The sequence below is a fragment of the Clostridium tunisiense TJ genome (assembly GCF_000300195.1).
Lineage (GTDB): Bacteria > Bacillota > Clostridia > Clostridiales > Clostridiaceae > Clostridium_J > Clostridium_J tunisiense.
Genome location: NZ_AMQH01000012.1, coordinates 1 through 115,343 on the forward strand (window position 1 = coordinate 1; position 115,343 = coordinate 115,343).

The following is a 115,343-nucleotide window of genomic DNA, read 5'->3' on the forward strand; positions in this document are numbered from 1 at the left end:
AGCTTTTAAACTCAACCTTTAAAGTAAAAGAATAGAAACTAATGAACTTATAATAATAAACTGGAGAATTAATCGTATCAAATTAATTCTCCAGTTTTTTTAATTATATTGCTATTTCTTCAGTGTAGTTTGAGGATGCTTTCATTTCAGCAGCCATATAGTTAGTTAAATCTACAACTCTACAAGCATATCCCCACTCATTGTCATACCAAGAAACCACTTTAACCATGTTTCCATCCATAACCATAGTTGATAGTGCATCGATAATAGAAGATCTTTCGTCACCTCTATAGTCTATTGATACAAGTGGTTCTTCTGAATAACCAAGTATCCCTTTCATTTGACCTTCAGCAGCTTTCTTTAAAGCCTTATTAACCTCATCCACAGTTACATTTCTTGAAAGTTCACAAACTAAGTCAGTCATTGAAACTGTTGGAGTAGGAATTCTTACAGAAAATCCATTTAATTTTCCATTTAAATTTGGAAGTACTTTACCTACTGCTTTTGCAGCTCCAGTAGTGGTAGGTATTATTGATTCTGCAGCAGCTCTTCCTCTTCTTAAATCTTTATGATTTTTATCAAGAAGTTGCTGATCATTTGTATATGAATGTATAGTAGTCATTAAACCCTTTACTATACCAAATTCTTCATCTAAAACTTTTGCAAAAGGTGCTAAGCAGTTTGTAGTACAAGAAGCATTAGATATAATGGTATGCTTATCAATATCTATTTTATCTTCATTTACACCCATAACTACAGTTATATCTTCATCTTTTCCAGGGCAGGTTAGAATTACTTTTTTTGCACCTGCTTTAACATGTTTCATAAGGCTTTCTTTATCTTTAAAAACTCCTGTGGAATCGATAACAATATCTACACCTAGAGCTTTCCATGGTAAGTTTTCAGGATCTCTTTCTCTACAAATTTTTATTGTTTTTCCATTTATAGTTATTGAATCTTCTGTAGTATCTATATCACCTTTAAAGGTTCCATAACAAGAATCGTATTTAAAAAGATGAGCTAAAGTATCACTCTCTGCTCTGGCATTAATTGCAACTATTTCAACATCATTTTCTAATCTTTCTGACGCAATCCTTAGAACAGAACGTCCAATTCTTCCGAAACCGTTAATAGCAACTTTTGTACACATAAAAATTCCTCCCATAATCTTACAAATTATTATATATGTATTTAAAGGTTATATTATTGATATTATATAATGTGGCACATAAAAAATAAACCAATTTATGTGCTATACTATATATATAACATTAATACATATATATGTAAACTCTTAAATTATGTGATTATTAGCCTTTATATTAGGTTACAAAAGAATATATGACTTTTTCATGTAATATCTTTAAAATACATGATTACGTTTACTTTGGTAAAAAAACCTATAAAATGATGAAAAACTCAGAAAATTTCAAAAATAAAGTGATACACTAATTAAATGATTAGTATATCACTTTAGCTTATATTTTATTGCATATTGCAGTTTAAAGAGTATTAATTATCCGTTATGAGGTTCAAATCCTGCTCCAACTTTAGTAACTTGAACCGCAACCATTTCGGATACAGTTCCATTAATTATTTCATGCCATTCTCCAGCAGGTACAAAAATTGAAGAACCTACTTGGATGTCAAAAGCGCCGTCTCCAACCATCATTCTACCTTCACCTTTAAGAATAAAAAATATCTGTTCTCCACTTGGGTGCCTATGTTTGTTCAATATTTGATTTGGCTTGAAGTAATAAACTTCGGATGTAATATCACTACCTGCAAATACAGGAATCTTAGGAACAGCCTTATCACCATATTGATTTAGGGTTCCATCAAGTAAATTTTTAAGCTTTTCCATGTTTTAATCCTCCTTAGAATTTTATGACTTTAGTATTTGCTTAATAAAATAAAAAATTCAAAATCAGTTTGTAAGTTTTAATATTCAGTAAAAATCAAGGTAGTTAGAAAAGATTTAAAGTTGGTGTTATAATAGAAATATATTACATTTATAAAAAAGGAGGAACTAACATGGCAAATATAGGTCTTGTTCTTGAAGGCGGGGGCATGAGAGGACTGTATACATGTGGTGTATTGGAATACTTTATGGAAAAAGACTTATACTTTAACTATATTATAGGAGTATCTGCTGGAGCATGTAATGCAGTTTCTTACATATCAAGACAAAAGGGCAGAAATAAAAGGGTAAACATTGATTTTGCAAATCATTGGAAGTATGCAAGTTTTAGAAATCTTATAAAAGAAAAATCCTTTTTTGGAATGAATTTTATTTTTGAAGAGATACCAAATAAACACGTAGCCTTTGATTATGAAACTTTTCATAGATCACCTAGTAAATTTCTTATAGGAGTTACTGATTGTAATACTGGTAAACCTCTGTATTTAAATAAAGAAGATGTAACAGAAGGGTTTTATGCTTTAAGGGCTACAGCTTCATTGCCTCTTATTTCTCCTATGGTTAAGCTAAAAGGATATGAACTTTTAGATGGTGGAATTTCAGATTCTATTCCTATAAAAAAATCCATTGAAGATGGAAATGAAAAAAATATTATCATTTTAACAAGAGATAAAGAGTATAGAAAAAGTCCTATGAAGTTTGAAAAATTAATAGAATTTAAGTATAAAAAATACCCAATGCTTGTGGAAACTATAATGAATAGATATAAAAAATACAATGAAACCTTAGATTATATAGAAACTTTAGAGAGAGAAGGCAAGGCAATAGTTATCAGACCTTCAAAAAAAGTTAAAGTTGGAAGAATTGAAAAGGATAAAGAAAAACTCTATAATCTATTTGAAAATGGACATGAGGATGGAGAAAACTATTATGATAAAATAATAAACTTTATTAATGAGTAGAGAAGTTTCATATGGTTTTGTCATTAATCATTGAAAAGTCTACAGTAGAAAATATAAATATTTAAGCAGAATGAAAAAATCCCTAGGAGAATTAAAGTATGCCTTTTATAAAGGACAATTTTAAAATACCTATGGATTCTTTTTTATTAATGACTATAATTTAGTCCATTATCTACTGATAGTGGCTTAATTTTACATGTGAAAAGTTAAATTGATAAATAGAATAAAAGTTATTTATAGTCCAAGAATAGTACATATTCTTTCTCTATCAAACCCAAGAACCTCTTCACCATTAATAACTAATAATGGTACTGACATATAACCTTTTCTCATAAGAGTTTTTCTAGCATCTAAATCCCTAGAAATATTGTACTCTAGATATTCAATATTATTGGCTTGTAAAAAATCCATAGCTTGATGGCAGTAACCGCAAGTATCGCTAGTATAAATTTCAACTTTATTCATAAATGAAACCTCCTTTTAAATAGCAAAATAAATCTATTAAGCATCTATTATTTATCTTATGAGTTACTAATCTTAATTTATGATTTATTTTACTTTATTTCCATGACTTTTTAGAAAGAATTATTTTTGTTAAACAAAAATATAAAAGCTTGTGTAAAAAAAACTCCTTATTTATACTATACGATAAATATTATTTTGACACTTAATGTATACAATATATGTTAATTTATAATTTATTTATGAGAATAATACTAATAATTTAGTGAGAAGATAAATTTATAGACCGAAGGGAGGAAGAACTATGAAAATCGTAAGTTATTTTAGTGGAATAAAAAATGCAAATAAAGCAGTAGAAGCATTTAAAGAAAATGGGTTTGCTAATGCATACTCCGATTTAAATACCCATGAAATACTTGATTACACTAGAGAAGGAAATGAAGGCGGTGCAGTAAACTCACCAAGTCTTTCTAGCTTAGTATTAAATTCTTCAAATTCGCTATATACAACAGAGCAAGGTCCTCTAGCAGCAGCAAGCCCAATGGCTAGTGGAATGGGAGGCTTTGATGAAATTGCAGATGTAAATTACAAGGTAGTTGTGAATGTTAATGAAAAAGATAGAGAAAAGGTAAATTCTATAATAAAGAATATGGGCGGAGAGTTAGAAAATCCAAATTTTAAACTTCCAGAAGGGCTAGAGAATATTTCTTTTGAGGAAGTAGTAGAGAAATTGACACCTTAAGAAACACTATGGGAGAAAAAATGAGTAAGAATTTTAAAATGCCTAGTGTTTATACTATACTTTTTTTAATTATCATAGTAGTAACTATCCTTACTTGGATTATACCAGCAGGTCAGTATAACTATGTAGATCCAAGTGCAATTAAAAAGATACCAATTTCAGAAACCTATCATCTAGTGGAAGGAAATCCTCAAGGAATTACTGATGTGATAATGGCTCCTGTAAGTGGCTTCTATGATGCAATAGAAGTAGCTTTATTCATAACCAGGGGTTGTAATTATAACCTATTTATTTTATATTCCTTTATCTCTTTTGATACCATCAACTTCTGGACTTGCAACTTTGACAATGCCAATTATGGCACCACTAGCAGACTTTGCTGGTGTAACTAGGGCTATAGTTATCGCAGCTTACCAATCAGCTTCAGGGCTTATTAATTTAATCACCCCAACTTCTGCTGTGGTCATGGGAGGCCTTGCAATTGCTAGGGTACCTTATGGTAAATGGATTAAGTATTTATTAAAGTTTTTGATTATAGCTTTTATACTTGTATTATTAATGTTAATCTTAGGAATATATTTATAGGAATCAAAAGGTTCATGAGTTTTTAACCGAACCTATTTTGATTCCTTTTTCTGAATTTGAAATTGATTAGTTTTTCCCATGTTATAGGCTAGTTTAATCATAGACTGTTCCTCTTTGGTGAGCTCACGGTTAAACATTTTTTCAAATTGCATTAATAATTTATGAGTATCTAATTTAGTGCTTTTGGATGGCTCCCTATTAGTGCTAAGTTTATTGAGGTTATAAACTTTAGGCACAATTTCCTTCTTATAAATCTTTTTAAAAACCTCTGTTGTATAAAAAGCATCATTAAAGGCGTTGTGAAAATCTTCTTTAACAGGAATATATAATAAGTCTACAGCTTTGCTTAAGCCTATATTTGTTCCTTTAGGGTATTGAAAATGTTTCGAAGCATGATATTGAATATCAATATATTTTTTAGAAATATCAGAGTGGTTTAACTCGTGATATGTTATATTTCTAAATAACTCCTTAATATCAGCGGCGCCCCAAACACATAAAATATTATCACCTTTAAGAAAAGTATAAAGACTACCATATATTTCCTTAAAAGTTTTAGCGGTACTTAATATTTCTGAGTTAAGACCTGTAATTTCCTGTATATGGGGTTTAATATCTGTATAAGCCTCAGGCTTTATTAGTTTATCAAATGTAGACAAAGTATTAAATTTCTCATCTAGCTTTAAGGCACCAATTTGAATTATCTCAAAAGGGAAGCTTTTATTTATTTTATTTTGTTCTTCATCTTGCGATTTAGAGGGATGATTAAATTCCAAATCCAATATAATATAATTCACTTTGCCACCTCCTAATATTTCTTGTTTATTACTTGGGATAGCATGTAATTTAGTTTAATTAACAAAAACTATCTTTAAAAAAATTATAATAAACTATTTCATAAACAAGTTCTTTAACTATATTAATATTTCTATGATAGTTACTAATAATTAATGAAAGTACTAAGTATTAATTGAAAAAGAAGTTTAATAATTTGTTAAGTAATTCACTGTGAAATATACATAAATTATATTATAACCTATATTATTAAAATGGAAAACTACTAAAAATTTTAAGGGTATAAGTATTAGAACTTTATTTGTTTACCATTAAACATAGAGTTGTACGGATTACCCTTTCAGCGGTATCCTCTAAAAGTTGGCTGCCATTTTCCATGGCTTCCTCTAAGGTCATAGGCTTATCGGTGATAGAAAAGATGCTATGGAGGCCTTCCTCATATAAAATATTAGCTCCTTCACCAATACCACCTGCCAGAGCAATCACTGGGATATTATGTTTTTTAGCTATCTTTGCAACCCCATAGGGAGTCTTTCCATATTGCGTTTGATAGTCAATGTTTCCCTCTCCTGTAATGACTAAATCTGCATTACATATATAATCTTCTAAATTTGTGGTTTCTATCACTATGTCTATACCTTTTTTAAGTTGGGCATTTAAAAAGGCTACTAATCCGCCCCCAAGTCCGCCAGCTGCTCCCGAACCTGGAGTTTCACCAATGGATATTCCTAATTGGTTTTCAATTATATTTGAATAATGATTTAGATTGCTATCAAGAAGTGAAACCATTTCCTGTGTAGCACCCTTTTGAGGAGCAAAGATACTAGAAGCACCCTTTGGACCATAGAGGGGATTATCAACATCGCAGGCAACTGTAATTGAACAACCGTTAAGTCGCTTATCTAACCCACTAGTATCAATTAACATTAACTTTTCTAAAGCTCCTCCCCCAAAGCCAATGTCATTTCTACCAGAATCTAAAAATTTAACTCCCAGAGCTTTCATCATTCCAAATCCACCATCATTTGTCGCACTACCACCAATACCAATTATGAAGTTTCTACAGCCTTGATCTAGGGCATGTAGTAAAAGTTCACCAGTTCCATAGGTAGTTGTGATAAGAGGGTTTCTTTCTTCTTTAGATAAAAGTGGAAGACCGGATGCTGCGGACATTTCTATTACAGCAGTTTTGTTATCACCAAGAATACCATAAAAAGAATCAATTTTCTTCATTAGTGGATCAAAGACCTTTGTTGAAATTATTTTTCCATTAGTTGCATCTACTAAGGATTGAACTGTACCTTCACCACCATCAGCCATGGGGACTTTTTCTATTTTAATATGACTATATGCTTTATGTATTCCTTTTTCAATTGCATCAGCTACTTCTTTAGCAGTCAAGGAGCCCTTAAAAGAATCAGGAGCTATTACAATTTTCATTAAAATCACCACCATTTTCTAAAATGTTTAACTCTATGATTATTATTACTGCAACCATTATCATATTTTTCAATAGACATTATTTAGCTATCTGAAATTACATATTTTTTTATTTATATTTTATATTATTCAAGTAGAATTTAAAATAGGAATTCTTATATCCTTTATTATAGTGTTGATAGTATAATCAATAATAATATAGATTTCTTATATAATAAATTGCCTTGTTGGGTGTAATTAAAAAGCTTATAATTACATTATAAGAAATAATTATTATTAATTACATATTCTAATTAATAAGTATTGAGGTGCGATTTTATGACAGAGGATAAATTAATGGAAATTATAGAAAGTAACCCAATCATCATAAAAAACATTCCTAACCCTAGCGAAAAGATAAAGATGGCAGCAATTAAAAGAGATGGAATGATGATAAGGTACATAGAAAACCCAACTGAGGAAATGAAGGAATTAGCATTAAAAAGTAGTATTAGAGCTATAGAATTTATAGATAATCCAACCTACGACATGAAAAAATATGCGGTATCAAGGGCATGGAATACTTTGCAATACATTAAGAATCCTTGTGAAGACTTGATTAACATAGGTATTAACCAAAAGGGATGGGCAATAAGATATGCTGAAAACCCAAGTTTAGAAATTGAAAAACTAGCTATCAAAAAAGACTATGATTCCATAAAATACATTAAAAATCCTTGTGAAGAGCTTCAGCTTTTGGCTATAAGCATAAATTATGAAGCTTTAAGGTATATAGATAAGCCTACTTTAAAGGCCGAAATTTTGGCCGTAAAAGAAAATGAATCAGCTATTAAGTTTATAACAAATATTGATGAAAATAAAAAGCTTATACTTTTGAAAAATAATCCTTCGGTAATGAAGTATTTTGTTAAGGATATACCTAAGGAGAAAGTTGAAGAAGCTTTAAAAGAAGTCTTATCTAAAGAACAGGTTGAGGAAAACTATGTGAGAGCTTTTATTAATTGTAATAGTATTAATGAAAAGCAAGGTAATATATCTATGGATAAAATCCTTTTTATTAATAAGTATGGTAGTAAGAAAGCTAGGAAAATAACGGTGGATGAAAAGTTGAAAGTTTAGTAAAGGTACAAAGGAAAGGAAGTGAAACTTTGAGAAGATAAAAATTAACCTCTTCTCAAAGAAAATATATGAATTTTAAAGATACTTTAATTAGTGCAGAAATTATTATTGAAACGGGAGAAGTTCCTTTAATAGTTGGAGAAAGTGGAATAGGTAAAACTGCTTTAGCCAAAGAACTTAGTAAAAAACGAGGATGGAATTTAGTTATTATAGATGGAAACTTGCTAAAGGAGGGAGAAATTGGGGGACTACCAACCATAGAAGAGTATAAAAGCATAGATGCTAATGGAAATTTAGTTAATAAAAAAAGAACTGTTTATGCGGTTCATAGCAAACTTCAGGATATTGATGAGTTTGTAAAAAATGAAGAAGAAGTGCTTTTATTTATTGATGAGATTAATCGTTGTGAGCACACTGTTCAACAGGAACTTATGAATCTGATATTAAATAGAGAAATTAACGGATATAGTTTGGATAATAGGGTGAAAATTTTGGCCGCAATGAATCCTTCAAGTAAATACGGAGAAGATTTTGATTACCAAGTAGTAGATATGGACTCAGCACAGGAAAATAGGTTTGTTTGGCTTTATATGGAAAGTGATACTAAAGCATGGCTCCACTGGGCAATAGAAAAGGGGGTTGAAAATAAAGTAATAGAGTTTATAGCTACCTTCCCAGAATACTTACATAGTAAGGACAGTAATGTTTATGCAAAAGCCACACCTAGAAGCTATGAGAGAGTTTCTAAAATCTGTAAGCTATATAAGGAGAGCAGCAGAGACATTCCTAAAAGAGTGCTTTTTAATATAGTAGCTGGAAACTTAGGTAATAAAATAGCAGAAGAATTTATTTCCTTTAATGAGGAAAATAATAAACCCTTAATCTCCGCTGAAGAAGTGTTTGAAGGGCCGGAGATATCTAAGGAAACTTTACTAAGGATAAAGACAGAAAGTCACACAAGATTATATTTAACTGCTAAAAATCTTCTACATATTTTAGAGTGTGGATATCCCACAGAAAAAGAAATAGAGAGATTTATTAAGTTTATAGAACTTTACCCTGTAGACTTAAGACTTGCATTGATGCAGGATATGAAGTTAAGTTACAACAAGGTTTATAGTTTATCCATAGAAAATGAAGGCTTTGTAAATATGTATTTTGCTGCTTATGATGAAATAAAAGGTTAGGTGGTATAATGGGGAATAAGTTTCATGAATTAAAAGAAGAGCTTTATGAAGTTATTTCGAATGTGCAGTCTGTAGAGGCTATTCCGAGGGATTTTGAAGAGAAATTTTTAAGTCTCATTAACAAAGTAAACTTCTTGCTTATGGAGGATAAGGATAATTTTTATGGTTACTTTCTTCTGCAAATGGGAAGAGCGGTTAAATATGATATTGCATCACCAACTTCAATAGAATTTAAGCAGGCGAAATATGTTATTTATTTTAATCCTTTTATTTATTTAGGTCTTACTACTGAGCAAATGCAAAGTACCATAAAGCATGAAATTCATCATATACTTAGCTTACACTTAATAAGGGCTAAACAACTTAAACATACTTATAGTACCTTAGCAATTAATATGGCCATGGATATAGTTGTAAATCAATACTTAGATTATTTACCTCCTTACGCTACAACCATTGAATGGGTTAATTTAAACTATAATTTAAACTTGAAACCTTATAATTCTATGGAGTACTATGTGAATAAGATTCAAGAAGAGTTAAATTTATTAGAGGAAAATGAAGATAGCGAAGAAGATGATACAAAGGAAAGTGACATTGAAAAGGAGTATGATATTTCTAAAACTCATAATCAATGGGATAAGTCTTTAGAAATTGATGATAAAACTCTTAAAGAATTCACAGAAAAATTTGCAAGTGAAGCAGTAAAAGGTACAATACCAGTTTATTTAAGTTCTATGATAGAGGCTTTAAGTAATGAAAAGGGAGAGATACCTTGGAATATATATTTAAAAAAACTAATGGGAACTTTGGAAAGTAAAAAAAAGAAGACTATAACAAGAAGAAATAGACGACAACCTAATAGATTAGATTTAAAAGGAGAATTGAGGAATCACATAGCTAAAGTAACAGTAGCAATTGATATTAGTGGTAGTATTAGTGACGAAGAATTTCATCAAGCAATGAAGGAAGTATTAAGTATTGTTAAGAATTATAATCATGAGATAACTATTTTAGAGTGTGATACAGAAATAAGAAGAAGTTACAAAATAAAATCAATAAAAGATATAAAGGAAAGAGAAGTAACTGGTGGTGGCACTAAGTTTAGTCCAGTATTCCAATATGTTAATGGTACAGACACTAATATTTTAATATATTTTACCGATGGCAAAGGCGAAGAAAGATTAAAAGCTCTTCCAAAGGCTTATAATACTCTTTGGATAATTTCAGGAAGAGGTGACAAGCTTTCTTTAGCAAATCCTTTTGGAATTGTTAAAAGGCTAAAGAAGGTGGAAATCAGAACAGATACTGTAGATTTATTAGATATAAAAAATGAAGGTTGGTCAATGAATAGTCAACAACCTATGATTTAAAATTATTTATTGTTTTGGAAGGGATACCTTCCTTTTTTTATTTTGTAGAAAAATATGCTTTTAAATTATATATTAGAGAATCAATTCATATAATTAAATGAGTTTTTAAAATTTATTTAAACTTAAAAAAGGAGATGTAGTTATTGTGCTTAAAAGCAGTATGCCTTTAAGGCTTAGGGATACTTGGGCAGAAATAAATTTAGATAATATAATTTGGAATTTCAATGAAGCTAAAAAACTTCTTTTAAAGGAAACAAAAATAGCGGCAGTGTTAAAGGCTAATGCTTATGGACATGGAGCAATTGAAGTTGCAAGAATACTTGTTGACAAAGGGGTAGACTATATAGCAGTTGCCTGTTTATTAGAAGCTATAGAACTGAGAAGAGAGTTTAAGGATATACCTATATTAGTAATGGGCTATACGTCAGAGGAACATCTGCATATAGCCGTAGAATATAATATAACCTTAACTATATTCAGTGCTTTGCAGGGAGAATTACTTTCAAAGATAGCTTCATCTTTAAAAACAATACAAAAAGTTCATATAAAAATTGATACGGGTTTTAATCGATTAGGTTTTAAATGGAGTAAAGATTTGAAAGATATTATAAAAAGTATTTATAAACTTAAAAATATTGAAGTTGAGGGTATATTTACACATCTTGCCCTGGTTAATAGACAGGAAGATGAGAAGCAATTTGATTTATTTCAAAAGGTTATAGAAGAAATAGAAGAAGAGAAAATTCATATTCCTATTAAACATGTATGTGACAGTATTGGAATGGTTAGATATCCTGAGTTTCACATGAATATGATAAGACTTGGGGCATTTCTATATGGAATGAGGCCATCAAGAATTAGTGACAAGTCACCAGTTTTAAAAACCTCTTTAACCTTTAAAACTAAAATTTCTCATATTAAGCATATAGAAAATGGAGAAGGGGTAGGTTATGATTACTCTTTTATAGCAAAGGAAAAGGCAAAAGTTGGTACTTTACCTGTGGGATATGCTGATGGTTACATGAGGTGTCTTTCTAATGCTGGGGAAGTAAGTGTTAATGGTGAAAAGGCTAAAGTAATAGGTAAAATATGTATGGATCAAGCTATGATAGATTTGACTAGCATATCCAATGTAAAAGTTGGAGATGAAGTGGTTCTTTTAGGAGGGCAAGGAGAAAACTTTGTAGATGTGATGGAAGTAGCTGATAAATGCAATACAAATAGAAATGAGGTTTTAAGTGTAATAAGCAGAAGAGTTCCTAGAGTATATATTAAAGATGAAAAAATTATTGGGGAAGTTAATTATTTAATGACTTAGATGGGTTGGAGGTGGAATTTTGGATAAGGATTTATTAAAAAATCAGATAATGAATATGAAACATTGGCTTGTAAGTATTAGAAGAGATTTTCATATGCATCCTGAACTTGGTTTGGAAGAATATAGAACTAGTGATGTAATAAAAAAATATTTAAAAGAAATGAATATAGAATATGAAACTTATGAAGGTCAAACCGCTGTAGTTGGAATAATCTATGGTAAGTTTCCGGGTAAAACTGTTGGCATAAGAGCTGATATGGATGCATTACCTATAACTGAAAGTAATGAGGTATCATACAAATCTGAAAAAGAAGGAGTTATGCATGCCTGTGGACATGATGCTCATGTTACTATGCTTTTAGGAGCTGCAAAAATCTTAAGTACTATGAAAGATGAGCTTCATGGAAATATAAAGCTATTTTTCCAACCTGCAGAAGAAACTGTTGGTGGAGCAGATAGAATGGTGAAGTCAGGATGCATGGAAAATCCAAAAGTAGACTATGTCATCGGTTTGCATGTAATGCCAAATCATCCTTGTGGAATTATTGAGACTAAGTATGGAGCATTAAATGGTGCTAGTGATGGAATTAGCATTACGCTAAAGGGGAAACAAGCTCATGGTGCATATCCTGATTTAGGTGCAGATACCATAGTAATTGCAGGGCAGGTAATCACTGCTCTTCAAACTATAGTAAGTCGAAATGTATCTCCTTTAGATTCTGCGGTGCTAACTCTTGGAACTATAAATGGTGGAGTGAAAGGGAACGTAATAGCTCATGAGGTGAAAATTAGAGGAACTTTAAGAACAATTGATCCTGATACAAGAGTTATGATAAAAGAACGGATAAAATATATCGTAGAGAGTGTAGCAAAGTCCTTTGGGGGAGAAGGGTTTGTAGAAATTGAAGAAGGATATGCAGCACTTATAAATTCTTCAGAGGTTGTAGAGGTGATAATTAATACTGTTAAAGAGAACTTTGGTGAAGGTGCCTTAGTTATTAAGGATAAGCCTAGTCTTGGAGTAGAAGATTTTTCATATTTTATTGATGCTTCAAAAGGGGCTTTTTATCATTTGGGATGTGGAAATGTAGAAAAGAAAATTACTGCGCCACTTCATAATTCTTGTTTTGATATTGATGAGGAGTGTCTTCCACTAGGAGTGCTTGCACACACCTTAATTACGCTTAATCTTTTGAATAAGAAATAGTTATGGATAAAACTCTCAACTCGTAGAGCTTAGCTATGAAGTTTTATTTAATATAAAAGGGAATAATACACATTTTTAATATTAGGGGGATTTTTTATGAAAATATTTATTAGTGCAGACATCGAAGGAACTACAGGGGTTGTAAATTGGGATGAAACAGAAATTGATAAGGAATTTAGCAAATATTTTTGCGAACAAATGACAAGAGAGGTTAATGCTGCTTGTGAAGGTGCTATATCAGGGGGAGCAGAGGAAATTTTCATAAAAGATGCTCATGGACCAGCAAGAAATATTAATCCTTTAAAGTTGCCAGAGAGTGTTAAAATTATGAGGGGATGGGCAAGAAATCCATTAATTATGATGGCAGGACTAGATGAGACCTTTCAAGGGGTTATATTTACGGGATATCACTCAGCAGCTGGAGAAAATGGGAATCCATTAGCTCACACTCTAAATGGGAGCATACAACATATGCATATTAATGGAGAAGTTGCTAGCGAGTTTTTAATAAATGCATATACAGCAGCTTATTATAATGTTCCGGTGTTATTTTTAAGTGGAGATAAAGCCCTTTGTCAGTCAGTGAAAAAACTAAATAAGAATATAAAAACTGTTGCTGTTAGTGAAGGGCTTGGACAGGGATCAATTTCAATTCATCCCAACTTAGCAATAACAAAGATTAAAGAACAAGTATATGAAGCTGTGAAAGATGATTTATCAAAGTATATTATTGAGCTTCCAAAGTTTTTCAGTGTAGAAGTTAAGTTCAAAGATCACTTTATTGCATACAAGGGTGGGTTTTATCCAGGAGCAACTCATGTAGATGCTAAAACCATTAAGTATGAAGCAGAGGACTATATGGATGTGCTTAAATTTATATTCTTTGCGGTGAACTAAGGTAATCTTTTGAGTTTGAAAAGGGGATGGGAAAGGTGATAAAACCTAAACAATTAAAAAAAGGTGATACCATAGGAATAGTGGCACCAGCAAGTCCAACAAGGAAGCCTAATAGTATTGAAAAATCTATCAAAGTTTTAGAGAGCCAAGGATTTAATGTAGTAGTTGGACAGAGTTGTAGAGAAAAGCATGGGCATTTATCAGGCAACGATGAATTGAGAGCAAGAGATATTAATCAAATGTTCAGGGACAAAAATATTCACGGAATTTTTTGTATTAGAGGAGGTTATGGTGCACCTAGAATACTAGATATGCTAGATTATGATAATATAAGGAAAACTCCAAAAGTTTTTCTTGGTTATAGTGATATTACAGCTATTCATATAGCCTTAAATCAAATTTGTAATTTAATAACTTTCCACGGACCAATGACGGTTTCTGATATGATAGAAGACTTTGATGAGTTTTCAAAAGAAAGTTATTTAAAGGCAATTAGCTCTATAGTACCCTTAGGCAAACTTTTTAACCCTGAAGGAATAGAAATTAAAAGTTTAAATTCAGGAAGTGCAAAGGGGAAAATAGTGGGTGGAAACTTATCTTTAATAGCTTGCACCTTAGGAACACCTTTTGAAATAGATACAAAAGGAAAAATACTACTAATAGAAGATATAGGCGAGTTTACTTATTCAATAGATAGAATGCTTACCCAACTTAAATTAGCAGGGAAATTTGAGGATTGTAATGGTATAATTCTTGGAGACTTTAAAGATTGCAAACCAGAACACGAAGGTTATGGACTTTCCTTACTTCAAGTATTTAAGGATATTATAGCTCCTGCAAACAAACCAACAATATATAATCTTATGGCAGGGCACTGCTCTCCTAAAATAACTATACCACTGGGAGTTGACGCTATTGTTGATGGAGATGATTGTAGTTTAACTATAATAGAAGCTGCAATGATATCATAAGAAAATAGTAACAGAATAAATTGTTAAAAAAGGCTGCAGGTGATATTTGCAGCCTTTCTTACAACCTTAAAAATATGAATTATTAATGAGAAAATACTTATAAAACTATTTCATCGAAAAGAAGATTATCACAAAATATATTTCTTATTATATCTAACTTAGCTCTATCAAAATTCTTAAAAGATTCTAGGGCTGAAGATTTATTGTGATAAACCTTCCAATAACCACATAATAGAAATGGTTTATCAGGATTAGTTATAAAAGTTTTTACATCTTCAAGGGGGAAGTCTAAAAAAATCCCTAGTTCATGAGGACAATTCATAATATCATATCTGTTTTTTAAAGTTATAAGATAATCATTTAAAGAACCTTCAAGGTTATAGCCATACTGAGAAAGAAACTCTGATACCTCTCTATTGCTAAGTTTCTTTTCAAGGAGTTTTTCGTCATAGAACAGTATTGCAATATAATTTTTAGCCTCTCTAAGTTCAAAAGCCTTTACACTTAATTCCTTTAAAATTTCATCTTTATATATATACCAATTTTTCTTTGTATTTCTATCATAATTACATAGAGTAACAGTACTTGCAGCCTTAAGGCCTTTTAAAGTAGGAGCGCAATTATAAGCAATTACACTTTTCATATAATCTTTCTCACTTAAAGTAGTTAAAGCACTTCTAAAAGCTTTTAAAATAGTTCTCATAATAACCACTTCTCCTATAATTTGATTTTAAATTATTATAAATACAACTTTGACAGAATTATTTATTTTAGACTTAGAGTACTTTTTTCAAATCTCTAAAGGAAATGAGCCACCTCTTAGTATGAGGATCTTCAATTTTATTTCTTATAGGACATTAAAATCTCTTACATGTAGTATGTGTTTTCAATAGAATTTCTATGTTTTTTTTATTAAATTTTGAGAACATAATTATAAAAAACTTTAGTTAGAAAAGTTTGGTAGACTTCTAATAACCTTGATAAGTTCTAATTATTAATAGTAAAATAGAAATAAGTATGACTGTAAGATAGGATGGTGAAAATGGAGCGAGTGATTCTACATGTAGATATGGACGCTTTTTTTGCAGCTGTAGAGGTTATGGATAATCCGACTCTCAAAGGGAAGCCAGTTATAGTTGGAGGTACTTCAGAAAGAGGAGTTGTAGCCACTTGTTCCTACGAGGCTAGAAAATTTGGTGTAAGGTCTGCAATGCCTACTTATATAGCAAAAGAAAAATGTCCACATGGGATTTTTATACACCCAAAACATTATAGGTATGAAGAAGTTTCCAATGAAGTATTTAAAATTCTCTATTCTATTACAAAAAAAATAGAGCCAGTTAGTATTGATGAGGCTTATTTGGATATAACTGATTTAAAAGAAAGCCCAGAAATAATAGCCTCTAAGATAAAATATAAGGTAAAAAAATCCTTAGGTCTAACAATTTCTATTGGAATCTCTTACAATAAGTTTTTAGCAAAGCTTGCTTCTGATTGGAATAAGCCTAATGGCCTTAAAATTATAAGTAGAGATATGGTTCCTAAGATTTTATTTCCTTTGACCTTAAGCAAGGTTCATGGCTTAGGGCAAAAGTCGGTAAAAAAACTAAATAATATTGGAATATTCAATGTGGAGCAGTTATATAATCTTCCCAAAGAATTATTTTATGAATACTTTGGAAAATTTGGTGGAGAAATATATGATAGAATTAGAGGAGAAGACAATCGACAAGTAGTAACCTTTAGGGAAAGAAAATCTGTTGGAAGGGAAACTACATTAAAAAGAAATACTCAAGATAAGGAAGAACTAAAATTGTATATTAAAGCTTTTTCTTCCCATATTGAGGAGTATTTGTTGGATAATAATCTCAGTGGAAAGACCCTAACCTTAAAACTTAAAACAGCTTCTTTTGAAAATCATACAAAGAGCAAAACCTTAAGTAAATACATTTCTTTAAAAGATGAAATTTATGAAGAAGGCTGTAAAATAATTGAAGAGTTAGAATTAAAAGAAGACATAAGACTAATTGGTATTTCTATAACTTCATTAATAACCAATGAAATTCAACAATTAACATTATTTTAAGTATGTATATAAGTTGTAACAGTATTCCTACATTACTTAATAAATTAAAAGCAATTTATATAAAAGAGAATGCAAAAATAGGCTTATTATTAGTGTAGTTTCTTTATGTCATTCTACTTATATTAGAGGAGAAAGTATTTTATTAATTCATAAATAAGGGCTTTATCATTAAAAATATATGGAACATGAAAATCTCCACATACTTTTAGTGATAAAGCCCATAAATTTATTGATTATTGATTGAAACCTTTATGAATAGCATGTCTTCTAGAAAGTAAGGTGAATAATATAAGAGCAAAAATCCCTCCAGTAATACCAGTTATAAGTTGGGGAGTGCTCATCATTATTGCAAGTTTAGCTAACACTTTTCCAGGAATGTTAACTCCAAACAAGGTAACTAACTTAGAAGCAGAAATACTTAGGAATAAATATTTGCCAAATGAACCAAGAAGAACACCTATGTAATTACCAAACTTAAACTTTGATACAGAATAAAATAGAATCACATAAATAATGTTACCCAAGATAATAAATGGAATGAATGGTGCCATAGGTGGAAGCAATTGTCCAACTGTCCAAGCAAGAATGGGTGTAAGAACACCTGTTAATGCTCCCCACTTTATACCACATAATATAGTTGTAAGGATCAAAATTGAATTTATAATTGGGCCAACTAAGAATTGATTAATTTGTGGAAAATTTCGTCCTAAGAATTGAATAACTATAGCTACGGCTAAAAGCATTGATGTTATTACAAGATTTTTTGTCTGTAGTTTTGGCATGGTTAACCCCCATTTAAAATTATTTATTTATTTTATATAGTAATATTATACATAAAAACCCTGAGTTTGGCTATTATGGGCATAACTAGATCTAATTTCATAAAACTTTAATTAAAGTAGATTTTTTATAAAGTTTACAATGGTTGAAGTTAAAAGTAAAAAATACTTATTCCAAATGTTAAATTTATACACTATAATAAAGTTATGCCGAAAATCAACATGATCTTCTAGTGTGAGCTAGAGTTATAAATATATGGTAATAGCTTGAGAATGGGAGTTAAGGATTCAACAAATAGTTTTAACTCATGAAAATAAATCATAATTAGGTTGTTTTTTAAAGCAATAAAGATTATAGAACTTACTTGGTATGAAAGAGGGGAAGAATATGAAAAATAAAGCGAGGTTTTACCAAATCCTATCGAGAATATTTATTGGATTTTTATTTATTGGTGGATTTGCTACTTTTGTGATATATGATAAAGGAATAAGTAGCACAGCTTATTATTTCACTGTGATATTAGCTTTGCTGTCAGCAGCTTTAGCTTACTATTTTCACAAAAAGTATAAAAGAACTATTAGTGTTATATTTCTTAAGGAGAACTGGCCAAATACCATAAAAAGAAAAGTTAATCTTGAAGATGTAAAAAAGTATTTTTCTTTTATAAAGAAAGAAAAACCGGATACTTATTTTATAGATGATCAAACTTGGACAGACTTAGATATGAATGATGTGTTTTTAAAAGTTGATAATAGTATAACAACACCAGGACAACATTTACTATATACCATTTTAAGGAGCCCATTATTTCAGGAAAGTAAACTTAAAGAAAGAGATAAGATAATTGAATATCTTAAAGCAAACACCAATACTAGAGAGAATCTTCAGGTTGCTTTATTAGATTTAGGAATGCAAAGAAATGGAAACATCCTAGAACTGTTTAATAAGGAAAAGGTTAATACAAAATTTAAGATTCTTTATGACTTTTTAGGAGTAATGCCTTTATTAATTTTGCCTTTTTATTTTGTGTATGGATCAGCAATACTGTTACCCTTTATAGCTATGTACTTTATTAATACCTATATTCATTATAATATAGGTAGAAAAATTGTTGATGGTGTTAATTCTATTTCGTATCTTGGGAATTTAATTGTAGTAAGTAAAGAGATAGCTAAAGATAATAATGAAGAACTGAAAAGTTATATTGAAGAGCTAAAACTTAACTTAAGAGATATAAAAGGAATTGGTAAGCACTCAATCAATATCAATAGGGTAGAGGGCTTGGATGTTATCGGAGATTATGTAAATGTACTGTTTTTAACTAAACTGCGTTCATATTACAAAGTTGTAGATAAAATTTATGATTACAATGAGAATATAAAAAATATTTATAGGATTGTGGGAGAATTAGATAGTTTAATCTCTATAGCCTCTTATAGAGAAAGGGCAAAAAGTTACTCAAAGCCTGAATTTGTGTACAAAGAAAATTCTTTAAAGTTAGTAGATGCAGTACACCCCCTAATTGAAAGTCCAGTTTCAAATTCAATTAGTATTGATAAAAGCGGTATTATTTTAACTGGGTCCAATATGTCAGGTAAATCTACTTTCTTAAGAACTGTAGCTATAAATGCACTCTTTGCTCAGACCATATATACTACCTTAACCAAAGAATATAAGGGAAGCATGTTTAAGCTTTTAACCTCCTTAAGCCCAGAAGATAGCGTAAAAAAGGGAAAGAGTTATTACTTGGGAGAAGCAGAAGCCCTTCTTCGAATTTTAAATTCCTTTGAAGAGGATATAACTACTCTTGCCATGATTGATGAGATATTTAGAGGAACTAATCCAGTAGAGAGAATTAGTGCTTCTGCTGAAGTGCTTCAGTATATATCTAAAAATAATGCTTTAGCCCTAGTTGCAACTCATGATTTAGAATTAACAGAGATGCCTAATGATAATTATCACTGCTATTACTTTAGTGAGGATGTAGATGATAAGGAAGGATTAAAATTTGATTATACTATTAAACCAGGAGTTTCTCCTACGAGAAATGCTATTAAGTTATTAAAATTTATTGGTTATCCTAATGAAATTGTAGAAGGAGCTAATGAGAGAATTAATAATCTAGTAAATAAGAAAATTCAAATATAATAAATGCAAGAGGGATAATATGAAATTTAATAAAGAAGAATTAATAGAAATCTTAAATGACTTAAAGTTAGAAGAAGAAATAGACTTGTTGGATATACCTCAATTGGATTTGTATATGGATCAGGTTATACAGTTATTTGAAAATAATCTTTCACATTCGAAGAGAAATAAGGAAGATAAACTTCTCACTAAAACCATGATTAACAATTATACGAAAGATAAGCTTTTAATGCCCGTTAAAAATAAAAAATATACTAGAAATCATGTGATTTTAATGATATTAATATACAACTTAAAACAAAGTCTTTCTATAAATGATATTAAAGTATTATTCAACAATATAGTAAGTAATCTTCAACAAGAGGAAAACTCACAAATAGACCTGATAGAATTCTATAATAAATTTATGAAAGTGAGAAAAGAGCAAATTATTAGTGAAGAGACTTTCTTGAATCAAATGATATGCAAAGTTGAGGAGGTATCAAGTGAAGGAGATAACAAAGATTACGAAAATATACTCTTAGCTGTGCTTACCTTAATAAATTCAGCAAACATTCAAAGAAGAGTTGCTGAGAAGATAATTGATAAGTATTTTATGTAGTCTTTATAAAATAAAAATTTCAAGAACAAGGTTAATTTGTTCATTTTGAAAAAAACTAAGGAAGTTCATAGAATAAGTTAATTTAAAACTTTAGTTTCCTATAGATTAGTAAATAAACAAAAATAAAGCTGTTTTAGTAAAGAGGGCTCTTGTATTAAGAGCCTAACACTAAAGCAGCTTTTTATGTTAATTAGGTAAAATAAGTTTTACAAGTTGTAAATGTAAAATTAAAACTAAAGACTTTTAAATAAAAAATTTTAATGAAAAATAAAAATAGTAATATTTTAATGTTTATTAAAATACTATTAATTATGGTAACAAAGTTTGGTGACCATAATTAATAAGAATCCATATGTAATTTAAAGTTTTTGAATATAGCTCTTATAAGCTTAAGAGTTATATATATTTTAAAATTATAAGGGGGTAAAAAAATGAAATCAAAAAAGTGGCTTAGCATGCTGCTAATAGCAACTATGGTGGGGACATCATCTCTTGCATTTACAGGCTGTAAGAAGGACAAGGCTCCAGAACCAAATTCCGGTACTGATAATAAACCAAGTCCAACAGAAACAGTAAAAAGAGATGAAAACCAATTCTTGAAATTAGTTTTCATTGAGCCAGAAACTCTTGATCCAAATGAAGCAGCAGATACAAGTTCTTTTACAGTAATTAATGCAACTCAAGAAGGTCTTGCAAGAGTTAAAGTTGTCAATGAAGAAGATAAAATAGAACCTGCTGGAGCTAAGAGTTGGGAGGTTTCTCCAGATGGATTGGTTTGGACTTTCCACTTAAGAGAAAACCATAAATGGAGTGACGGAGTACCAGTTACAGCACAACATTATGTAGACTCCTTCAAAAGATTGCTTGATAAAGATAAGGCTTTCCCTTATGCATATTTTGTATATGAAATAAAAGGTGCTAGAGCATACAACGAAGGCACAGGAAAGGCTGAGGATGTAGGGGTTGTTGCTAAGGATGATAAAACCTTACAGATAACCCTTGAAAGACCTACACCATATTTTGAGAAAAAACTAAACTTTACAGCCTTCTTCCCAATAAGACTTGATGTAATAGAAAAAGGTGGAGAGAATTGGAAGACTGATCATACAAAGCAAGTTTATTGTGGACCATATAAAATTAAAGATTGGGTAAGAAATAATAGTATTTCTTTTGAAAAGAATACAGACTATTGGGACGCTGAAAATGTTTACGTAAAAACAATAGAAATGAATGATATCCAAGAATTCTCAACTCAAGCTCAATTATTCGAATCTAAGGAATTAGATGTTACTGGAGCAAGACAAGAGTATATTGAAAAATGGACAGAAAAGGCTAAAAAGGGTGAATTTGTTGCAGGAGTTGGGGACGTAGCAACTTCTAACTATGTTGGGTTCAACAACGAAGGTGGACCAAGTGGAATAATGAAAAATAAAAAAGTAAGGCTTGCTTTTGCAATGGCTTTTGATAGAGAAGAGTATTTAAAAACATTACTTGGAAGATATACTCCAGCTTATGGGTGGGTACCAAAAGCTCTACACTCTAATAAAGATATATACAGAGATGTTACTAAAGAACAGTTAAAGGATATGGCAACAGAATATGTTAACAAGCCAGAAAAAATACAAACTTTACTTAAAGAAGGACTTAAAGAACTTGGAAAGGATACAAGTGACTTAAAGAACATAAAAGTTAAGTTTGTAACCTATGGTGATACTGCAGCTTCGAAACAATCGCAAGAGTGGTGGGAGCAACAGTTTGAAAAGAATTTAGGAATCGACTTACAAGTTGAAGTTTTGGGTAACTATACACTATGGAAACAAGCCATAGATGATATGAAATATGATATTATGACTTACGGTTGGGTTGGAGATTTTGACGATCCTATTAACTTCCTTGATATGTGGGTTTCTAATAGCGGAAATAATGGAGTTAAATTCAGTAATGCTGAGTATGACAAGATTGTTAAAGAACTTGATAATGAGGCAGATCCTGCAAAGAGATTAAAACTATATCAAAGACTTGAAGAAATATTAGTTAAGGAAGAGGCTGGTATAGCACCATTGTACTATGGTGATACAAGAAGATTCCTACAAAACTATGTTAAAGACTTTATGTATCCAAAGTTTGGGCCAACTTACGAGTGGAGATGGGCTTATACTGAGGGCAGATAGCAGCAATTGTATGCACATGGGTTCATTAGAAGCCATGTGCATTATTTAAAACAAGGGATTTACTTATTATAAAGGAGGGAAATTTATGGTTGGATATACAATCAGAAGATTTTTAGAAATGCTATTGACACTTCTTATCATAGCAACTGCTACTTTCTTTCTATTAGAAGCTGTACCTGGTGATCCACTAACTCAAAAGGTTCAAAAACTACCCCCAAACATAAAGGCCGCAATGTATGAAAAATATGGATATGATAAACCAGTAGGTGACAGATATATCAAAGCTATGGCAGGTATAATGAAGGGTGATTTTGGACAATCAATAGTTTACCCTGGGCAGACAATGAAAACCATAATAAAACAAAAACTACCTGTATCTGCAAGGCTTGGAATACAACAAATGGTGGTGGGATTAAGTCTAGGAATTTTACTAGGAATTTTAGCAGCTATGAAAAGAGGCACTTGGATTGATTACTCAATTATAACAACTGCAATATTGTTTATTTCTATTCCATCCTTTGTTTTTGCATTAGGACTTCAAAAAGTTTTTGCAGGAGAGCTTGGATGGTTCCCAGTAATAGGTTGGCCAAAGGGTAAAGACTTATGGTTTGGTGGTTGGAAGTATACCGTATTACCAACTTTAGCTGGTTGCTTTGGTTATATTGCAGGTTATTCTAGACTATTAAAAACATCCATGCTAGACATCATTAATCAAGATTATGTGCTAACTGCAAAATCAAAAGGACTTTCAGGAAAAAGTATTATTTTTAAGCATATATTAAGAAACTCAATGATTCCAATAATAACAAATCTTCCTTTAACTATAGCAATGTGTATAACAGGATCTTTCTTTATAGAGAGAGTATTTTCAATACCAGGTCTTGGACTTTATTATATAGGAGCGGTAAGTGGTCAAGATCTTCCAATAGTAATGGGTGAAACCATCATACTTACTGGAATTTATGTAATATGCTTATTTGTTACTGATATTTTATACCCAATAGTAGACCCAAGAATAAGAATTACAGGTGGAAAGAGATAGGAAGGGGGAAAGCTTACAATGGAAGAGTTAAAAAGAGAAGAATTTGAAGTTATTGGTTGTGATGATGCAGATGCAGATATGATTAATAGGCCCAATATAACTTATTTTCAAGATGCTTGGAGAAGGCTTAAGAAAAATCCAGTGGCAATGTTTGCTTTAGGATTATTAATTTTTTTAACTGTTATGGTTATAGTGGGACCCTATATCAGCGGGAAAGAGTTTCTAGTAGTGGATCCAAGTAAAAAAAATTTATCCCCATCTAGTGAGTACTGGTTTGGTACTGACATATTAGGAAGAGATTTATTTTCAAGACTTTGGCTCGGTGGACGAATCTCTATAGCTATTGGGCTTGTAGCAACTGCAATACAAGTAATCATAGGATGCTTTTATGGTGGAATAATGGCATACTTCGGAGGCTGGGTAGACGAAGTTATGATGAGAATCATAGAAGTTATCACTAGTATTCCTGGATTACTTTTAACCATATTAATGATGGTAGTTTTAGGAAATAGTATTGGAACTTTAATTATCGCACTAACTATTACTGCTTGGTGTGGAACTGCCAGAATGATAAGGGGACAATTAATGCAACTTAGAGAAAGTGAATATGTACTTGCCGCTCAAGTTTTAGGGGCTTCACCTACAAGAGTAATAGTTAAACACTTGATTCCTAATACCATTGGAGTACTTATATTAAATATTGCTTCAAGTATACCAGGTTATATTTTTGGAGAAGCTTCTTTAAGTTTCCTAGGTATAGGACTTCAACCTCCAAATACTAGCTGGGGTGTTTTAATATCCTATGGACAACAAGCGATGGAATTTTATCCATACCAATTAATATTCCCATGTATAGCGCTTTGTTTAACAGTTTTAGCCTTTAATATACTTGGAGATGGGTTAAGAGATGCCCTAGATCCAAGGCTTCGTCAATAATAGGAGGGATGAACTATGGAAAAACAATTAGTAGTAAATAATTTAAAAGTATCATATCATACCTATGCTGGTGAAGTACAATCTGTTAGGGGTATGTCCTTTGATGTAAACAAAGGAGAATGTGTTGCTATAGTTGGAGAATCAGGTTGTGGTAAAACAGTTACTTCAAAAGCCATAATGGGATTAATTCAATCTCCTCCAGGTGAAATAAAAAAGGGCAGTGAGATAATATTTAATGGAAAGAACTTATTGGAGTTTTCTGAAAAGCAGTGGGAGGAATTTAGAGGTGGAGAGTGTAGTATGATTTTCCAAGATGCACTAACAGCTCTGAACCCTACTATGAAAGTTGGCAAACAAATTGCAGAAAACTTAATTATTCATAGAGGCATGAAAAAAGAAGAAGCTATAAAAGAAGCTATAAAAATGTTGGATTTAGTTGGTATTCCTAATGCAGATAAAAGGGTGCAACAATATCCTCACCAATTCTCTGGAGGTATGAGGCAAAGAGTTATGATTGCCATAGCTCTAGCATGTAATCCAAGTATACTTATTGCGGATGAGCCAACCACCGCCTTGGATGTAACTATCCAAGCTCAAATCATAGATATAATAAAAAATCTTCAGCAAAAAATGGGAACTGCAGTAATTCTTATAACTCATGACCTTGGGGTAGTAGCAGACTTAGCTAATAGAATATTTGTTATGTATGCTGGAAAACTTGTTGAAAAGGGGACTTTTGAAGAGATATTCTATAGCCCTAAGCATCCGTATACTTGGGCTCTTTTGAAAGCAGTTCCAAGGCTTGATAATGATGAAAAGGAACAATTAGTATCTATCCATGGAACTCCACCGGATTTGATTGCACCTCCAAAGGGATGCGGATTTGCCCAAAGGTGCCAGTACTGCATGAAGATTTGTACAACCAAAGAACCACCAATTTTCAAATTTGGGGATGAGCATACTGCAGCATGTTGGCTTCATCACCCAATGACTCCAAAATTAGACTTACCTTTTGAAGTAGGAGGTGCTCTATAATGGATAAAAACAATAATCCAGTAGTAATGGAAGTAAAGAATCTAAAAAAGTATTTTAAAATTGGGAAAAAAGGTATATTAAAAGCTGTAGATGATGTGAGCTTTATTATAAGAGAAGGAGAAACCTTAGGACTTGTAGGAGAATCGGGTTGTGGTAAAACCACCTGTGGAAGGACTGCTATAGGAATGTATGCGAAAACAGAGGGGTCAGTTATTTACAAGGGTAAGGAAGTTCATTCTTTAACAGGTAAAGAAAAAAAAGTATTTTCTAAAGAAGTTCAGACAATATTTCAGGATCCATATGCATCTTTAAATCCAAGAATGACAGTAGGAGATATTATTGCAGAAGGCATTGATATTCATGGCATAGCAAAAAATTCAAAAGAAAGAATAGAAAGAATAAATAACTTATTAAAACTTGTAGGACTTAATAAAGAGCATGCAAATAGATTTGTACATGAGTTTTCAGGGGGGCAAAGGCAAAGAATTGGAATAGCAAGAGCTCTTGCGGTAGAACCGAAATTTATAATGTGTGATGAACCAATTTCTGCTCTTGATGTATCCATACAGGCTCAAATTGTAAATCTTCTTATGAATTTACAGAAAGAAATGGGCTTGACCTATCTATTTATTGCTCATGACCTTTCAATGGTTAAGCATATATCGGATAGGGTTGCAGTTATGTACCTTGGTGCTATGGCTGAACTTACTGAAAGTAAGGAACTCTATAAAAACCCACTTCATCCTTATACTCAAGCTTTATTATCAGCAATACCAATTCCTGACCCATATGTAGAGAGATCAAGACAAAGAATTATGCTAGAAGGTGATGTGCCAAGTCCAATAAATCCACCACCAGGATGTAGGTTTAGAAAAAGATGTAAATATGCAACTCCTAGATGCGCTGAAGAAATGCCACTTCTTAAAGAAGTTGGAGTGAATCATTTTGTAGCATGTCATCTATATTAATTAGTATAACTACTTTGATAAAACCTCACAAATTTTATAATATAGGAAGGTATAGCAATGGATAAAATTATAGATCTTATAAAGGATATAATAAAATCACTTATTGTAGGTTCCACTGTCTCTTTTGTTTTAGTAGTACTATCTGGAATAGGCAGTTTCTTATTTAGTCATGGCAATATAATAACAATATTAGATACAATAAAGAATACTTTGTTTTTTATTGGTGCCATGGGGTTGTTTGTTTGCGCAGGATTTATAGCTAAAAGAGAATCTAGAAGGCCCTTGAGAAATAAAAATGCATGGAAGGAACAATTTAAAGTAATTCACTTTCCTAGTGTAATTGGGATTATTGATATCACTATTTTATTTGCAGGAGTACTATTTGATAGAGTAATATTTTATTTGTAAAAGTGGCTGACTAAAATACCCTAGAAGTTTACAGGAAAATTTCTAGGGTATGTTACTGTAAACATTACAAATTAGAATTTTGAATTTTTACGATTATACCTGAACTAATAAAATACTATATAAGTTTTAATTAAGAAAAGAATTAGTGAAGATTATTTTTTAGAAGCTAGTTATAACTAGGGACAATATTACAATTATATATGCAAAGATTGTAAATTTATCAGAACTATGGCGATTATTCGTAAAAATATTTTACAATTAAAAACTAAAATAAATAAATCCTAAATATTTACTTTCTTTGCTGGTATTGCTATACTAAGGATATTGACAAATAGAAAATCAACTTTTTAGGAGGAAATAGAATGATTAATAAGGAAAGAATTACTAATGAGTTCTTAAAGTATGTACAAATTGATAGCCCAACTCAAAAAGAAGGTAAATTTGCCAAGTTTATTTCTGAAGAACTTACAAAATTAGGATTAGAAGTTTACATAGATGGTGCTGGTGAAAAAGTAGGTTCTGATACAGGAAATGTTATTGCAAAACTTAAAGGTACTAAAAATGTACAACCTATATTATTTAGCTGTCATATGGATACAGTTTCTCCAGGAGAGGGAATTAAACCTATAATAAAAGATAATGTAATATATAGCGATGGAACCACAATCCTTGGTGGAGATGACAAAGCTGGAATAGCAGCTATTTTAGAAGCTATAAAAGTAATCAAAGAAAACAACATAGAGCATGGACCTATTGAAATAGTATTTAGTATTTATGAAGAAGGTGGCCTTTTCGGTGCTAAAAACCTTGAATATGATAAGATAGCTTCAAAACTTGCCTTTGTACTAGATAGTGGCGGAGACATTGGAGAAATAGTAATAAAAGGACCAGCTCAAGATAAAATAGATGCAAAGATTATTGGTAAACCTGCTCATGCTGGAGTTGCACCTGAAGAAGGCATAAGTGCTATTCAAGTAGCTGCTTCTGCAATCAGCAAAATGAACTTATTGAGAATTGATGAAGAAACTACGGCTAATATTGGAATGATTAATGGGGGAAAAGCAACTAATATTGTTTGTCCTGAAATCATTGTAAATGCTGAAGCAAGAAGTTTAAATAGTAAAAAGTTAGATAAGCAAACTGCTCATATGGTACAATGCTTCGAAGAAGCAGCAAGGGAATATGGTGCAAAAGTAGAAGTAACTACTGAAAGAATGTATGGACCATTTATTGTAGCTGAAGATGATGAAGTTGTAAAGCTTGCAAAAAAAGCTTGCTCAAATATGGGAGTAACAACAAGCCTTAAAGCAACTGGTGGTGGCAGTGATACTAACATTCTAAACGGAAATGGAATTAAAGCTGTAAATTTAGCAATCGGAGAAAGAAAACCACACACATTAGAAGAACACCTAAGAATCGAAGATCTTGTAAAAAGTGCTAACTTAGTTATGGAAATAATAAAAGCAGTTGAATAAGTTATAAGAAATCTGAAAGCGTAAAGAAGAAAGCTCTTTACGCTTTTTATAATGTGTGAAAATTTCATATACTAATGCTCGGTAATGTGATCTTTAGTTGAAGGTAGAAAGCAAATATTCATATTTAATTGGATTAGACTTTTGGAGAAAGTTTCTGAAGAATAGTAAGACTGTTTTGTGAATAAACCTTTAGAGAGTCGAATATTTTTAGTCACGAAATAGTTTGTCATATTACCTTATAAGTGGTAATATAATAATGAAGTCAAAATATTAAGTAAATAGTTTTTAAAAGGGGGAAGACTTATGTTGTTAAATCAATTGACACAGACCTTTGGTGTAAGTGGCTATGAGAAAGAAGTAAGGGAAGTTATTAGAGAAGCTGTAAAGGATTATGCAGATGAAATAACTATAGACCCACTTGGAAATCTTATAATTTATAAAAAAGGTGTTGGGGAAAATAAGAAAAAAATAATGGCAGCTGGACATATGGACGAAATAGGTTTTCAAGTCATTAAAGTTGATGATAAGGGTTTAATAAAGGTAAGAGGTTTAGGTGGAATTCCTGTTCCAGCAACAGTTATGAATAGAGTTCAATTTAGAAATGGGACAATTGGAATAGTTTCTAGTACTGTTAAAATCGAAGATATTAAAAATGACATTAAAAAGTTATATATAGATATTGGAGCTCAGTCTAAAGAAGAGGCATTAAGGTATGTAAAAGTAGGTGATGTAGCTTCATATGTTGGAGAGTACTTAGAATTAAAAGATAGCAATGTTACTGGAAAAGCGCTAGATGATAGAATAGGCTGTTATATAATGATTGAGGCTTTAAAAAAAATAGAAAAACCTTATAATGATTTATACTTTGTATTTACAGTACAAGAAGAAGTAGGACTAAGAGGGGCAACTGTAGCTGCTGAGAGAATAAATCCAGATTTAGGAATAGCCCTTGATGTTACTGTAGCAAGTGATTTTCCCAATGCTCCTGAAGTAAGCAATAGCTTAGGTGGAGGAACTGCTGTTAAGGTATCAGATGGATCAGTAATATGCAATGAATATTTAGTAGAAGAAATGGTAAAATGTTGTGAAGAAAACAATATAAAGTACCAACTTGATGTAATTGATGGTGGTGGTACTGATGCAGGTGCAATAAACAGATCTAATTTTGGTGTAAGAGCAGCAGGCATATCAGTGGCTACTAGATATGTGCATGGGCCAAATTGTTTTGTCAATATGAAGGACACAGAAGCATCAATAGAACTTTTAAGTAAATATGTGAATAGAGAGTTTATATTTGAATAAAATCTAAAATAAATTTAAAAGGTTAGTAGGAAGACTACTAACCTTTTATTAATATTTCGAAAATTGGAAAGTGAAAGCAGGTAATTAAATACACAGGCATATTCATATAGCTAAGACTACAATAAGAAATGTTGCAGATAAATAAGTTTTTTGTTTTGGTATAATTTTAAAAGAAAAGTAATAATATTATAGTGTAGACAAAGATTACAGTATAAATGTTTATGTGGTACTAAGAAAAGTAGAGTTTATAAATGTTAGCAATGGAAATCTTAAAGCTGAATTTAAATAATAGAATTACTAAGGAATAAATGCTCTTGAAATTAGAGTGTTTATTCCTTAACTGTTTTTTAGGGTTTAGAATTTGATATAGTTTTAATTTTATGTTTAGGAGGATTACATGGAAAAAAATAATTATTTAAATTTGTTAAATGAGAGATTTAAAAGACACTTTCAGGTGAAAAGCAACCAACTTATTTTAGGAGAAAACATTGATATTTATGCAAGGTACAGCGAGACTACAGGGAGAACCTTCATAACGCAAAAAGATATTATTGATAAATTTGAGGTGAATGAATATTGTTTCATTAAGACATTAGAAGGAGCTAATTTGGATACTCTTCAAAGCTTTACTGAATTCTTAAAACTGTTAACTTTAGATTTTGTAAAACCACACAAGGAACATAGAAGCACAAATATAACAGGTGTGTTGGTTTGTGAAGAATCAATAAGTAAAGACATTGAGCTCTTTGTAAAGAAGTTTAAGTATAGTAAGTATTATAAGTTTTATTTGCAGGGATACAGTGATGTTAGATTAATAGTAGTAGATTTATCTAATAAAATTGCTGTGGCTAATAAAAAGGGAGAATCTGTTAAAAAGGTGTATTCACCTGCACCTTAAAATAAATTTATGAGGGGGCAATTATATGAATTCATTACTACTTATTCTTGGAGCTGTGATAATTTTTATTGTGGCTTATGTTACCTATGGAGCTTGGCTTGCGAAGGAATGGGGCATAGACCTAAATAGAAAAACACCAGCTCATACAAAGTACGATAATGTGGATTACGTACCAGCAGATGCTAAGGTTCTTTTAGGACATCATTTTTCTTCAATTGCAGGAGCAGGTCCCATTACAGGACCAATCTTAGCATCAATCTTTGGGTGGCTACCAGTGTATTTATGGATAGTTATTGGAAGTGTTTTTGTTGGTGGAGTTCATGATTTTGGATCTTTATTTGCGTCTATAAGGCACGAAGGGAAATCCATTGGGGAAATTATTCATACAACTTTAGGAACAAAAGGTAAGAAGCTATTTAATATTTTTGCTTGGGCAACTTTAATACTAGTTGTGGCTGCTTTTACGGATATTTGTGCTTCAACTTTTGCTTATAATCCTAATGATCTTACAGGAGCACAAGCAGGAACCGCATCTATATTATTTATATTTTTAGCTATGCTATTTGGTTTTTTTGTTTACAGAAAGGGTGCTAAACTAAGTCTTGCTACAGTAGCAGGGGTTCTGCTATTATTCATCTGCATTTGGATTGGATATAAATATCCATTTATTAAACTTTCAAAGATGGGATGGAATGTTGTACTTATAATTTATATCTCTTTAGCTTCTATACTACCAGTTTGGATACTGTTACAACCTAGAGATTATCTATGCTCTTTTCTATTATACGCAATGCTTGCGGGTGGATTAATTGGAATATTTGTTACACACCCAAGTATGGAAATACCTGCTTTTGTAGGATTTACAGTTAAAAATCAGACGTTATTTCCATTCCTATTTGTTACTGTAGCCTGTGGAGCGGTTTCTGGATTCCATGCTCTTGTAGGTTCAGGCACTTCTTCTAAACAACTAAATAAAGAAGGGGATGCTAAGTTTGTAGGTTATGGAGCTATGCTTATAGAAGGAATTGTAGCTGTTGTTGCTCTTATTGCAGTGGGATATGTAGCCAAGGCAGAAGGTACTCCAGCTAATATATTTGCAAACGGATTAGCATATTTTATGAATAGTTTTGGTCTTCCAGTTGAGATTGGAAAGGTTTTTGTTATTTTAGCTTTCTCAGCTTTTGCATTAACAAGTTTAGATACTGCTACAAGAATAGGAAGATATATATTCCAAGAGTTCTTTGATGAGGCTTCAGAGAAAACTAAAAAAGTAGGTCAAAATATATATGTATCCACCATAATTACTGTAGCTGCTTCTTGTATTATATTAGTATATGGATATTCAAAGATATGGCCAATTTTTGGCTCGGCCAACCAATTACTTGCAGCTCTTGCATTATTAGCACTAACCTCCTGGTTAGTAAGCATGGGTAAAAAACATGCCATGGTACTTTTACCTATGATCTTAATGTTCTGCGTAACTTTATCTGCTCTAGTACTACTAATCAAGCAGTATATATTTGGAGCAACAACTAATTTTATTCTTGGTATATTTGCAATTGTTTTATTAGTATTAGCTATTATTCTTTTAATAGAGGCATATAATGTGTTTATCAGAAAAAAGGCAATTAAGAAGTAGAATAGTCTATAGAATCACAGTATCTTTAAAAAAATAAAAAAATCGATATAACATTTCATTAAATTCAATCTAATTAGGATTAAAATGCAACTTTATAAATAAATCATAGCCCTATAGTTCTATAGTTAAGAAGTATAGGGCTTAAGCTTTTGTAATATTTGATTTTAGAGAAATTGTATTATGAGCTTTTATTATTTAATTTTACTGTAAAAGCTTAAAATGCCCAATTTCCATTTTGGAATACATAAGTTTCGTTTCCATCTGCACTTATTCCTGTAATAGATAGATCCTCAGTTCCTATCATGAAGTCTACATGAGCAAGAGAATAGTTTCCACCAGCTTTTTCTAACTCTTCTTCACTCATTTTTTCTCCATCCTTCATGCAAAGAGAATAAGCTCTCCCTATAGCTAAGTGGCAAGAAGCATTCTCATCATATAGAGTATTGTAGAAGATAATTCCACTGTTAGAAATAGGAGAATTATAAGGAACTAATGCTACCTCACCAAGATAATGAGAACCCTCATCTGTGCTAATTAAGTGTTTAAGAGTGTCATAGCCGCTTTCAGCAGTAAAATCTACAATTCTACCCTCTTTAAAAGTTATAGAAAAGTTATCTATGAGATTTCCACCGTAGTTAAGGGGTTTTGAACTATAAACTATACCATTAACACCAGTTTTCTTTGGCATTGAAAATACTTCTTCAGTAGGCATATTAGCAATAAATTCTACACCTTCCTCGTTATTTTCAGCTCCACCAACCCAAAGATGATTTTCAGGAAGTTCTAAATGAAGGTCGGTACCTTTTGCATTTTTAAAATGAAGAGTTTTAAAATTCTTAGAGTTCAAGTAATCCATTTTTTCTTTTAAGTTCTTTTTGTGATTTTCCCAAGCTAAAACTGGATCTTCCTGGTCTACTCTAACAATTTTAAATATAGCATTCCAAAGTTTTTCAATTGCTTCTTCCTTTGAAACCTCAGAGAATACTTTAGATGCCCATCCCTCAGTTGGAATTGAAACAATTGACCAAGAATTTTGATTGCTCATTAGTCTTGCATTAAACTTCTTCAGTGCTAATGAACGAGTCTTTTGAGCTTTAGCAATTCTATCTGGGTTTACATCCTTTAATAGCTCAGGGTTTGATGCAGAAATACTTAAGAAACCTGCACCTTGCTCAGCATAATGCATGAAGGAGTCTACTTGCCACTGAGGCATAGTTTCAAACACTTCTTCTGGAGCATTAATGAATCTAATTTTAGTTGAAAGTTCATCACTCCAGTGAACTATGACTTCTTTTGCTCCTGCTTTATAAGCTTCTTCCATTATCATTCTTGTAAAAGGAGCGCACTCAATAGGAGACATTATAACTAGAAGTTGATTCTGTTGAAGATTAATTCCAGTTTTCACAGCTAATGTGGCATATTTCTTTAAAAAATCTTTATTCATAAATTATACCTACTTTCTATGTAATACTTTACATTTATATTTTCACATAAATTTCAATAATTTACTAGAATGTTTATAAAATATTATAAAAAAATAAATAATAAATGTATTGAAATCTATATTTTTAGTGTATAATATAGATATAACGAAACGTAGTTAATAAAACTATGTGTTGGAGCTTTTTAAAATGGAGGTAAAGTATATGAAAAAATTTAGAGAACCTGTTAGTGGATTTACACATTTATTTGGAGCAATTGTTTCTTTGGTAGGATTAATTGCCCTTTTGTACAAACAACTTACCATAGGTAGGTATACTAGCTTTAGCCTTGTATCTTCCATGATTTTTGGATTAAGCCTAATATTTCTTTACACAGCAAGTTCAACTTATCATTTAGTTATTTCGAAAGAAGGGGTAATTAGATTTTTAAGGAAATTGGATCATTCTATGATATTTGTTCTTATTGCTGGAACATACACCCCAATTTGCTTAATAGCTCTTCAGTCATATTGGAGATGGGGAATTTTCTTCACAATTTGGGGCCTTGCTATTATGGGAATAATTTTTAAGTTGTTATGGATAGATTGTCCATCTTGGTTATCAGCAACATTATATGTGGGAATGGGATGGCTTGCCATAGTTGCATTCTCTCCACTTTCAAAGGTTCTTGATCCAGCAGGGCTCTTGTATTTAGTGCTTGGAGGAATATTATATACTGTTGGTGCTGTAATATATTGCCTAGAGAAAAGAAACAAAAAAAGAACTTTCGGTGCTCATGAGATTTTTCATATATTTGTGTTGCTTGGAAGTCTAAGCCATTATTGGTTAGTATTCAGATACATTATTACATTAGTATAAAATTATTATAATAGGAATTTTGATTTTATATACTGTACTCAAATAACTAAAAACTTCTAAGATTTCATATTTACATTTGAATCTTAGAAGTTTTTAGTGTAATATAATATAAAACATGTTGAAATATAATTGGAAATAATAAATTTATTTACTTATTGAAAAATATGGAAAAATCAATTATAATCATCTATACAGTAGACATTAGAATATTTATAATTTATTAGGATTAGTTATGGCATATTTTAACTAAGATATGTACAGGCCTTTAATGGTCTTTTTTTATAACCTTTTTTATAGAACTAATAATAATTTTTAAGTAATAAATAACTAAAGTTTAATAAGAATGAGAAATCGGTTTTTTTGGTAATAATTATATAAAATATGGAAACTCTATTTATAAAGTAATTAAATCTTTACGTTAACGGTGAGTACTACAGTTATAGGAGGGCATATATGGGAAAGGTAGATGAGAGATTATTAGAGTTAGAAAAGCGGATAGAAGAGGTAAGAGAAATATTAAATGAAGCTTGTATAACTTCAGAAGATGAACAAAAAACACTTTTTATTAGTCAACTTTTAGATGACCTAATTGTAGAATACTTCAAAGTTGTGGAAGAAGATAAGACACTAAGAAATAAATAGATGATATATTTAAATAAAGCCGTATACCAATTTTAAAATTGATATACGGCTAATTTTAAATTCTAGCTTTGCTGGTTAGAAGAGTTTTGCTTGTCATTGGACATTCCTTGAGATTTAGTATTTTTAGAGTCGCCTTGCTGTCCTTTTGATGAGTCTTGATTATTACTTTGGTTCATCATTCCACCATTAGAAAAGCTTTGGCTTAAACTCGATATAGCATCTGGAAGTTTATTCATTAACTGTTCCATATTGCTTTTTTCATTAACAGGAAGCATTGATACGGAATCATTTTCAATAACCATCACAGCATTAGTAGTAACTCTTGCACCTAATCCAGTACCACTAGTGGCATTATTTGCATTGTTAGAGCTATTGTTTTGCACTTTAGTAGACATACCAGTGCTACCATAGCCCATGGTTACTGACATAACTGGAACTAGGGTTTTGTTACCTACTGAAAGTGGAGTACCTAGTACTGTATCAGTACTTACAAAATCGTGAAGATCTGTGAATAAAGTATCCATGTTATTTGTAAATGTTGTGTTTTCGCTCATATCAAATATCCTCCTTTATTTTGCCCTTTGTAAAACAGGGTAATTTGAATTTTGTTTCCTAAAATGTAAGACTTTCATTATTGTAGGGATGGCATTAAAAAGAGCAGTTGAGGTTACCTTTCCATAATCATAATCAGGATTAAAGTTTGCATTGTTATTAAGTTCAACAACCTTTGATGACTCAGCAACTAACTCAATGACTCCAAAAATCACTCCTGTTATGGAGGGATCTATAAAACCATAGGAAGCATCAAGTTTTAAAAAAGTTGGGTTTAATGCTTTTAAGAATTTAAAAGTATTAATAAAACCATTATAATTTTTTTCTGTACTTTTATTTATAATTTTAATATTAAATAAATAAACATTAACATAAGTGGTATCTTCATTCTTAGCTATAACGCACTTAAATATTGGATTCATCCAATGAATACTCAGATGAAATTTTGAGTACTCTTCAAGATCAAATCTAAAAAAAACCTTTATTGGTACTAATGTTAATAATACTAAAGTCATCACTAAAAAGGTAACGGTAATTAGTATTAATAATACTAATATGATAGTTAATATGTACATAATAACATCTCCAATGCTAATTGAAATGTGATAAGAAACATGCTTCATCATTATTATGGCACTGAATTGAAAAAGTATTAGATGTAATTTCTAGGTAAAATCTCATTACTTATGAGATTTGTAAATGCACTACTTAATTGCATAATGCTAGGATAAATTAACTTGTTTTAAAGCCATTATAAAGATAAGTTTTAACTTATTTAAGTAACATTGGAAATTTATATTCACATTAATAATCACAACACTTAAGTGGGCTATTTAAACCAAAGTTGATAGGAAGCTAAAGCTATAGGTGTTTTTTAAATTAATTTCCATTGGCTTTTCTGTTACAAAGCTTTAATCTAGCACATTTTTCGCATAAAAAAAGATCTACCTTACACAGGTAAATCTTTTTTATAATTTTTAATGTATGAAAAATTTTAATAAAAACAATCCGCTAATAACGTAGGTAGCAAAGGATATTTCCTTAAACTTACCAGTAGCAACTTTTATTATAACATAAGAAATCATACCAAAGGCAATTCCGTCAGCAATGCTATAAGTCACTGGCATTATTATTAAAGTAATGAATGCAGGGATAGCTTCAGAAAAGTTAACTAAGTCTATATCTTTTATGGGTTCAAGCATAAATAATCCAACTAATACTAAAGCTGGTGATGTTGCTGGAGAGGGAATCATTAAAAATAATGGTGATAAAAATAAGGCAATAGCAAACATTACTGAGGTAGATACTGCTGTAAGACCAGTTCTGCCACCTTCTGCCACTCCAGAAGCACTTTCTACATATGCAGTTAGAGCACTAGTTCCTAAACAAGCACCAACTGTAGTTCCAATTGCATCAGCAAGTAAAGCTTGTTTTGCTCTCGGTACGTTTCCGTTAATATCCAACATGTTAGCCTTAGTTGCCACACCTACAAGAGTTCCTATAGTATCAAACATATCCATAAACAAAAGTGTGAATAAGACAACGGCCATATCTAAGGTAAATACATGAGTCCATTCAAAGTTAAAGAATGTAGGTGCAACAGATGGAGGAATACTTAAAATACTTTTTGGTATTTGAGTAATTCCCATTGGGATTCCAATAAGTGTAGTTGCAATAATGCCGATAAGTAGAGCCCCTTTAACTTTTCTAGCAACTAGAATACTAGTTAAAATAATTCCAATAATAGCTAATATTGTATAAGGATCCTTCAAGTTTCCAAGAGCAAGAAGAGCACCGCCTTCAGGATGTACAACTATATGAGCATTATCAAGTCCAAGAATAGCGATAAATAGGCCTATTCCTACAGAGATTGCTCTTTTGATATTTAAGGGAAGACTATTTATAATAGCTTCACGAACATTAAATACAGTTAGAAGTATAAAAATTAATCCTTCTAAAAATACAGCAGTCATAGCAAATTGCCAAGAATATCCCATTACTTTACATACAGTAAAGGCAAGAAAAGCGTTGAGGCCCATTCCAGGTGCAGCAGCAAAAGGAAGCTTTGCATAAATTCCTATTAGTAAGGTTGCAACTATTGATGAAATGGCTGTTGCAGTAAATACTGCTCCAAAATCCATACCAGCTTGAGATAAAATACTTGGATTTACTACTAGTATGTAAGCCATAGTCATAAAAGTAGTTATACCTGCTAATACTTCAGTTTTAAAAGTAGTATTATTTTCTTTTAATTTAAAATATGATTCAAACATTTTCTAGTCTCCTTTTATGAGTTATGAAATTGAATTATTACCATTGTCTATATTATCAAAAACCGTAGAGTTTATCAAGGGAAAATACGAACAATTTCGATAAAATTCTACAAAATGTTTTGTGAGTTTTTTTATTAATAAGATTGATTAATAAAAAAATAATTATATAAATAGTTTTGTATTTATGTAATTAAAATATTATAATAAAATAAATAAAAGGTTAGGAGGATAAAGGTTGTGGCATTAGATAGTATTAAGGATTCTGTACAAGAGGTGGCTGAGGCTATTTCTGCAGTGCTTCATGTAGATGTTACTATAATTGATAATAGTTTTAAAAGAATCGCTGCCACGGGAGATTATAAGAAGCTTATAGGAAGTAAAATTCCATCGAAATGTTTGTTTGAATATATACTGAAGGAGAAGAAACCTCTTTACATAAAAAGAAATCCCACAAGAGAGGATGAATTTTTACCTGATTTAGTATGTAATACCTGTGAAGCAAAGGATACTTGCACAGAATTTGCTACAGTAGGTTATCCCATAATGAAAAATGAGGACGTTGTTGGAATAATAGGAATAAATGTTTTTGATGAAAAACAGTGTGATATTATCTCTAAAGACTTTAATTCTATGATAGTATTTTTGAATAAATTAAGCACCTTATTAGTAGGCAATATAATTTACAAAGACACTATTAAAAATTTAGAAATTCAAAAGGAAGAAACAAATCATATTATTGATAGTTTAAATGATGGGATTTTATGTATTGATAACAATGGATTTGTGAAATATTTAAATAGAAAAGGTGAAAAACTTTTAGATGTATCTGAGGCGTCAATAAAGAATAATCATGTTAATACTGTACTTCCTGACTTAAATGTAGGACTACTTGGAAGAGAATTTCAAGGAAAAGCTTTTAATTTTCATAGCAAAAAGCAAAGTTTTTTAGTGAAAAGTAGCCCAATCATTTGGAGTGGAGAAAGGGTTAGTAATATAGTTCAGTTTAATAAAAAAAGTGATGAGGTTAGAGCGGCTTATAAATTACTAGGCGGTAGCAACATAGTCAGATTTGAGGATATTATTGGAGAGAGTAATAGCATTAAAAATGTAAAAGTAATGGCTAAAAGTATTGCAAAAACTGATTCAACGGTAATCTTAAGAGGGGAAAGTGGGACTGGTAAGGAACTGTTTGCAAGATCTATTCATTATGAAAGCCATAGAGAAGAAGCCCCCTTTATAGCAGTAAACTGTGCATCCATTCCAGATAACTTACTAGAAAGTGAATTTTTTGGGTATGAAGGTGGAGCTTTTTCAGGGGCTAGAAGAGAAGGTCAAATTGGAAAATTCGAATTGGCCAGTGGAGGAACCATATTTTTGGATGAAATAGGGGATCTTCCTTTACATCTTCAACCTAAAATTCTTAGAGTACTTCAGGAACATAGTTTTAGAAAAATTGGTGGAAAAGAAGAGATATACGTAGATGTAAGAGTAATTGCTGCAACAAATAAAAACTTAGAGGCAATGGTGAAAAATGGTGAATTTCGAGAAGATTTATACTATAGATTAAACGTAATACCTATATATCTTCCAAGCCTTAAGGAAAGAGGAGAAGATATCTTTTTATTAAGCAAATACCTACTTAGCAAATTTTGTTGTAGATTTAATATGAAAGCTAAGCAAATCTCACAGGAAGTTAAAGAAATTTTCAACACTTACTCTTGGCCAGGAAATATTAGAGAATTAGAAAATGTAATTGAGTATGCTGTTAATATTGCCAAAGAAGAGGTCATAGGCATCAAGAGTTTACCAGTAAACTTTATTAATAAAAAAAGATATTTACTAGAAGAAATAAATTCAGATTCAACAAATATTAGTGGTTCAATGAAGAATATTCAAAATGAAGAAAGTAATTTAAGTTTAGAAAGAGTCATTGAATCCAATATTAATGTAGTAGGTAACAATATTGGGTTAGAAGCGATAAAAAGTAAGGGATTAAAATCCACAGTAGAAGAATTTGAAAAAAATATTTTATTAGAAATGATTAACACCTATGGAAATCATGGCGAGGGAAAAAATAAAATAATAGAAGCTTTAGATATAGACTTATCTACTTTATATAGAAAACTGAAGAAATATAATTTGCAATAATGCAAATAAATTCGCATTATTGCAAAGAAATAAGTGTAATTTGAACTAGATTTAGGTTTAATTTTATTGTAAACTCTAAATTTAGTTTATTTTTTTGCAATACTGCAAAAAAATAAATAAAAAAGGCTAATTAATACTATTAAGGAGCAAAATTTAAATTAATTACTATATAATAAGCTAAGATTATGAAATTATTTATAGAAATGCTACTGATGTTCCTCATATTTTTGATGAGTTATGAATAAACAATGGAAAAACCGTTATATCTTCTTTGTTGGCATGATTATTGCTATATAAATAATTAAGTATTTTAAATATATGCGGAAGTATTATTATTTTAGAAGGTTGTAACCTTTCAATCATAATTAAACTATTAATTATTCGAGGAGTGGTAGACGTGAGTATTTTAAATAAAGAAGATGTAATACAACAATTATTAGAAATAGTTAAAAGTGAAACAAAACCAGCAGTTGGTTGTACTGAACCAGTAGCAGTTGCATTAACTGTGGCTACAGCTAAAAAATACTTTAAAGGTGATGTTGTAAAGATCGATTTAAAGGTGAGCAGAAATATATATAAAAATGGTAAATCTGTTACTATTCCAAATACAACGGAATGTGGAGTACATATGGCAGCTGCTTTAGGAGAAATCTGTGGTGATAGTGATGCTGGACTAATGGTATTTAAAAATGTGAATCAGGATCACGTAATTAAAGCTAAAGCCCTTATAGAAAACCAGGTGGTAAGTGTTACTCCTGTTAGTGATGAAGATGCAGTTTTTGTACAGGTTACTCTGCGTGGACATGAAGAGGAAGTTATAGTTACATTAAGAGGTTCCCATACAAATATTGACCAGGTAGTAGTAAATGGAAAGGTGATTTTAAAGGGGGGATTGGTTAAAGTTAACACAGAAAGCTATAGCTTTTTCAAGGCATTAACTTTAAAGGATCTAAGAATAATTGCTGAAGAAATTCCAAGTGAAAAATTAGCCTTTATAGATGATGGAATAATCATGAATAAAGAAGCTGCTTATGAAGGGTTAAAAAGAAATAATGGACTTCATTGGGGATCATCTCTTTTAAAACTTCAAGAACAGGGTAAAATAGGAAAGGATTCAGCTACTACTGCAAGGATTTTAACAGCGGCAGGATCTGATTTAAGAATGGGTGGAGGAACTTGTCCAATAATGACTAGTGGCGGAAGTGGAAATCAAGGATTATGTGTAATTCTACCTATCATGGTAGTGGCAGAAGACCTTGGTTTAGATAGAGATACCCTTAGAAGAGCTGTTTTCTTAGGTCATGCTGTTAATAATTTTGTTAAGAAGTATACAGGAAAATTATCAGCTATATGTGGCTGTGCTATTGCAGCAGGAATAGGTGCAGGAGCTGGGGTTTCCTGGCTTTTAGGAGGAAAAGACAAAGAAATTCAGGGCACTATTCACAATATGCTAGCAAATCTTACGGGAATGGTATGTGATGGAGCTAAGGAAAGTTGTGCCATTAAGCTATCAACATCAGCAGCTGAGGCAATTATTTGTGCTTACCTAGCACAAAGTGGAACTATTGTTCCAACTAAAACAGGAATTATTGGCAATACTGCAGAGGGAACCATAGAAAACTTAGGATTACTTTGTAGAGATGGTTTTAGTAGGGCTGATGATGTGATGATAGCTATAGCTTGCGAATAATATTTTAACTTTAAAAAGATAAAAGAGGTTTTCTATGGGTTGGACCATAGAAAACCTCTTTACATTAGGAGTTAATTTCAGGTGATAAGCTGTCTAGCACATATAAGTCATCTATATAAGGACAATGACTATTTTCGTTAGAGGAAATAACTTGTTTATAAGGTGGAGGAGGTAGTTTTGCATTAAGGCTTTCCTTTAATGGATAGTCAACAAAGCATAGGTTAGTATCACTTTGATTTTTCAACTTTTCTACTACCAGTTCTCCCACATATCTTCCTAAAGCTAATCCTTGTTCATTATCAATAGGATAATGAACCCCAGCATACAACCTAGATAGTGCACATTCTTCAGCTAGTTCATGAAGACGGTGACTTTCACCTTCAAAAAAATAACTTAGCACAACTTCTGCACAACCTGCTACAACGCCATGGCCAGCAGGATAACTTGGGTGTTTTGGCATGGGTAAAAATGAAGTGAAACTTTGATCTAATTGATTAGGTCTAGGAACTTTCCAAAGATACTTAAAATACCAAGTGACAGCAAAGGCATCATTAAGGGCTGCATACACTGCAGCTAATATACGTGCAGCTTTAAAGGCAGTTACTTTATAGGTGTCTATTAATATATCAATAATAGGAGCCCATTGTTTAGTAGCAGGACCAGTACCCCAATATTTAGCTATATTAATTTGTCTGGGAGTTAATGTTTTCTGAACTTCCTTGATAACAGTAAGTTGCTTACCGTCAAAATCTATATTAGTATCTGGTTCCCTTATAGGGAAGGCTAATAAATTATCCTTATCATCAACAAATTGACCTTTATTATTTCGATGTAGAAAATAGGTTGGCCAAGTGCCTCCCATAGGGTCTTCAGAATAAGGGACACGGACCTCATTACCGTAAGATAACATAGACCAATTTCTGGGAAGATTATTATTTAAATTTGACATATACTTTACTCCTCTTTATTATAATTTAGCATAAAAATAATTGATTTCTATGATTTAACTCTAATATATATTATGAGTAATCATAGAATATTGTCATATTAGGGAGCAAATTTATAATTAGATATAACAAAAATAATAATTGGTAAATATTTGAGTGGCAGATTTGATATATACTAATATTTTGGCAAAAGTTATGTAGTTTTTAGGAGTAGTCTATAGGCGACATTAGCTGCAGATGAATTTATTAATTAATTAATATTAATGTACATGACATAATTAGTAATAGGCTAAGATAGATATTCATGATAATATCATAATATTGTTGTAAATGTATTACCCAAAAATGAGCAAAATAAATCCCTATACTCGCAGTGAATATAGGGGCTTATTTTATACGTTAGGTAATCCTCTAACAGGTTTATGCATGTTTTTATCAGTTTCCATAGTAATAGGGTTTGCAGTTTTTGGATTTTTAGATTTATTATTGTCTTTATTTTGTTTTTGAGATTTTGTAGACATAAGTAACACCTCCAATCTATTTTGCTTTTTAGTAAAAAAGTACACTTGTTTTATCCTCTAGGCTTAAATACTAAAGAGGCTAAAAAACCGAATATTATAGCAGCAGAAATCCCAGCACTAGTTATTTCAAAAGTTCCAGTAAGAATTCCAATTAAACCAGTTTGTTCTGCTTCCATCATAGCGCCTTTAACTAATGAGTTACCAAAGCTACTTATTGGTATTGTGGCACCTGCACCAGCAAACTTAACTAGGGGATCATACCAACCAAGGCCACCCAAAATTGCTCCTATCACCACCAGTGTGCTCATTGTATGGGCAGGAGTAAGTTTAAATCCATCCATCATTATTTGCCCAATTACACATATAGTTCCACCAACTACAAAGGCCCAAATAAATTTTTCCATAATTTCTTTCACCCCACTTACATTTCGAAAGCTACTGCATGTGCAATAGAAGGAATGCTTTCTTTTTGCTGGTAAGATAATGGTGAAAGCAGTGCACCGGTAGCGATAATTAGTATTTTTTTTAGTTCACCCTTCTTCATTCGATTAAGCAAATGTCCATAAGTCACTGTAGCAGTACAACCACATCCACTACCACCAGCCATTACAGGCTGGGTTTCTTTGTAAATTAAAAGGCCACAATCCGTGAATATTTCTTTAGGTATAATTAAACCATCCTTAGTCAATAAATCACCAGCAATTTGATGACCCACTCTACCTAAATCTCCTGTAGCAATTAGATCATAGTAGGAAGGATCGATATTTAAGTCCTTAAAATGTTTTTCAATGGTATCTACAGCAGCAGGGGCCATTGCAGCTCCCATATTATATGGATCTGAAATTCCCATATCTATGACTTTTCCTATAGTTGCTGAAGTAATTTTAGGTCCATTGCCGGTTTTCCCTATTAATGCTGCCCCGGCTCCAGTAACCGTCCACTGGGCCGTAGGAGGCTTCTGTGCCCCATATTCTGTTGGATATCGAAACTGTTTTTCTACTGCCACATTATGGCTAGATGCACCAGCAAGTACATAGTTAGCAGCGTTGCTATCTACTAGTTGAGCTGCTAGTGCAAGACCTTCCATAGAACTTGAACAGGCACCAAAAATCCCTAGAAAGGGTATACCTAAGGTTCTAGCTGTAAAACTACTAGAAATGATTTGATTCATCAAATCCCCACTTATTAAAAATTGTATGTCTTTGCTACTAAGATTAGCTTTACTTAAAGCTGTTTGAAAGGATTGTTCTAACATTTTTTTTTCAGCTTTTTCATAGCTATCTTCCCCAACCCAAATACTTTCATGAAGAATATCAAAATCATCAGCTATGGCACCAGCAGCTTCAAAAGGTCCGCCAACAGTTGCTGATGAAACAATAGTTGGTTTTGATTGAAAAATCCAAGTTTGTTCACCTTTAAGCATCTACATCCCACCTAACCACGCAAATATAATTTTTAAAAGAACAACTACAAAGGAGGAAAAAACTCCAAATGCAATTACTGAACCAGCTAATTTAAACATATTGCCTCCAACACCCAGCACATAACCTTCAGTTCTATGTTCAATAGAAGCTGAAGCGATAGTATTAGCAAATCCAGTAATTGGAACTGCTGTACCCGCTCCAGCCCACTGTGCTATATGATCAAAAACGCCAAAACCTGTAAGTAATACGGAGGCTATAATTAAAATTGCCACAGTAGGATTGCCAGCAGTGGTCTCTGTAAAACCAAAATAATTAATAAAAAACCATTGGAGTCCTTGAGCTATTGTGCAAATTAAGCCCCCAACTAAAAAAGCTCTAAAGCAGTTCTTCAATATTGGTCGTTTAGGCTCTCTAGCTTTAGCAAAGGATTGGTACTCTTGCTGGGCAGGGGTAAAGTTTTTACTATTAGACATTTATGTATCACCTTCTTTCAATAAATTCACTATATCAACTTATGTGAATTTTACTAATAAACTTAATTTATTCATAAATTAGTATAGGTATTTTCATTAAATAATATAAAAAGTTATTTCTGCAGACATATAATAATTAAATATAATCTAAAGCTTCATACTGAAAATGTAAGTTAAACACTATTATTATTAGTAGTTAAATTTTCTTTATTCAAAGGAGTAATAAAAAATGTTGATATTTCTATAATAGGAAGTAAAGTTGCAGATAAATCTCAGTATATGAAACTAACTTGGTTTCAATAAGGCCTCAAAATGATTAGTAAAAAAGATATTTTTAAAACTTAGAGGGTTATATTCTATTTCACATTGTTAAATACTAATTTCAAATAAAATTACTAAGAAGGTGGTTAAAACATGGATAATAAAAATAAAGGCAAGGATATAAATACTGATTATGCCATAGCAATGGGTATATCAATGAGGAAAGAAGATTTAGTTACAGGCAAAAGGTATATAAATGAAAAGGATATGACTAAAGAAGCCTTAAAGGAAAAGGAGGAAGAGTTGGCGCGAAGCTTTAAGTGATTTGGTGATTTTTTCTTAGTGATATAAAGATACAAGGACCTACTACTTATAAGAGAAATGAATAAATTGTAAACAATCAACAATTAAATTATGTTGGCTTAAACGTCCTAATATAATTATAAAAAGTATAATTATAAGGTGGGGTGTTTATGCAAATAACAAAATCGTGTCCAGTTTGCGGAAATGTAGAATTCAAGGTTAATTCTTCTTTTGAAAATTATACATTAGTGTGTAGTAGTTGCGATGAAGTTATAACCAAAGTTTCTCTTGAACGGTATACTAAGATTGAAGATAGTTGTGGTAATTGTGGAAATAAGTTTTTTAAGGCAAAAGTGAAGAACTTTGGAGAGAAAGATTTATGGACTACAATTTGTGCTAACTGTGGTAACACACTAAGAAAGTATTGTTCTGATGAAGAGGGAAATGAGATAACCTATGACGAAAGAGACAAATATTTACTTAAAGATAGCGAAGATTTATATTTAGAATTCATGAATTTTAAGGATGAGAGATATGAAATTGAAGAGACCATTAATAATCTTGAAAGTGAAATTGATGAAAGAGAGGAAGAGATAAGACTTCTAAAAAATGAAATACATTCTAAAGAAGATGAAATAAGAGTATTAAAAAATGAAATGGATGATAGGGATGATGAAATACAGGAGTTAAATAAGAGGCTTCTTAGATATATAAACAATATGAGCGAATTGCAAGAAGAAATAGATAAATTAAGAAATGAATATTATTAATGCTTATAGTTTATTGATGTTTCTATTAAAGTAAAATCAGAACTCCAAGTTTAAGTGGATGTTTAAGTATGATTATTTCCTATGTAGTTGTTGGCTAAGATTTCTATTTATAATATAGCATAATTATATTGTAACCTCAGTATAATTATGTTAGCATTACACCATAATGTTGTAAAATGAAAGAAAATGTCTAAATTAGATGAAGGGAAATAGTATATGAAAGATTTTGAAATATTCACGGACTCTTGTAGTGATTTACCAATAGAATTTGTTAAAGAAAAAAAACTACGATATGCAAGATTAACTTGTAATTACGGAGGAAATCAATATTTTGATGATTTCGGCCAAAGTTTAAGTCATAAACAATTTTTTAATGATTTAAGAATTGGAGTCACACCACTAAGTTCACAACCAAGTGTAGAAGAATTTTATAAAGAGTTTAAAGCCATTGCAGAGAATAATAAGGATATAGTATACATTTGTGTTTCCACTGGACTAAGCGGCACAGAAAATAGTGCTACAATTGCTAAAAATATGTTATTAGAGGAATTTCCAGAGATTAGGATAAGCATTGTAAATATTCTAACTGCTTCATTGGGACAAGGTCTTATGGTTATGAAGGCTTTTGAAATGAAAGAAATGGGAAAAACTCATGATGAAATAGTGAATTATCTGGAGGAGAACAAACAAAAATTAAATACTTATATTACAGTTGATGACTTACATCATTTAAAAAGAGGTGGTAGGTTATCTTCAGCAGCTGCAATGATTGGAATAGTTCTTCATATAAAACCTATACTTACAATAAATAACGAAGGAAAAGTAATGCCTGTATTTAAGGTTAAGGGAAGAAAAAGCTCTCTTAACAAGTTAGTTGAAATTATAAGTGAAAGAATTGAAAATTCTGAAGAGCAAGTTATAGCTATATGCCATGGAGATTGTATAGATGAAGCGCTAAAGCTTAAAGAAAATATTCTTAAATCTATTAAAGTAAAAGATGTAATAATTAATTTCACAGGTCCAGCTGTAGGAACTCATGGGGGTCCTGGAAATTTAGCAGTGTTTTTTATGGGAAAAGAAAGACAACACCACATGATTTAATTATAGAAGCTGTTAAAAGAAGTTAGAAAGCTATATTCTAACTTTTTTATATTATATAAAACTAATTTGAGTAGAGAAACTATGTAAGCTGTGCTTACATATATGGTGAAATTAACCAAAATATCCTTTGAAACAAATTGTATAAAAATCTAAAAGAAGGTATAATTTATGATGATACTATAGTTAAAAAATTTTTATCAATTTATAGTTTAAACTAACGAGTTTTTAGCCTGTAGATTTCCGAAGTAGTAATTTTTATTGGCTTTCCAAAAGATTTAGAGAAACCCATAAAGGTTAATGTGGATGTTAAATTACAGCTTTGGTTCATTATAGGTGTTAAAAGAAAAATACAATTAGAACGAGAAGAGTGTAGGGGGCAGAAAATGTTTCAATCAAATTATAAACCAATAGATAGTAGAAACTGGCAAGGTCGAGTAGATAGTGAAACTAATTTTGACGCATTTAGATGGCATCAATGGATTAAACCAATAGATTTAATGGATAAAACCTTACAGCCTTATAAGGGAAAGTTGGGATTTGCTTTTATTGGATTTTGTTGTCATGAAGGAGTAAAACTTAATAAGGGTAGAAGTGGAGCTGCTAATGGACCTGTAAGTATTAGAAAAGAATTAGCTAATCTTCCATGTGTTTTTACTAAGGAAGTAGAACTCTTTGATGCTGGTAATATATTTTGTGAACAAATTTCCTTAGAGGAGAGTCAAACTCTTCTTGCAAAAACTATAGAGAAAATATTAGACTTAAATCTTTTCCCAATAGTTTTAGGAGGTGGTCATGAGACTGCTTTAGGAAATTACAAAGGTGTACTTGCTAACTTAAAAAAGAAAAGTAAAGCCCCTAACATTGGAATAGTTAACTTCGATGCTCACTTTGATTTAAGACCCTATCCAAATGGAGGGAGTTCAGGTACTATGTTTAGGCAAATAGCTGATATTTGCAAACAGGATGACTTAAATTACTCCTATTTTTGCATGGGGGTACAAAAACATTGCAACACTGTGGATCTATTTAAAACCGCAGATAGTTTAGGCGTTAAGTATATATTGGCAAAGGACATAATAGATAGAGATGCTTGGAGCATATTAGAGGAGCTGGATAATTTTATTAAGTTACAAGATTATATTTATGTGACAATATGTGCTGATGTTTTTTCTTCTGCCTACGCACCAGGAGTAAGTGCAGCTCAATCCTTAGGATTGGATCCAGAGAGGGTGCTAAAACTACTTAAGTATATATTAAAATCTGAAAAAGTTATAAGCTTTGATATATGTGAGGTGTCACCAAGATTTGATTTAGATAATACCACAGCAGACCTAGCATCAGTTGTAATTTTTTCACTAGTGAGTACTTTATGTCATATTAATAACTTGTCTGTGAATATATAAGTAGAGGTAAATAATTTTTTGTAGAAATAATCAACTATTTAGTACATATGTATTCTTATAAGCAAATAACTTTAAATGGTAGGGCTTACTTCTAATTGGATTAAATTATGTAAACAGGGGGAGAGAATTATGATAGAAATATTAGACGTAACCAAAACTTACAATAACATTAATAACGCAGTAGAAGAATTAAATTTAAAAATTAATAGTGGAGAAATATTTGGATTTTTAGGACCTAATGGAGCTGGGAAAACCACCACTCTTAAAATGATAACAGGAATAATAGAGCCTAATAAAGGTGATATAAAAGTAAATGGCATAAGCATTAAGGAGAATCCTCTAGAGGCTAAAAAAATGTTTGCTTATGTTCCCGACAATCCAGATATGTTCTTGAAGTTCAAAGGAGTAGAATATCTTAACTTTATGGCAGATGTGTATAATGTTTCAGGAGAGATAAGGAAAGACAAGATAGAAAGTCTTGCAAAAAGATTTGATATGGAAAATGCCTTAGGAGATAAAATTCAAACCTATTCCCATGGTATGAGACAAAAGATTGTTGTTATGGGAGCATTAATTCACAACCCAGAGGTTTGGATACTGGATGAACCTCTTACTGGATTAGACCCTAAGTCAGCATATATACTTAAAGAAATGATGAGAGAACATGCAGATAGTGGAAAGACTGTTTTCTTCTCTACTCATGTATTAGATGTTGCAGAGAAGGTTTGTGATAGGGTAGCTATAATTAATAAGGGCAAGATACTATTTTGTGGAACTTTGACTGAGATGAAAGAGCATTTTAAAACCAATGAATCCCTAGAAAAAATGTTCTTGGAGATGACTGAAAATGAATAGAGTAATATTATTAACTAAAGCTTTTCTAAGAAGTAATTTTGGAAGTGAAAACTCCGTAAAGCGAAAAGAAAAAAAAGGGTGGGCTTATGCAAATATAATTGCTATTGCTTTTGCTTTCATTGTATTTACCATAAGTATTAGCGCTATGCTACTAGGTATTTATGATGCTTTAGAAACAATTAATCAAACAGGACTTCTGGTTGCATTAGGTTATAATATTTATGCTTTAATGGTTTTCATATTTGGAATAATGTCAGTAATAACTGTATTTTATTTTGCTAAAGATGTAGAGTATGTATTGCCATTACCATTTAAGCCATGGCAAATATCTCTTGCAAAGTTTTTTTCAGTACTTGTATATGAATATATAGTAGGAATCTTTATAATGGTTCCTGTAACAGTTGCTTATGGGTACAAATCAGGAGCTGGAATATCATTTTACTTAATTTCTATTTTATGTTTTATAGCTATCCCGATTTTACCTTTAATATACAGTAGTTTAATTTCTATGATTCTCATGAGATTTACAGGTATTTCAAAGCATAAAGATGGTTTTAGAATTATTGCAGGTATTTTAGCTATGGTAATAGCACTTGGAATTAACTTTGTTACGAACAGTATGGCACAAAAGGGTGCGAAAAGCCTAGAAGCCTTACAAAGTATCTTAGCGCAAGGCGAAAATTCACTTATAAATACCATGTCCAATCTTTTCATAACCTCTAAGTTAGGGGCCTATGCAGCGGTTAGTAATGATATGGGAAAAACTCTTATGAATGTACTATTACTAGTAGTAATATCATTAATTGCCATAATTATATTTATTGTTATAGCAAATAGTTTCTACTTAAAAGGGGCTATTGGAGCATCAGAAAGTTATGGCAAGAAAAATAAGTTAACTACTAGGGAAATAGATAAAAATATTGTACAAAGTTCACAGCTTAAAACTTGGGTAAAGAAAGAATTTATAGTACTTTTAAGGACTCCAGCCTACTTGCTAAATTGCGTAGCTATAGTAGTGCTCTTACCAATTATTCTGGGTTTCTCTTTAATAGCTGAAGGTAACTCAGCCAATACATTAGATATGTTAAGGGGATTTTTAGCCAACAAAGAAGCCTATACAATAGTTTTAGTAGCAACCTTTGGTGGAATATTATTTACTTGTGGCACTAATCCAGCGGCATCAACATCTATTTCAAGAGAAGGAGATAAGGTGTTTATTTCAAAATACCTCCCAGTTAGCTATAAAACCCAAATTAACGCAAAAATTATTTCTAGCATTATGCTAAATAGTATCACTGTTGTTATTGTGATAGTTGCGTTAATGATTTTAAGGGCGGATTTTAATATTATAGCTATGGTAGCAGTAGTATCAATATTAGTTTTGTACTTTAGTGGAGCTTCTGGTGTACTTATAGATTTGGCAGCACCTAAGCTTATATGGGACAATGAACAAAAGGCTGTAAAACAAAATCTTAACTCATTAAAGTCAATGCTAATTGCAATTATTTTAGGAGCAATAACTATAGCTCCAATAATTATATTACAAGTCAATTTAAGTATAGCTTTCCTACTAATATTCTTTTTACTTTTAATTGCAGATATAGTTCTTTATAAACTAATAGGTACTTTGGGCGTAGAATGGTTTAAGAGGTTATCTGATTAAGTAGTATGTGAAGGGTTTTTATAAAAGTAATTGGAATCCTGCCATTAGGAAAATGGAGAATGGGAAAAAGAAAATTTTATTTCTGGAGTTTTAGTTATAAAATTTCAGAATAAAGAAACACATTAAATATAAAAAAGCTTAAGTTGATTTTAATAGCAGATCTAGTACCTCTATACTTATATTAGTATAGAGGTTTGTTTATATAAAAGCATGCAAAATGTTAGAAATACCTCCTACTAAGTACTAAAGATTTAAAATTAAATAAGGCTAAAGATATTTACCCCTAGGAAATAATTTTGCTATGACAAGAGGAGAACTAAAGTAGATATTTTAATTCAGTATTTGTAATATAACACACTTTTTAAGCGTTTTAATAAAATAATTAGAATTTATATTTAATATAGTAGAAAATATTAACAAAGAATATTAAATTATGTATAATTATTTTTATATAAGTTGAATAATAATTTCATTGAATAAACAAGAAAGAGGAGAAGAAGATGAAAAATTTTAACTATTCAATTCCAACAGAAATATTTTTTGGTGAAGGGCAAATAAAAGTTTTACCAGAACAAATAAAAAAACATGGTTCTAAGGTACTGATTGTTTATGGCGGTGGAAGTATAAAGAAAAATGGAGTATACAATAAAGTTGTAGAAATGCTAGATTCAAATGAAATTAAATTTTGGGAGCTTTCAGGAGTAGATCCAAATCCTAGGATAACTAGTGTAAGAAAAGGCATAGAATTGTGTAGGGAAAACAATATAGAATTTATATTGCCAGTAGGTGGTGGAAGTTCTATTGATTGCTCTAAGGTAATTGCAGCTGGATATTACTATGAAGGAGAGCCTTGGGATATAGTTTTAGACCCGTCTAAGATAAGTAATGCTCTTCCAATAGGAACTATATTGACTCTTGCCGCTACAGGTTCAGAAATGAATGCAGGAGCAGTAATTACAAATATGGACACTAACCAGAAACTTGGAACAGGAAATCCTTCTATGAAGCCTAAGTTTTCTATATTAGATCCAACATACACCTTTACGGTACCCAAAAATCAAACTGCTGCAGGCACTGTAGATATTATTAGTCACGTTTTTGAAAATTACTTTAGTAGTACTAGAGGTGCATATGTTCAAAACAGACTTTCGGAAGCTATAATTAAAACATGTATCCACTATGGAAAAATTGCTATGGATGAGCCTGAAAACTATGAGGCTAGAGCTAATTTAATGTGGTCATCCAGCCTTGCTTTAAATGGATTATTAGGATATGGTAAAGAATCTAGGTGGAGTGTTCACCCAATGGAACATGAGTTAAGCGCTTATTATGATATTACCCATGGGGTTGGACTAGGAATACTAACACCTTATTGGATGGAATATGTTTTAAATGAAAGTACAGTAGAGAATTTTGTTGAATACGGAATAAATGTATGGGGAATAAATCCCAATGGTGATAAATTTTCTATAGCAAAAGAAGCAATTGAAAAAACTAAGGAGTTCTTTGTGTCTCTTGGAATACCAATGCATTTAAAAGAAGTTGGTATTGAAGAAGAAAAACTTCATATAATGGCTAAAGCAGCTACAAAGCACGGAAGTTTAGGGCTATTTAGACCTCTAGATGAAAATGATGTATTAAATATATTTAAAGCTGCACTATAAAATTATAGTGGGATGCCTAGTCATCTCACTATTTTTATTTTAGGATTTATCTATAGCTTTAGGAAAAGGGGCATAATTTCAATGTAAAATAAGAATAATATTCTTACTACAAGTTATAAGTATCACAATATTAGTAGAAAAAGTTGATATAAGGAAGTGAATAACCATGATAGTTATCTATCACGATGTAGGGGGAGCACATTCTTCTTGTACAGCAGCAAATATTCATATTAATAAATTACCTATGGATAAAATTCCTACTAAAGAAGAATTGTTAAGTTTGCCAACCTTTGACAAAATCACAAAAAAGGATCAAGGACACTTACTATATATTGGTGAGGATGAATTTGGGAGTAAGGTATATACTTTAAGTAGGCAATACAAACCACAACTTGTAATACCCGCAATCACTGACCTTTATGAAATTATTCATGGAAATAGAAAAGAACTTTTTCTTGCAGATACATCCCCAACTGTAAATAATCTTATGAAAATAGGTGGATTTTCTTCAAGAAGGCTTCATTGGGTAGCGTTTGGAAGGCCAATAGTTACAAAAGGAACTTTAGATGCCTATGAAAATATTGTTAACTTAGTAAAAAGTGTGAAAGAGGAAATAAGGAATTATACTGATAGAGGCCATAATAAATAATTTATTTATAAGTTATTAGATATGTTATGAAAATAACGCAATAAAAAATAAGGTAACACTTAAAAGTGCTACCTTATTTTTTATTAAATTAATTGTTTAAATACTCAGAGTAAACTATTTAACTTCTACAATCCATCCCTTTGGAGCCTCAACTTCTCCAATTTGAATTCCACATAAAGTGTCATATAGTTTTCGTGTTATTGGTCCAACTTCAGTTTCACTATGGAATACGTGAAGTTGTTCTTTGTATTCTATTCCACCAATTGGAGTAATTACTGCTGCTGTTCCGCAAGCACCAGCTTCTTTAAACTCATTTAAGTTATCTATTAATACATCTCTTTCTTCTACTTCAAGGCCTAAGTATTCTTTTGCTACGTGCATTAGAGAATATTTAGTTATACTTGGAAGAATTGAACTAGATTTAGGTGTAATAAACTTATTATCCTTAGTTATTCCAAAAAAGTTAGCAGCTCCAACTTCTTCAATTTTAGTATGAGTAAGTGGATCAAGATATATACAATCTGCAAATCCTTTTTTAACAGCTATTTCGTGAGCTAAAAGACTTGCTGCATAGTTTCCACCTACTTTTGCAGCTCCAGTTCCATAAGGTGCAGCTCTATCGTAATCTGAAATCATGAAGTTTACAGGAGCAAGTCCACCTTTGAAGTATGGTCCTACTGGAGAACAGAACACACCAAATAAAAACTCAGGAGCTGGTTTAACTCCTAGGTTGTCCCCAATACCGATAACGTAAGGTCTAAGATATAAAGTTGCACCAGTTCCGTATGGTGGAACATATGCCTCATTAGCTTTAACAACTTGAATGCATGCATCAACGAACTTTTCAATTGGAAGCTCAGGCATTAAAAGACGTTTACAGCTATTGTTCATTCTTTTAGCATTTTCATCTGGTCTGAAAAGTTGTATTTTACCATCAGCAGTACGGTAAGCTTTTAACCCTTCAAAGCATTGCTGTCCATAATGAAGGGCTGTTGAGCCTTCACTAATAGTTATATTATTATCTTCAACTAGCTTTCCATCATCCCAACTTCCATCTTTCCATATGGATACATATCTAAGATCTGTCTTAATGTAATTAAACCCTAATTTACCCCATTCAATATTTGTAGTTTTATCCATAATAGCACCTCTTTACTTTTAAGTAATAATTTATTCATACAATACTATTATAGCTTATAATAAAACGATTACAACCGTATAAAAGTAAACTTTTGATGAAATAATCTTAAGATTCTACAAATTGCGAACAAGGTCCAACCTATTTATTTATGAAATAAAAGTGATATTTATGTGTACATAAAAAATTAATATTTTATATAGATAAACAAGGTTAAAACTTTATAGGGCATTAAGTATGGAAAATTGTTAGGATTAAGAATAACTTGGATAAAAGTTTAAAAAATTCCCTTAATAGTAGGGAAAATATGTTATAATTTTTTTCAGAAAGGGGTGGGTCTTTTGAAATATAAAAACTTAGGCAAAACAGACTTAAAGGTATCAGTGCTAGGATTTGGAGGTATACCCGTCCAAAGAATTAATGGAGAAGAAACTAAAAAGGTGCTTTTGAAGGCAGAAGAATTAGGAATAAATTTTATAGATAGTGCAAGGGGATACTCCGTATCTGAAGAATATATAGGAGAAGCCATAATAGGAAGAAGACAAAAGTGGATTTTGGCTACTAAAAGTATGGTAAAAGATAAGGAAGCCATGGCGAGAGACATAGAAATTAGTTTAAAGAACTTTAGAACTGATTATATAGATTTATATCAGCTCCATAATATAAGAACTGTAGAAGAATTAGAAAGAGTATTAAGAGAGGATGGAGCCTATGCTGCTCTTCTTGAGGCCAAGGCTCTAGGGAAAATTAAGCATATTGGTATTACTTCTCATAGTTTAGATTTACTTAAAGTAGCTATTGAAGTGGATAAGTTTGAAACCATAATGTATCCTTATAATATTATAGAAAATCAAGGTGAAGAACTATTTAAAAGAGCAAAGGAACTAAATATTGGAGTTATAGCAATGAAGCCTTTGGCTGGGGGAGCATTAGAAAATGGTGATTTAGCTCTTAGATATATACTTAAAAATGAAAATGTTACTACTGCTATTCCTGGTATGGCAACTATTGACGAAGTAATAATAAATGCAGAGTCAGCCATGAAACAAGAGACTTTCTCACATATGGATATGGAAAGGGCTAGCAAAATTGCTGGAGAGTTAGGAGAAACCTTTTGTAGGAGATGCGGTTATTGTGCACCTTGTCCTCAGAAAATAGATATTCCAACTATGTTTGTATTTAGTTCTTATAAAGAAAGGTATAATTTAGCTCAATGGGCAGAAGAAAGATATTCTTCAATGGCTTTTAGAGCAAAGGATTGCACACAGTGTGGAACTTGTGAAAAGAAATGCCCTTATGATTTGCCTATAAGAAGTATGATGTTAAAGGTTAGACAAACCTTCAATGAATAAAATCAATAAAACCATTCTGTTAACATATGCTCTCTGAGAATTAACTCTGGAGCATATGAACCAACAGGATGGTTTTATTTTTTTAGAAGTTTTGAAATAAGTAGTTAGTGAGCAGTAGTAAGAGGACTTATAAGTATAAGGGTGATTACTATTAAATAGATATATTAACGCATTAAAAAATAAATTTAAAAATATTTTATTCTGTAACTTAGGTTACCGATTAATGTAGAGTATCCTAGTATAATTTATCTTGTAGTAAGGAAATGCAATAAACAAGCAAACCTAGAAAATTTAACATATAAAAGAATAATTTACAAAAAAATTAATCAAAAATAAATATGTATGGAGGAATGAATAATGAGTATGTTTTGTTATCAATGTCAAGAAGCAGCAGGCTGCAAAGGATGTACAGTGAAAGGTGTGTGCGGTAAAACAGAAGATTTAGCAAAAGCACAAGACTTATTAATATATATACTAAAAGGTATATCAGTTTATAGTGTTAAAGGAAGAGAAGTTGGTGTAATTAACAAAGAAGTAGATAAATTTATCACTGAAGGTTTATTTGCTACAATTACTAATGCAAACTTTGATAGAAATGTATTCATTCAAAGAGTTAGAAGAGGATTACAATTAAGAGAAGAATTAAAACAACAAGTAATTAAAGCAGGTGCAAACTTAGGTGTTTCAAATGCTAATGAAAACTGGCTAAAGAAAATGCTTTCTTTTGTAGGATTTAAAAGAGAAGAAGAAAGTAATCTTCCAGATGCAGCTATCTGGTTTGCAAACAATGTAGAAGATTTCAATGCAAAAGCAGAGACTGTAGGAGTTTTAGCTACTGAAAATGAAGATATAAGATCTTTAAGAGAACTTATAACTTATGGATTAAAAGGAGTATCTGCATATTTAAAACAAGCAATGCATTTAGGTTATGACAACGATGAAGTACATGGATTTATGCATAAAGCTTTAGCTGCTACCTTAGATGACACGTTAACAGTTAATGATTATATAGCTTTAACCTTAGAAGCAGGAAAATATGGGGTAGACGGTATGGCTTTACTTGATAAAGCTAATACAGAAGTTTATGGACACCCAGAAATAACAAAAGTTAATATTGGTGTTAGAAAAAATCCTGGTATCTTAATTAGTGGACACGACTTAAGAGATCTTGAGCAATTATTAGAGCAAACAGAAGGAACTGGAATAGATGTTTACACACACAGTGAAATGCTTCCAGCTCACTACTATCCAGCATTCAAAAAATACTCACACTTTGCAGGAAACTATGGAAACGCATGGTGGAAACAAACTGAAGAATTTGAAAAATTCAATGGACCAATATTAATGACAACAAACTGTTTAGTACCACCTAAAGCTTCATACAAAGAAAGAGTTTATACTACAAGTGTAACTGGCTTTGAGGGATTAACTCACATCGATGCAAATGAGAAGGGTGCAAAAGACTTCTCAGTTATCATTGAACATGCTAAAAAATGTGCTGCTCCAGTAGAAATCGAAACAGGAGAAATCATTGGAGGATTTGCTCATAACCAAGTATTTGCATTAGCGGATAAAGTTGTAGATGCAGTTAAGAGTGGAGCAATAAGAAGATTCTTTGTAATGGCAGGTTGTGATGGAAGAGCTAAGAGCAGAAACTACTACACAGACTTTGCAAATGCACTTCCAAAAGATACAGTTATTTTAACAGCAGGATGTGCTAAATATAAATACAACAAACTAAACTTAGGTGATATTGGTGGGATTCCAAGAGTACTTGATGCAGGTCAATGTAATGACTCCTATTCACTAGTTTTAATAGCATTAAAATTAAAAGAGGTATTTGAATTAGAAGATGTTAATGAATTACCAATATCTTACAACATTGCATGGTATGAGCAAAAAGCTGTAATAGTATTACTTTCACTATTATACTTAGGTGTAAAAAATATTCACCTTGGCCCAACTTTACCAGCATTCCTATCACCAAATGTAGCTAAAGTTTTAGTTGAAAACTTTGGTATAGGTGGAATAACAACTGTAGAAGACGACATGAAAATGTTCTTAGGTGAATAATAAAAAAGGCAGATGCTTAGCATTTGCCTTTTTTTACATTCCTGTAAATTAATGAGAGTTTAAATGTAAAGTGATGTTAAAATACGAATTTAATAATAAGATTATGACCATAATTTTATTATTAAACTATATTTAAATTTAAATTTTTAGTGTAATATAGAGTAGAATTATGTATAATTTTATTAAACATAGAAATCGTTGGAGGTGAAGTTATAGTTTTGGAAAAAATATATAACATTGATAGGAAAAAGTTTTTAAAAATATCCTTAGTTGCAATAGGCATAATTATAGGTCTTTTATTAATTTATAAATCTATAAAATACTTTTTGCCTTTTATTATAGCATTTTTAATAGCCCAACTAATGGAGCCAGTAATTAGGTTTCTGGGGAAAAGGGCCAAAATTCCAAGAAAAGTTGGAACTCTCATCAGTTTAATTTTAATTATTAGTATAATTGGTCTAATTATACTATTTATAATAGCCAGCTTTATTAATCAATTAAAGGATATTATTAACTATATGCCAGGTGTTGTCAGTGAGTTATATGATAATATTCAAAAAGTTTCTAGTGGGCAAATAAAGATTTTAAATATAGAAATACCACAGGAATTTACATCTCATATTGAAAGTATGGCTATTAGTTTATTAAGTTACTTTATGAATATTGTAAATAAAATAGTTAAAGGAGCTTTTTATACAGCATTTTCTTTTCCAGAAATCCTGCTATTTACTCTTACAACTATTATTTCTACATATTTTATTGCTAGTGGAAGATACACAATAATGGACTATGTTAAATCTCAAGTTCCAAAGGAATGGCATAATAATATCAGAGAAATGAAACATGATTCTGTAATATCTATAGTAAAGCTTATAAAAGCTTATATAATTATACTCCTAATTACTTTTAGTGAATTATTTTTAGGGTTATCAATATTAAAAGTTAAGTATGCATTTGTAATAGCAATATTAATAAGTATTATAGATTTACTTCCAGTTTTAGGTACAGGTATTGTCATTATTCCATGGGCTATATACAATTTATTTTTTGGAAAAATATATATGGCTGTAGGTTTATTTTTGCTTTGGTTAGTTATTTTGATTGTTAGACAAGTGGTTGAACCAAGAATTATAAGTAGTCAAATAGGGGTACATCCGTTGGTTACCCTAATGGGAATTTATATTGGATTTAAACTAATAGGACCAGGGGGGCTTATTCTAGGTCCTTTAACAGTCTTAACAATAAAAGGCATATTTGCAATGGTGCTGAAGGAAAAATCCCTATATGAGTTTCTAAAAAAACCTTCTGATAAATTAATAGTGAAATAAAAGAGCCTAGTGCTCTTTTTTTTTATGCTTTTATTCTATATCTAAAAGAAATACATATATATTAATATATTTGCATTTATCCCTAGTTTTTTATTTTCATATTGTGATTAGAATTTTAAGTGTTCTCTTTGTACATACCAATTAATAATTAAAGGGGAGTAAAATTTATGGAATATTTAAAAATGATTCCACCAATTGTTTATCTAGTGGTTGGCGCATTAATACTTTTTTTTATTGTACTTAAGGTAATAGGAATTAGAATAATTCCTAGTGACTGTGTGGGGATTGTAGAAAAATGGTGGAGCTTTAAAGGGTCAATAAAAGATGGGGGGATTATTGCACTTAACGGAGAATCAGGATTTCAACCCAATGTATTAAGAGGTGGGTTCCACTTAAGAACTCCTTTAATGTACAGGGTTTGTGTAGAACCACTTATAACGATTCCACAAGGAAAGATAGGATATGTATTTGCAAGAGATGGGCAGCCTATGGATCCAATTCAAACCTTAGGTAGGATTGTAAAGGAAGGCAATAACTTTCAGGATGTTAAGGGTTTTTTACTAAATGGAGGGCAAAAAGGACCACAAAGAGGAATACTTCGTGAGGGTACCTATGCTTTTAATTTAGCACAATTTATAATTATAACAGAGGATAAGACCTATTATCTTCCAATGAGGGATAAGGCCGAAGCTATGGCAATAGATGAGATGACAAGAATGTTAAAAGGTAGAGGTGGTTTTCAGCCAGTAGTAATTAGTGATGCAGAAGATACTATTGGAGTAGTAACAGTTCATGATGGTAAAACTTTACCAGAGGGTGCTATTATTGCCCCTTCAGTAGGAGCTAATCCAAATGAGGAGGACACCTATCATAATAATTTTCAAGATATTGAAAAATTTCTAAGAGCTGGTGGATTCAGAGGAAAACAATATTCTTCTTTAGTTGATGGAACTTACTTTATTAATAGATTGTTTGCTACTATAGAATTCATTCCTAAAACAATTATTAATATCGGAGAGGTGGGAGTAATTAACTCTTACCATGGAGAGCGAGGAATTGATGTTTCTGGAGAAGAGTATAAGCATGGTGAACTGGTAGCAGAAGGTTGTAGAGGTATTTGGCAACATGCTTTGCCACCAGGGAAATATGCATTAAATACTTATGCTGCTAAAATAGTTAAGCTTCCAACTACCAATGTTATTTTAAAATGGATAAGTGGTCAGATTGGTGGGCATAAGTTAGATGAGAATTTAAAAGAAGTATCTTTAATAACAAAGGATGCTTTTGAGCCTTCTCTTCCTTTAACCGTAGTTTTCCATATAGATTATAAGAAAGCTTCTAGTGTTATACAAAGATTTGGGGATGTAAAAATGCTTATAGAGCAGTCCATAGACCCAATGATAGCGGGATATTTTAAGAATGTAGGTCAAACTATGACTCTAATAGAACTCATTCAAAATAGGAATGAAATACAAAAAAGAGCTTCTAATGAGATGAAGGAAAAATTTACACATTATGATTTAGAGCTTGAAGAGGTTTTAATAGGTACTCCAGCTCCTTCAAAGGCAGATAATCGAATAGAGACAATTTTAGCTCAACTTAGAGATAGACAAGTGGCAAGAGAGCAAATAGAAACCTTTAATGCTCAACAAAAATCTTCAGAAAAAGAAAAAGAATTAAACGAAGCTAGAGCTATTGCAGCTAAGCAACAGGATTTAACTGAATCAAACATTAATATTCAGATTCAGGAAAATAAAGGTAAAGCGGAACTTCAACTAGCAACTCAAGAGGCATTAAAGATTCAAAAGTTAGCAGAAGCAAATAAATACAAAACACAACAAGAATCCGATGGTAAAAAGTATCAAACTATTAAAGATGCAGAAGCTCAATCTGAAAGTATGATAAATCTTGCTAATGCCAATGCAGAAAAAATACAGAAAGAGGCTGTAGCAAGGGCATATGAAGTAGAGAAAACTGGTACAGCTGAAGCTACAAGAATTAAAGCTATTGGAGAGTCAGAAGCTTTCCGTGAAAGAGAAGTTGGTAAAGCTAAGGGTGATGCTTATATGGCGCAAATTCAGGCTTATGGAAATCCTCAATACTATGTAATGAAGGAAGTCATGGGATCCTTTACGGAAGCTATAAAAGATGGAAAGATTCCATTAGTGCCAACTATTGTTATGGGATCAGGGAATGGAAATATTCCCAATGTGTTTGAGAATATGATGTCTTTAGTTTTAACTGAAAAGCTCACTGGAAAAGATGTTTTAACAGAAGCTTTGAACAAAGAAATTAAAAATTAAGAAAGAGAATTTTTAAGTTTTTTTAAGTAGAGGATGTCAAAGTTATTGACATCCTTTTAAAAGAATTGAACTTTGTTCCATGAAAGTAGAAATTCTCATTTTAAGGTTAGGGTTTAATAGTATTTAACCTTATTTTCTGCATAAAATACTACAGTAATCTGTGATGATTATTGTAGTATTTTCATGTCTTAGTATAAACAAAAGAGGAGGTATTTATTATGAATAAAAACAACATGGAAGAAATAAAAAATAGAGTAGGTGAAATAGAAAATCTCATGGATAGCTATGTAAGAACTGAAAGACATTTGGAACAACATTCAGATATAGCATCTAAAAATCAAATTCATCATGCTCATGAAATTCAAAAGGAAAGATCTGAGCAAATAGAAAATTTAGAGAATAAAATAGCTTATGGAAACAATCCAGGAAACAACGAATTAGATAATGCAAAAGCAAATTATGAAAAAACTGAAAAATATATAAGTTATAATGGGGACCACATGTCTACTGCACAATTAAATAATATAAAAGAAAAACAAAAAAATAGAAAAAATTTAATTAATTACTTAGAGTAACGGAGATATTTAAATTAAGTTAACAAAATCCATACTACTTCATAATATATAGTAAGACTTCTAGATAAAATAAGGTAATCAACTAGTATTCCATTTGTTACTTTCCTCTAGATGTCTAATGCAGAATTAACGTTATAAAGGCTTTCAAGTTAAAAGTTTTTTATAATTGTAAAAGTCTTAAGGAAACAAAAATATTACTGCTTAATAAGCTTTAATACCTGTTTCATATACTTAAGAAATTATCAATACTAGGCTTAAAATTAGTACGTTGATAATTCCTTAATAATATATATAAAGGGAGTTTGAAGTGTATGGAAAATCAAGAGTTATTAAATGCTCTAATGAGTGATCCAGAAGTAAGAAAATTATTAATTAAATTAAGCAAAAATGAAAATGTTAATGCTGCATTAACAAATAGTTATACACAGGGAAATTATTACCCAAATAATCATAACAACTGTTGCCCACCATGTAACTGCAATCAAAATACAGGTCTAGGTGGATTAGGATTTTTATTCTTACTACCTTTGTTATTCTGTGGATGTGGTTCTAACTTAGGATTTGGAAGAGGTTGTGGCTTTGGTGGTGGATACAATCATGGATGTTTCAATAATTGTTGTGATTGCTGTGATTGTTGTTGCGAGTTTTGGTGTTAATAAATCAATAATATAACTAATATAATAATTCTAGCCCTCTATAAATTTTATAGAGGGCTTTAAATGCTTTATTTTAAAACTTTACTAAATATTTTGGTTCAAGCCTTACTGGTTGATAGGTAAGCTTAGCCTTTCTTAATCCTTCAATACCTAAATCTTGTTCCCTGTTTATAAAAGGTACATGGCTAAAATAGTTTTCTACAAAGGTTTTGTTAATAAAAGCATAAAGTCCATTAATTGTTGAATCAGCTTTTTCTACGTGAATAATTGCCATTTCATCATTGACCTGTTCACCAATTGTAAAGGCAGAGATTTTATCATTAACATAAATTATCATGCCTTTAAAATCTAAATAATGATTGCTTTTTAGCATTTCTTCAATTGCTCTTAGTTCATATAAAAGATACCCCTTACAATCATTTTTTCTACACCATTCTCTAGCAGCTTTTATACAATCGCATATTAATCCATCTGTAATGGGTTCAACTCTATATGTATTATTTTTTATAAAGTTGTTATAATGATTTTTTTTGCTGTGAAGCTTTTTCCCAGAAAGGGAAATGAGTTTTTCACTGGTATATATGTAATCAAAATTATCCCTATCTTCCTCTATTATTAGTTCATCTCCGAAGACTTCTCTAAGGTCCTGAATAAAAGGCTCTTCCGCATCTTTAAAAAGGTAATCAAGCCCTTCTGTAGTTTTATAGTTCATAAGATCACTTACTACTTCTTTTAAATTTTCTCTAGTATAGCCTATAGGTTCCATTAGATGATAACTGCCTTGGAAATCTAATTTCTTTATAATTAACATATCTTTATAAATAGCAAATTGAATATCTAATGCTTTTCTCCACATAAATAAGCTAGTAAAAGAATACTCACAAGTTTTAAATTTATAAGGTTTTAGGTATTTGTCAAATATTGCCTTATCCTCTAATGTCAATGGTTTAAAGTTTAGCATAATACTTCCTCCTAGTAAATTTTTCAATTTCGCATTAATTATATTATAAGGATTTAATAACTTAAATAAAGTTTGTAAAAGAGTTTTAAATAATATTATATATATTTGGGCAAAAATAATATCAGATATAATTATTATAATACAACAAAAACAGAATTTAATCCTATAATTATACTTTAATTTTATGATAATAGGCAGAATAATTTTCACCAAATAGTAATTACGAAATAATTTCCATGCATATTTTATCATTTAAAAAGAACTATATAAAACATGTATAATAGTTTTTTTTACTGGAAAAAATATAGAATGCGTAAAAAAAAGATGAGGTGATTTATTTGGAACCAAAGCTGGAGGGTAATTTAATTATCATTGGAGGGGCAGAGGATAAAAAGGGTGAAAAGGAGATATTAAAGGAGGTATGTAGCAAATTAGACAGAGAAAATGAAAAACTAGTAATTGCTACAGTAGCAACAGAGCTTCCAGAGGAAGTAGGTAAGGAATATACAAAAATATTTAAAAATTTAGGTGTGAAAAATATAAGTATTTTAGATATACAAGACAGAGCCCATGCATTTGAAGAAAAGAATGTAAATATGCTTAAAGCAGCATCAATAGTCTTTTTTACTGGTGGAGACCAATTGAAAATTACAAGTCTTCTAGGAGGCACACCACTTTATAAAGTAATCAAGGATATAAATGAGGAAGGCTGTATATTTGTCGGAACTTCCGCAGGTGCTTCAGTTATGAGCGATACTATGATTATCAGTGGCGCAGATGATGATTCCCCTAAAAAGTGTACCATTAAGATGGCTCCTGGGTTAGGGTTAATTAAAGATGTTATCATAGATCAACACTTCGCTCAACGTGGTAGAGTGGGAAGATTATTAGGAGCCATCGCTGAAAATCCTGAATGTCTTGGTATTGGGATTGATGAAGATACAGCTATAGAAGTTTCTGAGAAAGGGTATTTTAAGGTTCTTGGTTCAGGCGCAGTCTATGTAATTGATGCAAGCGAAATTTCATTTACAAATGTATCGGAGCAGAATCCAGAAGAAATATTATCAATGTTTAATGTGAAGATGCATGTATTAAAGAGTAATGATCGTTTTGATTTAACAAAAAGACAGCCATTTGAAAACGAGGAGGAAAAAAATGAAAATAAATAGTTTTAACACTTTTGAGGGAAGAAACATTTATTCCCATAAAAAGTGTATTAGAATGGATTTAGATTTAGAAGGATATTGTGAAATACCGAGTAAGTCCATTCCGGGTTTTAATGAAAGTCTTGTTAATGCCATTCCGGAGTTAAAGACTCATCGTTGCGGAATCGATGAGGAAGGTGGCTTTGTTAAAAGATTAAAAGAGGGAACATACTTAGCACATATTTGTGAACATTGTATAATAGCTATTCAAAACAGGTTGGGATTAGATGCAAAGTATGGAAAGGCAAGAGAAATTCAAGGAGATAATTATTATATTATATTTGAATATATATATCCTAATACTGCTTTGCATATAGGAAAAACCATAGTAGAATTTGTTAATTCTCTTATAAAAGGCTATGAGTTTAATTTAAATGAATCAGTAGAGGAAATTAAGAAAACTTTATTAAAAGAGCAAATTGGACCAAGTACCCTTGCTATTTGTGAGGAAGCTAAAAAAAGAGGCATACCAGTATTAAAAATTGGAGATGGAAGCATTTTTCAATTAGGATATGGAAAATTTGGGAAAAGAATAGAAGCCACCATTGGTGAAAATACAGGCACTATAGCCGTGGATGCGGCATGTGATAAATATCTAACAAAGCAAATACTTGAAGTTCAGTGTTTGCCAGTTGCACAAGGAACAAAAATTAACAGTGCTATGGATTTATTAGAAGAAGCGATGTGCATAGAATTTCCTTTAGTGCTTAAGCCACAGTTTGGAAATCAAGGCAAAGGGGTTTATGCAAATATTAAAGATGAGAAAGAATTGCTTAAATGTTATAAGGCGCTTTCTAAAGAGTATAAAGATATAATTATGGAAAAATATATTCAAGGAGATGACTATAGAGTTTGTGTAGTGGATGGTCAAGTGGTAGCAGTTTCTAAAAGGACTCCACCATTTATAGTTGGTGATGGGAAGAATACAATAAAACATTTAATTGAAGAATTAAATAAGGATATTCTTAGAGGCGAAGGCCATGAAAAACCACTTACAAAAATTAAAATAGATGATAAAATGCTTCAGCATATTGCAAAAAAGGGATATGACTTAAATACAATTTTAGAGAATGATGAAGAAACAACTCTAAGAGAGAATGCAAACTTATCAACTGGTGGAATGGCACTTGATTGCACAGATATAATCTGCAGAGAAAACGTGGAAATCTGTCAAAGGGCAGCTACGGCAATTGGTTTGGATATCTGTGGAATTGATATAATCTGTAAAGATATTAGTAAACCTTTAGGTAATGAAGGTGTAATTGTAGAAATTAATGCTGCACCAGGAATAAGGATGCATCACTATCCTTCTATGGGTAGAAGTAGAAATGTAGCAGAAAAGATAGTAGATATGCTATTTAAAGCTAGCACAGAAACTTTTCCTATTGTATCAATTACTGGTACTAATGGTAAAACTACTACTACAAGATTAATTAGTCATGTAATGCAACTTTGGGGACGCAATGTAGGCATGACCACAACAGGTGGCATTTATATCAATAACAAATGCATAAGAAAAGGTGATACAACAGGACCACAAAGTGCAAAAACTATATTGTTCAATAGGGAAATAGATGCAGCGGTGCTAGAAACCGCAAGAGGTGGGCTGGTTCGCTCAGGTCTTGCCTATGACCTAGCAGATGTTAGTGTAATCACCAATATAACAGATGATCATCTTGGGATAGATGGGATCGACACCCTAGAGAACTTAGCGCATGTTAAATCTCTAGTTGGAGAAGCTGTAAAACCAGATGGATATGTAGTATTAAATGCTGATGATGAAATGAGTTTAACTATCATAGATAGAATGAAAAGCCACATTATCTTTTTCTCAAAGGATAAAGAAAACCCATATCTTCAAAATAACATACAAAAAGGTGGATATGGAGTATATGTAGAAGATGGATGTCTATGTATCGAACATGAAGAAAGTAAGATCAATCTTATGAGTATAAAGGATATAGGAATAACCTTTGATGGTAATCTTCAATATAATGTAGAAAATGCTATGGCGGCTTGTGGTGCATTAGTAGGATTAGGTGTAGATTATGAAGTAATTAAAAATGGTTTAGCTACTTTCTATTGTAATGAAGAACTTAATCCAGGAAGATTTAATGTATACAAAGTAGGGGAAATAACAGTAGTACTAGATTATGGACATAATGTTGAAGGCTATAAAGCTGTTATGGAGGGATTAAGGAATATTAAGAAAAATAGATTAATTGGCGTTATTGGAGTGCCAGGAGACAGATTAAATAGAAATATTGAAGATTTGGGAAAGATTTCTTCTCAATACTTTGATTATATTTACATTAAGGAGGACTTAGATAAAAGAGGGCGAAAAGAAGGAGAAGTAGCTGAAATTCTTCGACAAGGGGTACTATCAACTGGCTATAAGGAAGAGGCTCTTAATATTATATTAAATGAAAAAGATGCTTTAAGATTGGCTATAGATAATAGCGAGCCAGGAGATATAGTTGTTGTATTCTTTGAAGAATATGGTCCATTAGTAGATTTAATTAGGGGAAAAATAGAAGAAATTAATATGGGCAGTGATAAACATATAGCGTATAGGAATATATCAGGATTAGCATAAATTAAGTAAGTTTTTAACGCTTACAAAATCAAAACAAGGATAGCACTACAAGATGCTATCCTTTATCTTTATCATAAACACATTAAAACTAAAAGGTATCATTACTATCACGTCAAGAAAAAACTAAAACAATATGAAAATATCTTAATAAAAATAAAAATTTACAGAGAATTTAAGTATATACGGATTTATAATTTTTAATTTGTGCAAAATAATAATATGATAATTATAAAATATAACTATGGAGAAACTTTGAAAAAAATCAAAGAGTTTAAATTGATTTAATTAAATTTCAAATAATCAGTTGCAAGGGGGATAGGTAATGAATTCAAGTTCTAACAACAGTATTGTATTTCAAATATTATTAATAGGTATTCTTACTATTGTAAATGCTTTCTTTGCATCTGCAGAAATGGCCATAGTATCACTAAATAAAAATAGACTTAAAATTCTTTCTGATGAGGGTAATGACAATGCAATTTTACTAGAAAAACTTATGGAAGAACCGAGTAAATTTTTAGCTACAATTCAGGTGGGAATAACTCTAGCTGGATTTTTTGCCAGTGCTTCAGCAGCCACTGGATTATCAACTAGATTTTCAAGCTATTTAAGTAAATATAACATACCCTATAGTAGTAAGATTTCAATAATAATTATAACCATTATACTTTCATATTTTACTCTTGTCTTTGGAGAGTTATACCCTAAAAGAATAGCTCTACAAAAATCAGAAGCAATTGCAATGTTTGCAGTTAAGCCAATAGTTTATATTTCCAAAATCACTATTCCATTTGTTAAATTGTTGTCTAATTCCACTAATTTGTTAGTTAGAATATCAGGTATTCAAATTGAGAATCTGGAAGAGAAAGTTTCAAAGGAAGAAATACGTTCACTAATTGAAGTGGGTCAAGAACATGGTGTAATAAATGAAACAGAAAAAGAAATGATAGAAAGTATTTTTGAATTTGACAATACTATTGCTGAAGAAATAATGACACCGAGAACAGAGGTGTTTTTAATAGATATAAATTCACCTCCTGAAAAAATTTTAGAGGAACTACTTGAAGAAAAGTATTCTAGAATTCCAGTATATGAGGAAGATGTAGATAATATTATTGGAATTTTGTATATGAAAGACTTTATTATTGAAGCAAGTATACATGGTTTTGATAAGGTTGATATAAGAAGCATACTAAGAACTCCATATTTTGTTCCAGTTACAAAAAATATAGATAATCTTTTTAAACAGCTACAGAAGTCTAATAACCATATGGCAATTCTAATTGATGAATATGGTGGTTTTGCTGGTATTGTTACTATTGAGGATTTAATAGAAGAAGTTATGGGGAATATATTTGATGAGTATGATGATACCGAGCCTTACATAAAAAAAATTGATATCGATACCTATATTGTAAATGGATTATTATCCATAAATGAGGTAAATGATTATTTCAGCATAAACTTACAGTCAGAACACTCAGATACTATCGGTGGATTTGTAGTAGATTTAATTGATAATATCCCTAGCGGAGTTAATGAAACAGTGGAATATGGCAGTATAATTTTTAAAGTTGAAGAAGTGAAAGAGAAAAGAATTGAAAAGGTTAGAATAATTATTAAAGGGGAAATATAGGTTTTCCCCTTTAATTTTTTATCATTAGACTTTATAATAAAATTGATATAAAAATATTTTAAGTTGTACTGTATTATTGTAAAATAGTTCAAAAATCAAACAAATAGTGATTTTTTCAATTATATAGGGAGTATTAGCCAACTAAATTGTAAACCTTGTGATTTAGTAAATATAAAATTAGGTGTATGATTGTAAGTTTCTAAGGTAAGAGATATATCTTAGAAAATATTAGGGACAAGGGGCAGGTGTAATACTTACAATAAATTTGGTTCCTTAAGTTTAAAGTTTAAAAATTATGTAGTTAGGGGTTAAAGAATGGATAAAAAAGTTTTAATTGTAGATGATGAGAAATATATCCTAGAATTACTACAAGTAAATCTAGAGAGTAATGGGTTTGAAGTTATAACTTGCGATAAGGGTAATGAAGTTATAGGCATTTGTGAGGAAGCTATGCCAGATGTTATTTTGCTTGATTTAATGTTGCCAGGCTTAGATGGACTTGAAATATGTAAAAAAGTTAGGAATCACCCTAAACTTTTTAATACAGTAATTATAATGATTACTGCTAGAGGGGATGAAATTGACAAAGTAGTAGGCTTAGAACTTGGAGCAGATGATTATATGTCTAAACCCTTTAGTGTTCGTGAAGTAATTGCAAGAATTAAAGCTATATTTCGAAGAATAGATGCTAAAGGTAGTAATACAACTTTAAATATTTGCACTAAAAACGATAGTCTTAGAATTGATTATGAAACTGGAGAAGTGTTTGTAGCTGGTGAAAAAGTAAATTTGTCCTACATGGAGTTTAAATTACTAGAAGTGTTAGCTCATAACAGAGGAAATATTGTGCAAAGGCAGGAGCTTTTTAGACAGGTTTGGGGTTATGAATTGGTAGAAGAGACTAGAACCTTGGATGTACATATTAGAAAGCTGAGAAAGAAATTAGGTGATGATGAAAAGTATCCAAACCTAATAGAGACAGTAAGAGGATTAGGTTATAAGCTTAAATAAAACTACAGTTTTAATTAAAAATATACATTGTACTAGGAGTTGTGCAGATGAAAAAGAAGCTAATTGCTGGATGTTTAATAGTAATATTAGTAAGTTCTGTAATTACGGGAGTATTAGCTATAGGATTAATAAGGCAATCGCTTATTAATAGTGCTTCCGATCGATTAATAAGCAATGGATACCTAATTAATAAAGTTTTAATGAATAGACAAAATGAGGATATAAATTATAAAGACTTTGCTAAAGAATTACAGCGAGAAACAAGTCAAAGAATTACTTTTATAGACTCAAAGGGGCAGCTTGTTGCTGATTCCATGGACAACATTGAATTCCATAGCATTAATGGAAATCCAGAGTTAGAAAGTTCCTTAAAGGGTGATAAAACTGTATTAGTTAACAATGGTACGAATGGAGAAACCTATGTTTCGGTAGTTATGCCTGCAGTACAGGTGCAAAATAATGTAATAATAGTAAGGCTTCAAAGCCCCTTAGATTATCTCCATAAACTTACTCAAATATTAATTAGAAATATAGGGTTTGCAATAATTATTGGTATTTTCACTACTATAAGTATTGGTTATGCCTATAGTAAAAGAATTTTAAAGCCAATAAATGATATAACTACAGTTTCTAAGCAAATTGCCAAAGGAAACTTTAAAAAAAGAGTTGTCATAAATACTGGTGATGAAATAGAGGATATGGGAAACACCTTCAATTATATGGCTGAGACTATTGAAAGTAATATAAATATGTTGAATGATAGAAACTTAAAGTTAAGAGCAATAACTATTGGTATGGTAGATGGGATTTTAGCCTTTGATACCAGTGGCAATATAATTTTAATAAATGAGCTAGCTAAAGATATTCTTAATTTAGATGAAGATACCTTAGAAGGAGCTAATATTTATAACTTAATCCATAATGATTCCATATTAGAACTTGTTGAGGCAACTTTAAAAGGGGAACCTCATGAAACTAAGGAAATGACCTTTAAGTTTAATCCAGCTTTTGTATATCAAGTAAAGACAAATTTATTTTCTTATGAAGGAACCCCAGAAAATAAAGGGGTAGTTCTAGTTTTTGAGGATATTACAGAAATAAAGAAATCAGAAAGTTTAAAAAGGGATTTTATAATTAATGCATCCCATGAACTTAAGACTCCACTTACTACTATTAGTGGCTTTTTAGAAACCCTAAGACTCGGAAATTATAAAAGTGAAGAACAAAGAGAAAGATTTATGAATATTATTGAATCTGAAACTAATAGGTTAAAGACGTTGACACAGAATATGTTAAATCTTGCAGTATTAGAAAACGTTCATGGCTATGATGAAGAGGGATGCACTAACTTAAATATAAATTGCATATTTAAAGAGCTAAAGAGTGTAGTAGAATATTTAGCGGAAAGTAAAAATATAAATCTTCACTTTGATATTCCAGAAGACTTTGAACTAAAACTATGTAATAAGGATTGGTTTAAACAGTTGTTTTTAAATCTAATTCATAACGCAATAAAATATACTCCTACAGGTGGAAATGTACGTGTAAGTTGTACTGTAAAACAAAAGGAAGCTGTATTTATAGTGGAAGATGATGGTGTTGGAATTAGTGAAGAAGACTTATCTAGAATATTTCATAGATTCTATAGAGTAGATAAATCTAGGGCAAGTGAAATTGATGGAACTGGATTAGGGCTTGCAATTGTAAAACATATTGTAAAGGTACTTAAAGGTAAAATTACTGTTAAAAGCCAAGTTGGAAAGGGTAGCCGGTTTACAGTTTTTTTACCGGTTAACAAAAATTAGGGGCAAAAGAAAGCACGTACTTTCTTTACCATAAAATATTTTTAAGTAAGGGAACAAGCTACGAGTTATTCTAGATTTAATAATTTATATTAAGTCTAGAAGCTAATTTCCAGCTTGTTTACTTATGTAAGTATATAGTAAAAACTAAGTTTATAAATAATAGTACTTTTGTTGTACAAGGCGTTGAGGAAGTAAAAGTGAGGATTTTGCTATATTTCATGAAAACCAATGAGTTTAAATTTTATTTAATAAGTACTTTAAAAATCTAAAATTGTTTCGATTATAAAAATAAGAGTACTTAGAGATGAATATAAAGGCTCTGCAGTATTATAGACATCTTTTAAAATGACTTGTCTATATCTGAGTATATTTAGTGTTGTTTTGTATTAATAGAAGCTATATATCTTATTAAGAGAGACGGTTTCTTATATAACATTAGGTAACTTTTTTATTTATGACTTGTTATTTTCCTATAGATGAATTAACTAAGAAGTGACAAATTAAGGAGCTACATTTATGAAGAGAAATGACAAAAATTACCATAAACTAATGAGTTTTGCCACGACTGAAAATGGATATATCTATTGGATTTGGAAGAAAGAGTCTAATGTTATTTCCTATAGTGAAAATTGGGAAAGTATATTGGGATATAAACAAAATAAAATAGGAAACTCTTACGAAGATTGGATAAAACATGTAGAGACCAAAGATAGAGAATTAATTGAGAAAGAGCTTTTCAAATTACCATTTATTGATGAATTATCATTAAACTACAGAGTAAACCATAGTGAAGGAAAACATATTAATATTCTATCTAGGGCAAAAGTTATAGCTAGAGATGAAAAGGGAAAACCATTATGTATAATAGGAACTCATGAAGATATAACAGAAGAATTAAAAATAAAAAAAGAGCTAGAAAATTGCAAAGAGCAATATGAAATTTTGTATGCTAAGCTTGAAAATTACGCATTCTTTGACACTCTTACAGGTCTTCCTAACAGAATTAACATTGAAACAAGTTTAAATGTTATTATAAGTGAAGCTATATTAAACAGTACAAAGGGAGCTGTATTGTTTATTGATTTAGATAATTTTAAAAATTTAAATGATACCTTAGGTCATACCTTTGGGGATGAAGCAATTAAAAAAGTAAGTAATATAATTAAACATATGTGTAAAGATGGACTAATACCAGCAAGGGTTGGTGGTGATGAATTTGTTATTGTTATGCCAAGGTATACAAAGATTACTGAAGTTATTGAGTTTACAAAAAAAATACTGAAGGCATTAGAACAAATAAGAAATATTAATAATAATGAAGTAACTCTATCAACTAGTATAGGAATTAGTACTTTTCCAGATCAAGGAAGGAACTCTTTACAGGTGCTAAAGAATGCAGATATTGCAATGCAAAAGGTAAAGGAAGTAGGAAAAAACAATTATAAATTCTATACTGATGCAATGACTAAGGAGATTGAGAATAAAGTAGAAATACAAAAGTATTTAGTTAGAGCAATTGAAAAAAATGAACTAGTTTTACACTACCAACCTCTAGTTGATGCTAATAGTGAAAAAGTTGATAGTGTAGAAGCCTTAATTAGATGGCAACATCCTACTAAGGGGCTAATATCTCCCTTAGTTTTTATTCCTATAGCTGAAGAAATAGGGATCATCAATGAACTTGGAAGATGGGTGCTTACCACTGCTTGTAAACAAAATAAAGAATGGGAAAACAAAGGTTTTGCACCTATTAAAGTATCAATTAATGTCTCACCTCTTCAACTTGAACATGATGATTTTACGTTAGTTGTTAAGAATGCTTTAGTTGAAAGTGGATTAAATCCTAAATATCTTCAACTAGAAATTACTGAAAATGTCAGTATGAAATTTCTTGATGAAAATATTAGAATTCTTGAAGAATTAAGAAGTTTAGGCGTGAATATAGCCATGGATGACTTTGGTACTGGATACTCATCTCTAAATTATTTAATGAAATTACCCATTGATTCTTTAAAAATTGATAAGTCCTTTATTGATAATATTAATGAAAGTAACAATAAAGAATTAATTATGGATACAATCATTAAATTGGCACATAGTTTAAATTTAGAAGTAATAGCTGAAGGGGTTGAAACTTTGGACCAGCTAAATGTATTAAAAAAGATGAGTTGTAATAAGATACAAGGATATCTTTTTAGCAGACCACTACCTAAAGATGAGATGGAAGAATTTTTTAATAAAAAAGTTATTAATAATTAGCCTTTACAATTTTTATAGTTGCCCCTATTTAAAATATTAAAATAGGGGCAACTATTTTTATTACTATTTTTATATATATTTTGTTAAATATTATTATTTATAGAAAATATTCTAGGTTTTAGGGTAGAATATATTTATTATTTTATATACTAAAATATATTTTTGGGGTATAATAAAAATCGTATGTAACAATACAGTATTTGCTAATTTTCACTAAACAAAGGAGGCATATTTAATGGATTTCTTACTAAGAGGTATTACTTCCATAACAATTCAGCAAGTTATAATGTGGGTTATTGGAGCAGTACTTATTTATCTTGCAGTTAAAAAGGATTTTGAACCAGCACTATTATTACCAATAGGCTTTGGTGCAATTCTTGTGAATATTCCTTTCTCAGGAGCAATAACACAGATTATTGGAGGACATGAGGAAATAGGAATAATAGATAATTTATTCAGTATGGGAATTGCAAACGAATTATTTCCATTAATTTTATTTATTGGTATCGGAGCAATGATCGACTTTGGACCACTTTTAACAAACCCTAAGATGTTATTATTCGGGGCAGCAGCTCAATTTGGAATATTTTTCACTATCAGCGCAGCAGCTTTATTAGGCTTTGATTTAAAGGATGCAGCATCAATTGGAATAATAGGAGCAGCAGATGGACCTACATCAATCTTTGTAGCAAACTTTTTTAATAGTAAATACATAGGGCCCATAACAGTTGCAGCCTATACATATATGGCTTTAGTACCAATTATACAACCAATTGCTCCATAACAATTCAGCAAGTTATAATGTGGGTTATTGGAGCAGTACTTATTTATCTTGCAGTTAAAAAGGATTTTGAACCAGCACTATTATTACCAATAGGCTTTGGTGCAATTCTTGTGAATATTCCTTTCTCAGGAGCAATAACACAGATTATTGGAGGACATGAGGAAATAGGAATAATAGATAATTTATTCAGTATGGGAATTGCAAACGAATTATTTCCATTAATTTTATTTATTGGTATCGGAGCAATGATCGACTTTGGACCACTTTTAACAAACCCTAAGATGTTATTATTCGGGGCAGCAGCTCAATTTGGAATATTTTTCACTATCAGCGCAGCAGCTTTATTAGGCTTTGATTTAAAGGATGCAGCATCAATTGGAATAATAGGAGCAGCAGATGGACCTACATCAATCTTTGTAGCAAACTTTTTTAATAGTAAATACATAGGGCCCATAACAGTTGCAGCCTATACATATATGGCTTTAGTACCAATTATACAACCAATTGCAATTAAACTCGTAACAACAAAGAAAGAAAGACAAATAAGAATGAAATATAACCCTGCATCAGTATCAAAAACAACTAAGATACTTTTCCCAGTAGTAGTTACAATAATTGCAGGTTTAATAGCACCAACAGCAGTATCTCTTGTAGGTTTTTTAATGTTTGGAAACTTAATTAGAGAATGTGGAGTTTTAGAAAGATTATCACAAACAGCACAAAATGAATTAGCAAACTTAGTTACCTTATTATTAGGTATAACAATAGCATCGAAAATGAAGGCAGAGTTTTTTGTAACCGTTGAAACGCTAACAATAATAGGATTAGGACTTGTGGCATTCATATTCGATACAATCGGAGGAGTTTTATTTGCAAAATTCCTAAACTTATTCTCAAAGGAAAAAATAAATCCTATGGTAGGAGCAGCTGGAATATCAGCATTCCCAATGTCAGCTAGAGTAATCCAAAAGATGGCTCAAAAAGAAGATAATCAAAACTTCTTACTTATGCATGCAGTATCAGCAAACGTGGCAGGGCAAATAGCTTCAGTTATTGCTGGTGGATTAATAATTTTTCTATTAGGATAGGAGGAATGAATCATGAGTAATATAGATGTTTTCTTAGAGACTCTTCCAGTAATGGGAAAAGGCATGGCAGGAATTTTTGTAGTTATGTTTATAATATTTCTTTCTATTAAGCTTTTAAACTCAACCTTTAAAGTAAAAGAATAGAAACTAATGAACTTATAATAATAAACTGGAGAATTAATCGTATCAAATTAATTCTCCAGTTTTTTTAATTATATTGCTATTTCTTCAGTGTAGTTTGAGGATGCTTTCATTTCAGCAGCCATATAGTTAGTTAAATCTACAACTCTACAAGCATATCCCCACTCATTGTCATACCAAGAAACCACTTTAACCATGTTTCCATCCATAACCATAGTTGATAGTGCATCGATAATAGAAGATCTTTCGTCACCTCTATAGTCTATTGATACAAGTGGTTCTTCTGAATAACCAAGTATCCCTTTCATTTGACCTTCAGCAGCAAGATTATCACAAACAGCACAAAATGAATTAGCAAACTTAGTTACCTTATTATTAGGTATAACAATAGCATCGAAAATGAAGGCAGAGTTTTTTGTAACCGTTGAAACGCTAACAATAATAGGATTAGGACTTGTGGCATTCATATTCGATACAATCGGAGGAGTTTTATTTGCAAAATTCCTAAACTTATTCTCAAAGGAAAAAATAAATCCTATGGTAGGAGCAGCTGGAATATCAGCATTCCCAATGTCAGCTAGAGTAATCCAAAAGATGGCTCAAAAAGAAGATAATCAAAACTTCTTACTTATGCATGCAGTATCAGCAAACGTGGCAGGGCAAATAGCTTCAGTTATAGCTGGTGGATTAATAATTTTTCTATTAGGATAGGAGGAATGAATCATGAGTAATATAGATGTTTTCTTAGAGACTCTTCCAGTAATGGGAAAAGGCATGGCAGGAATTTTTGTAGTTATGTTTATAATATTTCTTTCTATTAAGCTTTTAAACTCAACCTTTAAAGTTGAGAAGGAAAAATAATAAGAACAATGTAAAAAAGTTGTGTGCATGAACCATGTACACAACTTTAAATTATAATGAATTTTGGAATATATGTCTTTCCAGACAATACAAGATTAAGAAAACAAAAATGTGCCAACATATGGGTATGTCGGCACATTCTTTTATACTCTTTTTCTTCCAAATATCAAGTCAATTAGGAAAATTACAACTGCAGCTATTAATAAAATGTGAATAGCTGTACCAAAGAAATTAAAGAAAAATCCAATTAACCAAAATGCGAAAACTATTCCACCTAGCCATCTTAGAAATCCCATAAAAAATACCTCCTTATCTCAACCCTTTAGATTTTGTATGGATAAAAATTAATATAAATTTAAGGGTATCTATAGTATTTACAGTTAAGTATTTTTTATTCTACTTCAGTAAGTTGATTCCAATAGCGACTAGGCATCATACGTTTTTGAAGTTTAGAGTTTGTTCGTTCTTTAATGGTAGTGGAATCAAAATAAGTCCTCCAGAGATCAGCATAAATGTTGTCTTTGTTATGGTTTAATAGATTCTTACTCTCACTATTTGTGAAATCTCCAATTATCCATTTACCATTAGTGCTAAATATAGCAATTTGTCTTTTAATATCGTGTATAATAAAATTTTGATTTTTAAATCTAGTGGAAAAGTGTGAACCGATAAGAGGAAGAATATTATGGTCAGGTTCAATAGAGCTATAATAAAAATTTTCTTCAAGATTTTTAAAACGTATAAACCCTAAGAATCGGTGGCTTTCCAATGACACCCTTCTACTTATTTTTAAAACTTCTATAACAATGTCATTGTGTAAGTGGGAATCCAATTCTTTCTTTAGTTTAAACCCTAGGACAATAAACTTATAAAGAAGGGTATAGATATCCTCATAAGAACTCAAAGTACAGTGATATATGTGAATAAGAGAGGCTTTGGAGAAATCTTTTTTTATAGCAGCATTTACCTTATTACTTTTTAATTCATCTGTATCTATGTTGATAAATTCATCAATTAAATTTAAGGAACTATCATAATTATCTCTAGAAATTATTTTAGCTGGCTTGTTATGACTATAATAACTATCATATATAGCTGTAAGAAATCCTTCAAAGGAACCATCAAAAACGTAAATTATCATAATATCACCTACAAATTATATTTCTCCTATAAGAGCACTTAACTTATCCTTTGTTGATACCACGGCAGGAAGGGTTGTAAATAAAGAAAGTTGTTCATAATCTTTCTGTAGTGGAGAAGGGGAAATAATTGCTTTACGAATAAGTTTACTTTCAATTTTTTCTTTTTCAAAGTTAACATCTCCATAATATTTTCCTCTACAGGTTATAAAGTATTGTGCTCTTTTCATAACTACGCCTAATTTTTTTACATCATCAAAATTTAAAAATTGAACTTTCCTTGTAATAACAATTCTTTTAGCTGAACGAACCCCAATACCAGGCACCCTTAAGAGTTTCTCATAGGAAGCTGTATTAATTTCTGCTGGGAAATCATTTAAATTATTTAAGGCATAACTAGTTTTAGGATCTAAATCTTCATGGAAGTTAGGAGAGTGTTCATTAAGCAATTCATCTGCGCTAAAGCCATAATATCGTAAAAGCCAATCAGCTTGATATAACCTATTTTCTCTTACAAGAGGGGGGTGCTTGATAGTAGGTAAATTTTTATTAGTATTAATTGGCACATAAGCGGAATAGTATACTCTTTTAAGAGAAAACTTATTATATAACCCCTCAGAAAGTTTTAAAATATTGTAGTCAGTGTCAGCAGTAGCACCCACAATAAGTTGAGTGCTTTGTCCACCGGGTACAAATAGAGGGGCTTTCTTAAAGATTTTATGGTTATCTAGGGACGTGGATATTTCTTTATTTATAAGAGACATTGGTTTTAGAATGCTCTCCTTAGATTTTTGGGGTGCAAGAAGCTTTAAGCCTTGGGATGATGGAAGTTCAATATTTACACTCATCCTATCAGCATATAAGCCAGCTTCTTTAATTAAATAGTCATCTGCACCAGGAATTGCTTTTACATGTATGTATCCGTTAAATTTATGGTTAAGCCTAAGGGACTTTAAAATTTTCACTAATAGTTCCATGGTGTAATTAGCATTTTTAAAAACTGCTGAACTTAAAAATAAACCTTCAATATAGTTTCGTTTATAAAAATTCATTGTTAAGTCTACCACTTCTTCTGGTGAAAAGGCGGCTCTTTCAACATCATTATTAAGCCTGTTTATACAGTAAGCACAGTCATATATACAATAATTAGTTAAAAGAATTTTAAGAAGAGATATACATCTGCCATCAGGAGTGAAACTATGGCAAATACCACTAGAATGAGAATTGCCTATTCCGTTGTTAAAGTTTTTTCTCTTACTTCCGCTTGAAGAGCAGGAAACATCATATTTGGCAGCATCTGATAAAATTCTTAGCTTTTCAATTAATTCCATAATATTAACCTCGTAAATTAATTTAATAAGTATATTATAGCACAAATGTTCGCATAGTACTACAAAATGTAAGTTTTTTAGTGCTATTTAATCTTTAGGGTAAATTGCTTAGAATCATCAAAAAAACTACAGCTTATCTTACAAGGCCATTAATTAATTTTTATTATGCTTTAAATATATGGCTTTAAATAAATAAGATAAACAACTAAAAATCACTTATAGATTATCTATAAGATAATTTTAAATACATACACAGTAGTTTCTATTCAGTTTTAAAGCTTTTTCTAAAACTCCTCTTTGAAGGCAGTTGAAGAAAATACATTATAATTGAAGCCAGAGATATGAGAACCATGATTAAAAGCCAAGCAGCTTTAATTTCTGTTAAAGTTATAAATTTACCCATAATGGCAGGACCTACAGCTCTACCTGCTCCAGTAATTAAAGGAAGCACAGCATTAAACCTGCCTCTATGACTAATAGGGGTTTGGCTTAGAATAAAGATGGATTGATTAGTATAAACTAAAATTTCTCCAATACTCCATATTATTGAAGAAAGAATAAATAATAATGGTGTAGTTACAAAATAAAGCATACCAAAGCCTATAAAATACATTACTCCACCTAAAGTTATATTAACAAGAGGAGGAAATTTTTTAGTAAGAGTAGTAACAAAGGTAGTTAAAGTAACTACTACAATAGAGTTAACTGTAATTACATATCCAAAGACCTTAGAACCAGCATTTCCAAAGAGCTCAGAGGTTTGAAGTGGGATAACAAACAAACACTGAGCATGGGTAAAAGAAAAAATTATACAGGTTAAGGAAAAAGCCATGAGGATTGGCCTAGATAGAAATGCTTTAATAAATCCAGAGTCCGTTGCTTTTTCATTTTCATCTAAGTCCAAATCTAAGCTATAACTATGCAATTCTTCTTTCTTATAAGTCTCGTCAATGAATATCTGGACTAAGGCCACAGATATTACTATTGCTATGATGTTTCCAATAAAAATGTATCTTATATATTCATTAAATAAATATCCTGCTAATACTGCTCCAACGGCAGTACCTACATTAGACCCAATGTATAGAAGAGAAAAAACCTCATTTCTATTTTTCTTTGAAGTGAAATCAGAAATAAGAGCTATATAACCAGGTTCTGTAACTGCACCAAAAAATATAAATCCAAAAATAAAGTAAGCAGAATACATGGAATAGGGATTTATAACACAAGGTATAAAACATAGCGCAGCAGCTAGCTGACTTAAAATGACTAAGTACTTTCTACCGTGGTGATCTGCAATTCTACCACCAATTAGGGAACCAGGAATATAAAATCCTGCACCAATCATAATTAGAAAACCAACCTTATCGGGAGGAAAGTTCAAACCTTTAGTGAGATATAAGGTTAAAAAAGGGATAACAAAATTTCCAAGTTTAGTAATCATATTAGTAATAAACAATATATAAACTCCTCTAGGAAGGTTAGAATATTGAAGAAGAAACTCTTTATATTTTTTCATAATAAATACCTCTAATTCCATAACAATTTGAACCTTTAAGAAAATTATTTCACTTTATTCATCTGTGAAATTTGAAAATTCATTATATATTTAATTAAAAAAGTGTAAAATAAAATAAAAGATTATAAATAGGTTTAATAATCACTATATTATATTGTATAATATTTTTAGAATAATATACAAATCTGGAGGAAACCATGAAAAATAAGGTATATATAGCAAATCCAATTCCTAAATATGTTGAAGAATATATAGGTAAATATTGTGAATACCAAATATGGAATGGAGATTCGAAAATCACAAGAGATAAACTATTAGAAAATGTTAAGGATGTTGATGGATTAATAGTATTTGGTCATAAAATTGATGAAGAACTATTAAGTGTAGCACCAAAGCTAAAGGTTGTAAGCAATTTATCAGTGGGTTATGATAATTTTAATATTGAAGAAATGAAAAAAAGGGGAGTTGTAGGAACTAACACTCCTTATGTGTTAGATGATACAGTGGCAGATTTAATATTTGCACTTATCTTATCCACATCAAGAAGAGTAGTTGAATTAGACAAATATGTAAGACAAGGTAAATGGAAGAAGGACATTGAGAGAACTCATTTTGGATTAGATGTTCATGGAGCTACCCTTGGAATTATAGGCATGGGAAATATAGGCGAAGCAATAGCTACAAGGGGCAAATTTGGCTTTGGTATGGACATTCTTTATCATAACAGAACTAGAAAACCTCAAGCAGAAAAAGAACTAGGAGCTAAGTATTGTTCCTTGGAGGAAGTTTTAAGAAAGTCAGATTTTATTGTGTTAATGACCCCATTAACTGAAGATACCAAAGAACTTATTGGTTATAAGGAATTTGATATGATGAAGGACACTGCTATTTTTATAAACGGATCTAGAGGTCAAACTGTTAATGAAGAAGCTTTAATTAATGCATTAAATAATAAAAAGATCTTTGGTGCTGGCCTGGATGTATTTTATAAGGAACCTGTAGATGTTAATAATCCACTATTAAAGATGGATAATGTGGTGGTATTACCCCATATTGGATCTGCCACTGGAAAAACCCGTGATGAGATGGCAATGCTAGCAGCAGAAAATATGGTAAAAGCGCTTAAGGGTGAAATGCCGCCAACTATGGTTAAGGAATTTAAAAAAGAGTAAATACTTATTAGAAATCCAAAAAATCATAAGTAAAAACAAGAATATAAAGAGGCTAAAACGCTTAATTCTATGTAATAAGTGTTTTAGCCTTTTAAGATTAAATTTTTAAAATTAAATAAGGTGATAAAATAATTAAAAATCTTATTCTATTTCTATCCCCGCCATCTTCATTAGATAAATTGCATTTCTAGTATCACTTACCCCTTGTCTTAACTTATAATCAAAGAAGATTTTATTATCTTTATAGTATTCTCTAAAGTGATAATTTTTCACTTTAGGATTATCCTTATAAAGATCCCCTAATTCTAAGTCGTGGGTGGACACCATACCTAAGGTGCTTTTTTTGCTCAGTTGATTGATTAATATTTTTGCACCAGTATGCCTATCAATTGAGTTAGTTCCCTTAAAAATTTCATCTAATAAAAAGAATATCTTTTCTCCTTTGTTTGTAAAATCTATAAGAGTCTTTATTCTTAATATTTCAGCATAGAAGGAAGAGATGCTTTCTTCTAAATTATCGCTAGTTCTCATGCATGTTAAAATAGAGAGTTTGCTACAGGCAAATTTATTGGCCCTAACTTTAGCTCCTACATAAGCTAACACTAAGTTGATTCCTAGAGTTCTCAGCATTGTACTTTTTCCAGCCATATTGGAGCCTGTAATAAGCGCTATGCTATGGTTATGGTCTAGGGTAATAGTATTCGATACTGAAGCTTCCCCAAGAAGTGGGTGACCCAGGTTTTCAGCTTTAATTATAAGCTCTCCTTCTTCGAAGGTAGGAACACACCAGTTAGGATTATCTCTGTTTATATTGCTTAAGCTTATAAGGGCTTCAAATTCCCCTATGATTTCTATCATAGCTTTAAGGTTTTTCCCGTATAGTTTTTTAAAATTTTCAAGCTCATAGCAAATCCTGTAATCCCATAAGAATAGAATATTTAAGGGGAAGTAAAACATATTACTTCGATCAGAGATTTTACTTACAATACTGTTTAATAGCTTAATTATATAAGTGGTAGATTTATCGTTATTAACCTTAAGTTTTTTTTGAAGATGATTTAAATAGTCACATTTAAACTTAGCTTTTTCTATATAGGATATCATATTAGAATAACCTTCTATATCCTCTTTGTACTTAAACACTTTGTTTAAGGAAACGTTTATATTTTTAATGTTAATAAGTAAAATAAGTATACTTATAGCAATGGACAACTTAGCTAAAGTAAAGGTGAAGCCACTTAAAAGAAAAGGAAGTAATAGAGAAGAAATAATTAAGGTTGTGATAAAAGTGCTTAAAGGTTTAATATATGGTTTGAGAAATCTTTCGTCACTTTCTAAGCTCCACTGGATCAAATCATCAGGACTGGCAAATTCTTTATCCTTAATCATTCCTTCAGACAAAAGACCCTGGCAAAAATGAAGCGCTTTACTAAGTTCTTCAATAGCTTCTTGTCTATTTTTAGTCTCAGTTATAGTGAAGCATATATTGCCACAAAGCTCATCTCTAAGTCTTTTTTTTCCAAGTGGTGTTATAACTGAGGATATTCTTTGAAACAAAGAGTTTTTGCCTAGTATATCCAAATCTTCGCTGTACATGGGAGTCTCCTCTCTTAAGTCTCTTCCATCATAAAAGTCTTTGAAATTACCAGTAACTCTTTTAATGGCAGTTTCATTAAGAATTATTAGGTTATTAACTTTTAATAAAAACCTTTTAATTAAACTATGTTTTTTAGAAATATAGAAAAAACCTAGGATAAAAACTGCTATAGAAAAAAGAGTTAAATTATAGTTGGATATCTTATAGGAAAATATAAAAACTATAGTGCACAGTAAAAAGTATAGAAGCCTTATGCCACTGTAAAAGTTACTTAATTGTGTTTTAGTGTTTTTGATTTTAATAAATTTATTAAGCCTATTTTCATAGATGCTATTACTGGATTTTAAAACTGAACTCATAATTTCCCTCCAATTGCATATTTAATTATTAGTCATATTTAAAGCTAACTACATGGTAGTTGTTGCTTTTGTAATAAAGAAAGTGGAACAATTAACTTTAATTTATAAACTTATCATTAAAATCAGATTTATAGTAGGAAAGTTTAATGAACATATATTTAACTTCCTATGTTTTTATTGCTTTATATTAAAAACCCTTAACTTTAAACTAAACTATTAATAACATATATTAGGCATCTTGAAAAAATAAATAAGACAGTATCCTCATCTTTTTTGTGTTATACTTCACATCTTTGATTTGTTATTTATATTCAGATGCACTACTTCATACTATTATACAACACATTAACAAGGAAATGTAAGTAAATGTATATTTAACTACAAAAGTTGTATATACTTCAAAATGTAGAGAGAAATTTGACACAGTACTTATTAGGATATAAAATAAATAAGTTAGAAGTTATTGATATTTATAATAGTATTTTTGGATAGTCTAATTGTTGGAGGAATAAGCATGGCAAATACCGTTGAATATAAAGACTTGAAAGGGAATTATGTATTAGTAGATGTAAGAAGTCCAGGAGAATATAAGGATTCTACAATTAATGGTGCAATTAATATACCTTTATTTGATGATGAGGAAAGAGCTAGCATCGGAACTATATATACAAGAGAAAGCACTGAAAAGGCAAAAAAAATTGGGGTAGACATTGTTGCTAAAAAGTTGCCAGAAATATACGACAGAGTAAATCAATTAGAAAAACAATATAATAAAGTAGTATTATTTTGTGCCCGTGGTGGAATGAGAAGTGGATCCATTGCAGAACTCTTAGGAGCTCTTGGTTCAAGGGTTGAGAGAATTAAAGATGGATATAAGGGCTATAGAGCTTTTATTACTGAAGAGCTACCAGAACTAAATCATAAGGTGGAATATGTAGTACTTCACGGCAATACTGGGGTTGGAAAAACTGAAATTTTGAAAAAGTTGAGAGACCATGGATATAATGTTCTTGATTTAGAGGGGTGTGCAAACCATAGAGGTTCTTTATTAGGGTCTGTGGGACTTGGAGAAACTACTTCTCAAAAACAATTTGAATCTAATGTTTATGAAGAGTTAAAGGGAATTAAGGGAAAGTATGTATTTGTAGAAGCTGAAAGCAGAAGAATAGGGAGGGTAGTTATACCAGAATATATTCATAATAAAATGAAAGAAGGCATCCATGTATTTGTAGATGCTGACATTGAATTTAGAAAAGACATTATTGTAAAAGAGTATACAAAGATGGAAAATTGTAAAGAGGAAATTTGTGAAGCTCTTTTAAAGTTGAAAAAACATATTAGTGAAAAGAATATAGAAGAGTACTGTGGGAAAGTAAAGCAAGAAGAGTATGATGAAGTAGTTAAAGAGTTAATGGTAAAATACTATGACCCTCTTTATATGCATAGCTCTGATAAGTATGACTATGATTTTAAACTAATGGTTAGTAATATTGAAGAAGCTGCAAAAGCTTTAGAAAGTTTTATAGATAAGTATTTTGAACAGGATAAAGAATCCTGTGTTGCCTGTACAGAATAACTAAAAAATAAAAAACAGAACGCTTGTTTCTGTTTTTTATTTTTTTCTCTTTACTATATTCAAATTAAATTATAAAATAAGGTTTGTAACTCTATTTTTAGGAGGAATATTATGCAAGGTAACGAAAATAAAAACTCAAGCTATGAAGTGACGGATTTAACTTCTCTTGAAAAGCTAGAACCAGTAAGAGTTAGACCGGGAATGTACATAGGTTCTACAGGAAGCAAAGGTCTTCACCATTGCATTTGGGAAATTTTAGATAATGCCATTGATGAACTTACAAATGGCTATGGAAATAAAGCTGAAATAATTTTAAATAAAGATAAAACTGTAACAGTTATAGACAATGGAAGAGGTATACCAACGGGAATTCACCCTATTAAGAAAAAATCTGGAGTAGAGATGGTTTACACAGAACTTCACACTGGTGGTAAATTTAATAACTCTAATTATAAAACCTCAGGAGGACTTCATGGTGTTGGGGCTGCGGTAGTTAATGCTCTATCCTCATGGCTTGAAGTAGAAGTTTATCAAAAGGGAAACATTTTTAAGCAAAGATTTGAGCATGCTTACGATAAGGAATTAAAAAGAAAAATGCCAGGAACTCCTGTGACACCACTTGAAGTTATTGGTAATACAAGGAAAACAGGGACGAAGGTAACGTTTCATCCTGATAGTGAAGTTTTTAGTAACATAGATTTCAAATTTGAAATTATAGACCAAAGGCTTCAAGAATTAGCTTTTCAAAATAAAGGAATTACCTTAGTTTTAAAAGACTTAAGAAAAAGTGAAGCAATTGAAAAAACTTATTATTCAGAAAGAGGACTTTTAGATTTTATAGACTATCTTAATGAAAGTAAAACTGTACTTCATAAGGAGCCAGTTTTATTTGGTGGAGAAAGAGAAGTTAATGGAATAAGAGTTGAAGGAGAAATTTGTGTTCAATTTACTGATTCTACCACTGAAAATATTGCAAGCTATGTAAATAATATACCAACTACAGAATCAGGGACTCATGAAACAGGGTTTAAAACAGGAATGACTAGAGCTTTTAAAGAGTGGAGCAAGAAACTAAATCTTATTAAAGAAAAAGACAAGGAGTTTGAGGGTGACGATTTAAGAGAGGGAATGACTGCTATAGTTAAAGTAAAAATCAGTAATCCTATGTTTGAAGGTCAAACTAAAACAAAACTTGGTAATGTGGAAGCCTACTCTATGATGAATGAACTTTGTTATATTAAATTTGGTGAATGGATAGAAGATAATAAGGAAATTGCTACAGTTCTTATTAATAATGCTCTTTCTGCTGCAGCTCGAAGAGACAAAATAAAAAAAATAAATGAAGCGGAAAGAAAAAAAATAGGAAATGGTACTGCGCCACTAGCTGGGAAAATAGCAGTATGTACTCTAAAGAATCCTGAATTTACTGAGTTTATTGTAGTGGAGGGAGACTCTGCGGGAGGATCTGCAAAACAAGCTAGAGATAGAAGATTTCAGACTATAATGCCCTCTAAAGGTAAGATAATGAACACGGAAAAACAAAAACTTGAAAATGTATTAGCTAGTGAAGAACTTAAAATATTTAATACAGCTATAGGAACTGGAGTACTTGACAGTTACAAAGAAGAGGAACTTAAGTACGGAAAGATAATAATAATGAGTGATGCGGACGTGGACGGCTATCATATAAGAACTCTATGGATGACTTATATTTATAGATATATGAGACCACTAATTCAAAATGGACATTTATTTATGGCTCTTCCACCACTTTATAAAGTGTACAAAACTACAAAAACTGGAGAGATAGCACAATATGCCTACAGTGATGAAGAGCTAGATAAGGTTAAAAAAGAAATAGGGAAGGGTGCACTAATTCAAAGGTATAAAGGACTTGGAGAGATGAACCCAGAACAATTATGGCAAACCACTTTAAATCCAGAAACAAGGACTCTTCAAAGAGTAACCATTGAGGATGCAGCAAAGGCAGAGAAGATGATATCTCTTCTTATGGGAGATGTGGTGGAGCCAAGAAAAAATTATATGTACAAATATGCTGAGTTTTAGGAGGGAAAAAAATGGCTAAGAAAAAGGATAATATACCTGTAGATAATAATATAATTAATGTTTCTATTGATGAAGCTATGCCGGATAACTACCTTCCTTATGCTGTGGAAGTATCAAAGGATAGAGCTCTTCCAGATGTGAGAGATGGAATGAAGCCAGTTCATAGAAGAATTCTCTATGGAGCTTATATGCTTAAGGCCTTTCCAGATAAGCCATATTATAAGTCAGCTAGAATTGTAGGGGATATTCTTGGTAAGTACCATCCTCACGGAGACACTTCTGTTTATGATGCCATGGTAATTTTAGCTCAAAATTTTAGTACAAGAAAACCCCTTATTGATGGACATGGTAACTGGGGAAGTATAGATGGAGATAGCGCAGCAGCTATGCGTTACACCGAGGCTAGATTATCTAATATTGCATTAGAAATGCTAAGGGATATTGATAAGGATGTAGTGGATATGGTAAATAACTACTCTGACTCAGAAAAAGAACCCTCAGTACTGCCATCTAGATATCCTAATCTTCTTGTAAATGGAGCCTTTGGTATTGCAGTAGGACTAGCTACTAACATTCCTCCCCATAACTTAGGAGAAGTTATTGATGCTTCACTTGCATTAGCAGATAATCCAGAGATAACTACAAAGGAGTTAATGAATTATATAAAGGGGCCAGACCTTCCAACTGGTGGAATACTAATTGGAAAAAACTCAATGATTTCTGCTTACGAAACTGGGGAAGGAAAAGTAACCTTAAGAGCTAAAACAAAGATTGAAACTTTAGAAAATGGAAGACTTGGTATAGTTATAACTGAGTTTCCTTATAGAAAAAATAAAGCAAAACTTCTCCAAGCAATTTCTGATATGACTGGAGATAAAAAGCATGCAAAGGCTTTAGAAACCATAGCAGATATCAGAGATGAATCAGATAGAAATGGAATAAGAGCAGTTATTGAGTTTAAGAAAAGTGCAAATGAAGATGGTGTAAATAAAGTTTTAAAATACTTATATAAAAGAACAGAGCTTCAATGTAATATATCTTTTAACATGGTGGCTTTAGCTGATGGAAAGCCCAGAACAATGGGGCTTAAAGCCTTACTTCATTATTATGTAGAACATCAAAAAGAAATAGTTACTAGAAGAACAAAAAAAGAACTGGAAACTGCTGAAAAAAGGTTCCATATTGTTCAAGGTTTTATTAAAGCTATTGACATTTTGGATGAAATTATAGCTACTATAAGAGGATCTAAGTCTAAAAAAGATGCAAATACTAATTTAATAAATAAATTTGGATTTAGTGAACTTCAAGCTGAAGCCATTCTTGAAATGATGCTTTATAGATTAACAGGGCTGGAGATAAGTGTATTTCAAAAGGAGTATAAAGAGCTTGAAATAACTATTAAAAAGTTAAATAAAATTTTAGAAAGCGAAAAAGAACTTCTAAAGGTTATTAAAAAGGAAATGCTCCAAATTAAAGAGAGCTATGATGATCCAAGAAGAACTGCTATTGTAGAGGATGATAGTGAAGCTAAAATTGAATTAGAGGAGCTTATTATAGAAGAAGATGTAGTAATAACCTTATCAAATGAAGGGTATATCAAAAGAACTCCTTTAAAATCCTTCAATCGAACTTCTCAAAATGTTGAAGATATTGATCATAGGGAAGGAGATTTCAATAAGTTTTTAATCGAAGGAAACACCAAGGATACTATAATTTTCTTTACTAGTAAAGGAAACATGTATCAAGCAAAGGGTGTGAACATTCCAGAGTTTAAATGGAAAGAAAGAGGCGAAAGGATAGATACACTATTCAAAGGATTAGATTTAGTAGAAGAAAACATTATTTCCGCTTACTCTATAGAGTCCTTTGAGTTAAGTAGAGATATATTATTTTTCACTTCTAAGGGAATAATTAAGAAAACAGAATTAAGTAGGTTTAATACTAATTATAGCAAGCTTTTAGGAGTTAAGCTAAAGGAAGATGAAACCTTGATAAAGGCAGATTTAGTCACAAGTGATAGAGAAGGTAAGTTTATTAATGTTTATACTCGAAAGGGTTTAAACTTCACTGCTGAGGAACCAGAACTTCAGCCTTTAGATAGGACTGTAGCTGGAAAGCAATTATTTAAGTTAGTAAGCCAGGATGAAGTTGTTAGTATTGAGTATGTAGAGGAATTTAATTATAGAGAGTTTTACGTTACTTTAAATGGAAAAGGTGTTTTAAGGTGCAGTAATAGAAAAAGCAATGAAAAGCTCATAACTATAGCAACTTCCACAAGTGATTTATTATTCTTTACTTCAAAAGGAAATGCGCATAAAATTAAAGCTAATTTGATTCAAAATATTGATAAAAAAGGTATAGATATTCATGAAATTTTAGACAATTTCCATAAGGAAGACCCTATAGTTAGTATGATTTCAGTTATAAACTATAGAGAAACAGAAGGATTTTATTTTGTTACTTCAAATGGAATGGTGAAAAAGACCAGCAGCAGCGAATTTAGCAGCGACTTTGATTACGGAGTAGCTTGCAAGTTAAAGGGTAGTGAGGATAAGGTAATTTCTGTTTATTTAGAAGAAAATCATAGTGATTTAGTGGTAGTAACAAAGAAAGCAATGTGTATAAGATTTGCAAGTACCACTGTAAATCCAATGGGAAGAAATGCAGCTGGAGTAACTGCCATCAGCTTAAAAGATGATGATGAGGTTTTATTTGGGGCACTAATAGCCAGTGAAATACCAGTGAATTCGAACTCTTTAAAGGATTTATGCATAGATAAATATGAAGGTACTTTAAAATTAAACACTATAAAGGGTGAAGAGAAAACTTTGGAAATAAGTCATATTCCTGTTCAAAACAGAGCAGGAAGAGGAAAGAATATTATGTTATTCTCAAATGATGACTCTGTTGAACAAGTTGAAATCATATAGAAAGTAGAGTTTGAGTATGAAAAGGGTTATATTAGAAAATGGAATAAAAGTCATATATAAAAGTATTCCTGGGAATATTACATCCTTTACCATAGGATTAGAGGCGGGGGCTAATGTAGAGCAAGAGGAAGAATTAGGTCTTGCTCATGTGGTAGAACATCTGGTTTTTAAGGGAACAAAAACCAGATCAGAAAAGGAAATAAATAATATATGTGATGAGGTTTTTGGATTTCACAATGCAATGACAAACTATCCCTACGCTGTATATTATGGAACTTGCTTAAATGAGGATTTTAATACTGCCTTTGAGATTTATAGTGATATCATTACAAATCCAGCCTTTAGAGAAGAAGGGTTTAAAGAGGAAATTCAGGTTATTATTGAGGAACTTAAGGAGTGGAGTGAGGATTTATCTCAGCATTGTGAAGATTTATTATTCTTTAATGCTTTTAAAGAGAGAAGAATTAAAGAACTAATAATTGGGAAAGAATCTATGCTTAGAAGTTTTACTTTAGAAGATGTTAGAGGGTTTTATAACAAATATTACACTCCAGATAACACCGTAATTTCTGTAGTAACTTCTTTGGCTTGTGAAGAAGTAATTAAACAGATTGAGGAAAGATTTGCTTCTTGGAGAAAAATAGATAAGCAACTTAAGGAAAATGGTAAGGGTATCGAAGCCTACGATAGAATCGGGCAGCTTCAAAGTAGTGAGGGTATAGAAAAGTCTAAAGAAAAAGAGATTAAACCACTTTATGAAAATCCAAATCAGGGTACATACTTTGAAAAAAGCTCAAACCTTAGTGGAGCTAAAATTCAGTATATTTTTCCTATACAATATTTAACCGAAGAAGAAGTAACCCTTTTAAGGATTTTTAATGAGGCTTTTGGAGAAGGTACTAGCTGCCTTTTATATGATGAAATAAGAACAAACAAAGGACTTGTATATGATATAGGTGGAAAGATAAAAAATGAAAAGGGCATTAAGCTTTATACAATAACTTTAGGAACTTCTAAGGAAAATGTAGAAATTGCCATAAGCTTAATTAATGAAAAGCTTTCTGAGATTAAAGAAGCTAAAGAATTATTTACTGAAGAGAGAGTTAAAAAGTTAGCTAAGTCACAAAAATTAAAGAGAACTTTAAATTTAGAGAAATCTATAGTGTTATCAATGAATTTAGTAGTTTATGAAATTATGTATAATAACTGTGAGAAATTATTACGAGAATTTGAATTTGAAATTCTGCCAAAAGGGGAAGAAATTTTGAGGGTAGCAAAAAAAGCCTTGGTTAGTCCAGCAGTTCAAATTGTTATATCAGAGTAGAATGTTTTAATAAATCTATTGACAAAGAATGTTAAACATTATAAAATATTTTAAACAATTAAAAACTATGATGAGAAGAGTAAATAGCCAAATTTTTCTACAGAGAGCTTCTGTTGCTGAGAGGAAGTGAAAAGTTATCTATTGAAAAAAGCCTCGGAGTTGTGCATTGAACCTTAACTTAGTTAAGTGGATGATGTAACGGGAGCTCCCGTTATAGAGCTAGAGTATAATCTTTTTATCAAAGCCGTACTTGAAAAGGTTAATATGGTGACATGTTAACGAACTGGGGTGGTACCACGAAGTAAGTAGCTCTCGTCCCCAAGACTTAAGTCTTGGGGGTGGGAGTTTTTTTATTTTCAATTTTACAAACTAAAAGGTTTTAAGGAAAATTTCAGGAATTTGAAAGGTGGTATCATAGATGTACAATAGCTATGAAGAGTTAAATAATTTAAGAAATATAATGGAAGATAGTAATGAGTTTATGGTTGAAAGAATCAAAAAAGTAAATGGAATGGTGGAAAAAGGTATAAATCCTTATCCATATTCTTTTAATGCCACAACTCATAGCAGATTTATACTAGATAATTTTGAAAATATAGGTAGTGATGAGGAGTTTGTATTAGCAGGTAGGATAATGCTTTTAAGAAGAATGGGAAAGGTAACCTTTTTAAACCTTCAAGACCAAAATGGGCAAATACAAGTATATTTTCATGAAGGTTCTCTAGGTAGTGACACATATGAAATATTAAAGCTTGTAGATGTAGGGGATATTATTGGGGTTTCAGGTACAGTTTTTAGAACAAAAACGGATGAAATTACTATTAAGACAAAGACTATTACCGTTTTATCAAAATCTATTAGACCTTTGCCTGAAAAGTACCATGGAATACAAGATATGGATTTAAGACAGAGACATCGTTCACTAGATATGATTATGAATGATGAGGTTAGAGAAAGATTTATTAAAAGATCTAAAGCTATGTTTGCTCTTAGAGAGTATATGGATAGCCTAGGTTTCATGGAAATGGAAACACCGATTTTAGATACAAAATACGGTGGAGGAGAAGCTAAGCCTTTCATAACTAATGTAAATGCACTAGGCTGTGAAGTTTTCATGAATGTTTCACCAGAGCTTTATTTAAAAAGACTTATGGTAGGAGGCATTGAAAGAGTTTATACCCTTGGTAGATCTTTCAGAAATGAAGGTATAGATAGAACCCATTACCCAGAATTTTCACTTTTTGAGTGCTATATGGCCTATGCTGATTACAGAGATATGATGAGGCTTATGGAAAATATCTATGAACACATTTTCACAAAAGTAAATGGAACCACTAAGGCATCCTATGACGGAGTAGAAATTGATTTTAAGGCTCCTTGGAAAAGAGAAAGAATGTGTGATTTAGTAAAAAAAGAGATTAATTTTGATGTTGAAAACAGCTCTAAGGAAGAGATAATTCAATGCATTAATTCAAATGGTCTGCTTAATGAAGCGATAAAAGAAGGATTTGTGCCAGAAGAAGCTTCAAAAGGAGAATTAATTATGACCCTATTTGAGGAGTATTGTGAAGGAAAGTTAATAGAGCCAACTTTTGTCATTGATTTTCCAATTGAATCTTCTCCTTTATGCAAAGTCCACAGAGAAAATCCTGAATTAATTGAAAGATTTGAACCCTACGCTTTTGGAGTAGAGCTTGGTAATGCTTATTCAGAGTTAAACGATCCACTAAGACAAAGAATACTTCTTCATGAACAAGCTGAAAAGCTTAGAGCTGGATTAGAGACAGCGAGTCCAATGGATGAAGAATTTGCAGTGGCAATTGACGTAGGTATGCCACCAGCAGGAGGATTAGGTATTGGAATTGATAGAATGGTAATGTTTTTAACTGGTGCAAATTCTATAAAAGATGTTATTGCATTTCCACTTGTAAAGAGATAGTTTAGCATTTTGATTATGAGATAGATATTATGATTAAATAACAATAAGTATTTAATATTAGTTTTTATGCTGCGTGTAGTAGTAATAAATATAAAAAATACACTATATATTGCACTGACAATTATAGATTATTGGTAATAGTTAATTTTGTTGGATTAATATATTATCATGAGTTTTATAGCAAGCTCTAAAATAAAAAAGTTACTAATAGGATTATTGATATTCATTAGCAACTTTACAAAAATAGAAATGCCAAGGACAATAGAGGAACTAGTTTTCTACTTATCCTTGGCATTATTAATATTGACTATTAAGTTGTAATATTAATACAACTATTTAGATAAATGTTAATGTACTTAGTAGACGAAAGCAATCAGGTTTATAAGGCTTCATAATAATTTTTAATTAATAATGAGTCATTTTCTAGTATTGGACTTTCGCAAATGATGCAGCCTTTAACATTAAAGTTTTTAAAAGCTTCTATGCAAGCTCTGTAGTTAAAATCACTTTCTTCAAAAGGAAGATGATTTTTCTCTCCTTTAGCACCGTAATTTATACCAGACATATGTACATGTAAATCCTCTAAAGCCTCCATACCTAAATTATCTCCTACATAGGATAGAATTCTAGCAAAATCATCATAATTTTTTAAGGCTCCATTATACCTTGCATGCAAATGGGAAAAATCTATGCAAAGTTTAACATTGGGAACTCTTTTACAAAGCTCTACCAATTCCTCAAGAGAACCGAACTGGGTACCCTTGCCGGTGGTTTCAAGCCTATAATCTACTCCTAAGTATGGAAGTTTTCTTAAATTTTCTTCAATAGTATTAAAGGTTTCTTCTTTGGAATCTTTAAGATAAAAGCCCGGATGAAAAATTAAGCTTCTACCACCAACCTTTGATAGACCTTCTGCGCCTTTTATTATCCTTTCAAGGGATTGAAGTTGCTTTTCCTCTTCATCAGCATTGAGATTTATAAAATAGGAACCGTGGGCAGAAAGATAGAATGAATTATCCTCTTTAGCTTTTAAAACCTCATTTTTATTCTTATCAGTTATATTAACAGAACGTACAAAAGGAAGTTCCATAGCATCTAGTCCCAATTTTTTTAAATAAGGTATTCCAGTTTTATAAACAAACTTAGTATTTTCATTTCCCAGAGGAAGTCCGGAAATACCAAATAATAATTTATCCATAGTAAATCACCTCTACAATTATTTTATCGTGAACAGAAGTTATAATTAATCTCTCCATAAAGCTTACTTAGTTCCTTAAGACTTGTGATATAAAGCAAAATAAATCTTAATTTTGGAAGCCTATAGTCATGAAAGTAAGTGAGAAATAGCGCTGAAATAGAAAGGGAAAACATGACTACAGAAAGTATAACACAACTTAGTGTTATTAACAAAATAGGTTTCTATGCAAAGGTTTATGATTTTATTTATGAAAAATTATTAGAGATTTTTTTACTATAAAAAAATTACATCTTGTGCAAGAGGGGAGTTTTCGTGTTATTATGTATAGGAAAGTACACTAGAAAGTAATGTGATTTTATAATTACCAAGGCTATTATTAATAGAAATAAGGGATATAAAAAGTATTACTTTAGAGTTTGCCGCATATGAAAGCTAAAAAGTTAAGAAGGTGACAAGATGAACACTATATGGAGAGAAAAACCCTGCTCAATTGAAGTTATAAAACAGCTCTGTGTAAAAACTAATATCAGTCCTATAACCCTAAGGGTTTTATATAATAGAGGAATAGATACAGAAGAAAAAATAAAAAAGTTTTTTAAGGGCTCCTTAAGAGATTTACATAACCCATTTTTCATGAAAGACATGGAAAATGGGGTAAACATAGTAAAACAAGCCATAGAAAATGGAGAAAAAATAATTATATACGGGGATTATGACGCAGATGGTGTTACCAGTACCGTGGTTTTGTATAAAGGGCTAACAAAAGCAGGGGCAAAAGTTAATTATTACATACCTGATAGAGAACAAGAAGGCTATGGAATGAACTTAGATAGAATTGAGGAGCTATGTAAAGAAGGCTATAATTTAATACTAACCTGCGACAATGGTATTTCTGCTGTTAATGAAGTTAGAAGAGTTAAAGAGTTAGGTATGAAAATTGTTATAACTGACCATCATGAACTGCCTTTTATTGAAGGTGAGAACAATAGAACTGTGATAATGCCTGAAGCAGATGCCATAATCAATCCTAAAAGACCAGACTGTGAATATCCTTTCAAGTTTTTATGTGGGGCTGGAATAGCTTTTAAATTTGTAGTAGCCCTATATAAAGCTATGAATATAAAAGGCGAGGAAGCTCTGGAACTTTTAGAATTTGCAGGAATGGGTACTATTTGTGATGTGGTAGATTTAGTAGATGAAAATAGGATTATTGCTAGGGAAGCATTAAGACTTTTAACAACCTCTAAGAATAAAGGAATTAAGGCTTTGAAAGAAGTAATAGGAATTAAAGAAGCAGTAAGTTGTTACCATGTAGGTTTTAACATCGGGCCATGTATTAATGCCACAGGAAGGCTTGAAACTGCAAGTTTATCCGTAGATTTATTATTATGTGAAGATGATAATGAAGCCAAGTCTATTGCAACTAGAATTCATACTCTTAATAAAGAAAGACAAGACTTAACCAATACTAGTGTAGAAGAGGTTTGTGAAATCATCGATAACTCTTCAATAAAAAATAATAAGGTTATAGTTGTTTATAAAAAGGATATGCATGAAAGTATTGCAGGAATTGTAGCTGGTAGAATAAGAGAGAGATATAATGTGCCAACTATTATATTAACAGAAGGTAAAGAAAGACCAAAAGGTTCAGGTAGATCCATAGAAGGATATAACATGTTTGAAGAGATTCTAAAGTGTAAGGATTTGCTTTTTAAATTTGGTGGACACCCCATGGCGGCAGGACTTTCTTTGGATGAAGATAAAATAGAAGAGTTTTCCAATAGACTTAATGATAATTGCAAGCTATCCTCACAAGATTTAATTCCAGTAGTACCTGTAGATTCTCAGTTATCTCTTCAATATATTAATTATGAAGTAGTAAAAGAATTTAAGGAATTAGCTCCTTTTGGAAAAGGCAATCCATCACCAGTACTTATGGCAAAAAAAATTAAAATTAAACATATTAAATTTTTAGGGAATGAAAATCAACATGTAAAACTTTTATGCTATATACCAAACACCTCTAAAACTATTGAGGGTCTTTATTTTAGCAAGGGAGAGGAAATCAGAGAATTACTTGAGCACTACTTTGGACAGGGGTATATGAATTGTATAAATGCACCTGGTGATTTATACTTGGACTTATTATTTGAACCTGATATAAATGAGTTTAATGGGCAACGAAATCTTCAACTTAAATTAAAAGATGTTAAGATTTCAAGATAAATACTTATGTTTTAAATTTGGAAGATTATAAGAATCTAGAGGAAATACTTGCACAGAGTTAATAGAAGTTTATGGTACAAAGTATATTTCAAACTTTATAACACATAATAACATGGAAAATATTATTCAATATATGGAGGATTGTTATTATGCCATTATCAAGAAACTCAAAACAAAACCTTGAAAAATCTGTTGGAGATATGCAAAATGCTCAAAGCTTCTTTACTGGTGATTACGAATATTTAATTACTGATAAAAAAGAAAATAAATTTCAAAATCAAAGTAACAATTTAGAAAGAAACTTAGGAAGTAATAAAAAATAAAACATTGGCAAGGGAAGTTCCCTTGCCAATGCTTTTATATTATAGATTTCTTTCGTAAGCTTCAACCATTTTCTTAACCATTTGTCCGCCTATTGATCCTGCTTCTCTAGAAGTTAGGTCACCATTGTAACCTTCTTTTAAATTAACTCCTACTTCACGTGCAGCTTCCATTTTAAATCTGTTTAATCCTTCTTTAGCTTCTGGAACTAAAACTCTATTTCTGCTTGACATATTGAATTCCTCCTTTTAAATAAAGTTTCAAATGAACTTTATTAATATAATTTAGTAACCATTGTCAAAGTTGAACGGAGCCTTAAAACTATAGATTTCTTTCGTAAGCTTCAACCATTTTCTTAACCATTTGTCCGCCGATAGAACCAGCTTCTCTAGAAGTTAAGTCACCATTGTAGCCTTCTTTTAAGTTAACTCCTACTTCTTGTGCAGCTTCCATCTTAAATCTGTTTAATCCTTCTCTAGCCTCTGGAACTAATACTCTGTTTCTGTTTGACATATTAAATTCCTCCTTTTTAGTTAAGACTTTTATGAAGTCTTAAATATATAATTTTATTACTTAATTCTCTGAAAAGCCTTCTAACTATTCGTAAAAAGTACTCACTTTGTAAGTTACTCTTCAGTGGAACATTTTAAGAATTTAAGAGAATTATAAGTAATAAGAATTACCAAAGTTAAGAGTAAAGGTGTTACTACAAACAGCTGCTGTTCAAATGCTTTGTTTGTTTTGTGTGTTTTACTGTTTGTAATATTATTTTGTCCACTAAGTCTTTTTATATGTGAGATAATTTATTCCAGTATAGGTTAAATAATGAACAAGTCCATTTTGTTTAGAAACTTTGAAAGCAAATTTAGGTTAAGCAAAGATATCTCTGTGAACAAACTGTGTTTGTTACGCCAAAACAATTTTTCTAGACAGAGCAACAGTTACTTATATAAGATGGCAGACTTGAAGTTTCCAAAATGTTGTTAAAACTGTAGACTTCAGTTTAATTAAGGATTTCTCTAAAAATAATTAAATAGGAGTTAATTGTAAAAGAATTTATGCATATTTTCCTCAAGGAAATCTTTAATATAATTAAGTCACTATTTTTATGGTACTAATTAAATTAATAATTCTTAATGAAATTCCTTCAAGTGCCATAAACACTATATATTGTTATATTTATTTCTTTTTATATTTAAATCAATATACAGCAAATACCTAAAGAATTATGGGTTTTAATTTACATATCAATGGAATTAGTGTTATTTATTATAAAAATTTCTCTTTTGCATAAAAAAATAATAGGGATACACAGAAAGTGCATCCCTATTTGGACATTAGCTTTTAAGAAACTCTACTTATAATTTGAATTATTTTATATAAACTTTCATGTTATATAGAATGAATTTAATTATAAATGTTGTTTATTAAAAGATACTATATTAAATTATAGGTTTCTTTCGTAAGCTTCAACCATTCTTTTAACCATTTGTCCGCCTACTGATCCTGCTTCTCTAGAAGTTAGGTCACCATTGTAGCCTTGTTTTAAATTAACTCCTACTTCTTGTGCAGCTTCCATTTTAAATCTGTTTAATCCTTCTTTAGCTTCAGGAACTAATGCTCTGTTATTTCTGTTTGACATTGTGAACTCCTCCTTTGATTAAGCCTGGTAAGCAATATACTTACTCATTGGGCTTACGTATTAGAATTAAACTAATTGAATTTTAGATTATAGGTTTCGCTCGTAAGCTTCAACCATTCTTTTAACCATTTGTCCGCCTACTGAACCATTTTCTCTAGCTGTTAGGTCTCCATTATAGCCTTGTTTTAAATTAACTCCTACCTCTTGTGCTGCTTCCATTTTAAATCTGTTAAGTCCTTCTTTAGCTTCTGGAACTAATGCTCTATTATTTCTGTTTGCCATCTTGAATCCCTCCTTTTCATTTGGTACTATTATTTTGACCCTTTATTTTAAAATTATTTTATAAAATTAGTGGAACTTATGGAATTTATTGCACCTTAATATAAAATTTAGTTTATTTAAACTGGTTATTTTAGTAACTTTAAATTAAAGTTAAGTATATAATATAACTGAAAGATTTAACATAGTAATCAGGGTATTATTATAATAAAGATAGTAGAGTTAGTCTTGTTAGATAACAAAGTAATATTCTTATTATTTCAGGAGGTTTCAAAAGTGAATAAAAAGAAAATCATAATGACTGGTGGAGGCAGCGCCGGACATGTAACACCAAACATTGCATTAATGCCAGCATTAAAAGAGCTTGGGTATGAAATCCAATATATTGGAACTGAAAGTGGCATAGAGCGAAGTATTATCCAAGAAGAAAACATAAAATATCATGTTATATCTAGTGGAAAGCTTAGGAGATATTTTGATATAAAAAATTTTACAGACCCTTTCAAGGTTATCAAAGGTGTTTTTGATGCAAAAAAAATACTAAAAGACGAAAAACCAGATATAGTTTTTTCTAAGGGTGGTTTTGTATCTGTACCAGTAGTACTTGGAGCTTTTTTAAATAAAATTCCAGTAATTATACATGAGTCAGATATAACCCCTGGACTCGCAAATAAAATTGCAATGCCTTATGCTACAAAGGTATGTGTTACCTTTCCAGAGGCCTTAAATCACGTAAATAAAAAGAAAGCTGTACTTACAGGTTCTCCAATCAGAAAAGAATTACTTGAGGGCAATAAGATAAAAGGAAAAAATCTATGTGGTTTTAAGGATGATAAACCTGTTGTATTTATAATGGGTGGAAGTTTAGGCGCTAGAGCCATAAATAACATGGTGAGGGATGGGTTAAAGGATTTATTAAAAACCTTCAATATAATTCATATTTGTGGAAAAGGAAATATAGAGGAAGGGCTTAATAATAAATCAGGTTATGCCCAATTTGAGTATGTAAAAGATGAGTTGCCACATTTAATGGCAGCAGCGGATTTAGTAATATCTAGAGCGGGAGCAAATTCAATTTTCGAATTATTAGCTCTTAAAAAGCCAAGTTTATTGATTCCCCTAACAGCAAAAGCAAGCCGTGGAGATCAAATTTTAAATGCTGAATCTTTTGATAGACAAGGTTTTAGTATGGTGGCCGATGAAGAGCAGTTAAATTCTAATATATTAATAGATAAGGTAAATGAACTTTACAAGGATAGGGATAAGTATATTGGATATATGGCTAAGAGCCAAACAAAAGATAGTATAAATAAAATAATAACTTTAATAGAAGAAAATAGAAAGCCTAGAGAAAAGTAATTTCTCTAGGCTTTTCTTCGTAAGGATATTATCTAGATGTTATTTAATTTGATGTAGTTAAAGTAATTGTAATTAAAATAGTTATAATTAAAAAAGAAAATAGTATTTCATAGAATATGAAGATGATTTCACTGAAGTAATGAACCTTAAATATAGGGAATCAAAGTCGAGATTTAACCCATGGATAGAACTTGCTTTGGTTCATTTAAAACATTTTGAAGATGAATGAAATTCATCATGAATAAACTAAGCTTTGGCTAAGGAAGCTTGTGGAAATATATGTTTTTTTAAATAAAAAACTTACATTTTGGGTATTAATATTAGATAGCACCAAATTAAAGGAGGAAAAATATTGAAAATTAAATTTTTAGGAGCTACTGAATGCGTTACTGGGTCTTGTCATTTATTAAATATAGATGAATATAATATATTGCTAGACTGTGGACTATATCAAGGTAGTGATGGAAAAGAAAATAGAAATAGCGAGATAGGATTTAATGCAGAGGATATTGATTTAGTAATTTTATCTCATGCCCATATGGATCATAGTGGAAGAATCCCTCTGCTTTTTAAAGAAGGCTTTAAAGGAAGGGTAATTTGTACTAAGGGCACAGCAGATTTAAGTAATATTATGTTAATTGATTGTGCTCATATTCAAGTTACAGATGCAAATTGGAAAAATAAAAAAAGAGAAGAAAAAGGATTAGAACCTATAATTCCACTTTATGATATAAAGGATGCAGAGGAGAGTTTAAAATATTTTGAAGGCTACGATTATGATGAGAAAATTTCAATACTTCCTAATATAAAGCTAATCTTTAGAGATGCAGGGCATCTTTTAGGCTCTGCCATATGTGAAATTTTAATCAATGAAATGGAAGAAACTGAAAGAAAAGTAGTTTATAGTGGGGATATTGGCAATGTTAATTTACCAATTCTTAGAGATCCAACTCCAGTTTCACAAGGAGATATTGTTATCATGGAAACGACTTATGGTAATAAAGAACATAAGGCTGTGGAGGAAAATCTACACCAATTAGTAGAAATAGTAAAGAAAACCTTTGAACAGGGAGGAAATATAATAATACCCTCCTTTTCCGTTGGAAGAACCCAAGAAATAATATATGCATTAAATAAATATGTGGAACAAGGAGAGCTTACGCACTGCAAGGTTTATGTTGACAGCCCTCTAGCTAAGGACACTACTAAAATCTTTGAAAAGTATGAAGAATACTTTGATAGTGATGCAAAAGGGTTAATTAAAATGGGAGATAATCCACTAAAATTTAAAGGGTTATACTTTACTGAAAGTACAGAGGAATCAATAGCCTTAAAGGATATTAAAGAAGGTTTAGTAATTATTGCAGCAAGTGGAATGTGTGAGGGTGGAAGAGTTGTTCATCATTTAAAAAATAATTTAGAAAGAGAAGAATGCGCTGTGGTATTTGTGGGGTATCAATCTGAGGGTACCTTAGGTAAAAAAATTTTAAATGGGGATAGTGAAGTAAAAATATTTGGGGAAGAAATTCAGGTAAAAGCAAAAATATATAATCTTGAAGGGCTATCTGGCCATGGGGATAAAAAGGTATTGCATAACTGGTTAAAAGGTTTTAAAAACAAGCCAAACACTGTGTTTCTAGTACATGGTGAAGGTGATAGTATAAATTCCTTCAATAGAGAAATAACTTCAAAAGGCTATAAATCAGTAATTCCCAAAAAAAATCAGGAGTTTATTCTATGAAAATAATTAAAAACTTAACAAGCTTCAGTGCCGGAAATTATAATTTTAGGGTTGAAATTTAATTTATTTGAGTTATAATTTTATTGTAAAGCTATGTTAATCTTTGGTAATAGATAAAAACTAAAGATTTTATAGAATATATTGCAATTACCAGTAATATTCTAAAAGTTGTTACTGTTTTAACAATTGCAATAAATCATACAAGTTAGTAAATGTTTTATAGAAAGAGGGTTGCTTGTAATGAGAAAAATGAAAACAATGGATGGAAATACCGCTGCAGCACACGTGGCTTATGCCTACACAGATGTAGCAGCAATATATCCAATAACTCCATCATCACCTATGGCTGAACACTGTGATGAGTGGGCAGCACAAGGAAGAAAGAATATTTTCGGACAAACTGTGAAAATGATGGAAATGCAATCAGAAGCAGGAGCAGCAGGGGCAGTTCATGGTTCACTTCAAGCTGGAGCCTTAACTACTACTTTTACCGCTTCTCAAGGATTATTATTAATGATTCCAAATATGTATAAAATGGCTGGAGAGTTACTTCCAGGAGTTTTACATGTAAGTGCTAGAGCACTAGCTGCTCAAGCTTTATCAATATTCGGGGATCATCAAGACGTAATGGCGGCTAGACAAACTGGATTTGCTCTTTTAGCAAATAACAGTGTTCAAGAGGTTATGGACTTAGCTCCAGTAGCTCACCTTGCTGCAATTGAAGGAAGAATTCCTTTCTTAAACTTCTTTGATGGTTTTAGAACTTCCCATGAAACTCAAAAAATAGAAGCTTGGGATTACGAAACTTTAGATAAGTTTTTAAATAAAGAAGCTGTTGAAAGATTTAGAAATAATGCTCTAAGTCCTGAACACCCAGTAACTAGGGGAACAGCGCAAAATCCAGACATATACTTCCAAGCTAGAGAAGCATCAAATCCATTCTACAACGCTATTCCGGAAGTAGTAGAAAAGTACATGGACATGATAAATAAAGAAATAGGTACTGACTACCACCTATTCAACTATTATGGTTCACCAGATGCTGACAGAGTAATCGTTGCTATGGGATCAGTTTGTGATGTTATAGAAGAAACAATAGATTATTTAACAGCTAATGGAGAAAAAGTAGGATTATTAAAAGTTCGTTTATTTAGACCATTCTCACTTGCTCATTTCTTTAAGCATATGCCATCAACAGTTAAAAAAGTTGCAGTGCTTGATAGAACAAAAGAGCCAGGTTCAGCTGGAGAACCATTATATCAAGATATAAGAAATGCTTATTATGATAGAGAAGAAAGACCAGTAATCATTGGTGGAAGATATGGACTTGGATCAAAAGATACAACTCCATCACAAATAGTTACTGTATTTGATCACTTAAAAGAAGCTAATCTTAAAAATGGATTTACAATTGGTATAGAAGATGATGTTACTAATACATCACTTGCAATAACAAGAACTATCCAAACTACTGCAGAAGGAACAATTGAATGTAAATTCTGGGGATTAGGATCAGATGGTACTGTTGGAGCAAATAAGAGTGCTATAAAAATCATAGGAGACCATACAAACATGTATGCTCAAGCATACTTTGATTATGACTCTAAAAAATCAGGTGGAATAACAGTTTCTCACTTAAGATTTGGAAAAGAGCCAATTAAATCTCCATACCTAATTAACCATGCTAACTATGTAGGATGTCATAACCAATCTTACGTTTATAAATATGATGTATTAGCTGGAATAAAGGATAATGGTACATTCTTACTAAACTGTATGTGGGATGCAGAAGGTTTAGAGAAAAACTTACCAGCTACTATGAAGAGATATATTGCAAATCACAATATTAACTTCTACACAATAGATGCTGTTAAAATTGCAGAGGAAGTTGGACTAGGTGGAAGAATTAACATGGTTTGTCAATCTGCATTCTTCAAACTTGCTGATATAATACCAGTAGAAGATGCTGTTAAATACTTAAAAGATGCAGTTGTAAGTTCTTACGGTAAAAAAGGTGAGAAAATTGTTGCTATGAATCATGCTGCAATAGATGCAGGAATTAACTCTGTAGTTAAAGTTGATATTCCAGAAAGTTGGAAGAATGCTACTGATGAAAACTTAGAAGTTAAAAAAGAAAAACCAGAATTCATTAAAAATATTGTTGAAGTTATGAATAGACAAGAGGGAAATAGCCTTCCAGTAAGTGCTTTCCTTGGTATAGAAGATGGTACTTTTGAACATGGAACAGCTGCTTTTGAAAAGAGAGAAATTGCTGTTAATGTTCCAGAATGGCAACCAGAAAACTGTATCCAATGTAACCAATGTTCTTATGTATGTCCACATGCAGTAATAAGACCATTTATTGGCACAGAAGAAGATTACAAAAATGCTCCAGAAGGTTTAGTTCACCAAGCAGCTAAAGGTGGAAAAGCAATGGAAGGTTTAAGATTCCATATTGGAGTATCGGTTCAAGACTGTACAGGTTGCGGAAACTGTGCTCAAGTTTGCCCAGCTAAGCAAAAAGCTTTAGTTATGAAGCCGTTAGATTCTCAAAGAAAGCAAATACCAAACTGGGAGTTTAGCTTAACTTTACCAAAGAGAGAAAATCCAATGAACGTTTCTTCGGTAAAAGGAAGCCAATTTGAAACACCACTTCTTGAGTTCTCAGGTGCTTGTGCTGGATGTGGAGAAACTCCATATGTAAAACTTATAACTCAATTATTTGGAGATAGAATGATGATAGCTAACGCTACAGGTTGTTCTTCAATCTGGGGAGCTAGTGCACCAGCAACTCCATACACTAAGAATGAATGTGGAAAAGGTCCATCATGGGCTAACTCATTATTCGAAGATAATGCTGAGTTTGGACTAGGAATGTACCTAGGAGTAAATCAATTAAGAGACAAATTAGCATTGTTAGTAGAAGAAGCACTTACTGAAGGTGTAAATGAAGAATTAAAAGCTGCATTTACAACTTGGTTAGAAAACAAAGATAATGGTGAGGGTTCTAAAGCTGCAACTAAAGCATTATTACCATTACTTGAAGAAGTTAAAAACACTTCAGCAACTCTTGCTGAGATTTATAAAAATAAAGATTACTTCATTAAGAGATCTCAATGGATCTTTGGTGGAGATGGTTGGGCTTATGACATCGGATACGGTGGACTTGACCATGTTCTAGCTAGTGGAGAAGATGTTAATGTATTAGTTATGGATACAGAGGTTTATTCAAACACTGGTGGACAGTCTTCAAAAGCTACTCCAACTGCAGCTATAGCTAAGTTTGCTGCTGCTGGTAAGAGAACTAAGAAGAAAGACCTAGGAATGATGGCTATGAGCTATGGTTATGTTTATGTAGCTCAAATATCAATGGGAGCTGACCAAAATCAGACTCTTAAAGCTATAAGAGAAGCTGAGGCTTACAACGGACCATCATTAATCATTGCTTATGCTCCATGTATCAACCATGGAATTAAGAATGGTATGGGATGTACTCAATTAGAAGCTAAAAGAGCTGTTGAAAGTGGATACTGGGGAATGTATAGATTCAATCCAGACCTTAAAGAGCAAGGAAAGAATCCGTTCTCATTAGACTCTAAAGCTCCAACTGCATCCTTCAGAGATTACTTATTAGGAGAAGTTAGATATGCTTCTCTTGCTAAAATGTTCCCTGAAGCTGCTGAAGCATTGTTTGAAAAAACAGAAAAAGATGCAATGGATAGATTAGAAAGTTACAGAAGACTTGCAGCACAGCAATAAATTTAAAGAGGTAGCATATGCTGCCTCTTTATTTTTGAAAAAATTTAATTTTAAAAAGTCACAATTAATATAAGTGTATAATTATGAAAATCTACAGGGTGTTAATTAACTTTCTTGACTCAAATCCCCCTCGAAAAAAGACGCTCTACAAAATCAACTTATTTTTTATTTAAAAGAATGAGTTGATGCCAAGTTTTATATACACATCACAGAAAGTTAGAATAATAATTTAAAACTAATTAAAAAAGTATAAATAATTAAAGGGCTTTTGAGAAATTATAAGGTGTATGAAGCAAAAAAGGTGAATTTTTAGATGAATATATAAAAATTACCAAAATATAATATAAAAGTACTTTTAATATTTGTAAATTCAGGGTACAATTAAAACATACTACTTAAGGAGGTAATTGATATGGAAGAAAATAAAAATGGTTGTTGCTGTGGTGGAAATCATGAGCATGAGCATGAACATAATCATGGAGAAGGAGATTGTGGATGCGGCTGTCATGATCATGAACATGAAGCATTAATAGTTGATTTAGAGGATGAAAACGGCAATACTATTCAATGCGAAATAGTTGATGGATTCCTTTTTGAAGAAAATGAATATGCTTTAGTGCAAAATCCAGAAGATGGTTCAATATATTTATTTAAAGTTGTTGGAGATGAGGAAGTTGGAGAGCTTGTAGTTCCAGAAGATGAAGAGTATGAAGCTGCAAGAGCATACTATGAACAGTTAATAGAGAGTGAAGCTGAAGGTAATTAGTCACACTAAATTTGTTCAGTGAGAGTCGTTGGATTTCAGCGACTCTTTTCTATATTTATTAAAGGTGGTACTTACAAATGGAAAAATTGGCTATATTTGACATAGACTTTACTTTAACCAAAAAGGAAACTTCAATAGAATTGTATAAGTATATGCTAAGGAAAGATCCAAAACTTATTAGACATCTTCCTAAACATTTAATAACTTTACTGCTTTACGGAATGAAATTTTATGATGAAAAGAAAAGCAAGGAAGCATTTTTAAGATTTTTGGATGGGGTTGAAGAAAAAGAAGTTCAAAGAATTGTTAAGGATTTTTATAGAGAGAAATTAAGCACAATTATTTATGAAGATGCCATTAAAATGATAAAGAAGCTAAAAAATGAAGGATATAAAATATATTTAATTTCTGCTTCGGGAGAGTTTTATTTAAATGAACTCTATAACATAAAAGAAGTGGATAAGATAATTGGAACAAGATTTAAAGTTGAAAATGGTGTATTTAAATCTCTTATGGAAGGTGCTAATTGCAAAGGTGAAGAAAAAATTAAAAGGTTAATGGAAGAACTAAAAAAAGACAATGTAGAAGTTGATTTTAAAAGTTCCTACATGTTCTCTGATTCCTTAGCGGACTTGCCACTATTAAATTTAGTTGGAAAAGGTTACTTAATTAACTATAAAGGAAAACATGATTTAGAAATATTAAGATGGAAATAGCAATGCATTTATAACATATATATGATGATTTAAAAAGGAAGTGCAATTATGAGTGAATGTGTAAGTAAAGTGTTTATTTATAATGGAGACGTAATGCCTGGTGATGAATTTGAAGCTCTATATCCTAAATCTGAAAAATTATTATATGAAGTAATCAGGATTATTAATGGAAAACCGCTGTTTTTAAAGGAACACTTAGAAAGACTTAAAAACTCTATTGACTTTTCAGGAGTTAAAGGAAATTTTCTCGAGAAGGACATAAGACAGAATATTCTAAAGTTAATTAAAGAAAATTCTATGGAACAAGGAAATATAAAATTAATATTAGATGAGAACAATACCTTGATTTATTGTGTTAAACACAGCTATCCAACTAAAGAAATGTATAGTACTGGAGTTAAAACTATACTTTATTTCGGCGAACGAGAAAATCCAAATGCTAAGGTTATAAACAAGAGTTTTAGGCAAGTAATAGATGAAAAATTGAAAGAAACTAATAGTTATGAAGCTATCCTTGTGAATAAGGATGGATATATAACTGAAGGAAGCAAAAGTAATATTTTTATGATACGAGAAAATTATGTTTTCACTGCACCGATAAAGGCAGTTCTTCCAGGGATCACAAGAGAAATGATAATTAAGGCTTGCGAAAGCATTGGCTTAGTTGTTATAGAGAAAAATATACACTATAAGGATTTAATAGAATTAGATGGTTTATTTATATCAGGTACATCTCCAAAGGCGTTGCCAATAAATGAAGTTCAAGGGGAAAAGTTTAATTCTGCTCATAATGAGGTTATAAAGGACATAATGAGGGAATTTGACAAGATAATTATTGATGATTTAACTAATTTTAATTATATTTAATAAGGGCAGTTTTTCTATTTTACAGGTGAGTAAAGACACTTAAGTAAGAAGTTATGGGAGAGTAAAACATTGTTTATAAAATAGATATTCTTTAATGTAAGTATTCTTTTAAATCTATTAGTGAAAATTATTTAACTAAGTAATCAAGATTTTAAGACTTGATTTATAAACTCACTTTATAATGGGGAATAGTGGGTTTTTCAAAGATTGCTAAAGGGTATAGAACTTACTTTTAAAGCTTGGATAAGATGCATATTCATAATTTAAGGGGTTTCAAAGAAAAAATATCATAAAGTAAGGGATAATTTTGACGATAATTATAGATATAAGACTAACTAAGGTGAAATATGGCATATTAATAAGAAGGTTGCCTTAATAACTTTAATTAAATAAATTCATAAATAATACAGTTAAGTTTTGTATTTAATTATATGAAATACTAATCTAAATCTATCCCTAACTTTGTGTGTCTAAAAGAGATTATTAATAAGGGGGGATCATGGGTGAAGGAATACAGTTTTTATGGAAAAAATTTAGAAGGGTGTCTTGATGAAAGTAGCAAGGAGCTTAATATACCTAAAGATCAATTAGTTTATAAGGTGATCAGCGATAAGAAAAGCTTATTTAAAAAAACATTTAACATTATAGTGTATGTAGAATCAGAAAGCCCTTCGAGTACATATGATAAGACAGAAAATGTGGTTAGTGATAAAAACATAAATGGGGAAGAAGAAAAAAAATCTTCAAAACCAAATGAGAAACTTGGCAGTGTTAAGGTTCTGGGTGGGGAGTTAATTATCAAAGATTCAGAAGATAAAAGAGCAAAACCTATAATAGTGATAGGAGAAGGTGTCATTGTAAAGGTTGATGGAAAGGAAGTTTCAAGTAGAGCAGCAGTAACCAGTGAGAATAATATCGAGATTGAGTTTGAAAATCTTAAGGCTAAAAGAGAACTAAATATAAGTATTTCAGAGGATAAGCTAGAGTGCTATATATCTATAACTTATTCTCCTGAAGTGATTTATGGACTTCAGGATGCTGAAGAAAGTAATTCAATAACTTTAGACTCAAAGATAGTTAAAAAAGAACACCCTCCACTATTCACTGAACAGGAAATCTTAGAAATACTTAAGAGCAAAGGTGTTATTTATGGGTACTGTAAAGAAAATATAAAAATCTGCTTAAGTCCTGAAGGTGCAAAGGAAGTTTTAGTTGCAAGAGGAGATCAGGTTGTTCCATCTGAAAATGATATAGTAGAGGTTTTATTTAAACAAAGTAATACACATGATTTTGAGTTAGATGATAGTGGAAATGTGGATTTTAAATCTATAGGAAATATTTCTAGTGTTAAGAAGGGAGACATTCTTTGCAAAAGGGTTTTAGGAAAGGATGGAATTCCTGGGAAAAATGTTTTTGGACAAGTCATCGCTCCTAAAAATAGAAAAGAAAAAGACATAGTGCCTAAAGAGGGTTGCGAACTTATGGATGAGAACACCATTGTAGCCTCTATGGATGGTAAGCCTCAGGTTAAAGGAAATTACTACTCTGTGCACAATATTCATAAGGTCATGGGGGATGTGGATATTAAAACTGGAAATATTCATTTCATTGGCGATGTTATAGTTTATGGTGACGTTAAGGAAGGAATGAACATAGAAGCTGGGAATTCTATACTCATTAATTCTAATGTTTATAGAGCTGTTTTAAAAGCCGGAAGTGATATCTGTATAAAAGGAAATGTAATTTCTTCTTCTATAGTAGCAGGAAGTAATTATGTAGATTTATTAAAATACACAGATTGCTTAGAAGAGTTAGCTGATACTTTAAAATCCATAAGTAGTATTGTAGAGCAAGTTAAACACAATAAGTTTTCTGTTCAAAATATACCTGATGGATCCTTGATAAAAAACATAGTAGATAGCAAATATAGAGGATTTAAGGGGAAGGTTAATGAAATATTTAAACAAATGCAAAATTTAAAAGATACACAAAATAAAGTTTTTAGAATAATGAACGATAAATTATCAGATGCCTATTTTTCTAATATAAAGGACTATGGTGAATTAAAACATATTGAGGATTTAATTAGAGAAAAGTTAGAAAGAATGAAGGGCACAGAAGAAAATATGTCAAATATAACACTGAACTATGTACAGGACTCGAATATAGAAGGTTCAGGAGATATAGTGATTGTGGGAAAAGGAGTTTACAAATCCCATATTACTGCCATGAGTAATCTTTACTTTGTTGGAAATGAAAACAGCACTGCTAGGGGTGGAGTCTTAAGAGCTAAGAAGGAAATAAGTGCTAAAATTGTAGGATCACCTACTGGTGTAAGTACCATACTTGCGGTACCAAAAGATGGACATATATATTGTAATATTGCACATTTAAATACTAAATTCATGGTAGGGGAAAAAGAAGTTGTATTAGATGAATCCTATAAAAACATACACGCTTATTTAAATAAAGATTCAGAACTAATAGTTGATAAATTAAAACTATAAGGGGGGAAAAAATATGGCCAAAGAATTAAAATTACTTGTATTTAACATAGGTGAACAGTTTTTCTCTGGAGATATCATGGAAGTTGAAAGAATTCTTACTTATGAAACACCAACCAAACTACCAGATTCACCAGATTTCTTAGAGGGAGTAATAAACTATGAAGGAAATATTTTACCAATAATTAGTTTGGCAAAAAGATTTAATGTGGCAACAGTAAACTCAACAGATAAAAATAAAAGTTGCATTATTGTTACAAGATATGGTAATAAGGCTATAGGAATTATAGTGGATGCAGTTAATGAAGTAAAGTCAGTGAGTGAAGACTCTATTGAGGATGCACCTGAAATCTCTTCTGCTATTGCCAAAAGATATATAAGGGGATTGGTTAAAACAGAGGACAAAATAATTATACTACTCCATCTGAGCAATGTATTGTCAGAGGAAGAAAAAGAAAGAATTTAAACCTTGGGGGAAATATGGAGTATAAAGAAATAAAAGTAGGAATTGCGGACTTGAAAGTAGCAACGGTTCCAGATAGGTTAATAACCATAGGCTTAGGTTCTTGTATAGGTATTGCACTACTTGATAAAGTATCAGGGATTGGTGGACTAGCTCACATTATGCTACCAGATAGCTCTAAGTTTAGCAAAGTAAATAATGATGTAAAATTTGCTGACTTAGCTATTCCAATACTCATAAAAAAAATGAAGGAATTGGGTGCTAGTGAAAGAAATCTAAAAGCAAAAATTGCTGGTGGAGCTTCTATGTTCAACTTTTCAGACAATAAGATAAACATGGATATTGGAGATAGGAATGGTAAGGCTGTAAAAGAAATTTTGAAATCCTTTCGAATTCCCATCGAAAGTGAAGATGTAGGTGGAACAAAAGGTAGAACTATTACCTTTGATACTGTAACTGGTGACCTTTATGTAAGAACTGTGGGCGAGGGGACAAAAACTATATAATTTACACTAAATGGAGTGATTATATGAATAACAAGATAACTGTAATGGTAGCCGACGATTCAGCACTAATGAGAAGAATGGTTTCTGATATGGTGAAAATGGAAAAAGATATGGAAATCATTGATATTGCTAGAGATGGCGAAGATTTATTGAATAAGTTGAAAACTAAAGTCCCTGATATAATAACCCTTGATGTTGAAATGCCAAAGCTCAATGGTGTTGGGGCTCTAAAAAAGATTATTGAGGCTAATATTCCTGTAAAGGTAATAATGCTTAGCAGTTTGACAAAGGATGGGGCTGACATAACCATTGAATGCCTTGAAATTGGCGCAGTGGATTTTGTGCAAAAACCAGGTGGTTCTATTTCCCTAGATATTAATAAGGTAAGAGAAGAACTAATCAATAAAATAAGAATGGCTAAAGGTGTAAGAAGTAATATTGTGGGTACTAGTACTGTTAAAAAGACAGTAAGTGGTTATAACACTACTACAAAAGCTTCAACCTTAATAGAAGAAAAGGTATCATTTAAAGAGCCTGAAATTAAGAGGGAAAAAGTCATTTCCTTTAACTATAATATGCCTAGAAAGAATAGTTTGGGCAGAAGTAATGGAAAGATTGATGTGGTGGTAATTGGTGCCTCCACTGGTGGACCCAAGGCACTTTATGAAGTGATAACAAAGCTTCCAGAAACTCTAGGAGTGCCAGTGCTTGTTGTTCAACATATGCCAGTAGGTTTTACGAAGGCCTTTGCTGAAAGATTAGATAAGTTTAGCAAGCTAAAAGTCCTAGAGGCAACTCATGGCCAAAGAGTTGAGAAGAATACTGTTTACATAGCTCCGGGAGGAAGCCATATGGAGATTTCAAGTGATAAAACCATAAGGCTTACACAAGAACCACCAATATGGGGGGTAAGACCAGCAGTAGATAAGTTATTTGTTTCTGCAGCCAAAGTATATAATGGTAGACTTCTTGGAGTAGTGCTTACTGGTATGGGAAAAGATGGTTCAAATGGAGTAATTGAAATTAAGAACCAGGGAGGGTACAATATATCTGAACATGAGTCAACTTGTACAATTTATGGTATGCCAAAAGCAGCCTTTGAGACTCATATGGTAGATGAAGTTGTGCCACTACACAATATCAGTGATAGAATTGTAAAAGTAGTTGCAGAGAGGTAAAGGTAAATATGGACTTAAAATATTTTGAACAATGGGTATTAAAAGAGTTTAGTATAGATTTATCTGCGTACAAATCCAATCAGCTTCATAGAAGAATCTTGACGCTGATGTCTAGGGTTGGAGCAAATTCAGTAGAAGAATATATAACTATGCTCAAGAGCAGTAGTGAACAAAAACAAAAGTTTTTGGACTATATTACCATAAATGTTACTGAGTTCTATAGAAATCCAGAAATATTTAAAGAATTAAATAACTTTATTAAAGAAAACTTAGCTTATAATAAGCCTTTAAAAATATGGAGTGCTGCTTGCTCAATTGGAGCAGAACCATATTCTATAGCTATGATGCTGAAGGAAATATCTCCTTCAGTAAGACATAGGATTATTGCAACAGATATTGATAACACCATATTAAGAAGAGCAAAAGATGGAATATATCTAGCTAGTGATATAAAAAATGTTCCAAGTTATCAACTTGATAAATTTTTTATAAAGAAGGATGATAAATTCCAGATAAAAGATGAAATAAAGGAAATGGTTACTTTCAAAAAGCATGATTTAATTTTAGAAGGTTATGAAAGCAATTTTGATATTATTATTTGTAGAAACGTAGTTATTTATTTTACTAATGAGATAAAAGAAAAGATGTATGAAAAATTTAGTAATTCTTTAAATAAAGGCGGATTGTTTTTTATAGGTGCTACAGAAAGTATTTATAATTATAAAAAATACAATTTTGAAAAACTTTCAACGTTTATTTATAAGAAGAATTAAGGAGGGTCAAAATGGATACTTCTCAATATCTTTCTATGTTCCTTGAAGAGTCAAGCGATAATTTGCAAACCCTAAATGAATGTCTACTAGCACTTGAGAATGAACCCGGGGATATGGAAAAATTAAATGAAATTTTTAGAGTTGCACATACCATTAAAGGAATGGCTGCAACTATGGGATATAGTAAAATGGCCGAACTTACTCATAAAATGG

General features: G+C 31.2%; 100 protein-coding genes, 3 pseudogenes and 1 other annotated feature (1 of these 104 running past the window's edge). Of the genes and pseudogenes, 74 read left to right on the forward strand and 29 right to left on the reverse strand.

The window, feature by feature from the left end:
- Window positions 1-103: 103 nt before the first annotated feature.
- Together gap and C661_RS0111740 are read right to left on the reverse strand one after the other, a co-directional pair.
- Window positions 104-1,150 carry a type I glyceraldehyde-3-phosphate dehydrogenase gene (gap, locus tag C661_RS0111735; protein ID WP_017415512.1) on the reverse strand — a complete coding sequence of 349 codons (1,047 nt, stop codon included), beginning with the start codon at window positions 1,148-1,150 and terminating at the stop codon, window positions 104-106.
- Window positions 1,151-1,516: 366 nt separating this feature from the next.
- Window positions 1,517-1,864: a cupin domain-containing protein gene (locus C661_RS0111740; protein ID WP_017415513.1), complete on the reverse strand. Its 348-nt coding sequence runs from the start codon at window positions 1,862-1,864 to the stop codon at window positions 1,517-1,519.
- A gap of 170 nt (window positions 1,865-2,034) precedes the next feature.
- On the opposite strand from C661_RS0111740, the gene C661_RS0111745 reads away from it, so the two are divergent.
- Window positions 2,035-2,883 carry a patatin-like phospholipase family protein gene (locus tag C661_RS0111745; RefSeq protein WP_017415514.1) on the forward strand — a complete coding sequence of 283 codons (849 nt, stop codon included), beginning with the start codon at window positions 2,035-2,037 and terminating at the stop codon, window positions 2,881-2,883.
- A 234-nt stretch (window positions 2,884-3,117) separates the two neighbouring features.
- Here the strand turns inward: C661_RS0111745 and C661_RS0111750 are convergent, their stop codons facing one another.
- The gene (locus tag C661_RS0111750; RefSeq protein ID WP_017415515.1) at window positions 3,118-3,348 is read right to left on the reverse strand and encodes a glutaredoxin family protein; all 231 of its coding nucleotides are present in this window, start codon (window positions 3,346-3,348) and stop codon (window positions 3,118-3,120) included.
- 301 nt (window positions 3,349-3,649) lie between these two features.
- Here C661_RS0111750 and C661_RS0111755 point away from each other — a divergent pair, with 301 nt between their 5' ends.
- From C661_RS0111755 to C661_RS0111765, 3 genes are read left to right on the forward strand one after another with little or no spacing between them, the layout of a single operon-like run.
- The gene (locus C661_RS0111755) at window positions 3,650-4,087 is read left to right on the forward strand and encodes a hypothetical protein (protein WP_017415516.1); all 438 of its coding nucleotides are present in this window, start codon (window positions 3,650-3,652) and stop codon (window positions 4,085-4,087) included.
- A gap of 8 nt (window positions 4,088-4,095) precedes the next feature.
- Window positions 4,096-4,479 carry a hypothetical protein gene (locus C661_RS23655; protein WP_192812663.1) on the forward strand — a complete coding sequence of 128 codons (384 nt, stop codon included), beginning with the start codon at window positions 4,096-4,098 and terminating at the stop codon, window positions 4,477-4,479.
- Entirely contained in the window at window positions 4,400-4,672 is a 273-nt protein-coding gene (locus tag C661_RS0111765) for a hypothetical protein (RefSeq protein ID WP_341349157.1), read from the forward strand. The genes C661_RS23655 and C661_RS0111765 overlap by 80 nt, the downstream gene beginning before the upstream one ends.
- A 32-nt stretch (window positions 4,673-4,704) precedes the next feature.
- Here C661_RS0111765 and C661_RS0111770 read toward each other — a convergent pair whose 3' ends face one another.
- Both C661_RS0111770 and C661_RS0111775 read right to left on the reverse strand, forming a co-directional pair.
- Window positions 4,705-5,469, reverse strand: coding sequence for a 3'-5' exonuclease (locus C661_RS0111770; RefSeq protein ID WP_017415517.1), 765 nt, complete (start codon window positions 5,467-5,469; stop codon window positions 4,705-4,707).
- A 295-nt stretch (window positions 5,470-5,764) separates the two neighbouring features.
- Window positions 5,765-6,907 (reverse strand): glycerate kinase family protein, encoded by a 1,143-nt coding sequence (locus C661_RS0111775; RefSeq protein WP_017415518.1) that lies wholly within the window; start codon window positions 6,905-6,907, stop codon window positions 5,765-5,767.
- A gap of 318 nt (window positions 6,908-7,225) precedes the next feature.
- On the opposite strand from C661_RS0111775, the gene C661_RS0111780 reads away from it, so the two are divergent.
- The 7 genes from C661_RS0111780 (at window position 7,226) to C661_RS0111810 (ending at window position 14,979) form a co-directional block, all read left to right on the forward strand.
- On the forward strand, window positions 7,226-8,026 hold the full coding sequence (locus C661_RS0111780; RefSeq protein ID WP_017415519.1) for a hypothetical protein: 801 nt from the start codon (window positions 7,226-7,228) through the stop codon (window positions 8,024-8,026).
- Window positions 8,027-8,094: 68 nt separating this feature from the next.
- Window positions 8,095-9,213: an ATP-binding protein gene (locus C661_RS0111785; protein WP_017415520.1), complete on the forward strand. Its 1,119-nt coding sequence runs from the start codon at window positions 8,095-8,097 to the stop codon at window positions 9,211-9,213.
- Window positions 9,214-9,221: 8 nt separating this feature from the next.
- On the forward strand, window positions 9,222-10,586 hold the full coding sequence (locus C661_RS0111790) for a vWA domain-containing protein (protein WP_017415521.1): 1,365 nt from the start codon (window positions 9,222-9,224) through the stop codon (window positions 10,584-10,586).
- Between the two features lie 145 nt (window positions 10,587-10,731).
- Window positions 10,732-11,904 carry an alanine racemase gene (gene alr, locus C661_RS0111795; RefSeq protein WP_017415522.1) on the forward strand — a complete coding sequence of 391 codons (1,173 nt, stop codon included), beginning with the start codon at window positions 10,732-10,734 and terminating at the stop codon, window positions 11,902-11,904.
- Window positions 11,905-11,923: 19 nt separating this feature from the next.
- Window positions 11,924-13,111, forward strand: a complete 1,188-nt coding sequence (locus C661_RS0111800; protein WP_017415523.1) for an amidohydrolase — start codon at window positions 11,924-11,926, stop codon at window positions 13,109-13,111.
- Window positions 13,112-13,207: 96 nt separating this feature from the next.
- Window positions 13,208-14,008 carry a M55 family metallopeptidase gene (locus C661_RS0111805; protein WP_017415524.1) on the forward strand — a complete coding sequence of 267 codons (801 nt, stop codon included), beginning with the start codon at window positions 13,208-13,210 and terminating at the stop codon, window positions 14,006-14,008.
- Between the two features lie 35 nt (window positions 14,009-14,043).
- Window positions 14,044-14,979, forward strand: coding sequence for a S66 peptidase family protein (locus tag C661_RS0111810; protein ID WP_017415525.1), 936 nt, complete (start codon window positions 14,044-14,046; stop codon window positions 14,977-14,979).
- Window positions 14,980-15,076: 97 nt separating this feature from the next.
- Here the strand turns inward: C661_RS0111810 and C661_RS0111815 are convergent, their stop codons facing one another.
- A complete protein-coding gene (locus C661_RS0111815) occupies window positions 15,077-15,682 on the reverse strand; it encodes a DUF3793 family protein (protein WP_017415526.1) in 606 nt (201 codons plus the stop codon).
- A gap of 339 nt (window positions 15,683-16,021) precedes the next feature.
- On the opposite strand from C661_RS0111815, the gene C661_RS0111820 reads away from it, so the two are divergent.
- Entirely contained in the window at window positions 16,022-17,065 is a 1,044-nt protein-coding gene (locus C661_RS0111820) for a DNA polymerase IV (RefSeq protein ID WP_017415527.1), read from the forward strand.
- A gap of 233 nt (window positions 17,066-17,298) precedes the next feature.
- On the opposite strand, the gene C661_RS0111825 is transcribed toward C661_RS0111820, so the two are convergent.
- A complete protein-coding gene (locus C661_RS0111825; protein ID WP_017415528.1) occupies window positions 17,299-17,847 on the reverse strand; it encodes an ECF transporter S component in 549 nt (182 codons plus the stop codon).
- A 385-nt stretch (window positions 17,848-18,232) separates the two neighbouring features.
- Here C661_RS0111825 and C661_RS0111830 point away from each other — a divergent pair, with 385 nt between their 5' ends.
- The 12 genes from C661_RS0111830 to C661_RS0111885 all read left to right on the forward strand — a co-directional run bounded on the left by C661_RS0111830 (window position 18,233) and on the right by C661_RS0111885 (window position 32,468).
- Window positions 18,233-19,993: a MutS-related protein gene (locus C661_RS0111830; RefSeq protein ID WP_017415529.1), complete on the forward strand. Its 1,761-nt coding sequence runs from the start codon at window positions 18,233-18,235 to the stop codon at window positions 19,991-19,993.
- A 19-nt stretch (window positions 19,994-20,012) separates the two neighbouring features.
- Window positions 20,013-20,594 carry a DUF1836 domain-containing protein gene (locus C661_RS0111835; RefSeq protein WP_017415530.1) on the forward strand — a complete coding sequence of 194 codons (582 nt, stop codon included), beginning with the start codon at window positions 20,013-20,015 and terminating at the stop codon, window positions 20,592-20,594.
- 431 nt (window positions 20,595-21,025) lie between these two features.
- The gene (locus tag C661_RS0111840; protein ID WP_017415531.1) at window positions 21,026-22,765 is read left to right on the forward strand and encodes a peptide ABC transporter substrate-binding protein; all 1,740 of its coding nucleotides are present in this window, start codon (window positions 21,026-21,028) and stop codon (window positions 22,763-22,765) included.
- Between the two features lie 85 nt (window positions 22,766-22,850).
- Entirely contained in the window at window positions 22,851-23,807 is a 957-nt protein-coding gene (locus C661_RS0111845; RefSeq protein WP_017415532.1) for an ABC transporter permease, read from the forward strand.
- Between the two features lie 18 nt (window positions 23,808-23,825).
- Window positions 23,826-24,743 (forward strand): ABC transporter permease, encoded by a 918-nt coding sequence (locus tag C661_RS0111850; RefSeq protein WP_017415533.1) that lies wholly within the window; start codon window positions 23,826-23,828, stop codon window positions 24,741-24,743.
- A gap of 15 nt (window positions 24,744-24,758) precedes the next feature.
- Entirely contained in the window at window positions 24,759-25,778 is a 1,020-nt protein-coding gene (locus tag C661_RS0111855; protein WP_017415534.1) for an ABC transporter ATP-binding protein, read from the forward strand.
- A complete protein-coding gene (locus C661_RS0111860; protein WP_017415535.1) occupies window positions 25,778-26,746 on the forward strand; it encodes an ABC transporter ATP-binding protein in 969 nt (322 codons plus the stop codon). Before C661_RS0111855 ends, C661_RS0111860 begins: the two co-directional genes overlap by 1 nt.
- A 57-nt stretch (window positions 26,747-26,803) precedes the next feature.
- A complete protein-coding gene (locus tag C661_RS0111865) occupies window positions 26,804-27,154 on the forward strand; it encodes a hypothetical protein (protein WP_017415536.1) in 351 nt (116 codons plus the stop codon).
- Window positions 27,155-27,516: 362 nt separating this feature from the next.
- Window positions 27,517-28,629 (forward strand): M20/M25/M40 family metallo-hydrolase, encoded by a 1,113-nt coding sequence (locus C661_RS0111870; protein WP_017415537.1) that lies wholly within the window; start codon window positions 27,517-27,519, stop codon window positions 28,627-28,629.
- Between the two features lie 303 nt (window positions 28,630-28,932).
- A complete protein-coding gene (locus tag C661_RS0111875; protein ID WP_017415538.1) occupies window positions 28,933-29,931 on the forward strand; it encodes a M42 family metallopeptidase in 999 nt (332 codons plus the stop codon).
- Window positions 29,932-30,328: 397 nt separating this feature from the next.
- Window positions 30,329-30,829, forward strand: a complete 501-nt coding sequence (locus C661_RS0111880; protein WP_017415539.1) for a DUF8052 family protein — start codon at window positions 30,329-30,331, stop codon at window positions 30,827-30,829.
- A 25-nt stretch (window positions 30,830-30,854) separates the two neighbouring features.
- Window positions 30,855-32,468, forward strand: a complete 1,614-nt coding sequence (locus tag C661_RS0111885) for a carbon starvation CstA family protein (RefSeq protein WP_017415540.1) — start codon at window positions 30,855-30,857, stop codon at window positions 32,466-32,468.
- Window positions 32,469-32,682: 214 nt separating this feature from the next.
- On the opposite strand, the gene C661_RS0111890 is transcribed toward C661_RS0111885, so the two are convergent.
- Complete coding sequence (locus C661_RS0111890) at window positions 32,683-33,912, reverse strand: aminopeptidase (RefSeq protein ID WP_017415541.1); 1,230 nt, start codon at window positions 33,910-33,912, stop codon at window positions 32,683-32,685.
- A 202-nt stretch (window positions 33,913-34,114) separates the two neighbouring features.
- Between C661_RS0111890 and trhA the strand changes: the two genes are divergently transcribed.
- On the forward strand, window positions 34,115-34,768 hold the full coding sequence (gene trhA / locus C661_RS0111895; RefSeq protein WP_017415542.1) for a PAQR family membrane homeostasis protein TrhA: 654 nt from the start codon (window positions 34,115-34,117) through the stop codon (window positions 34,766-34,768).
- A gap of 453 nt (window positions 34,769-35,221) precedes the next feature.
- A complete protein-coding gene (locus tag C661_RS0111900) occupies window positions 35,222-35,410 on the forward strand; it encodes an aspartyl-phosphate phosphatase Spo0E family protein (RefSeq protein ID WP_017415543.1) in 189 nt (62 codons plus the stop codon).
- Window positions 35,411-35,472: 62 nt separating this feature from the next.
- Here the strand turns inward: C661_RS0111900 and C661_RS21800 are convergent, their stop codons facing one another.
- The 3 genes from C661_RS21800 to C661_RS0111915 form a co-directional block, all read right to left on the reverse strand.
- Window positions 35,473-35,964: a GerW family sporulation protein gene (locus C661_RS21800; protein ID WP_017415544.1), complete on the reverse strand. Its 492-nt coding sequence runs from the start codon at window positions 35,962-35,964 to the stop codon at window positions 35,473-35,475.
- Window positions 35,965-35,979: 15 nt separating this feature from the next.
- Window positions 35,980-36,537, reverse strand: a complete 558-nt coding sequence (locus C661_RS0111910; protein WP_017415545.1) for a hypothetical protein — start codon at window positions 36,535-36,537, stop codon at window positions 35,980-35,982.
- Window positions 36,538-36,939: 402 nt separating this feature from the next.
- Window positions 36,940-38,235, reverse strand: a complete 1,296-nt coding sequence (locus C661_RS0111915) for an NCS2 family permease (RefSeq protein ID WP_017415546.1) — start codon at window positions 38,233-38,235, stop codon at window positions 36,940-36,942.
- A gap of 237 nt (window positions 38,236-38,472) precedes the next feature.
- On the opposite strand from C661_RS0111915, the gene C661_RS0111920 reads away from it, so the two are divergent.
- Both C661_RS0111920 and C661_RS0111925 read left to right on the forward strand, forming a co-directional pair.
- Window positions 38,473-40,383, forward strand: coding sequence for a sigma-54 interaction domain-containing protein (locus tag C661_RS0111920; RefSeq protein WP_017415547.1), 1,911 nt, complete (start codon window positions 38,473-38,475; stop codon window positions 40,381-40,383).
- A gap of 397 nt (window positions 40,384-40,780) precedes the next feature.
- A complete protein-coding gene (locus C661_RS0111925) occupies window positions 40,781-42,073 on the forward strand; it encodes an L-cysteine desulfidase family protein (RefSeq protein WP_017415548.1) in 1,293 nt (430 codons plus the stop codon).
- A 64-nt stretch (window positions 42,074-42,137) separates the two neighbouring features.
- Here the strand turns inward: C661_RS0111925 and C661_RS0111930 are convergent, their stop codons facing one another.
- The 5 genes from C661_RS0111930 to spoVAC all read right to left on the reverse strand — a co-directional run bounded on the left by C661_RS0111930 (window position 42,138) and on the right by spoVAC (window position 45,438).
- Window positions 42,138-43,022 (reverse strand): vanadium-dependent haloperoxidase, encoded by an 885-nt coding sequence (locus C661_RS0111930; RefSeq protein ID WP_017415549.1) that lies wholly within the window; start codon window positions 43,020-43,022, stop codon window positions 42,138-42,140.
- A 390-nt stretch (window positions 43,023-43,412) separates the two neighbouring features.
- Window positions 43,413-43,541 carry a hypothetical protein gene (locus C661_RS24410; RefSeq protein ID WP_017415550.1) on the reverse strand — a complete coding sequence of 43 codons (129 nt, stop codon included), beginning with the start codon at window positions 43,539-43,541 and terminating at the stop codon, window positions 43,413-43,415.
- Between the two features lie 50 nt (window positions 43,542-43,591).
- Window positions 43,592-43,945: a stage V sporulation protein AE gene (gene spoVAE / locus C661_RS0111940; protein WP_017415551.1), complete on the reverse strand. Its 354-nt coding sequence runs from the start codon at window positions 43,943-43,945 to the stop codon at window positions 43,592-43,594.
- 17 nt (window positions 43,946-43,962) lie between these two features.
- On the reverse strand, window positions 43,963-44,964 hold the full coding sequence (spoVAD, locus tag C661_RS0111945) for a stage V sporulation protein AD (RefSeq protein ID WP_017415552.1): 1,002 nt from the start codon (window positions 44,962-44,964) through the stop codon (window positions 43,963-43,965).
- Window positions 44,965-45,438 carry a stage V sporulation protein AC gene (gene spoVAC / locus C661_RS0111950; protein WP_017415553.1) on the reverse strand — a complete coding sequence of 158 codons (474 nt, stop codon included), beginning with the start codon at window positions 45,436-45,438 and terminating at the stop codon, window positions 44,965-44,967.
- Window positions 45,439-45,852: 414 nt separating this feature from the next.
- Here spoVAC and C661_RS23660 point away from each other — a divergent pair, with 414 nt between their 5' ends.
- From C661_RS23660 to C661_RS0111990, 8 genes are all read left to right on the forward strand, one after another.
- Window positions 45,853-46,023 carry a hypothetical protein gene (locus tag C661_RS23660; RefSeq protein ID WP_017415554.1) on the forward strand — a complete coding sequence of 57 codons (171 nt, stop codon included), beginning with the start codon at window positions 45,853-45,855 and terminating at the stop codon, window positions 46,021-46,023.
- 149 nt (window positions 46,024-46,172) lie between these two features.
- A complete protein-coding gene (locus tag C661_RS0111960) occupies window positions 46,173-46,772 on the forward strand; it encodes a hypothetical protein (RefSeq protein ID WP_017415555.1) in 600 nt (199 codons plus the stop codon).
- Between the two features lie 216 nt (window positions 46,773-46,988).
- The gene (locus C661_RS0111965; RefSeq protein WP_017415556.1) at window positions 46,989-47,873 is read left to right on the forward strand and encodes a DegV family protein; all 885 of its coding nucleotides are present in this window, start codon (window positions 46,989-46,991) and stop codon (window positions 47,871-47,873) included.
- Between the two features lie 383 nt (window positions 47,874-48,256).
- Window positions 48,257-49,276 carry a formimidoylglutamase gene (hutG, locus tag C661_RS0111970; RefSeq protein WP_017415557.1) on the forward strand — a complete coding sequence of 340 codons (1,020 nt, stop codon included), beginning with the start codon at window positions 48,257-48,259 and terminating at the stop codon, window positions 49,274-49,276.
- A 129-nt stretch (window positions 49,277-49,405) separates the two neighbouring features.
- The gene (locus C661_RS0111975; RefSeq protein WP_017415558.1) at window positions 49,406-50,131 is read left to right on the forward strand and encodes an ABC transporter ATP-binding protein; all 726 of its coding nucleotides are present in this window, start codon (window positions 49,406-49,408) and stop codon (window positions 50,129-50,131) included.
- Window positions 50,124-51,794: a putative ABC transporter permease subunit gene (locus tag C661_RS0111980; RefSeq protein WP_017415559.1), complete on the forward strand. Its 1,671-nt coding sequence runs from the start codon at window positions 50,124-50,126 to the stop codon at window positions 51,792-51,794. The genes C661_RS0111975 and C661_RS0111980 overlap by 8 nt, the downstream gene beginning before the upstream one ends.
- Window positions 51,795-52,294: 500 nt before the next feature.
- Window positions 52,295-53,458, forward strand: a complete 1,164-nt coding sequence (locus C661_RS0111985) for an iron-containing alcohol dehydrogenase (RefSeq protein WP_017415560.1) — start codon at window positions 52,295-52,297, stop codon at window positions 53,456-53,458.
- Window positions 53,459-53,624: 166 nt separating this feature from the next.
- The gene (locus C661_RS0111990) at window positions 53,625-54,107 is read left to right on the forward strand and encodes a DUF3189 family protein (protein WP_017415561.1); all 483 of its coding nucleotides are present in this window, start codon (window positions 53,625-53,627) and stop codon (window positions 54,105-54,107) included.
- Window positions 54,108-54,221: 114 nt separating this feature from the next.
- On the opposite strand, the gene C661_RS0111995 is transcribed toward C661_RS0111990, so the two are convergent.
- Window positions 54,222-55,247 (reverse strand): branched-chain amino acid aminotransferase, encoded by a 1,026-nt coding sequence (locus C661_RS0111995; RefSeq protein ID WP_017415562.1) that lies wholly within the window; start codon window positions 55,245-55,247, stop codon window positions 54,222-54,224.
- A 339-nt stretch (window positions 55,248-55,586) separates the two neighbouring features.
- Between C661_RS0111995 and C661_RS0112000 the strand changes: the two genes are divergently transcribed.
- The 6 genes from C661_RS0112000 to C661_RS21805 all read left to right on the forward strand — a co-directional run bounded on the left by C661_RS0112000 (window position 55,587) and on the right by C661_RS21805 (window position 63,532).
- Complete coding sequence (locus C661_RS0112000) at window positions 55,587-56,597, forward strand: aldo/keto reductase (RefSeq protein WP_017415563.1); 1,011 nt, start codon at window positions 55,587-55,589, stop codon at window positions 56,595-56,597.
- A gap of 357 nt (window positions 56,598-56,954) precedes the next feature.
- A complete protein-coding gene (hcp, locus tag C661_RS0112005) occupies window positions 56,955-58,670 on the forward strand; it encodes a hydroxylamine reductase (RefSeq protein WP_017415564.1) in 1,716 nt (571 codons plus the stop codon).
- 218 nt (window positions 58,671-58,888) lie between these two features.
- Window positions 58,889-59,998, forward strand: coding sequence for a sporulation integral membrane protein YtvI (gene ytvI / locus C661_RS0112010; protein WP_017415565.1), 1,110 nt, complete (start codon window positions 58,889-58,891; stop codon window positions 59,996-59,998).
- 167 nt (window positions 59,999-60,165) lie between these two features.
- Window positions 60,166-62,301 (forward strand): SPFH domain-containing protein, encoded by a 2,136-nt coding sequence (locus C661_RS0112015; protein WP_017415566.1) that lies wholly within the window; start codon window positions 60,166-60,168, stop codon window positions 62,299-62,301.
- Window positions 62,302-62,519: 218 nt separating this feature from the next.
- Window positions 62,520-62,876, forward strand: coding sequence for a hypothetical protein (locus tag C661_RS0112020; RefSeq protein WP_017415567.1), 357 nt, complete (start codon window positions 62,520-62,522; stop codon window positions 62,874-62,876).
- A gap of 311 nt (window positions 62,877-63,187) precedes the next feature.
- Entirely contained in the window at window positions 63,188-63,532 is a 345-nt protein-coding gene (locus C661_RS21805; RefSeq protein WP_017415568.1) for a hypothetical protein, read from the forward strand.
- 73 nt (window positions 63,533-63,605) lie between these two features.
- Here C661_RS21805 and C661_RS0112030 read toward each other — a convergent pair whose 3' ends face one another.
- On the reverse strand, window positions 63,606-64,493 hold the full coding sequence (locus C661_RS0112030; protein ID WP_017415569.1) for a DUF2156 domain-containing protein: 888 nt from the start codon (window positions 64,491-64,493) through the stop codon (window positions 63,606-63,608).
- Window positions 64,494-64,831: 338 nt separating this feature from the next.
- Between C661_RS0112030 and C661_RS0112035 the strand changes: the two genes are divergently transcribed.
- The 9 genes and pseudogenes from C661_RS0112035 (at window position 64,832) to C661_RS24415 (ending at window position 77,021) form a co-directional block, all read left to right on the forward strand.
- Window positions 64,832-65,662 (forward strand): cyanophycinase, encoded by an 831-nt coding sequence (locus C661_RS0112035; protein WP_017415570.1) that lies wholly within the window; start codon window positions 64,832-64,834, stop codon window positions 65,660-65,662.
- Window positions 65,649-68,294 (forward strand): cyanophycin synthetase, encoded by a 2,646-nt coding sequence (cphA, locus tag C661_RS0112040; RefSeq protein WP_017415571.1) that lies wholly within the window; start codon window positions 65,649-65,651, stop codon window positions 68,292-68,294. Before C661_RS0112035 ends, cphA begins: the two co-directional genes overlap by 14 nt.
- A 322-nt stretch (window positions 68,295-68,616) precedes the next feature.
- Window positions 68,617-69,930 (forward strand): hemolysin family protein, encoded by a 1,314-nt coding sequence (locus C661_RS0112045; RefSeq protein ID WP_017415572.1) that lies wholly within the window; start codon window positions 68,617-68,619, stop codon window positions 69,928-69,930.
- 315 nt (window positions 69,931-70,245) lie between these two features.
- The gene (locus C661_RS0112050; RefSeq protein ID WP_017415573.1) at window positions 70,246-70,941 is read left to right on the forward strand and encodes a response regulator; all 696 of its coding nucleotides are present in this window, start codon (window positions 70,246-70,248) and stop codon (window positions 70,939-70,941) included.
- A gap of 47 nt (window positions 70,942-70,988) precedes the next feature.
- Window positions 70,989-72,746 carry a HAMP domain-containing sensor histidine kinase gene (locus C661_RS21810; protein ID WP_017415574.1) on the forward strand — a complete coding sequence of 586 codons (1,758 nt, stop codon included), beginning with the start codon at window positions 70,989-70,991 and terminating at the stop codon, window positions 72,744-72,746.
- Window positions 72,747-73,262: 516 nt separating this feature from the next.
- Window positions 73,263-75,005 (forward strand): bifunctional diguanylate cyclase/phosphodiesterase, encoded by a 1,743-nt coding sequence (locus C661_RS21815; RefSeq protein ID WP_017415575.1) that lies wholly within the window; start codon window positions 73,263-73,265, stop codon window positions 75,003-75,005.
- Between the two features lie 235 nt (window positions 75,006-75,240).
- Window positions 75,241-75,783 (forward strand): annotated as a pseudogene (locus C661_RS0112065) (sodium ion-translocating decarboxylase subunit beta); the annotation flags it as partial.
- Between the two features lie 23 nt (window positions 75,784-75,806).
- Window positions 75,807-76,877, forward strand: coding sequence for a sodium ion-translocating decarboxylase subunit beta (locus C661_RS0112070; protein ID WP_017415577.1), 1,071 nt, complete (start codon window positions 75,807-75,809; stop codon window positions 76,875-76,877).
- 12 nt (window positions 76,878-76,889) lie between these two features.
- On the forward strand, window positions 76,890-77,021 hold the full coding sequence (locus C661_RS24415) for an OadG-related small transporter subunit (RefSeq protein WP_017415578.1): 132 nt from the start codon (window positions 76,890-76,892) through the stop codon (window positions 77,019-77,021).
- Window positions 77,022-77,089: 68 nt separating this feature from the next.
- Here C661_RS24415 and C661_RS21820 read toward each other — a convergent pair.
- Window positions 77,090-77,341 (reverse strand): annotated as a pseudogene (locus C661_RS21820) (type I glyceraldehyde-3-phosphate dehydrogenase); the annotation flags it as partial.
- Window positions 77,342-77,345: 4 nt separating this feature from the next.
- Between C661_RS21820 and C661_RS21825 the strand changes: the two are divergent.
- Both C661_RS21825 and C661_RS23975 read left to right on the forward strand, forming a co-directional pair.
- Window positions 77,346-77,729, forward strand: a pseudogene (locus tag C661_RS21825) (sodium ion-translocating decarboxylase subunit beta); the annotation flags it as partial.
- Window positions 77,730-77,741: 12 nt separating this feature from the next.
- Complete coding sequence (locus C661_RS23975; RefSeq protein WP_017415581.1) at window positions 77,742-77,879, forward strand: OadG-related small transporter subunit; 138 nt, start codon at window positions 77,742-77,744, stop codon at window positions 77,877-77,879.
- 143 nt (window positions 77,880-78,022) lie between these two features.
- Here C661_RS23975 and C661_RS23665 read toward each other — a convergent pair whose 3' ends face one another.
- The 4 genes from C661_RS23665 to C661_RS0112110 all read right to left on the reverse strand — a co-directional run bounded on the left by C661_RS23665 (window position 78,023) and on the right by C661_RS0112110 (window position 81,868).
- The gene (locus tag C661_RS23665) at window positions 78,023-78,175 is read right to left on the reverse strand and encodes a lmo0937 family membrane protein (protein WP_017415582.1); all 153 of its coding nucleotides are present in this window, start codon (window positions 78,173-78,175) and stop codon (window positions 78,023-78,025) included.
- A gap of 95 nt (window positions 78,176-78,270) precedes the next feature.
- Window positions 78,271-79,020, reverse strand: a complete 750-nt coding sequence (locus C661_RS0112100; RefSeq protein WP_017415583.1) for a TIGR03915 family putative DNA repair protein — start codon at window positions 79,018-79,020, stop codon at window positions 78,271-78,273.
- Between the two features lie 15 nt (window positions 79,021-79,035).
- The gene (locus C661_RS0112105) at window positions 79,036-80,349 is read right to left on the reverse strand and encodes a putative DNA modification/repair radical SAM protein (RefSeq protein WP_017415584.1); all 1,314 of its coding nucleotides are present in this window, start codon (window positions 80,347-80,349) and stop codon (window positions 79,036-79,038) included.
- Window positions 80,350-80,611: 262 nt separating this feature from the next.
- The gene (locus C661_RS0112110) at window positions 80,612-81,868 is read right to left on the reverse strand and encodes an MFS transporter (RefSeq protein ID WP_017415585.1); all 1,257 of its coding nucleotides are present in this window, start codon (window positions 81,866-81,868) and stop codon (window positions 80,612-80,614) included.
- 197 nt (window positions 81,869-82,065) lie between these two features.
- Here C661_RS0112110 and C661_RS0112115 point away from each other — a divergent pair, with 197 nt between their 5' ends.
- Window positions 82,066-83,040: a 2-hydroxyacid dehydrogenase gene (locus tag C661_RS0112115; protein ID WP_017415586.1), complete on the forward strand. Its 975-nt coding sequence runs from the start codon at window positions 82,066-82,068 to the stop codon at window positions 83,038-83,040.
- Window positions 83,041-83,181: 141 nt separating this feature from the next.
- Here C661_RS0112115 and C661_RS0112120 read toward each other — a convergent pair whose 3' ends face one another.
- Window positions 83,182-84,996 (reverse strand): MutS family DNA mismatch repair protein, encoded by a 1,815-nt coding sequence (locus C661_RS0112120; protein ID WP_017415587.1) that lies wholly within the window; start codon window positions 84,994-84,996, stop codon window positions 83,182-83,184.
- Between the two features lie 514 nt (window positions 84,997-85,510).
- Here C661_RS0112120 and mnmH point away from each other — a divergent pair.
- From mnmH to lysS, 5 genes are all read left to right on the forward strand, one after another.
- The gene (mnmH, locus tag C661_RS0112125) at window positions 85,511-86,572 is read left to right on the forward strand and encodes a tRNA 2-selenouridine(34) synthase MnmH (protein ID WP_017415588.1); all 1,062 of its coding nucleotides are present in this window, start codon (window positions 85,511-85,513) and stop codon (window positions 86,570-86,572) included.
- 111 nt (window positions 86,573-86,683) lie between these two features.
- The gene (locus C661_RS0112130; protein ID WP_017415589.1) at window positions 86,684-88,639 is read left to right on the forward strand and encodes a DNA gyrase/topoisomerase IV subunit B; all 1,956 of its coding nucleotides are present in this window, start codon (window positions 86,684-86,686) and stop codon (window positions 88,637-88,639) included.
- 11 nt (window positions 88,640-88,650) lie between these two features.
- A complete protein-coding gene (locus C661_RS0112135) occupies window positions 88,651-91,569 on the forward strand; it encodes a DNA topoisomerase IV subunit A (RefSeq protein ID WP_017415590.1) in 2,919 nt (972 codons plus the stop codon).
- A 16-nt stretch (window positions 91,570-91,585) separates the two neighbouring features.
- Window positions 91,586-92,893 (forward strand): M16 family metallopeptidase, encoded by a 1,308-nt coding sequence (locus tag C661_RS0112140; RefSeq protein ID WP_017415591.1) that lies wholly within the window; start codon window positions 91,586-91,588, stop codon window positions 92,891-92,893.
- A gap of 58 nt (window positions 92,894-92,951) precedes the next feature.
- Window positions 92,952-93,216: a binding site (T-box leader), on the forward strand.
- A gap of 95 nt (window positions 93,217-93,311) precedes the next feature.
- Complete coding sequence (gene lysS / locus C661_RS0112145) at window positions 93,312-94,832, forward strand: lysine--tRNA ligase (protein ID WP_017415592.1); 1,521 nt, start codon at window positions 93,312-93,314, stop codon at window positions 94,830-94,832.
- Window positions 94,833-95,211: 379 nt separating this feature from the next.
- On the opposite strand, the gene C661_RS0112150 is transcribed toward lysS, so the two are convergent.
- The gene (locus tag C661_RS0112150) at window positions 95,212-96,030 is read right to left on the reverse strand and encodes a TIM barrel protein (RefSeq protein WP_017415593.1); all 819 of its coding nucleotides are present in this window, start codon (window positions 96,028-96,030) and stop codon (window positions 95,212-95,214) included.
- Window positions 96,031-96,168: 138 nt separating this feature from the next.
- Between C661_RS0112150 and C661_RS23980 the strand changes: the two genes are divergently transcribed.
- The 3 genes from C661_RS23980 to C661_RS23670 all read left to right on the forward strand — a co-directional run bounded on the left by C661_RS23980 (window position 96,169) and on the right by C661_RS23670 (window position 98,579).
- A complete protein-coding gene (locus C661_RS23980; RefSeq protein WP_017415594.1) occupies window positions 96,169-96,309 on the forward strand; it encodes a hypothetical protein in 141 nt (46 codons plus the stop codon).
- A gap of 177 nt (window positions 96,310-96,486) precedes the next feature.
- The gene (gene recJ, locus C661_RS0112160) at window positions 96,487-98,256 is read left to right on the forward strand and encodes a single-stranded-DNA-specific exonuclease RecJ (protein WP_017415595.1); all 1,770 of its coding nucleotides are present in this window, start codon (window positions 96,487-96,489) and stop codon (window positions 98,254-98,256) included.
- 149 nt (window positions 98,257-98,405) lie between these two features.
- A complete protein-coding gene (locus C661_RS23670) occupies window positions 98,406-98,579 on the forward strand; it encodes a hypothetical protein (protein WP_017415596.1) in 174 nt (57 codons plus the stop codon).
- A 39-nt stretch (window positions 98,580-98,618) separates the two neighbouring features.
- Here the strand turns inward: C661_RS23670 and C661_RS0112170 are convergent, their stop codons facing one another.
- The 4 genes from C661_RS0112170 to C661_RS0112185 form a co-directional block, all read right to left on the reverse strand.
- Entirely contained in the window at window positions 98,619-98,810 is a 192-nt protein-coding gene (locus C661_RS0112170) for an alpha/beta-type small acid-soluble spore protein (protein WP_017415597.1), read from the reverse strand.
- 88 nt (window positions 98,811-98,898) lie between these two features.
- Entirely contained in the window at window positions 98,899-99,090 is a 192-nt protein-coding gene (locus tag C661_RS0112175; RefSeq protein ID WP_017415598.1) for an alpha/beta-type small acid-soluble spore protein, read from the reverse strand.
- A gap of 934 nt (window positions 99,091-100,024) precedes the next feature.
- Entirely contained in the window at window positions 100,025-100,219 is a 195-nt protein-coding gene (locus tag C661_RS0112180) for an alpha/beta-type small acid-soluble spore protein (RefSeq protein ID WP_017415599.1), read from the reverse strand.
- A gap of 87 nt (window positions 100,220-100,306) precedes the next feature.
- Window positions 100,307-100,501, reverse strand: a complete 195-nt coding sequence (locus tag C661_RS0112185) for an alpha/beta-type small acid-soluble spore protein (protein ID WP_017415600.1) — start codon at window positions 100,499-100,501, stop codon at window positions 100,307-100,309.
- Between the two features lie 273 nt (window positions 100,502-100,774).
- Between C661_RS0112185 and murG the strand changes: the two genes are divergently transcribed.
- From murG to C661_RS0112245, 12 genes are all read left to right on the forward strand, one after another.
- The gene (gene murG / locus C661_RS0112190; protein WP_017415601.1) at window positions 100,775-101,857 is read left to right on the forward strand and encodes an undecaprenyldiphospho-muramoylpentapeptide beta-N-acetylglucosaminyltransferase; all 1,083 of its coding nucleotides are present in this window, start codon (window positions 100,775-100,777) and stop codon (window positions 101,855-101,857) included.
- 352 nt (window positions 101,858-102,209) lie between these two features.
- Complete coding sequence (locus tag C661_RS0112195) at window positions 102,210-103,598, forward strand: MBL fold metallo-hydrolase RNA specificity domain-containing protein (protein WP_017415602.1); 1,389 nt, start codon at window positions 102,210-102,212, stop codon at window positions 103,596-103,598.
- 240 nt (window positions 103,599-103,838) lie between these two features.
- Window positions 103,839-107,357, forward strand: a complete 3,519-nt coding sequence (nifJ, locus tag C661_RS0112200) for a pyruvate:ferredoxin (flavodoxin) oxidoreductase (protein WP_017415603.1) — start codon at window positions 103,839-103,841, stop codon at window positions 107,355-107,357.
- A gap of 412 nt (window positions 107,358-107,769) precedes the next feature.
- The gene (locus C661_RS0112205; protein WP_017415604.1) at window positions 107,770-108,123 is read left to right on the forward strand and encodes a DUF1292 domain-containing protein; all 354 of its coding nucleotides are present in this window, start codon (window positions 107,770-107,772) and stop codon (window positions 108,121-108,123) included.
- Between the two features lie 77 nt (window positions 108,124-108,200).
- Window positions 108,201-108,839, forward strand: coding sequence for an HAD-IB family hydrolase (locus C661_RS0112210; protein ID WP_017415605.1), 639 nt, complete (start codon window positions 108,201-108,203; stop codon window positions 108,837-108,839).
- A gap of 48 nt (window positions 108,840-108,887) precedes the next feature.
- The gene (locus C661_RS0112215; protein ID WP_017415606.1) at window positions 108,888-109,706 is read left to right on the forward strand and encodes an aminotransferase class IV; all 819 of its coding nucleotides are present in this window, start codon (window positions 108,888-108,890) and stop codon (window positions 109,704-109,706) included.
- A gap of 503 nt (window positions 109,707-110,209) precedes the next feature.
- Window positions 110,210-112,213 carry a flagellar assembly protein A gene (locus tag C661_RS0112220; protein WP_017415607.1) on the forward strand — a complete coding sequence of 668 codons (2,004 nt, stop codon included), beginning with the start codon at window positions 110,210-110,212 and terminating at the stop codon, window positions 112,211-112,213.
- 13 nt (window positions 112,214-112,226) lie between these two features.
- Window positions 112,227-112,676, forward strand: coding sequence for a chemotaxis protein CheW (locus tag C661_RS0112225; RefSeq protein WP_017415608.1), 450 nt, complete (start codon window positions 112,227-112,229; stop codon window positions 112,674-112,676).
- A gap of 14 nt (window positions 112,677-112,690) precedes the next feature.
- On the forward strand, window positions 112,691-113,179 hold the full coding sequence (locus C661_RS0112230; RefSeq protein WP_017415609.1) for a hypothetical protein: 489 nt from the start codon (window positions 112,691-112,693) through the stop codon (window positions 113,177-113,179).
- A 23-nt stretch (window positions 113,180-113,202) separates the two neighbouring features.
- Window positions 113,203-114,357 (forward strand): protein-glutamate methylesterase/protein-glutamine glutaminase, encoded by a 1,155-nt coding sequence (locus C661_RS0112235; RefSeq protein ID WP_017415610.1) that lies wholly within the window; start codon window positions 113,203-113,205, stop codon window positions 114,355-114,357.
- Window positions 114,358-114,365: 8 nt separating this feature from the next.
- Entirely contained in the window at window positions 114,366-115,130 is a 765-nt protein-coding gene (locus C661_RS0112240; RefSeq protein WP_017415611.1) for a CheR family methyltransferase, read from the forward strand.
- Window positions 115,131-115,141: 11 nt separating this feature from the next.
- Window positions 115,142-115,343 carry the 5' portion of a chemotaxis protein CheA gene (locus C661_RS0112245; protein WP_017415612.1) on the forward strand. It continues 1,904 nt past the right edge of the window, so the window shows 202 of its 2,106 coding nt (coding positions 1-202); the start codon lies at window positions 115,142-115,144; its stop codon lies beyond the right edge, outside the window.

Coding starts and splice junctions, on each gene's coding strand:
- C661_RS0112180 (WP_017415599.1), bottom strand. CDS start 100,219: ATGTCAAACAGAAATAACAGAGCATTAGTTCCTGAAGCTAAAGAAGGA.
- C661_RS0111900 (WP_017415543.1), top strand. CDS start 35,222: ATGGGAAAGGTAGATGAGAGATTATTAGAGTTAGAAAAGCGGATAGAA.
- C661_RS0111980 (WP_017415559.1), top strand. CDS start 50,124: ATGAATAGAGTAATATTATTAACTAAAGCTTTTCTAAGAAGTAATTTT.
- C661_RS0112240 (WP_017415611.1), top strand. CDS start 114,366: ATGGACTTAAAATATTTTGAACAATGGGTATTAAAAGAGTTTAGTATA.
- C661_RS0111820 (WP_017415527.1), top strand. CDS start 16,022: ATGGAGCGAGTGATTCTACATGTAGATATGGACGCTTTTTTTGCAGCT.
- C661_RS21815 (WP_017415575.1), top strand. CDS start 73,263: ATGAAGAGAAATGACAAAAATTACCATAAACTAATGAGTTTTGCCACG.
- spoVAC (WP_017415553.1), bottom strand. CDS start 45,438: ATGTCTAATAGTAAAAACTTTACCCCTGCCCAGCAAGAGTACCAATCC.
- C661_RS0112215 (WP_017415606.1), top strand. CDS start 108,888: ATGAGTGAATGTGTAAGTAAAGTGTTTATTTATAATGGAGACGTAATG.
- C661_RS0111775 (WP_017415518.1), bottom strand. CDS start 6,907: ATGAAAATTGTAATAGCTCCTGATTCTTTTAAGGGCTCCTTGACTGCT.
- C661_RS0112135 (WP_017415590.1), top strand. CDS start 88,651: ATGGCTAAGAAAAAGGATAATATACCTGTAGATAATAATATAATTAAT.
- C661_RS0112235 (WP_017415610.1), top strand. CDS start 113,203: ATGAATAACAAGATAACTGTAATGGTAGCCGACGATTCAGCACTAATG.
- hutG (WP_017415557.1), top strand. CDS start 48,257: ATGTTTCAATCAAATTATAAACCAATAGATAGTAGAAACTGGCAAGGT.
- C661_RS23975 (WP_017415581.1), top strand. CDS start 77,742: ATGAGTAATATAGATGTTTTCTTAGAGACTCTTCCAGTAATGGGAAAA.
- C661_RS0111850 (WP_017415533.1), top strand. CDS start 23,826: ATGGAAGAGTTAAAAAGAGAAGAATTTGAAGTTATTGGTTGTGATGAT.
- C661_RS0112210 (WP_017415605.1), top strand. CDS start 108,201: ATGGAAAAATTGGCTATATTTGACATAGACTTTACTTTAACCAAAAAG.
- C661_RS0111805 (WP_017415524.1), top strand. CDS start 13,208: ATGAAAATATTTATTAGTGCAGACATCGAAGGAACTACAGGGGTTGTA.
- C661_RS0111740 (WP_017415513.1), bottom strand. CDS start 1,864: ATGGAAAAGCTTAAAAATTTACTTGATGGAACCCTAAATCAATATGGT.
- C661_RS0112150 (WP_017415593.1), bottom strand. CDS start 96,030: ATGGATAAATTATTATTTGGTATTTCCGGACTTCCTCTGGGAAATGAA.
- C661_RS0112185 (WP_017415600.1), bottom strand. CDS start 100,501: ATGGCAAACAGAAATAATAGAGCATTAGTTCCAGAAGCTAAAGAAGGA.
- C661_RS0111785 (WP_017415520.1), top strand. CDS start 8,095: ATGAATTTTAAAGATACTTTAATTAGTGCAGAAATTATTATTGAAACG.
- C661_RS0111995 (WP_017415562.1), bottom strand. CDS start 55,247: ATGGATAAAACTACAAATATTGAATGGGGTAAATTAGGGTTTAATTAC.
- C661_RS0111815 (WP_017415526.1), bottom strand. CDS start 15,682: ATGAGAACTATTTTAAAAGCTTTTAGAAGTGCTTTAACTACTTTAAGT.
- C661_RS0111885 (WP_017415540.1), top strand. CDS start 30,855: ATGAATTCATTACTACTTATTCTTGGAGCTGTGATAATTTTTATTGTG.
- C661_RS0111890 (WP_017415541.1), bottom strand. CDS start 33,912: ATGAATAAAGATTTTTTAAAGAAATATGCCACATTAGCTGTGAAAACT.
- C661_RS0111910 (WP_017415545.1), bottom strand. CDS start 36,537: ATGTACATATTAACTATCATATTAGTATTATTAATACTAATTACCGTT.
- C661_RS0111990 (WP_017415561.1), top strand. CDS start 53,625: ATGATAGTTATCTATCACGATGTAGGGGGAGCACATTCTTCTTGTACA.
- C661_RS0111755 (WP_017415516.1), top strand. CDS start 3,650: ATGAAAATCGTAAGTTATTTTAGTGGAATAAAAAATGCAAATAAAGCA.
- C661_RS21810 (WP_017415574.1), top strand. CDS start 70,989: ATGAAAAAGAAGCTAATTGCTGGATGTTTAATAGTAATATTAGTAAGT.
- C661_RS0111750 (WP_017415515.1), bottom strand. CDS start 3,348: ATGAATAAAGTTGAAATTTATACTAGCGATACTTGCGGTTACTGCCAT.
- C661_RS0112045 (WP_017415572.1), top strand. CDS start 68,617: ATGAATTCAAGTTCTAACAACAGTATTGTATTTCAAATATTATTAATA.
- C661_RS0112170 (WP_017415597.1), bottom strand. CDS start 98,810: ATGTCAAGCAGAAATAGAGTTTTAGTTCCAGAAGCTAAAGAAGGATTA.
- C661_RS0111845 (WP_017415532.1), top strand. CDS start 22,851: ATGGTTGGATATACAATCAGAAGATTTTTAGAAATGCTATTGACACTT.
- C661_RS0112100 (WP_017415583.1), bottom strand. CDS start 79,020: ATGATAATTTACGTTTTTGATGGTTCCTTTGAAGGATTTCTTACAGCT.
- hcp (WP_017415564.1), top strand. CDS start 56,955: ATGAGTATGTTTTGTTATCAATGTCAAGAAGCAGCAGGCTGCAAAGGA.
- gap (WP_017415512.1), bottom strand. CDS start 1,150: ATGTGTACAAAAGTTGCTATTAACGGTTTCGGAAGAATTGGACGTTCT.
- C661_RS0111865 (WP_017415536.1), top strand. CDS start 26,804: ATGGATAAAATTATAGATCTTATAAAGGATATAATAAAATCACTTATT.
- C661_RS0112105 (WP_017415584.1), bottom strand. CDS start 80,349: ATGGAATTAATTGAAAAGCTAAGAATTTTATCAGATGCTGCCAAATAT.
- C661_RS21800 (WP_017415544.1), bottom strand. CDS start 35,964: ATGAGCGAAAACACAACATTTACAAATAACATGGATACTTTATTCACA.
- C661_RS0112030 (WP_017415569.1), bottom strand. CDS start 64,493: ATGCTAAACTTTAAACCATTGACATTAGAGGATAAGGCAATATTTGAC.
- recJ (WP_017415595.1), top strand. CDS start 96,487: ATGAACACTATATGGAGAGAAAAACCCTGCTCAATTGAAGTTATAAAA.
- C661_RS0111870 (WP_017415537.1), top strand. CDS start 27,517: ATGATTAATAAGGAAAGAATTACTAATGAGTTCTTAAAGTATGTACAA.
- C661_RS0111930 (WP_017415549.1), bottom strand. CDS start 43,022: ATGTCAAATTTAAATAATAATCTTCCCAGAAATTGGTCTATGTTATCT.
- C661_RS0112020 (WP_017415567.1), top strand. CDS start 62,520: ATGAATAAAAACAACATGGAAGAAATAAAAAATAGAGTAGGTGAAATA.
- C661_RS0112120 (WP_017415587.1), bottom strand. CDS start 84,996: ATGAGTTCAGTTTTAAAATCCAGTAATAGCATCTATGAAAATAGGCTT.
- C661_RS0111840 (WP_017415531.1), top strand. CDS start 21,026: ATGAAATCAAAAAAGTGGCTTAGCATGCTGCTAATAGCAACTATGGTG.
- C661_RS0111975 (WP_017415558.1), top strand. CDS start 49,406: ATGATAGAAATATTAGACGTAACCAAAACTTACAATAACATTAATAAC.
- C661_RS0112230 (WP_017415609.1), top strand. CDS start 112,691: ATGGAGTATAAAGAAATAAAAGTAGGAATTGCGGACTTGAAAGTAGCA.
- C661_RS23660 (WP_017415554.1), top strand. CDS start 45,853: ATGGATAATAAAAATAAAGGCAAGGATATAAATACTGATTATGCCATA.
- spoVAE (WP_017415551.1), bottom strand. CDS start 43,945: ATGGAAAAATTTATTTGGGCCTTTGTAGTTGGTGGAACTATATGTGTA.
- C661_RS0112015 (WP_017415566.1), top strand. CDS start 60,166: ATGGAATATTTAAAAATGATTCCACCAATTGTTTATCTAGTGGTTGGC.
- C661_RS0111860 (WP_017415535.1), top strand. CDS start 25,778: ATGGATAAAAACAATAATCCAGTAGTAATGGAAGTAAAGAATCTAAAA.
- nifJ (WP_017415603.1), top strand. CDS start 103,839: ATGAGAAAAATGAAAACAATGGATGGAAATACCGCTGCAGCACACGTG.
- C661_RS0111780 (WP_017415519.1), top strand. CDS start 7,226: ATGACAGAGGATAAATTAATGGAAATTATAGAAAGTAACCCAATCATC.
- C661_RS0111985 (WP_017415560.1), top strand. CDS start 52,295: ATGAAAAATTTTAACTATTCAATTCCAACAGAAATATTTTTTGGTGAA.
- C661_RS0111825 (WP_017415528.1), bottom strand. CDS start 17,847: ATGCCAAAACTACAGACAAAAAATCTTGTAATAACATCAATGCTTTTA.
- cphA (WP_017415571.1), top strand. CDS start 65,649: ATGAAAATAAATAGTTTTAACACTTTTGAGGGAAGAAACATTTATTCC.
- C661_RS0111830 (WP_017415529.1), top strand. CDS start 18,233: ATGAAAAATAAAGCGAGGTTTTACCAAATCCTATCGAGAATATTTATT.
- C661_RS21805 (WP_017415568.1), top strand. CDS start 63,188: ATGGAAAATCAAGAGTTATTAAATGCTCTAATGAGTGATCCAGAAGTA.
- C661_RS0112130 (WP_017415589.1), top strand. CDS start 86,684: ATGCAAGGTAACGAAAATAAAAACTCAAGCTATGAAGTGACGGATTTA.
- C661_RS0112115 (WP_017415586.1), top strand. CDS start 82,066: ATGAAAAATAAGGTATATATAGCAAATCCAATTCCTAAATATGTTGAA.
- C661_RS0111965 (WP_017415556.1), top strand. CDS start 46,989: ATGAAAGATTTTGAAATATTCACGGACTCTTGTAGTGATTTACCAATA.
- C661_RS0112225 (WP_017415608.1), top strand. CDS start 112,227: ATGGCCAAAGAATTAAAATTACTTGTATTTAACATAGGTGAACAGTTT.
- mnmH (WP_017415588.1), top strand. CDS start 85,511: ATGGCAAATACCGTTGAATATAAAGACTTGAAAGGGAATTATGTATTA.
- C661_RS0112110 (WP_017415585.1), bottom strand. CDS start 81,868: ATGAAAAAATATAAAGAGTTTCTTCTTCAATATTCTAACCTTCCTAGA.
- C661_RS24415 (WP_017415578.1), top strand. CDS start 76,890: ATGAGTAATATAGATGTTTTCTTAGAGACTCTTCCAGTAATGGGAAAA.
- lysS (WP_017415592.1), top strand. CDS start 93,312: ATGTACAATAGCTATGAAGAGTTAAATAATTTAAGAAATATAATGGAA.
- C661_RS0111855 (WP_017415534.1), top strand. CDS start 24,759: ATGGAAAAACAATTAGTAGTAAATAATTTAAAAGTATCATATCATACC.
- spoVAD (WP_017415552.1), bottom strand. CDS start 44,964: ATGCTTAAAGGTGAACAAACTTGGATTTTTCAATCAAAACCAACTATT.
- C661_RS0111880 (WP_017415539.1), top strand. CDS start 30,329: ATGGAAAAAAATAATTATTTAAATTTGTTAAATGAGAGATTTAAAAGA.
- C661_RS0111745 (WP_017415514.1), top strand. CDS start 2,035: ATGGCAAATATAGGTCTTGTTCTTGAAGGCGGGGGCATGAGAGGACTG.
- C661_RS23655 (WP_192812663.1), top strand. CDS start 4,096: ATGGGAGAAAAAATGAGTAAGAATTTTAAAATGCCTAGTGTTTATACT.
- C661_RS23665 (WP_017415582.1), bottom strand. CDS start 78,175: ATGGGATTTCTAAGATGGCTAGGTGGAATAGTTTTCGCATTTTGGTTA.
- C661_RS24410 (WP_017415550.1), bottom strand. CDS start 43,541: ATGTCTACAAAATCTCAAAAACAAAATAAAGACAATAATAAATCTAAA.
- C661_RS0111790 (WP_017415521.1), top strand. CDS start 9,222: ATGGGGAATAAGTTTCATGAATTAAAAGAAGAGCTTTATGAAGTTATT.
- C661_RS23670 (WP_017415596.1), top strand. CDS start 98,406: ATGCCATTATCAAGAAACTCAAAACAAAACCTTGAAAAATCTGTTGGA.
- trhA (WP_017415542.1), top strand. CDS start 34,115: ATGAAAAAATTTAGAGAACCTGTTAGTGGATTTACACATTTATTTGGA.
- C661_RS0112175 (WP_017415598.1), bottom strand. CDS start 99,090: ATGTCAAACAGAAACAGAGTATTAGTTCCAGAGGCTAGAGAAGGATTA.
- C661_RS0111915 (WP_017415546.1), bottom strand. CDS start 38,235: ATGTTTGAATCATATTTTAAATTAAAAGAAAATAATACTACTTTTAAA.
- C661_RS0112205 (WP_017415604.1), top strand. CDS start 107,770: ATGGAAGAAAATAAAAATGGTTGTTGCTGTGGTGGAAATCATGAGCAT.
- C661_RS0111875 (WP_017415538.1), top strand. CDS start 28,933: ATGTTGTTAAATCAATTGACACAGACCTTTGGTGTAAGTGGCTATGAG.
- C661_RS0112070 (WP_017415577.1), top strand. CDS start 75,807: ATGTGGGTTATTGGAGCAGTACTTATTTATCTTGCAGTTAAAAAGGAT.
- C661_RS0112140 (WP_017415591.1), top strand. CDS start 91,586: ATGAAAAGGGTTATATTAGAAAATGGAATAAAAGTCATATATAAAAGT.
- C661_RS0111960 (WP_017415555.1), top strand. CDS start 46,173: ATGCAAATAACAAAATCGTGTCCAGTTTGCGGAAATGTAGAATTCAAG.
- C661_RS0111835 (WP_017415530.1), top strand. CDS start 20,013: ATGAAATTTAATAAAGAAGAATTAATAGAAATCTTAAATGACTTAAAG.
- C661_RS0112050 (WP_017415573.1), top strand. CDS start 70,246: ATGGATAAAAAAGTTTTAATTGTAGATGATGAGAAATATATCCTAGAA.